The sequence below is a fragment of the Burkholderia sp. Bp8998 genome, from assembly GCF_003854235.1.
Taxonomy (GTDB): domain Bacteria; phylum Pseudomonadota; class Gammaproteobacteria; order Burkholderiales; family Burkholderiaceae; genus Burkholderia.
In genome coordinates this window covers 286,430-401,772 of the sequence record NZ_QTQF01000002.1, presented here as the reverse complement: position 1 = coordinate 401,772, position 115,343 = coordinate 286,430, and the positions used below count along the sequence as shown (strand labels likewise).

The window sequence follows — 115,343 nt, the reverse complement described above, 5'->3', positions numbered from 1 at the left end:
CGCGCCGATCGACTATTTCGCGAACCTGTTCGAGGATCACAAGGCGACGCAACTGATGGTCGGCCGCAGCGAGAAGCTCGGCGGCGACAGCCTGACCGCGCTGTCGACGTACTTCGGGCCGGCCGTGCACATCACGCAGATGACGGGGCAGAGCGGCGGGCAGCCGATCCATTCGGTGCTGCTGAACTGCCACGTGCCGATCGACATGGACAGCTTCGAGCTGCGCTACGGCGTGATCGTGAAGAAGGTGGCCGGCCTGAGCGACGCGCAGAACCTGGAGATCGCGAACGCGTACGTGAAGGAAGCGCAGCGCGCGTTCTACGAGGACGTCGACATCTGGCACAGCAAGACGCGCATCGACAACCCGCTGCTGTGCGAAGGCGACGGGCCGCTGTACCAGATGCGCGACTGGTATGCGCAGTTCTACCTGGACGCGGCCGACGTGCGGCCGTCGAGCGTCGCGCGCAAGACGTTCGAGATGAAGATCCGCGACGGCGACGCGCCGCCGCCGCTGCATCACGTGTTCGAACCGCGGTAACCCGCGGCGCGCGCGGCGAAAAAGGGGGGCGTATCGTTTCGCGTCCCGATCGCCGCCCACGCCCGCCAGGCAAGGCGCGCGCACTGCCGCGCGCCTGCGTCGCACCGAAAGAGCTTGACGGATTGGCCTGCACCGCGTAGTGTCCGAGACCGAAGTCTTCAAGAAGTTCGATTGCTCATCATTGGCCGCACACAGTGCGGCAGTCGTTGGTCTCTCCCTCTTTTGATTCTTTCTGTGCCCGTCAGGGGCGCATGTTCATTCATTCGTATTAAGGAAGTATTTGTGGATACCGGTACCGTCAAGTGGTTCAACGAAACCAAGGGCTTTGGTTTCATCTCCCCGGACAACGGCGGCGACGATCTGTTCGCCCATTTCTCTGAAATCCGTGGCACGGGTTTCAAGACCCTGGCCGAAGGCCAGAAGGTCAGCTACGAAGTGAAGCGTGGCCCGAAGGGCCTGCAAGCGTCGAACATCACGCCGGTGTAAGCCGCGTCGGTAGCGGCCGCCCGTGCGCGGCCGCTACCGGACGGATCTCGCGCGGATGCCGGCCCGAGCCGGCATCCGCGCGTTCCGACGCGCACGACCGATGCATCGCGGTCATCACGATGCATCGGTCGTGCGCTTCCCTCATCCATCGCAGGTCCGTACGACGTGCGATCCAACGCCCTCGCGACGCGCTCGCCGTGTCGCCAGCGGCCCATGCTGCAACCCGAGTAGACCGTCGCCGTGTCGCACGCGGCGCGGTCCCGACTTTGCGCGGTGCTGATCGCACCGCCGCCACCGACCGCCCGACCGCCGCAATGCGCCGGGCTCCGATTGCAAGGCGGGCCCGTCGCCCGTCTGAACGAGTTTATCCCCGGCATCCTGCCGGCCGCCGTCCCGTTGCGGGTACGGCGCCGGTGAGCTCGCCGCGGCCGCGGTCATTCACCTTGTCTGGAGGAATTGGTTTGGCAAAAGAAGAACTGCTGGAACTGGACGGAATCGTCGACGAAGTGCTGCCGGACAGCAAATACCGTGTCACGCTGGAAAACGGCGTCGTGGTCGGCGCGTACGCGTCGGGCCGCATGCGCAAGAACCACATCCGCATTCTCGCGGGTGACCGTGTGACGCTGGAACTGTCCGTGTACGACCTGACGAAGGGTCGCATCAACTTCCGCCACAAGGACGCGAATTCGCCGCGTCCGCCGCGCACCGGGCAACCGCGTCGCTAAGCAGTAGCGATCGGGCAGCACAACGCCGCACCGATCGAAACCCGCCCGGCCCTGTCATGCGGCCGGGCACACCGGATGGACGGCGCGGGTCGCGCCGTTCGTCGGTCGCTGGCGGCGGGGCAGTGCCGCGGCGGCCAAGGTCATCTTCTCCGGTCGCGGCGCATGCCACGCTCAAGCGGCCGCGTCTCGCAGGAAATCCTCGACGATCGTCGCGAAATACGGCGGACATTCCTGCATCGGGTACGTGCACGTGCCGCTCAGGTGGCGGGAGGCGCCGTAACAGCGCAGGTCGGCGAACCCGTACGTGAAGTCATCATGCATCGAGCGTCGGCGTTGACCGCGCTGCCCCCACTGCGTGTCCCCCACGGCTTTACGCGCAAGCCGGCGTAGCCGTACACTCGTCGGCAATTCGCGGCGCGCGCATGCGGGAGTGCCTTTCCTTTCAGTGGCTTTCAGTGCCGCCGCCACCGTGCCAGCCGGACAATCGTCGCGCGACGCCAGGAGGCGCCATGAGTGCAGACGCAGCCCCCGCATCTTCTTCCGTTCCCGCAGCGCCGTCGGTTCAGGATCGCATCAAGCACGTGTTCGTGCTGATGCTCGAGAACCGTTCGTTCGACCATCTGTTCGCGCTGTCGGGCATCGCCAATATCACGGCGGCATCGCCGGGCGACAGCAACGCATACGGCGGCACCGTCTATCCGTTCGGCGGCGGCGCACCCGACCGGATGCCGACCGATCCGTGCCACGAATTCACCGACGTGCTCGAACAGCTCTGCGGCGCCGGCGTGCCGTTCGTGAAAGGGCGGCCCTATCCGAGCGTCGACAACTCGGGATTCGTGTCGAACTACGCGACGTCGCATTCCGAAGGCGCGCCACCGCAACCGGGCAACGTGGGCGCGATCATGCAGGGCGCCGATATCCGCACGCACGCGCCGTCGCTGTACGCGCTCGCGAACGCGTTCGTGCTGTGCGACCGCTGGCATGCGTCGATGCCGGGGCCAACCTGGCCGAACCGCTTCTTCCTGCACGGCGCGTCATCGGCCGGCCTCGACCATTCGCCGACCAAGGAGGAAATGGCCGGGTGGGATACGCTCGATGGCTTCCACTATCCGAACGGCTCGATCTTCGCCGCGCTCGGCGACGACAACTGGCGCATCTACCAGGACCAGTCGGGCGATCCGCTCGGCCACGTGCCGCAGGTCGCGTCGCTGAAGGGCGTGAGCTTCTTCGACGTCGACGATCTGGCGCACTTCGAAGCCGATCTCGCGGCCGGCTATACGGCACGCTACACGTTCATCGAGCCCGGCTACGGCGACATCGTGCACGGTACCTACCAGAACGGCAGCTCGCATCATCCGATGGACGGCCTCGCCGGCGGCGACCAGCTCGCCGCGCGCGTGTACGACGCGATCCGCAATTCGCCGGTGTGGGACAGCAGCCTGCTCGTGATCGTCTACGACGAGCACGGCGGCTTCTACGATTCGGTGAGGCCGGGCGCGGCGCCGCCGCCGAACGACGGCGCGGCCGCGACGCTGAACGCGAGCGGCTTCGGGTTCGACGTGTACGGCGTGCGCGTGCCGGCGATCGTCGTTTCGCCATGGGTCGCGGCCGGGCAGGTCGATCACACGCCGTACGATCACAGCTCGGTGGTCGCGACGCTCGGGCGGCTGTTCGGCCTCGCGCCGCTGACCGACCGCGATCGTGCCGCGAACGACCTGCTGTCGCTCGTGACCACCACCTGCCGTAACGACTGCCCGGAGAGGATCGGATCATGAGCGCGACCCCGGCGACGGACCCGCGCGATGCGTTGCCAGTGCGGGACGGCACGAGCCTGATCGCGTATCTGCACATCCTGAAGAAGGCGCATGCCGCGCTCGTCGGCCACGACAACGCGCATCGGCGGTTCAGCGAGATCGTCACGCGCGGACAGGCGCGGCAGTACATCGAGGAACTGATGCCGACGCTGCTGCAGGCGCGCGCGGCGCATCGACGGCGCAGGCATGGCGGGAAGCATCGTTGATGTGGCGGGTGGCCGATCGCTGGCGTCTGACGGTCAGAGGCCAGGGGCCGGAAGCTGGAGGCGAACGGCCGGCCTCCCACGCCATGCGCGCCGACATGATTCGGAAACCGAAGGAATTGCGAGCAGCATTGCCGCGATGCTCAGCGGCACGACCACGAAGAAGATGCTGCGCCAGCCGAAGTGCCGGATCAGCACGCCGCCGAGGGTTGGCCCGATCGCCATCGCGACGCCGTTGCACGCGGCCCAGATGCCGAACGCCCGGCCGCGCTCGACCGGATCGCGCCACACGACGCGGCTGGCGAGTGCGGTGAGTGCTCCGGTATGGGCCATGGGCGGCATTCCGCGACGGGTGAGCCTGCGAGCTTGAGCGCCGCCTGCTGCCAGCGTGGTGTCAGCAGGCGAGGGCAGCAGGCGCGCAAGCGGCGTGCCCGTGCTTGTCCCGATCCGGTGCGCCGGCAAGAAAAAACGGGGCTTGCGCCCCGTTCCCTGCAGCTTCCCGATCAAGACCGATTGCGTTCGATCAGGCCGCCACGGCCAGTGCGCGTGCCCGCGCCATCGTCAGCGCCGCATCCTCGATCATGTCCTCCTGCCCGCCGACGAGCCGCTGCCGGCCGAGTTCGACGAGGATGTCGCGCGCCGGAATCCCGTACTTCGCTTCCGCCCGCTTCGCGAACAGCAGGAACGACGAGTAGACGCCCGCGTAGCCGAGCGTCAGCGCATCGCGGTCGAGGCGGATTGGCGCGTCCATGATCGGCACGACGAGATCCTCGGCCACGTCGGAAATCGCGAACACGTCGACGCCGGTCTCGATCCCCATCCGGTCGCACACCGCGACGAACACTTCCATCGGCGTATTGCCCGCGCCCGCACCAAGGCCGGCCGCGGCCGCGTCGATCCGGTTCGCGCCGGCGGCGACCGCCGCGACCGAGTTCGCGACGCCCATCGCGAGGTTGTGGTGGCCGTGGAAGCCGAGTTCCGTTTCCGGCTTCAGCGCGGCGCGCACCTGGCCGATCCGCGCGGTCACGTCGTCGGGCAGCATGTGGCCGGCCGAATCGGTGATGTAGATGCAGTTCGCGCCGTACGACTCCATCAGCTTCGCCTGCACGACGAGCTGCTCTGGCGACGACATGTGCGCCATCATCAGGAATCCGACCGTATCGAGCCCGAGCGTGCGCGCGAGGCCGATATGCTGTTCCGACACGTCCGCCTCGGTGCAGTGCGTCGCGACGCGGATCGTGCCGACGCCGAGCGCGTGCGCCATGCGCAGGTGCTCGACGGTGCCGATGCCGGGCAGCAGCAGCGCCGACACCTTGGCCTGCTTCAGTTCCGGAATCACGGCGCTCAGGTACGCGTCGTCGGTGTGCGCGGGGAAACCGTAGTTGACGGACGCGCCGCCGAGCCCGTCGCCATGCGTGACCTCGATCAGCGGCACGCCGGCCGCATCGAGCCCGCGCGCGATGTTGCGCATCTGGTCGAGCGTGATCTGGTGACGTTTCGGGTGCATCCCGTCGCGCAGCGACATGTCGTGGACGGTGATCTTCTTGCCTGCAAGTGACATCGTGTGACTCCTCTGCTCAAGCGGTGGCGGCCGTCGCGGCCAGCATCTGTTCGGCGAAACGCTCGGCCGTGGCGGCCGCGGCGGCGGTCATGATGTCGAGATTGCCCGCGTACTTCGGCAGGTAGTCGCCGAGCCCCTCGACTTCCATGAACACCGACACGCGGTTGCCGTCGAACACCGGGCCGTTCTTCAGCGTGTAGCCGGGCACGTAGCGCTGCACCTCCTTGACCATCGCATGCACCGACGCGGTGATCGCGTCGACGTCGGGCGGACCGTCGGTCAGGCAGTGGATCGTGTCGCGCATGATCAGCGGCGGCTCGGCCGGGTTGATCACGATGATCGCCTTGCCCTTGCGCGCGCCGCCGACCTGCTCGATCGCGCCGGACGTCGTGCGCGTGAATTCGTCGATGTTCTTGCGCGTGCCCGGGCCGACCGAGCGCGACGATACCGTTGCGACGATCTCGCCGTACGCGACCGGCTGCACGCGCGACACCGCGTACACCATCGGGATCGTCGCCTGGCCGCCGCAGGTCACCATGTTTACGTTCATTTGCGCGCTGTCGAGGTGCGCGTCGAGGTTCACCGGCGGCACGCAGTACGGCCCGATCGCGGCGGGCGTCAGGTCGATCATCTTCACGCCGAGCGCGGTGAGCTTGTCGGAGTTGTCGCGGTGCACGTAGGCGGAGGTCGCGTCGAATGCGATTCGGATATCGTCGGCGGCGACGTGCGGCAGCAGTCCGTCGACGCCCTGGTCGGTGGTCTTCAGGCCGAATTCGCGGGCCCGCGCGAGGCCGTCGGACGCCGGGTCGACGCCGACCATCCACACGGGTTCGAGCACCGTCGAGCGGCGCAGCTTGTACAGCAGGTCGGTGCCGATGTTGCCGGGCCCGATCAGTGCGCATTTGATTTTCTTCATCAGGATTCCTTTTCGTCAGATAAATCGAACGTCGCATCCGCCGATGCCGGAGATGCGCATCGACAGCGCGTCGCCGGCCGTGACCGGAATCAGTTTCGCGAGCGAGCCGGACAGCACGATCTCGCCGGCAAGCAGCGGCACGTCGTATGCGGCGAGGGTGTTCGCGAGCCACGCGACCGCGTCGGCGGGATGGCCGAGCGCCGCATCGCCGCGGCCTTGCGCGACGGTCTCGCCGTTCTTCTCGATCGTCATCTCGCACGCGGCGAGATCGAGCGTGCGCGGATCGACACGTGCATCGCCGAGCACGTATACGCCGCACGACGCGTTGTCGGCGACGGTGTCCTCGATGCGGATCGCCCAGTCGCGGATGCGCGAGTCGACGATCTCGAAGCAGGGGGCGACCGCGGCCGTCGCGGCGATCACGTCGGTGCGGTCGATGCCGGGGCCGCGCAGGTCGCGCGCCAGGATGAACGCGATCTCGCCTTCGGCACGCGGCGCGATCAGCGACGCGGCGGCGATCGCGTCGCCGGCCGCGTAGTGCATGCCGGACAGCAGGATGCCGAAATCGGGCTGGCGCACGTTCAGCATGTCCTGCACGGCCTGGCTCGTCACGCCGATCTTCTTGCCGACCACCGATTCGCCGCGTTCCACGCGGCGTTCGATGAAGCGTTGCTGGATCCGGTACGCATCGTCGAGGGACAGCCGGCGCGGCCGCCCCGACAGCGGCGCGACCGGCGCGCGGGAGTGCCACGCGGCATACAGCTCGTCGCCGAGCGTCGCATGCAAGCGGTTGGACATGGTAGGGCCCTCGAATGGAAAAGGCCGCCGTCTCGGGCGGCGTCGTGCGCCGAGGGGCGGCCCCCGGCGCTGGTTCGGAGACGGTACGCGTCAGTTGCCCGAGCTGCGGATTCCGTCCGGCGAGAAGTACGCCTCGGTGAACTGCGGGCTGTTATCGAGCTTCGGCATCGGACCTTCGTTGGTCAGGCGGTCGGCCATGTACGCGCCGGAGACGAGGTCGTGATAGAACACGACGCCCGGATAGAACGTCTTCGCATCGAACGCGTAGAGCGTCGTGGCGACGTTGGTGCGCCAGAGCTGGCCGCGCGCGTCATAGTTGTCCGCGAGCAGCGTGATCCACGAATCCTCGTCGAGGTACAGCACGCGCTTCGCGTACTGGTGGCGATAGCCGTTCTTCAGCGTTGCCTGGAGCACCCACACGCGGTGCAGCTCGTAACGGATGAAGGACGGGTTCTCGTGGCCCTTGCCCAGCAGTTCGCCGTACTTGACCGCGGTGTCCATCGCCTTGTAGTTGTCGTACGGCACGTAGATCTCGCGCTTGCCGAGGATCTTCCACTCGTAGCGATCGCCCGAGCCGTTGAAGAGACGGTCGTCGTCGACGGTGCGGAAGCCGCCCGGACCCATCGGCTGGTCGTAGCCGTACTCGGGCGCCTGCCGCACGCGCCGCGTGCCGGGGTTGTACATCCACGTGCGCGACGCGTTGTCCGCGCCGGCCTTGTCCCAGTTCGTGAACGACAGGATCAGCGAGCCGCGGTCCGACAGCGGCAGGTCGGTGGCGACGCGCGCGTAGGTGCGGTTGTTCAGGTCGCTCTTCACGTCGTACTTGCCGACGTTGCGCGGCGAGTAGATGTCATAGCGCACCTTGCCCCATGCGATGTTGCCGTCGGAATAGACGACCGCCTGGTCGTAGGTCGCCTGTTCGGTGCCGATCGCCGACGACATGCGCTGGTTCCACAGCAGCTCGGCCGCGCTCTTCGGAATCGGGTACGGCACCTGCGGCGGCGCGTTGGTGAGCCCGTTCGCGTCGGACGTCATCGTCGAATCGGGCGCATACGTGCGGATGTCCTTGTAGACGGCATCCGTATAGCGGAAGTCGCGATGGCTCGGGTAGACGTTGATCTTGAACGTGGCCGGGTAGCGCTTGAACATCGCCTTCTGGCCGTCCGTCAGGTGCTCTGCGTACTGCGCCATGTTCTCGGCGGTGATCGTCGCGACCGGCTTCTCGCTCGCGAACGGATCGGGGTAGCGGCCGCCACGCTTGTACTGAACGTCCGGCGGCGTGCCGAGCCACTTGCCCGACCACTCGGGCACGCCGCTGTCCTTGCTCGCGGCGCGCACCGCGCCCATCGGCGTGAGCGTGCCGTCGAGCGCCTTCAGGTCGTCCGGCGTGACCTTCGGGAACGACGTCGTCGCGACGAGCGCGCACGTGGCCATCACCGACGCACGCAGGAGGGGGAGACGAGTTCGTTTCATGACAAATCCTCTTCTTGCTGGGTGACGAGCGGCCGGGCCGCTCAGAAGTGGTAGGTCGCCGTGGCGAGCACGTAGTCGCGATCCGACAGCGGACGCGTGACCGCGTTGGGCGAACCGAGGAACCTGGCGTAGACGAGCGACAGCTGCAGGTTGCTCAGGCGCGTGAACGTCACGCCGGCCGTCACGCGGTGATCGCCCTGGCCCGTGAGCGAGCCGAGCGCGCCGGCGAGCGGCGACGTGCCGGTCAGGTCGTGCGTGTAGGTCAGCGGCACGTCGAGGTCCCAGCCGTTGAACACGTTCTTGTAGCTGAGCGTCCACGCGATCTCCATCGCGAGCGCATTGCGCGAGTTGGTGAGCGTCGTCGAGCCGTCGAGCGCGGAGATGCTGCCCGCATGCACGTACGTCAGTTCGCCGACCAGCGACTGCGAGCTCGCGAGGAAACTCGGCCCGATCGAGTAGATGCCCGACAGGTTGGTCTGCAGCACGTTGGCGCGCGTCGACTGCGGGCCGGTCGGCGTGTTGACGAGCACGGCCGCGCCCTGGCGGTACGACACTTCACCCGCGACGTTCACCGGGCCGACCTGCGTCGAGAAGCTCGCGCCGGTCAGCTTGATGTTGCTGAAATACTTCTGCTGGTACTGGAGCGTCGGGAAGAACGTCGTGACGACGCTCGGGTTCATGTCGTTGTAGTGCAGGTGGTACAGGCCGAGCTCGGTGTCGCCGAGTACGCGAAAGCGCGCGCCGATACCCCACTGGTTACGCGCGCTCGGCTTGTCGTCGGGGCCGCGCGGAATGATCATCCCGCCCGGGCCGATGATGAATTGCGCACCCGGGCCCGTCACGTCGGAATAGCTCCAGTACGTGCCGGGCGCGGTCAGCCGGTTCTGCTGGTACGAGAACTGGTAGTAGCCGAGCAGGCTGAAGTTCGGCGTGATCTGCCATTGTGTCGAGATCTGCGGCACCGGCAGCAGGATGTCCTTCACCTCGGCGCCGGCCATGTACGACTTGGTCGCATCGGCAGGCCCCTGGGCGCCCGCGATGTTCGGGAAGAACAGGCTTTCGCCCCACGCGACCACCTGGTCGCCGACCTTCACGTTCAGGCTCGTCGAGCCGAGATGGAACGTGTTGTACGCATACGCGGCGAGCAGCGTCGTATGTCCGCCGGACCAGTAGCGCGCGTCGCTCGTGAAGTTGTTGTACTGGCCGGACTGGTTCACGGTGCCCGGCGCGTCGTTGTAGTTCGGGCGATGATAGGCCTGGTCGTAGAACGTGTTCGCGCGGACGAACACGCCCCAGTCGTCGTGCTTCAGGTTCACTTCGCCGAGCAGGCTGACCTGGTTCTCGATCAGCTTGTTCTTCGCGAAGTTGCGGTCGCCGTCGTCGCCGTTGATGTTCGCGGGCGTCAGCAGATTGCCGCTCGGCGCGCGCGTGCGCATGCCGAGGCCGTAACTCAGCGTGAACGTGTAGTCCAGCGTCGTGTCGGCGCCAAGGTCGATCGTGCTGCCGGCGTGCGCGTTGGGAACGGCGCACGTCAGCAGCGCGGCGGCCAGCGTCGACAGCGTGGCGGTGGCCCGCTTGTCGGTACGGCGCGAAATCCGTTGATGCATGGTGTCTCCTCTGGGGGTATCGACGACGGTCGACTGTGGTTGTCGTGAGAGGCAGAGTAGGGAGATCGCGGTAGCAGGGAATCGTCAAAATGAACTAGATGACTTCCCTAGGACTGGAAACGATCGGGCGACGCCGCTTGCGCGTTGTGGGTTATCGCGTGTCCGCCTGTGCCGCCGACAGGAACGCGGGCCGTTCGCCGCCGCCGTCGAGCCGCAGGTTCGCGCCCGACGTGTACGACGCGTCCGGCGACGCGAGGAACAGGCATGCCGACGCGACGTCGTCGGGCGTCGCGAGCCGTCCGGCGGGAATCGTCGCGCGGATCGCGTCGAGCGCGTCGTCGTCGCCGTAGTGGCCTTCGGTCGCCGATTCCGTCTGCACGAGGCTCGGGCTGATCGCGCACACGCGCACGCGCGGCGCCCACTCGACGGCAAGCGACGTGACCGCGTTGACGAGACCCGCCTTCGCGGCGCCGTAGGTCGCGGTGCCGGGCGACGGCCGCGACGCGCTGACGCTCGCGATGAACAGCATCACGCCGCCGTGCGGCTGCGGCTGCATGATCGCGTTCACGCGCTGCGCGAGCTGCAGCGGCGCGATCAGGTTCAGCCGCACGATCGATTCGGTGAAGCGCGGCGATGCGTCGGCCGCGAGCGCGAACGGCGAGCCGCCCGCGTTGTTGACGAGCACGTCGAGGCCGCCGGCCGCATCGCGGATCGTCGCGAGCATCGCGTCGACCTGCTCGATGTCGCGCAGGTCGGCCGCGATGAAGCCGGCGAGGCGGCCGCCGGCCGAAGGCGGCGTGTCGGGCGCGCTGCGTCCGCATACGAACACGCGCGCACCCGCCGCGAGAAACCGCTCGGCGATGCGCCGCCCGATGCCCTTGGTGCCGCCCGTCACAAGCACCGTCTTGCCGCTGTAGTCGAATCCGTTCATCGTCAGCCTCCGTTTCGGTGGCCCGATGATAGGAACAAGCGCGCGCGGCTTCGTAGTCTGAAAGGATGATGCCGGCCGGCGCCGGCGGCGCAATCATCGTGGCAAGCAGCCATCGACCGACGAAGGAGACAACCCGCGATGACGACCCCCACGACGCCGCCGGCCGGCATCTTCACCGACGTAGCGGGCGGCCTGCGCCTGCATCATTTCGAGGCGGGCGCAGGCCGGCCGGTGGTGTTCATCCACGGCAGCGGCCCGGGCGCGAGCGGTTTCAGCAACTTCAAGCACAACTACCCCGCATTCGCGGCCGCCGGCCATCGCGCGATCGTCGTCGACCTGCCGGGCTACGGGCAGTCGTCGAAGCCGTCCGACGTCGCCTACACGCTCGATTTCTTCGTCGGCGCGCTGCACGCGCAGCTGTCCGCGCTCGGCATCGGGCCGGCGGTGCTGCTCGGCAACTCGCTCGGCGGCGCGATCGCGCTGAAATACGCACTCGATTACCCCGACGCGGTCGATGGCCTGATCATGATGGCGCCGGGCGGCGTCGAGGATCGCGACACCTATTTCCGGATGGAAGGGATCCAGCGGATGGTGAAGCTGTTCACCAATCGCCAGATGAATGACGACACCATGCGCGAGCTGCTGACGCTGCTGGTGCACGACCCGGCGATCGTCACCGACGCGCTCGTCGCCGAGCGGATGAAGGTGTGCGTCGAGCAGCCGACCGAAGTGCTTTCGACGATGAGCGTGCCGAACCTGACGGGCGCGCTCGGTGATCTGCGCTGCCCGGTGCTCGGTTTCTGGGGCACGGACGACCGCTTCAATCCGGTCGGCGGCGCGCTGACGTTCCTCGAACGCTGCCGCGACGCGCGCTTCGTGTTGATGAACCGGTGCGGCCACTGGGTGATGGTGGAGCACGCGGCGTATTTCAATCGGGAATGCCTCGATTTCCTGGCTCCGTCGAATACGCGATAACGCCGGATGCCGATGAAGACCGGCCCGTTCGAGGCCGGTCCGCCTGATTAAACGGAGAATTGAAATGAACGCGTCCCACCCGTGAACGTGAGAGCAGAAGCAGGAGGTGGATCCTCGCGGGCCAACGGCATCGAAGTGCCCAGGTGGAAAATGCACGCATTTCCCGGCAACCGGAGGATCCACGATGAACAGTATCGCAGTGGGCGTCGACATCGCCAAGCAGGTTTTCGAGGTTCATTACGTTGACCGGGAAACCGGAGAGATCGTGAACAAGCCGATCAAGCGGGCGAAGTTTCTCGAGCACTTCGCGAACCGTGCACGGTGCCTGATCGGAATGGAAGCATGCGGCGGTGCGCACCACTGGGCGCGAGAACTGACGCGGATGGGTCACGAGGTCAGGCTGATGCCGGCGGAGTTCGTGAAGGCGTTCAACATCCGCAACAAGAACGACGCGGCAGACGCGCGGGCGATCTGGCTGGCGGTGCAGCAGCCGGGCAAGCCGGTGGCGGTGAAGACCGAGATGCAGCAGGCGATGTTGGCGCTGCACCGGATGCGCGAGCAGTTGGTGAAGTTTCGGACGATGCAGAGCAACGGGCTGCGCGGGTTACTGACGGAATACGGCGAGGTGATGAGCAAGGGACGGGCGAAGCTGGACAAGGAAATACCCGCCGTACTTGGCCGCATCGCCGAGCGCCTGCCGGCGGCGCTGATCGATACGTTGCGCGAGCAGTGGAACGGGTTGGCAAAGCTGGACGAGCAGATAACCGAGATCGAGCGCCGGATGCGCGAATGGAAGAAGGAAGACCGGGCCGTGAAGATGATCAGCGAGATTCCCGGTGTGGGGTTGCTGACGGCAACTGCCGCGGTGGCGATGATGGGTGACCCGAAGGCATTCCGGTCGGGACGTGAATTTGCCGCGTGGGCGGGCCTGGTGCCAAAGCAGACCGGCTCAGGCGGCAAGGTGAACCTGCACGGGATCAGAGAGGCGACATGTATCTGCGCGCGCTGCTGATTCACGGTGCGCGTGCGGTATTGACGCATGCGAAGGAACCCGGTCCGTGGGTCGAGCAGATGAAGAAGCGGCGACCAACGAATGTCGTGATCGTCGCGCTGGCCAACAAGATGGCGCGGACGATCTGGGCGGTGCTCGCGCATGATCGGCCGTACCGGAAGGACTACGTGAGCATGAAACCGGCCTGAACGGTTTACGCACGGTAGAAGATCAACGTTTAACACAGGGTGAACGTCGAAAGGTTGCGCAGCAATCGAGTGTGATGACAAGCCAGGTAGGACCGGGACTCACTAAACCTGAATTGCGTAACGAGCTTCGAGCTCGTTAGGAGAATGAGGTGTGAGTCAGCGGATTTCATAGGGGCCCGCAGCGGCAGGACCGGCTGCAATCAGGCCGGATATAGAGACGCAGCCCATCCTGTCTGTCAGAAACGCAAGAAAGCTGTTGCAAACGGGACGCGTTCATATAGACGCAATGAAACTCATCGAAGACCTGTTCGACCTGCGCGGCAAGGTGGCCGCGATCACCGGCGGCGCGCGCGGCATCGGCGCGGAAACCGCGCGCACGCTGGCCGCGGCCGGCGCGAGCGTCGCGATCCTCGACGTGCTGTCGCAGCCGGCGGAGGCGCTCGTCGAAGCGATCCGCGCGCAGGGCGGCCAGGCCGCGTTCTGGTCGCTCGACGTGACGCACGAGGCCGACGTGGCGCGCGTGTTCGGCGAGATCGTCACGCGCTTCGGGCGCCTCGACGTGCTCGTGAACAACGCGGGCATCGAAGGGCATAACGTGCCGACGCACGAACTCACGCTCGCGCAATGGCAGCGCGTGCAGGACGTGAACGTCAATGGCGTGTTCCTGTGCACGCGCGCCGCGATTCCGCACCTCGAAGCGGCCGGCGGCGGCTCGATCGTGAACCTGTCGTCGATGTACGGGATCGTCGGCGGCCCCGACGTGCCCGCGTATCACGCGTCGAAGGCCGCGGTGCGGATGATGGCGAAGGTCGACGCGATGCTGTACGCGGCGAAGAACATTCGCGCGAACTCGGTGCATCCGGGCTACATCCGCACGCCGATGCTCGAGGACGCGTTCCGCCAGATGGGCCAGGATCCGGACCGCGCGTTCGAATACATGCAGACGCACGTGCCGATGGCGAAGATCGGCAGCCCGCGCGACATCGCGGCCGGCATCCTGTATCTCGTGTCGCCGGCCGGGCGCTACGTGACGGGTGCGGAGCTGGTGATCGACGGCGGATACACCGCGCGCTGACGCGCCGCGGCAGTCGAAACGAAACAGGAGACAGACAGTTGAAAGCGCTCGTGGCAGTGAAGCGCGTGGTCGACGCGAACGTGAAGGTCGGCGTGAAGTCCGACCGTACCGGCGTCGACATCGCGAACGTGAAGATGTCGATGAACCCGTTCGACGAAATCGCGATGGAAGAGGCCGTGCGGCTCAGGGAGGCCGGCGTCGTGACGGAGGTGGTGGCCGTGTCGGTCGGTGTCGCGCAGGCGCAGGAAACGCTGCGCACGGCGCTGGCGATCGGCGCGGATCGCGCGATCCTCGTCGAGTCGAACGACAGCGTCGAGCCGCTGGCCGTCGCGAAGATCCTGAAGGCGCTGGTCGACAAGGAACAGCCGCAACTGGTGATCCTCGGCAAGCAGGCGATCGACGACGATTCGAACCAGACGGGCCAGATGCTGGCCGCGCTGGCCAACCTGCCGCAAGCGACGTTCGCGTCGAAGGTTACGATTGCCGATGGCAAGGCAACCGTCGCGCGTGAAGTCGACGGCGGCGCGGAAACGCTGTCGCTTCGACTGCCCGCGGTCGTTACCACCGATCTGCGTCTGAACGAGCCGCGTTACGTGACGCTGCCGAACATCATGAAAGCGAAGAAGAAGCCGCTGGAAACCGTCAAGCCCGGCGATCTCGGCGTGGACGTGACGCCGCGCCTGAAGGTGCTCAAGGTGAACGAGCCGCCGGAGCGCGCGGCCGGCGTGCAGGTGCCGGACGTGAAGACGCTGGTCGAGAAGCTGAAGATCGAAGCCAAGGTGCTGTAAGAGGGAGCGCAAAGAAATGACGATTCTGGTAATTGCCGAGCATGACGGCGCGTCGGCCGGCGGCGCTTCCACGATCAAGGCCGCGACGCTGAACACGGTGGCGGCGGCTGCCGAAGTTGGCAAATTCGTCGGCGGTGACATTCACGTACTGGTGGCAGGCCACAACGCACAAGCAGCAGCCGATGCGGCAGCGAAGATCGCAGGCGTGTCGAAGGTGCTGCTGGCCGACGCGCCGCAGCTCGCGGACGGTCTCGCCGAGAACGTCGAAGCGACGGTGCTGACCATCGCGTCGAACTACTCGCACATCCTCGCGCCAGCGACCGCCTACGGCAAGAACATCGCACCGCGGATCGCCGCGAAGCTGGACGTCGCGCAGATCTCGGAGATCACGGCGGTCGTTTCAGCCGATACATTCGAACGCCCGATCTACGCAGGCAACGCGATCGCGACGGTGCAGTCGAGCGATCCGGTCAAGGTCATCACGGTGCGGACAACAGGCTTTGATCCGGTTGCGGCGGAAGGCGGCAGCGCGGCGGTCGACAAGATCGAAGCGGCGGTGGACGCAGGGATATCGCAGTTCATCAGCCGTGAAGTGACGAAACTCGATCGGCCGGAACTCACCAGCGCGAACATCATCGTGTCGGGCGGCCGCGGTCTGGGCAGCGGCGAAAACTTCGCGTTGGTGCTGGAGCCTCTCGCGGACAAGCTTCAAGCAGCACTCGGCGCGTCACGTGCGGCCGTCGACGCCGGCTACGTGCCGAACGACTACCAGGTCGGCCAGACCGGCAAGATCGTCGCACCGCAGCTGTACATCGCGGTCGGCATCTCGGGTGCAATCCAGCATCTGGCCGGCATGAAGGACTCGAAGGTGATCGTCGCGATCAACAAGGATCCGGACGCGCCGATCTTCAGCGTGGCCGATTACGGCGTCGTCGGCGACCTGTTCACGCTCGTGCCCGAAGCGGCCGCGGTGCTCTGAGCGATGCCGCTGTTCGAATTCAACGGCATGCGCCCGTGCGTCGATCCGTCCGCGTACGTTCATCCGAGCGCGGTCGTGATCGGCGACGTGCGGATCGGCGCGGGTTGCTACATCGGCCCGCATGCGAGCCTGCGTGGCGACTTCGGCGCGATCGTCGTCGGCGACGGCAGCAACGTGCAGGACGGCTGCGTGCTGCACGTCGGCATCCGCGAGACGTGCCGGCTCGGCGTGAACAGCCACATCGGCCATGGCGCGATCGTGCACGGCGCGACGCTCGAGCCGGACACGATGATCGGGATGAACGCGGTCGTGATGGACGGCGCGACGATCGGCGCGACCACGATCGTCGCCGCCTGCGCGTTCGTGAAGGCCGGCTACGACGTGCCGCGTGGCGTGCTGCTCGCGGGTGTGCCGGGACGCGTGGTGCGGCGGCTGAGCGACGCGGAGATCGACGCGAAGGCGAACGGCACGCGGGTCTATCGGCAACTCGCGGTGGATTGCCTGAAGACGCTCCGGCAGATCGACGGCGCGTAAGCGCCGCGCCGAAGCGCGATGCCACGGGTTTTCTCGGGGTTTGTGCGGATGGCGATTCGCCGTCGCGCATGCCGGTCGCGACGTTCGCACGGGATCGATTGCCTGATGCGGCGTCGTTGTCTTAAGATCGGCGTCAGACCATCCCACCGCCTCCGGCGCCGAATGAAAACGACCCTACGCCTGCGCGTCGCCATCATCGCTTCGGCTTTCGCCGTCTATCACGTATTCATGCACACGCAGTGGGTCGCCAGCGGTTGTATCGAATTTCTCGGCAACCGGCATTGCAGCTTCGAGAACAGTGCGAATTTCGAAGGGATGATGGACTTCGACCTGCTGCTGACCTGCGCGTGGGTCGCGGGCGCGGTGATGGCGTGGTTCGCCGTCGCACGCGCGCCGAAGAAGCCCGGTTAGCCGCGCCCGCGTCGCGCGGCCGGCTATTGCGTGCGCACCGGCGCCGGCCGGTCGTGCAGGAACGCGAGCGACAGCGCCGCGAGACCGCAACTCGCGATCAGCATCAGCAACGCGCCCTTGCCGGCGTGCACCATCACCCAGCCGCCAACCGACGGAAAGCCGAACGTGCCGATGAAATACGACGCGACGAACCACGTCAGCACGCCGTGCCGTTGCGTATCCGCGCAATCGTTGAGCGCCTGCGCCTGGATGACCGGATACATCAGGCCGTAGCCGGCGCCGAGCAGCACGGCCGCGACCGACTGGAGCGATGCATGTTCGGCTGCGCCGAACATCGCGAGTGCGCCGAGCAGCATCATCACGAGCAGCCCCTTGGTTGCCGTTTCGGGGCGCGCTGTCCTCACCCATCGTCCGAGCAGCCAGCGCGCGGTGATCACCGTCATCGTGTAAAGACTGAAGAATGTGCCGGGACGCGCTTGCGTGCCTTGCATGAACGACATCTGGAACGTCATCAGGCCGGAGAACACGCAGGTGCCGAGCGCGATCATCACGATCGGCACGGCCGCGCGCGTGCGCGAGATGGCGGGCAGGTCGCGCACCCAGCGGCCGCCGGCCGCGGCGGCGGCCGGGCACGGACACCGGCGGCCGAAGGCTTCCAGCATCAGCGACGCGAGCACGCACAGGGCGCCGACCGCATAAAGCGTGTCGTCGATCGACCAGTGGAGCAGGCGCATCGCATACGCGGCGAACGCGGGGGACGCGCCGATCCCCGTCATCTGGAAGGTTGCCGACCGGAAGAACCACACGTTTCGGGCGGCGCCGCTGGTGCGCTCGGCGAGCGACATCGGCGCGGCCAGATGAAACGCGCCCCAGCCGAAGCCGACCAGGAAGCCGGACGGCAAGTCGGCGGACGGTGCGCGCCCGACGAGGGCTAAGCCGACGATGCCTGCGCCGATGCACAGCGACGACAGCGCGGCGATTCGCGCGGCGCCGATCTGCTGCGAGAACCAGCCGACCGCCGACAGGCCGGCGAAGGTGCCGACGGTCGCCGCGGCCAGTGCAACGCCGGTGTTGAGATCGCTGCCGCCGATCGAGCGAAAGCGCATCGACAGCAGGAAGGTTGCGCCGTAGCCGCCCGCGGTGAGCAGGGTGCCGACGAGAAAGAGCAACGCACTTTGAACGCGCATGACAGCCATCCGGGGCGGCGGCGACGATTGGGGGGAGCCGTCGATTGCGAGACAGTATGGACCCGGATCGATGCGGGATGCCCGCATTTGTGATGACGCGGTCGAGCCGTCGGCTTTTGTCGGACATGGTTCGACCACGCTCGATCGAGCGCGCCGTTTCGCGCCGAACAGGCCGCATCGGAGCGACTGCACGACGACGATGAATTCGTCGGATCAGCGGCGCTGCACGTCGCGCTGGCGGCGTTTTCCCGCGCGTTCGCGCGCCTCGTGCGCACTTTGCTTTCCCCTGTGGGGTGCACTAGATTTCGAAGCGTGACATGTGTTACCAAATGTGCGAGGTGAAGCCATGACGCCGTGGGAGATTCAGGGAACCGAGCTGATGAACTGCAATTGCTCATACGGTTGCCCCTGCCAGTTCAATTCGTTGCCGACGCACGGCAACTGCGAAGCGATGGGCGCGATTTCGATCGATAGCGGTCACTACGGCGACGTGGTGCTCGACGGTGTCCGGATCGCGGTCGTGTTCCAGTGGCCCGGGCCGATTCACGAAGGCCACGGCCGGTGCCAGCCGATCGTCGACGAGCGGGCCAGTCCCGCGCAGTGCGAGGCCGTGCTGAAGATCATGACCGGTCAGGATACCGATCCATTCGCGACCATGTTCGCGGTATTCGCGTCGACGCTCGAGCAGGCATACGAGCCGATCTTCGCGAAGATCGATTTCGACGTCGATGTCGATGCGCGGCGCGGCCGGATCAGCGTCGAGGGCGTGTTCGACGTCGTGGGCGAACCGATCCGCAATCAGGTGACGGGCGCGGAACATCGCGTGCGGATCGACCTGCCGCACGGCTTCGAATACGAGCTGGCCGAGATCGGTTCCGGTACCGGCCGGTCGCGCGGTCACATCGAGCTGGATCTCGAGCGGAGCTACGCGCAGTTCGCGCGGCTGCACATGAACAACCACGGGCTGATCCGGCATCGCGTCGCGGCATGATCCCCGTCGGCGATTTTCTCGGGCGCGAGCGCGTCGTCACGCTGCTCGGCATGGCCGCGCTCGTCTGCGCGTGCTGGGCCTACCTGTGGACCGGGGCCGGCACCGGCATGTCGGCGCTGGACATGACGGCGGTCGCGCTGTTCCCGCATCGGCTGGCCGGTGGCATGGGCGTCATGGATCCGTCGCTGGCGACCGTGATCCTGATGTGGTGGGTGATGATGATCGCGATGATGACGCCCGGCGCGGCGCCGCTCGTGCTGCTGTACCGGAGCGTGCTGCGGCATCGCGAACAGGACGGTGCCGGGTCGGCATTCACGTCGACTTGCCTGCTGGCCGGTTATCTGGCCGTATGGTTCGTGTTCTCGGTCGGCGCGGCCGTGCTGCAGAGGCTGCTGCAGCCTGCCGGCCTGATCTCCGGGATGATGCTGTGGTCGAAGAGCGCGGTGCTGTCCGCGATCGTCCTCGCGCTGGCAGGCGTCTATCAGTTCTCGCCGCTGAAACAGGCGTGCCTGCGGCAATGCCGGTCGCCGGTCCGGTTTCTCGCGACGTACTGGCGCCCGGGAATCACGGGCAGCTTCATGCTCGGCGTGCGCCACGGCGCGTATTGCGTGGGCTGTTGCTGGCTGCTGATGGCGCTGCTGTTCGTCGGCGGCGTGATGAACGTCGTGTGGATCGCCGCATTGTCGCTGTTCGTGCTGGTCGAAAAGGTGCTGCCGGGCGGCGAGTACGTCGGCCGCGTGCTGGGTGCGGTGCTGATCGCGTGGGCGGTCGCGACGTTGCTGGTGTAGCGAGGTGCATTGGTCATCCGCTGCGCCCGGGAGATGCTCGATGAGGATCCGTTGCATCGCCATCGCCGTCCTTGGTGCGATGGCCGTCGTTGCGACGCCGGTGCGTGCGGCCGGCGGCATGTCCGACATGAACATGGGTGACATGAAGACGGCGGCGCCGGATTCGGTGCTGACCGATGCCGAAGTGAAACGAATCGATGCCGCGCACGGGATGGTGACGCTGAAGCACGGCGCGCTCGAGAACGTCGGGATGGCGCCGATGACGATGGCGTTCAAGGCCGGCGACCCGGCGATGATCGCGTCGCTGCACGTGGGCGACAGGGTCAAGGTCCGGATCGAACGCGTGAACGGCACGCTGACGATCGTGAAGCTCGTGCAACGGTAGTAACGGTCGCGCAAGCGACCGCGGACCGGCAGCGGCGGCACCCCGCGACCGTATGCGCCGGTGCCGGCCACGCCTTCCCTCTAGGCGACTGTTCCGAGGGGCGGCGTTCCTGTCCGCTCAGGACCACGACACGGTGGTTGAGCGGCTGACCAACGTGCAGCCGCATGTCGCATGATGTCCATGCAACGCAACCGGAGCGCCATCGATCATACCGTTCGCGTCGCCCTCAGCGATCGTCTGCGTTCCGTGCTCCTGGCATTCGACCGTATCGCCTTTGCGGGCAATCGGCTTGCCGTCTACCACATCGGCATTCGAACCTGTCGTGACGGTGCCGCCGTGCGGCGCGAGCGTATCACCCACCACAATGACCTGACGAACCAATTGTATTTTCCTCGTGTGTGCGACAGCGTGGCGACCCCGTGTGTTTACATACCAATTGCATAGATGCCGGGCATGCCGGTTTCGGCATTCGGACTGCCGAGGTACGTCCATTGCACATCCGTCATGGCGACATCGATGAAACTTTCTCCGTCATGCGGAAATGCCTGGCCTTTCTCGACGAACGCTTGACGATCCCACCGGTTATAAAGCGTTGCCAGCGGGTGCTCTGCTGCCACGCGACTTTCCCATATTCCCGTTAGCGGGCAACGCTGCTGACCGTTGCACCGGACTGGCGACTCGGGCTCGGGGACTTCGCGCAGCAGCCCGGTTTCAATCATATGCTTCAGAAAATCGTACCTCTGCGGGGGCAGGGCATGAGCTTCGCTTTGCAGCGTCACACTCTTCTGCGGTTTGGGGGGCGGAGTCACGGCTTTTGCGCCGTCGATCAATGTCTGCACTTTGCCGTCCCATTTCGGTAACGATGCGGGGGGCAATGGAAGCACCTTGTCGAGATTCGGCAATTTCAGGCGACCCTGATAGAACTCGAGCGCATCCCCCAGTTTGCTGTAACGATCAGCACGTGCCTTGTCGATATGGCCGACCAGGTTGGTGCCGTCGGTAAGATCCATACCATCGAATTCGGTAAACAGCTTATTGGCACATTCAGCAGAACCTAGCTTGACACCTTGATGAAGAACACGAAGCGCGCGCAGTTTCGCTTCAGTAGTTTGTGGTCTCGCATAGACATGTCCTAACTCTTTCGCAGCATTTCCATATCCTTGAGCGAAAGCACATTCCAGCATTTGTGTCGCGATAGGCAAATTACCCCAGAATTCGCCACCCGGATCATCATATGCGGCATCCGTCTTTGTCCCGATGAAAGTTTGTGCGGATGGACTGCCCATATCGGCAGCGCGCTGGAAGAAGGCATAGGCGCTGGTGGCATCGCCACCTTTCACCAGGCCATTCTGATGGTAGATTCCCATCATGTCGTAGGCGTCAGGCACGCCTAGTTTCATCGCCTTTTCAACCCAGCGGATAGCGGTTTCTGGATCATGGGTTGGCACCCCCTGACGATCGCTCAATATCAGCGAGGCGATATTGAGCATGGCTTTCCAGTGGTTGCGCTCGGCGGCCTGCGTGTAGAGCTGGTAAATCTTCGCGTAATCTCGTTTTTCGTAGTCAATGTTCGGGTTATCAAGCGCCAGTGCCTGTTGGAACCACAGTTCTGCCTGAGGATCGACAGGCGGTAGGTGCTGATCCTGATACACGCACGTGAAGGTCTTGCGATGCGGGCTGAACAACGGCAGTTTTTCGTAACGTGGCAGGTCGGACATGGATGCACTCAGCTTGCTGGTCTGGGCTGTAAGAGGGCTGGCCTGCGAATCAGCTGCCAGCACGCAGAGGCTGGCGCATAGAAGTCGCAGAACGAGGCCGATGCGTTTCGCGTTGGATCGATTCATCTCAGGTAAGGGCCGATGTGTCTGACGTCGTCGGAATGGTCGTAGAGGCGTGCATCGTGCCAGTAGCGCGATGATCTTCGAAAGGCAGTAGAAAACCTTTGAGAGCCGATCTTCCTGCTTTCCAGACGTCGCGGTTGTTGTCCATACGTGCAACCCATCGCTTGAACATTGAAGGAATTTCTTTAAAGTCCCCGCTACCCGTGATGTCGCCGCCCGAGTGCAGCTTGAATATTCTTTCCCGCAATGGGGCGGCATAATCCAATCCGGTCGCGCCAATGTTGATCTCGCTATCCGCCGTCATGCTGCGCTGGTTCATGTTCGCGCTTCCGACCGTAATAAATACATCGTCGATGATCATCAGCTTCGAGTGAATGTAGATTTCACGGTAGGCCATATCATGACCGGGGATCGGTCCGCTTGCACGCAGTCGGGCAATACTGACCTTGATTCCGTATGTAGACGCCAATTCCTGCACGCTGGGGTGATCGAGAACCTTGATCTCCGAAGAGACTGGGCCCACCCCCGTGTCGCGTTTGTACGAAACAGTCTTCGCATCGGGATAGTCTTGAGGCCGACGGTTTTCCTTGTCGTAGTTTCGCTGATTCGACATTGCCGGATTATTCGTGGTCGGATCGCTCGCGCCGAACTCGGTCAGCATGTCGTACGTGCGGGGAATCATTCCATCGTCCTCCGGATGCGGGATGACGATGAACATATACAAGATTCCCATCTCGCTGCTTGGCCGTCCGGACTTTTCAGCCCAGGCCTTCCAGTGATCTTCTCGTATCGCTTTCAGTTTTTGAGCGAAGGTCGGATAGAAGAAATACTGATTCTCCATATAGATATAGTTGCGTGCCCAGGAACTCGCGTGAATGTAAAGTTCCTTGATTGTCTTATCCTTATCCCGAGGATGGGTACGAACGATCTGCACTGCATGGTTGGCGTTTCCAGGTGCCTTCTGAATATTGCTCGGTATCGCCGTAAGCTCCGGCATCCGGTGCGTGTCAGGGGCGTAGTGATTCCAGTCCAGTGCAAAGTTGTCGTACACGCGCTTCAACGCCGGGCCGAACAGGCGGCACGCATAGTCCTGATAGGGGCGGACATGTTTGTAGCCCTTTGTCGGTGGCTGCTCCAGCGTTGCCTCCTCGTGAGCCTGTTCCGCCTCCAGTGTTTTGCCCGCCAGGCGTTCCCGGAGAGGGTCGTCGATGGCATGCGTCGTCGTGTCCCAGTAGTCGGTCACGGAGTTGAGACCCATCACATAGCCGACCGCTTTGTAGCCGTTGTTGTAGTCGTAGTCGATCACGATCGGCTTCTGATGATGGGTGGGATAGTCCGTCATGAGAGGACGTTCATTGGTCGGCAAAATGCCGTCTTGCGGTTTGAACTCCTCGTCGGACAGCGCGTGAGCGGCGTCCGCTGAATCGACGGAGCGGAATGTCACCTGCAAGTTTTTATTCTTTCCGCTGCAATTCCCCTTGGGACGATGCGTCTTCCACCAGTCGATGCAGTATTTCTGGCGATCCTTGCTGTCGTAAGGGGATTTGGATGTGCCGACGACAAAGGCGGCCGGATTGGTAAACGGGTTGTGCCCTGTGTCGGAGTAGCCCGGAACGTTGTTCTGCTTGGCCGACGCAGTTTCTTGGTACCAGACCATTAATCGCACAGTGACGCCCTTGTTTGCGACCTCTTCAAGCAGTTGGCCATATGTCTGTCCGCGCGGCCATGTGGCTTTGCCTTTGTCACGGATGAGCTCCATGCCCGGGTCGAAACCCCAACAGCAGAGGTTGACGGAACCCTTCGCCAGCTTCAGGTCGTTCGCAATGTTTGCGAACCCCTCTTCGCCACAGACGAGGAATTCGAGGTGGTTTTCATAGGTAATGGGCGCAATATCCCTGCGCGTTTCCAGCAACCATTGTGCCGATGACTTTGCTGCTCGCGACTGCTCGTCAATCGCGACGGATGCTGGATTTTGGGATTTCAAGATAGAGTCGGCCACGTGCGCGTCCTGATTATCAGTGGGCAGGATATCGTTATCCGTCCAGCCGTTCGCCACGGTTGGTACGCTGGTCGGTGTGATCGGGATCGCCCTGAAGAACATCCTTGACCTTCAGGTCAAACTGTCCCCCGTTGGCAAGTTTGACCTGATAGGCCGGCGTGCCGGGCTCATGGTCTTTCACCACGACACGTCCGAATTCGTCTGTCACCCCTTGGCCGATTTTTGCACCACCCTTGTACAGATCGTATGGTTCGCTTACGTACTGATGTGCCTCTCCAGGCAACGCACCCAATGCGAAGTGCAGTTGCTCCTTTTCGGGGGGTAACGCGGGAATATCCGGTGTGCTAACGCTGTCCGGTCCGGTAAGCGTTCGTGTGGCCGAGTGCACCTCGAAACCGCCTGACGTGCCGCTCTTGATTTGCCCAGCTGTCCAGCGCGTGTAGCTGCCGCCGCCGTTGATTTCTACTTCCTGCTGGGCGCTGATGGTGATTTTGTTCGCTGTCACGGTCACGTTCAATTTCGCTAGCAGGTTGATGCTGTCCTTCAGCGCCTTCACATCGATATCGCCTGCCGCGGCAACGAGCCGCATGCCTGCTTCGGCGACAAAGAGGCGCAACGCTCGGCGCGCGCTCGCGAAGAAACCCCCGCCCGTGCTCACCGAGAAATGCTCACCGGTTGTGATGGACGTGCTTTTGCCACTGCTCAGGTGAATTTGCTCAGGCGTACTGCTGGCGATACCAGCGGGACTCGCCAGTACCAGATGCGGCTGATCGAACTGCTTCAGCGTACCACCACCCTGAATGCCTTTCGCTTGCGCTTTCAGTGTGCCGGCAACAGCTTTCTGCTCGCCGTCCTGAGCCCCCGCCGATTGGGCGGACTGCGCGAGGCTCGCGGCAGTGTCTTGAGCGTTTGCCAACTGAAGATTGACTTCATCGACGCTGAACGCATCGCCGGTCGCGCCCGGGCGAGGATGGGTCGTCAGTAGCAGCCCGCGTGCACCGCGCACGGCCGCATTCCCGTCGGTGCGCAACTCGACCCCTTCGCCGCGCTTCTCGCCGCGACCGGCTGGTTCGCTCACGCGCGTGATATAGCCTGCGTGGAGGCCTGACTCGAGGTGGTCGCTGCGTATCTGCGTCTGCACCTGTCCTTGCGTGTCGTCCTTCAGCCAGACGTTGTTTTGCACACCGCCGATTTCCTTACTGACGAAGCCCGATAGGGGATGCTGGTCAGGCAGGTTCCACTGCGGTCGATTTGTGCCGTTCCCGACGCGGGCCGTGATAATCGGCCTGTCCGGATCACCGTCAAGGAACGACACGACCGCTTCGTCGCCGATTCTGGGCAATTGAATGCCGCCGAAGCCGCCACTCGCCCATGGCTGTGCTACGCGCACCCAGCATGAACTGCGCTCGTTACGTTGGCCAATCCGATCCCAATGAAACTGGACCTTCACCCGGCCCAACTCGTCGGTGTAGATTTCCTGACCCTGCGGCCCCACGACGGTTGCCGTCTGCATTTGCATAACGGGCTTATGATGTTCGAACGGACTGCGGAACGGAACCGACTTGCGTTGCGTTTCGATTTCGATGAAGTAAAAACCCGCGGAGCCGTCTGGATGAGCGACGCGGGCCGCCCCGGTTTCTTCGCGACTGGCCGCTGCATCGGCCAGTCTACTTTGCAGGCTACCGGGTAAATTCGCGTGGTGGCTTGACCCTGGAAGATTGTTTTCGATCAACCAGGACGTTTCGAGAACAACGAACTGGCGTCTGGCAGCAGAATCCTGATCATGCTCCGGATGGCCGGTCAATTCGAACCACCGTCCGGCATCCACTCCGCGAAGGCTGCCCGTGCCATAGAACCGTTTTGCACGCGACTCCCATTCCTCCATACGGATTCTGGTCAGATGTTCGCCGCGATCGTCCTTCAGGTACGTGTAGGGACCTGTGTATTCGTAGACTTCCAATTCCTCCGGCAATTCGTGTGACAGCGTTGGCACATGGGTGCCTTTCGGATTGGCGAGTGACGACGGGCTCTTGTAGTCGAACGTACGCGTCGCGAGTGCCGCACTATGCAGGCTTCGCATACCCGACCAGTGCAGCAACGCGTCGACCTCGCTGTTCATGCCGTCGCGCGAGAACGTTACCACCTGTGGCGCGAGCGGTTCACACACGTCCAGCCGGTCGGTGATCGTCAGCGTGTGTGACTTGCCGTCCTCGGCTTGTTTCCAGATACCGAAAAGACCTTCAACTTCCATCAGCCGATGAACAAAGGTCCAGTCGTCTTCGTATTGCGTGCAGTACGAACGTGGTTCGAGTGGCCTCGAAATCGCGAAATCGAACTGACCTTTGGCTTGGGAATGCGCGTTGAAAACGTCGGTCAGGATTTGATCGATTGTTTTGTCCTGCCAGATGTGCTGGTCGCGGCGGAATTTAAGGAAATTCATCCACGACGCAAAGCGAATCTGATAACTGGTCAATCCGCCTTCCGAACCTAGCCGCCTGACCGAATAAACATAACCGTGGCGGGGAAGGTAGGACCGATTGGTCTGCTGAAGCCAGAGGGTGACGGGCTGACCAATCAGTTGCTTCAACTTGATATTGCTGTCAGTCGACTGAACATCGAGCGTGAACTCAAAATGTCGGCCAATCCGCGACCATCCCGCAACACGTTGCGGCAACAATACATCCGGGCCAAGCGGTGTGTCGAGCTTGACCAGTCTCTCATTCTGGATCAGGCCGCCCCGAATTGCCCTCACAATATCCTGCGCACTCATGTTCCGTCCCTTTATTATATTTGCCCCACTTATTGTCATTGGTTTGACATACCGGACCGGTCGATTCTACAGCTTATTGGCCTGATGATTGCCAGAAATCGGAAGATGCAGAGTATCGAATCTCAACTTTTATGCAGTCGTAGCTGTCGAAGTCGAGTGCCAGTCGCTCAAGTTGTCGCCAGATCTTGGCGTATTGGGGGGAGCATCGCGGATGCTCGCTGGGACGGATGCCTTTGGGGGGGACGACGTTTCCGCCGTGCGGCGCACTGAAGCCGCGTGTCTGACAACGCGCAGGAAAACCGCGGCGTCGACTGACGTGCTGCGCGCTACACCGATTCGCCGGCAGTTCACGCAACCATCGCGCAACGCGAGGCATCCTGTCACCCCCGCATGCCTTTGTTCGGCGCAACCGGACGCGCGAGCCCGCGCGCCGGCAGCGGCGTCGACATCACGATCGACGTGCGCGTTTCGCCATACAGGTTGATGCGCTCGATCAGTTGCTCGAGGTGCGCCATGCTGACCGCGACGAACCGCATCACGTAGGAATCCGCGCCGGTCACGTGATGGCATTCGACCACCTCGGGAATCGTCTCCAGCAGCTTCAGGAATTTCGCCTTCGCCGGCTGCGGCACCGTGATGCCGATCAGCGCGCTCACCGGGTAGCCGGCCGCGGCCGGATTGACCCGCGCCGTGTAGCCGTCGATCACGCCGGCCGATTCGAGGCGCTTCACGCGTTCCGTCACCGCCGGCACCGACAGGTGAACCTGGCGCGCCAGCTCCGTGTAGCTGATGCGGCCGTTGGCCTGCAGCAGCGCGAGTACCTTCCAGTCGAGTTCGTCCATCGCGGCGGAGTTTTTAAGGTGAAGCGGCCATTTTTCCTTAAAAACCGCCTTCAGCGGCGACCGGATTTTCCCTACGATGCCATTTGATGTCATCGGATGTCGCAAGGAGCCGGCCATGCTGTTCATCAAGTCCGTCGTGATGGGGTTGTCGATCGCGGTGCCGGTCGGCCCGATCGGCATGCTGTGCATCCAGCGCAGCCTGAGCCGCGGCTTTCCTGCGGGGTTCGCGACGGGCATCGGCGCCGCGTGCGCCGATGCGCTCTACGGGCTGCTCGGCGCGCTGGGCGTCGCCGGCATCGTCACCGCGTTCCCGATGCTGACCGTCGCGCTGAAAATCGGCGGCGGCGCGTTCCTCGTGTGGCTGGCCTGGACCATCGCGCGGCAGGCGCCGGCCGCGCCGGCGGCACGGCGCGATTTACCGCGCACGACCGTGCTGCGCGATTTCCTGACGACCTTCGGCCTCACGCTGTCGAACCCGATGACGATCCTGTCGTTCGTCGGGATCTTCGCGGCGCTCGGGCCGCTGGGACGCACGCATGAAGGCGCGATGGGGCCGACTGTGGCGCTGATGGTCGCCGGCGTGTTCCTGGGTTCCGCGACGTGGTGGCTGTGCCTGAGCAGCGCGACGGCCGCATTGCGCACGAAGATGTCGCTGACGTTCATGCACGGGCTGTCGCGCGTGTCCGCCGTCGTGATCGCGGTGTTCGGCGCGATCCAGTTGATGGCGGGCGTGCGCGGCGTCGTGGGGGCGTGACGCGAAACGTGGTGCGACCGAACGCGCTCGCTCGCGGACGGCGGCATTCGCCACGCGGATACCCGTTCGCATCGACGCCCGCGACCGCAGGCGCCGATGCACCGACCACCCCGATCAGAACGTATAGCTGACCTTGCCGAACGCGGTACGGCCGAGCGTGTTGTAGCCGTACGCGGTCATGTACTGACGGTCGAACAGGTTCGACAGCGTCGCCGACACCGTCAGGTGCGCATTGATCTTGTACGACGCGCGCAGGTTCACGGTCAGGTAGGACGGCAGATACGTGGCGTTGGCCGGATCGTCGAACGTCGTGCCGCCGTAGCTCAGCGTCGCCCCCGTGCTCAGCGCGTGCAGGTGCAGCTCGTCCCACGTGTGGTCGACGTTCACGCTGACGGTCTGGCGCGGCCGGCGGTTGAGCCAGCTGTCGTTGGTCTCGTCCTGCGGATTCAGGATCCCGATCGCGACGCTGACCGGCGTCGAGCGGCCGATCGTGCCCTTGTACGACAGGTCGATGCCGCGGATATGCGCGCGGCCGATGTTCATCGGCGAGAACGTCGCGGGGTTGTACGCGATCAGGTTGTTGACGCGCGTGTCGTAGAGCGCGGCGCTGAACGTGCCGTACGCGGTGTTCGCGTCGAGCGCGGCCTCGACCGAATCGCTGCGTTCCGGATTCAGATTCGGGTTGCCGTAACCGGGGTAGTACAGGTCGTTGAACGACGGCAGGCGGAACGCATTGCCGTACGACACGCGCGCCGTATAGACCGGCGTAATGGCCCACGACAGCGCGGCGTTGCCGGTGTTCACGGCCTTCCCGGCGATGATCTCGTGGCGGCCGGCGACGAACATCGTCACGCTTCCGAGCGTGGCCGACTGATGCAGCGAGAACGCGGAATCGTTGCGCGTCGGCACGCCGTCCGGCACGTCGACCGGCAGGAACGCCTGTTCGCGCGTGAAGTCGTACGCGATCTTCGTCTCGCCCGACAGCGGCAGGCCGAACAGATGGAAGCCGTGCGCCTGATGGGTCAGCGACGTCGACGAACTGATGCGCTGCGAGTTGATCTGGTCGGTCGGGAGGGTCGGGTCGCTCGCATACAGGAACTGGCGGTCGTTCGCATAACCGAACGACTGGTCGAATTGCGTGTCGGGCGAGATGTCGAGATGGAACGCGATGCCGGTCGTCAGCTGATGATCGAGCTCGCGGTTCGCAAAGCCGGCGTTGTCGAAGGACAGGTCGGAGCGGTGGTACAGCGCGAACGTCGAGATCGACCAGTTGTCGCGCGCATAGCCGAGGCGCGCATCGAGATCCTGCGCGTGATACGGATTGCGGCCGTCCTCGTGGTACGGCAACACGGGCCGCGTCGCGTCGATGCCGGCCGTGTTGTAGTCGTGCAGGCCGAGCGTGTAGGTGAGGCCGCCGAGCGTGGCCAGCGGCCCCGTCGACGGCACGGTGCCCGACGTGCGCAACTGCGTGTCGAAGGTCTTGTTCGAGCCGCCACCGAATGACACGGTGGTCTGGTTCGGCTGGCCCGCGGCGCGGCGCGTGAACAGTTGCACGACGCCGCCCATCGCGTTCGCGCCGAACGACGCGGCGGCCGGCCCCGAGATCACCTCGACGCGCTCGAACGCTTCGGTCGGCAGGTCGGCCCACGGCGCGATGCCGGTGGTCGGCGAGCCGATCCGGACGCCGTCGATGAACACCGCGACCTGGCTGGCCGACGAGCCGCGGATGCTGACGGACGCGGACGAGCCTGGGCCGCCGTTCTGCGAGACGGTCACGCCCGGCAGCGTCGCGAGCGCCTGCGTGATGCTCGGGTCGCTCGGCGACAGCCGGTCGAGGTCGGCGCGCGTGAGCACCTGCGTCGTCGCATAACGCTGGTCGAACGACTCGGGCAGGTGCCGCGTGTCGGTCACGCTGATCGTCGGCAGGTCGGCGCCTTCGGCGGGTTGGGGCGGCTGCGCGAGCGCCGTGTCGCCGGCGGCGTGGGCGATCGGGGAGAGCAGCGCGGTGGCGGCGGACGTGGCGAGAAGATGGCGAAGATTCATGAGGCGGCGAGCGTGATCGTGTTGCGGGTACGGCGAGCGTAAGCCGGTGGCGGTGCATACCGCCGGGTTATTGGTGGTCTATCGCGAGACCGGACAGCGTGGGCGGTGGTCGCGCGTGTCGTCATCGCATGTGCCAGACGACAGGGCGCGGCACACGTGTACGGACACGCCGCGCGGACGGGCGGCGCAACGGCGCGACACTTCCGGCGTGGAAGCGGAGGCGGAAAGACGGGACATCTGAAGGGTCCTGAGGTCGGGTCGTCCATGCAACGGGGCGACCGCCAAAGGCGGTGCTGGCGCATCGGGACACCCCGCCCGGTGCGGCTGCCTGGACCTCGGGTCGATGGCAGGTCTCCTGGCTTGCGGGTCGCTATTCGCACCGGCCTTCCCGGTTTCCCAGTGGCGTGGGGTGGTGCGAATTCGCCGCTCACAGTTGCGGGGGCAGCCGCAGATTCGAGGCACTGCCTCTCCTGCGTTCCCTTTTGATCCCGTCTCCGGGAACCATCAGCGCGCAAGCGTAATGGCGAGCGCTCCGGCGCGTCAATTATCGAGGTGTGCAGGGATGCGAAAAAACGTCAGTGTTCGCCGAATGCTTTCCAAAACCTTTCTTCCGAGGCAGTCGAACCGCTTTACGTCTGATGAAACGGGGCATTGGCAGCACTGCACTCGCGCCGGAACCGGCTCGGCGCGATACCCGTCCATCGCACGAACGCCCGCCGAAACGCTTCCTCGCCGCCGAACCCGAGATGCGTGGCGATCCGCGCGACCGGCCAGTCCGACTCGCGCAGGCAGCGCCGCGCGGCGTCGGCCAGGCACTGTTCGCGCAACGCGTGATAGCCGCTGCCTTCGGCGGCCAGCCGCCGCCGCAACGTCGCCTCGCTGACGCCGAGCCACGCCGCCAGCTCCGCGAGCGCGGGCAGCGCCTGCTCGCGCGCGAGTGCCGCGTCGAGAAAGCCGCGCACCTGCTGCGTCCATGACATGACGGCCGGCGCGGCATCGATCAGACGAAACGGGAAATCCACGAGGAACGCGGCGAGTTCGCCCGGCTGCCGGATCACGCGGGCATCGAGCCGCGCCGCGTCGAACGCGAAGCCGTAGGTCTTGCGGCCGACGTCGACCGGCGCGTTGAACAGCCCGAGCAGCGGCATCGCGTCGTCGCGACGCGGATGGCCGAGCCAGACTGCGTCCGGCCGCAGCGGTTGCCCGATCAGCCAGCCGAACAGCTGCAGATAGCAGAACAGCCCCGTCAGGTCGACAAGGCATGCGGCCGGGCTGCGCGTGCGGCGCAGCGAATCCATCCGGAACGTCGCACGGCCGTCGCGCACCGCGAGCGACAGCACGCCGGCGCGCGGCGTGAGCATCTCGCAGAACTCGGCGGCGCAGCGGATCGCGTCGGCGAGCGTCGCGCAACTGAGCAGGCAGCGGCACATCAGGTCGACTTCCTGCTTGCGCATCGGCGGATGGCCGTCGCCGCGCGCGACCTGCGCTTCGAGCCGCTCGATCGCGTCGCGGTACAGCGCGACGAAGCCGCCGGGTGTCGTCGGCGGGGCAGCAGCAACGGCAGGCGTCGCAGGCCGTTGCGCCGGCGGCGCGCCGCTGCGTGCCAGCTCGTCGAGCAGGCGGGCGCCGAGGCCCGGCAGCACGCGGCCGCGTGCCGGCAATACGCGCTGTTTCATACGTTTCCCGATCTGAGCGTTGCGACAGGGGTTGGTGAGCGGCCCGGTAGGGGTTGGCCGACCGCCGCCACGCAAGAATGCTATCCACGCCGGCCGCTTCCGGCCTCGCCGGAACGGCGTAGGCGGCCGGTACCGCATTCCGCCACGAACCATCCGGGACGACCCGCGAATGATCCAGATCGTAGACGAAATCACCCTCGCGCCCGAGCGCATTCCCGACGTGCTGGCACTGCTGCGCGACCGCTATTTGCCGGGCCACGCGGCGCGCGGACTGACGGCGGCCGGCCGCTGGGTGTCGCCGCCCGTCGCGGTGCCGGGGCAGCCGAGCACGCTGTGGCTGACGTGGCAGGTCGCCGATGCGCCGTCGTACTACCGGATGCGCGCGCTGACCGATGGCGACGTGGTCGCATTCTGGATGGCCGTCGACGTGCTGTGCGACGCGCGCCGCCGCCATGTGATGACCGACGCCGACGCATCGCTGCCCGCACTGACGGAGGTCGACCATGCGGCATGACACGGCGCAGGTATTCGTTTCGGCGACCGACGATGCCGGTGCGATCGAGCGCGCATTGCGCGACGCCGCGCAGGCGCTGCCCGGCGCGACCCGCGTGGTGCTCGCGCGCAATCTCGACGGCTGCTGGGGCGCGGGCGATTACACGCTCGACGTGCTGCGCGACGAGCGGGTGACCGATCGAGCGCTGGACGTCACCGCGCTGGCCCCGGTGCCGGGCGTCGTGCGGATCGACGGCGCCGCCTGCCGCGCGATCGGCGGCGGCCTGCGCGAACCGGCGCTGCGCGACGGCGTATGGCGCACGCTGATGCTGCGTATGCGGCCGGAGGCCGATGAAGCACAGGTGCTCGATCTCGAGCGCGAACTGCTGCGCATGCCCGCGTTCATGCCCGGCATTCGCAACTGGCGGCTGAGCCGGATCGTCACGCCGGGCGCGTGGACTCACGTGTGGCAGCAGGAATTCGCGCACGTCGGCGATCTGCTCGGCGAATACCTGCTGCATCCGTATCACTGGGGCTGGGTCGACCGCCGCTTCGACGCCGAAAGCCCCGACTGGACGGTCGATGCGATCTCGCACGCGTTCTGTCCGCTCGCGTCGAGCCTGCTGGCCGACACGGCGGCGTGACGCGCGGCGCGCACGCGACCCACCGCAATGCAAACGACAACACTGGAGACACCACCATGCGAGCCTTGCTGATCGACCGCGTCGGCCATTCCGACGCGCTGCGACTGGCCGACGTTCCCGCACCGACGCCCGGCCCCGGCGACGTGCTGATCCGCGTCGCCTGCGCGGGCGTCAATCCCGCCGACTGGAAATGCCGCGAGGGCTATCTCGGCGCGTTCATGCAGATGACGTTTCCGTTCGTGATCGGGTTCGATGCGGCCGGTGTGGTGGAGGCGGTCGGCGACGGCGTCGAGGGTTTCGCGCCGGGGATGCGCGTGTTCGCACAGACCGACGTCGGCGCGGGGCGCTGGGGCGCGTATGCCGAATACGTCGCGGTGCGGCACGACTCGGTCGTGCGCCTGCCCGACGCGGTCAGCTTCGCGGAAGCGGCGGCCACGCCGACGCCCGCGCTGGCCGCGTGGGCCGGCCTGTTCGACGACGGCGGGTTGCGTGCGGGGCAAACGGTGCTCGTGCACGGCGGCGCGGGCGCGGTCGGCACGTTCGCGATCCAGCTTGCCGTGCAGGCGGGCGCACGGGTCGCCGCGACGTGCTCGGCGCGCAACCGCGCGAGCGTCGAATCGCTCGGCGCGGCGGCGAGCATCGACTATCGCGCACCGGACATCGCGGCGGCCGTGCGGGCGTGGGCGCCCGGCGGCGTCGATCTCGTGCTCGATGCGGTCGGCGGCGACACGCTGCCCGCCGCACTCGACCTGCTGGCACCGGGCGGCACGCTCGTGAACATCATGACGCTCGCGGCCGGCGATGCGCAGCGGCTGGCCGCGACGAGCACCGAAGCCGCGCGGCGCGGCCTGCGCACCGCGATGACGTACAGCCGGATGCCGAGCGGCGCCAAGCTCGCGTCGATCGCGGAACGGCTCGGCCGGCGCGCGCTGCGCGTGCCGCGCTTCGACAGTTTCCCGCTCGAACAGGCGGCGCGCGCGCTCGACCTCGTTCAAACGGGCGACGCGAAAACCAAGTTCGTGCTGCATGTTGCGAATATCGCGGCGTGACGCCGAGCGGTCCGCACGCAACATCACCTTCACCGGAGACATCATGACCGACACCCGTACCGCGACGCTCGCGGGCAAATGCGCGCTCGTGACCGGCGCGAGCCGCGGCATCGGCCGCGCGATCGCGCAGCGCCTCGCGTCCGAATGCGCGACCGTCGTCGTGACGGCGCGCAGCCTCGCGCACTCGGCAACGACGGCCGGCACGCTCGCCGAAACGGTCGCGCTGATCGAACAGGCGGGCGGCCGCGCGATCGCGCTCGCGGCCGACCTGTCGAACCCGGTCGAGCGCGACGCGCTCGTCGCGCGAGCGGCGCAGGCGGCCGGCGGCCTCGACATCCTCGTGAACAATGCGGGCGTGGCCGACTACGCGTGCGTCGACGCGATGCCGATGGCGATGTTCGACACGACGATCGAGCATTATCTGCGCATCCCGTTCACGCTGAGCCAGGCTGCGATTCCGCTGATGCGCGCGCGCGGCGCCGGCTGGATCGTGAACGTCGGCTCGGTTACCGCGCTCGCGCCGCTGCGGCCGTTCGACGATTTCTCGCGCGCGGGCGGCGCGACCGTCTATGCGGCGGTCAAGGCCGCGTTGTCGCGCTTCACGCAAGGGCTCGCGGCCGAACTCGAAGCCGACGGCATCGCGGTGAACCTGGTCGCGCCGAGCACCGCGATCCGCACGCCGGGCGCGGCCCGCTACATCCCCGCAGGCTATCCGACCGAAGACGTCGCGTATCTCGCGGAAACCGCGCTCGCGCTGTGCAGCCTGCCGGCGCGCGAGCGCACGGGCCTCGTCACGCACAGCCTGCATTTCCCGCTGTCGCAGGGGCTCGCGGTGCGCTCGCTCGACGGCCGCACGCCGTTGCCGCCGCCCGTGATTCCCGCCTATGCGCATCCCCACATCGACCCGGCAGGACACTGACATGACGAATTCGATTCGCTTCGACGGCGGCACCGCCGTGATCACCGGCGCGGCCAGCGGCATCGGCAGCGGGCTCGCGCGCCAAGCCGCGGCGCTCGGCATGCGCGTGGTGCTGGCCGACCTCGACCCGGCGGCGCTCGACGCGTTCGCCGCGACGCTCGACACCGACGTGCTGTGCGTGCCGACCGACGTCAGCCGTGCGGAAGCCGTCGACGCGCTGGCCGACGCCGCATGGCGGCGCTTCGGCGGCGTCGACCTGCTGTTCAACAACGCGGGCGTGATGGCGACCGGCTTCAGCTGGGAAATCACGCCGGAACGGTTCGAGCGCAGTTTCGCGATCAACGTGCACGGCGTGATGAACGGGATCCGCAGTTTCCTGCCGCGGATGCTCGAACGCAACCTGCCGGCGCGCATCGTCAATACCGCGTCGGTCGGCGGGTTCCTGCCGAGCCCGTTGATGTCGCCTTACTCGGCGACGAAATTCGCGGTGGTCGCGCTGACCGAATCGCTGTACTGCGAGCTGAAGATGCTCGGCGCGCCGGTCGGCGTATCGCTGCTCGCGCCCGGCCCGGTGCGGACGGGCATCTTCAGCGACCCGTTCGGCGCCGCGCACGACCGGCCCGAGGTGCAGGGCTTCGTCGACACGATGCGCGCGATGCTGAACGCGCACGGGCTTACGCCCGACGCATTCGCCGCGCGGGTGTTCGACGGCATTCGCGACGGACGCTACTGGCTGATTCCGCAGCCGGAGACGATCGACGGCGCGCTGCAGCGGCGCACCGCCGACATCCTGGCCGCGCGCGATCCGTCGCTGCCGTCGTTGTGAGGTCGCGATGCGGGCCGGCCGACCGACGCGGCCGGCTCACGCGGCGTTACATATGCGTGCCGCGGTGTGTGCGGCCGCTCGGGTCGCCGCCACGATCGGGCGGCGTATTGTTCTGATCGATCTTCGCGAGCACGAAGCCGGCATGCGGCAGCGCGGCGGGCGAACGGTGGGCGGCCTGCGCGACCGGGTCGTGCGGCGACGTGGCGGGAAAACCGGATGACGTCGCGCCCGGTTGAGCGAACGCCGAGAGGGAGGCTGCCGCGAGGGCGGCGGCGACGATCGCGTGCGTGTTCATGGTGACTCCTTCTTCACGACTGACTGCGGGACAACGTAATCAGTCTAGGGCGCGAAACTTAACGCGCCGTGAAGGAGCGACGGCGCGCGGATGACAGGATGTTCATGTCGGTCATCCGCGCGTCGCGACGGTCATGCGGATGCGGATACCAGCGCGCAGAAAGTCTCGAGATCGACGTTGCCGCCGCTGATCACGATGCCGACGCGCTTGCCTTTCAGCTCGTCCTTCATCCGGCGCGCGGCCGCGAACGACAGGCAGCCGGTCGGCTCGACGACAATCTTCATACGGGTCGCGAAGAAGCGCATGCAGTCGACCAGCTCGGCGTCGGTCGCGGTCAGGATGTCGTCGACGTCGCGCCGCAGGATCGGGAACGTCAGGTTGCCGAGGTGCTGCGTCTGCGCGCCGTCGGCGATCGTGCGCGGCGTGTCGATATGCACGATCGACCCCGACCGGAACGATTGCTGGCCGTCGTTGCCGGCTTCCGGCTCGACGCCGTACAGCTTCGCTTGCGGCGACAGCGCGCGCGTCGCGAGCGCCGTGCCCGACAGCAGGCCGCCGCCGCCGAGCGGCGTGAACACCGCGTCGAGCGGCCCGACTTCGTCGAACAGCTCCTTCGCCGCCGTGCCCTGGCCCGCGATCACGTCCGCGTGATCATACGGCGGAACCAGCGTGAGCCCGTGCTGTTCCGCGAGCGCGCGGCCAATCTGCTCGCGGTCCTCGGTATAGCGGTCGTAGGTCACGACGTTGCCGCCGTAGCCGCGCGTCGCGGCCAGCTTCGCGGCCGGCGCGTCCTGCGGCATCACGATCGTGGCCGGGATGCCGAGGATGCGCGCCGACAGCGCGATCGCCTGCGCATGGTTGCCGGACGAGAACGCGACGACGCCGTGGCGGCGCTGCGTCGCGTCGAAGCGCGACAGCGCGTTGAACGCGCCGCGGAACTTGAATGCGCCCATGCGCTGCAGGTTCTCGCACTTGAAGAACACCTGCGCGCCGAGCGCTTCGTCGATCGTCCGCGACGTCATCACGGGCGTGCGGTGCGCGTGGCCGTCGAGCCGTGCCGCGGCGGCCGCGACGTCGTCATAGGTGGGGAGGGTCGGGGTGGTCATGAGTCGCTCGTCGGAAGAGTCAGTCAACAGGTCGGCGGGGCGCGCCAGCGGCGCGCGTCCGCCTCACGCATCATTTCGCATCGTTGTATACCGTGGCGCGCGATACGCCGAGGTGCTGCGACACGATTTCCATCGCGCGGCGCACCTCGAGGAAGCCGTCCGCCTTCAGCATCTGCATCAGTTCGCGGCGCTGGTCGGTCTTCAACTCGCGCGGCGTGGTCGCGAGGCGCGTCGCGAATGCGTCGATGCGCTGCCGGATCGCGTCCGCGCCGGCCGGGTCGAGCGTTTCGGCGACCGGCGCGCCTTCGGTGCTGCAGAACTGGTTCAGCATCCCCTGGAAGCCGCGGAACAGCGTGACGTCCGCGTTCAGGCACAGCGCGGCCACATAGCGGCCGCTCGAATCCTTGATGCCGATCGACGTGCTTTTCGCGGTGCGGCCGTCGGCGAAGCGGTTCGCGTAGTTCGCGAGCACCTGCGGGAAGTCGGCGTCGTCGATGCGGGCGAGCCCGAGTTCGGTCGCCGGATCGCCGATCGCGCGGCCCGACAGGTTGTTGTGGATCGCGAGGATCGCGTGCTCCGGCGTGCGCAGGTCGTGCACGACGACCTCGGTGAACGGCGCGAACATCGCGCCGAGTCCTTCGGCGATGCGCAGCACCTGCTCGATCAGCGACGCCTGTTCCGGCTGCGGCTTGGGGCGGGGCGTGGTCATGCGCTGGCCTGGAGCGTGGGCGCATCGGTCGTTGCCGGCCGCGTGATGTCGGCCAGCAGCGGGCGGGCGATCCGCACGTAGTCGGATGCGTCGAGCACGACCGAGCGGTCGAGGCGGCCCGCGTTGAACGCGATTTCGTCGTTGAGTTCGATCAGCGCGGGATCGACCACGAGCGTCACGTTCGCGTCGAACACGAACGGCGGCACGGCGCCCATCACGCAGCGCGTGATCGTGGCGGCGAGTTCGGGCGGCGCGAGCGTCGCCTTGCGGCGGCCAACGGCGTCGGCAACCTTGCGGAAATCGATCTTCAGGTGACCGGGGATCACCGCGAGCGCGGTGGCGTCGCCGCCGTCCTTGAACGTGCAGAGCATCGCCTTCGCGCCCTGTTCCGGACGCGTGCCGCGAATCGCGGCGATCACGTCGGATTTGCCTTCGGCCGGGTGATCCAGCACGCGGAACCGCGCGCCGGAAGTATTCAGCAGCGCGCACAGCGCGTCGAAAACGGGGTAGTCGCTCATGTCGATCCGGGCGGGAGAGGGCGCATCGCGGTACGCGGGGACGGCGCCTGTCGGTTCGCCGTCGATGGATTGTCCAAGTATAGACGTTTTGTCATGCGCGTGGCAAAAGCCCGAAGCATGGATCGCCGTGCCTGTCCTCCCACCAACTGCCGAAAGGGCTTTTCATATCGCGGAATGCGCGGAGAATTCCCGCCGCGTCGCCTTCCCGCCGCTTGAAAACCTGTTTTGCATCGCAAAACGGGCTGCTTATCTCATTGAAAAACAAGAGAAATTTATATCTTATGTCTTATATAAGAGTTATTCGGCAGTGCATTGCGCGGCGTTACTATTGAGTCCATGCAGTTCGCTTCGTCACACGGAGCGGGCACGCTGAACCCTTTACTCAAATGCGCTTCGTTCCCAGGAGATTGACATGTCCCAATATCAAGACGACATCAAGGCAGTGGCTGGCTTGAAGGAAAACCACGGCAGCGCGTGGAACGCCATCAGCCCCGAGTATGCCGCTCGCATGCGTGCCCAGAACAAGTTCAAGACGGGCCTGGATATCGCGAAGTACACCGCGAAGATCATGCGCGCCGACATGGCCGCGTACGATGCCGACCCGGCCAAGTACACGCAGTCGCTGGGTTGCTGGCACGGCTTCATCGGCCAGCAGAAGATGATCTCCATCAAGAAGCACTTCAACAGTACCGAACGCCGCTACCTGTACCTGTCGGGCTGGATGGTCGCCGCACTGCGCTCGGAGTTCGGCCCGCTGCCGGACCAGTCGATGCACGAAAAGACCTCGGTCAGCGCGCTGATCCGCGAGCTGTACACGTTCCTGCGCCAGGCCGACGCCCGTGAACTCGGCGGCCTGTTCCGGGAGCTGGACGCCGCCAAGGACGCCGCTGCCAAGGCCGCGATCCAGCAGAAGATCGACAACCACGTGACGCACGTCGTGCCGATCATCGCCGACATCGACGCCGGCTTCGGCAACGCGGAAGCGACCTACCTGCTGGCCAAGCAGTTCATCGAAGCGGGTGCATGCTGCATCCAGATCGAGAACCAGGTGTCCGACGAGAAGCAGTGCGGCCACCAGGACGGCAAGGTCACCGTGCCGCACGAGGACTTCCTCGCGAAGATCCGCGCGATCCGCTACGCGTTCCTGGAACTGGGCGTGGACGACGGCATCATCGTCGCCCGTACCGACTCGCTCGGCGCCGGCCTGACCAAGCAGATCGCCGTGACGAACGCGCCGGGCGACCTGGGCGACCAGTACAACGCGTTCCTCGACTGCGAGGAACTGTCGGCCGACCAGCTGGGCAACGGTGACGTCATCATCAAGCGCGACGGCAAGCTGCTGCGTCCGAAGCGCCTGCCGAGCAACCTGTTCCAGTTCCGCGCCGGCACGGGCGAAGCTCGTTGCGTGCTCGATTGCATCACGTCGCTGCAGAACGGCGCCGACCTGCTGTGGATCGAAACCGAAAAGCCGCACATCGCGCAGATCGGCGGCATGGTCAGCGAAATCCGCAAGGTCATCCCGAACGCGAAGCTGGTGTACAACAACAGCCCGTCGTTCAACTGGACGCTGAACTTCCGTCAGCAGGCATATGACGCGATGAAGGCAGCGGGCAAGGACGTGTCGGCATACGACCGGGCGCAGCTGATGAGCGTCGAGTACGACGAGACCGAACTGGCCAAGCTCGCCGACGAGAAGATCCGTACGTTCCAGGCCGATGCGTCGCGTGAAGCAGGCATCTTCCACCACCTGATCACGCTGCCGACGTACCACACGGCCGCGCTGTCGACCGACAACCTCGCGAAGGAATACTTCGGCGACCAGGGCATGCTCGGTTACGTGGCCGGCGTGCAGCGCAAGGAAATCCGTCAGGGCATCGCGTGCGTCAAGCACCAGAACATGTCCGGCTCGGATATCGGCGACGACCACAAGGAATACTTCAGCGGCGACGCAGCGCTGAAGGCGGCGGGCAAGGACAACACGATGAACCAGTTCTGAGCGCCGTCGCAATCGATGCAAAACGCCAACCCGTTGCGGGTTGGCGTTTTTTTATCCGCGCGATCGCCGCGCGTTATCCACGCACCGCCTTCACGACGTACTGGCTCGTCGGCACCACGTCGATCTTGTCGAAATCGATGAAGCGTCCGCAGCTGTCCATCATCTCCGCGACGTTGCGCTGAAACTTCTCCTCGTCGCCGACCGCATCGAAGAACGCGTACGGATCGGTCATCGCCGCGGCCGGGAAGCATTCCTCGACGATCGCGTCGTAGCCCGGCGCCGTATGCGTGAGCGCGCGCACGACCACGTTCTGCACGTACAGGAAGTTGTCCTGCGTATCGATCGCGACGCGCGTGTGATGGCCGTGCCACACGTCGAGCCACGCTTCGTGCGTGAGACGCGGCGGGCGCTTCAGGAGCGCGAGCTGCGAGAAGCCGCGCGTGCGCTCGCCGGGCCGCGCCGGAAAGCGCGTGTTCGGAATCGGCTGCGACTCGGTGACGAGATACGCGGCCATGTGCGGGACGACCGCGCGCACCGCGTCGTCGAACGGCTGGCGGAACATCGGGTTCGCGCTGTCGACCCACACCGCGACGATCCCGTCGATGCCCGGGTGCGTGTTGGTCTGCTTCAGGCCGGCGGCTGGCGCGACATCGGCGTCGGCAACGTTCACCTGAACGCCGTGCGCGCCGAGCGACAGCAGCCTGTCGGCGAGCTGCGCACGCACGTTGCGGCTCCACGGCTCGGGCGCGACCTGCGCATCGCGCCACAACACGTAAATGACTTTCTCCATTGCTTGGGCTCCAGGGGGAATGACGGGATCGGCGGCGCTGCCGCCGGGTTTCAGGAAGCGCTGACGGTCGAGTCGGTCGAGTCGGTGGCATGGGCGGCGTCGTGCGCGCCCGGTGCGAAGCGGTTCGCGGTCAGCGTGAACGACGGTGGAATCGGCGACGTGACGGTTTCGAACAACCGCTCGTGGCGCGTCGCGTGAATGCGCCACATGCCGTCGCGCTTCACGTACTGGTCGTCGTAGAACGCGGTGCCGTGCACCAGGTAGTCGTCCTCGAGATTGATCGCGTGATCCTCGAGAAACCACACGCCGCATGCGTGATCGGCGGACACCAGCGTGAGCTCGGGGTGATGGCCGTGATGCATCGTCAGGAAGGTCGGCTTGCCGATCAGCGCGCGCAGGCTCGACACGAACGCGTCGCGGTCGTCGTACGCATGCCGGCCCCCTTGCAGCCGCACTTCGCAGTCCTCGGTCAGGCATTGTTCGAGCAGTGACCAGTCGTGCGTGTCGATCGCGCGGAAATACCGGTACTTCAGCTGGCGGATCTGCTCGTACTCGTAGAGCGTGCGGGTCGTCTCGTCCATCGCCGTATCTCGTGGTGGTGTCGTTCGATGGTAGGAACGAAGCCGCCTGCGTCACATCGTCTGTTCGGACGAACGCCGCGACGGCCGCGTTCACCTCCGCCGATACCGACCGTCGGGTTCATCCAAACAGGTGATGGCCGGCATCTCGTGCGCCTGTAACGTGGCGTCGACGCGGCTTCGATCCGCGTACACGAGATCAAGGAGACGGCATGACCCCGATCGAACGAATGGAAGCGCGCGTGCGCAGGCTCGAGGACGCCGACGCGATCCGCCGCCTGAAAGCCCGCTACTTCACGTGCTGCGACCGGAAGGATCCGCAAGGCATGCGCGACTGCTTCGCGCCCGGCACCGTGCCCATCGACTACGGCCGGATCGGCGCGTTCGACCATCGCGACGCGCTCGTCGACGTGTTCGAGCGGCTCGGCTGCCACCCGCACGTCGTCGAGATGCACCACGGCGTGAATCCCGACATCACCGTGCTCGACGACACGCATGCGCGCGGCACGTGGGGCCTGCATTACCAGATGCTCGACACCAATGCGCGCACGCTCACGCAGCTCGGCGCGACCTACGACGACGAATACCGGAAGGTCGACGGCGAATGGAAGATCGCGGCCACGCGCTGCGTCGTCACGTCGACGCTGTCCGCGCGCTACGACGGCGATGCGCCGGGCGTGCTGTTCGCCGGCGCGCAGCCGCCCGCCGCGTGACGACGCGCATGACCCACGCCGGTTGAGATCATTCCCCAGGAGACATCGAACATGACACAGAACCACGAGGCGCCGGTCGCCGTCGTGACGGGCGCGTCGCGCGGCGCGGGCAAGGGCATCGCGCGCGCGCTCGGCGCGGCCGGCATGACCGTCTACGTGACGGGCCGCTCGCAGAATGAAGGCGACGCGCCGCTGCCCGGCACGATCCACGAGACCGCGCGCGAGATCGACGCGCTCGGCGGCCGCGGCATCGCCGTTGCATGCGACCACGCGGACGACACGCAGGTGAAGGCGCTGTTCGAGCGCGTCGAGCGTGAATGCGGGCGGCTCGACATCCTCGTCAACAACGCGACCTACCTGCACGAGCAGTTGATCCTGCCGGGCCCGTTCTGGGAGAAGTCGCTCGACCTCGTGAACATCCTCGACGTCGGGCTGCGCTCGGCCTACGTCGCGAGCTGGCATGCCGCGCCGCTGATGGCGAAGCGCCGCAGCGGGCTGATCGCGTTCACGTCGTCGTTCGGCGCGAGCTGCTACATGCACGGCGCCGCGTATGGCGCGCAGAAGTCCGGCGTCGACAAGTTCGCGAAGGACATGGCCGTCGACCTGAAACCGTTCGACGTCGCGGCCGTATCGATCTGGATGGGCCCGCTGCGCACCGAGCGCACGACGCGCGTGTGGGACGAGCATCCGGATCTCTACAAGGAATTCTCGCTCGTCGCCGAAAGCCCGGATTTCACCGGCCGCGTGATTCATGCGATCCACGCCGATCCGCAGCGCATGACGTTGTCGGGCCAGGTGCTGGTCGGCGCGGAAGCCGCGCTGCAGTATGGCATCGCGGATCTCGACGGCAAGCAGCCGCCGTCGTATCGCGCGTTGCTCGGCGGGCCCGTGCAGGCTCATCCGGCGATCGTTGCCTGAGGAGCGAGCATGGGCATCCTCGAAGGCAAGGTCGCGCTCGTGACGGGCGCGGGGCAGGGCGTCGGGCAAGGCGTTGCGCACGCGCTCGCGGCCGAAGGCGCGCAGGTGGCCGTGGTCGGCCGCACGCGCGACAAGCTGATCGCGACCTGCGACGCGATCCGCGCACGCGGCGGCGTGGCGGAGCCGTTCGTGTGCGACGTGATGGACGCCGCGCAGATCGCGCGATGCGTCGATGCGGTCGTCGAGCGCTTTCGCGGCGTGCAGATCGTGATCAACAACGCGCAGGTCGTGCCGCTCGGCCGCCTGCTCGACGTGACCGACGCGGATTTCCTCGCGGGCCTCGAGTCGGGGCCGATCGCGACGCTGCGGATGATGCGCGCGTGCCATCCGCACCTGAAGGGCGACGGCGTGATCGTCAATTTCGCGTCGTCGGCCGCGGTGCGCTGGGACACGTCGGGCTATGGCGCGTATGCGGCGACCAAGGAAGCGATTCGCGCGCTCACGCGTGCGGCGGCATGCGAATGGGGCGCCGACGGCATCCGCGTGAATGCGGTCGCGCCGCATGCGCTGTCGCCGGGGCTGAAGGGCTGGGTCGACGCGAACCCGGACGAAGCCGCCGCGTTCTTCCGCACGATCCCCCTCGGCCGCGTCGGCGACTGCGAGCAGGACATCGGGCGCGCGATCGTGTTTCTCGCGAGCCGCGATGCCGCCTACCTGACGGGCGCGACGCTGCCGCTCGACGGCGGGCAGGCGTACTGGGGCTGACGGTGAACGCGGCACCAATCAAGGGTCGGCACGAACGCGCGGGTCAGTGCGTCGCGGCCGGCGAACCGGAATCGGAACGCATCGAAGAGAGAACGACATGGGTCGACTGGAAGGGAAGGTAGCGATCGTCACGGGCGGCGCGCGCGGGATGGGCGCGGCGACATGCCGGCTGTTCGTCGAGGAGGGCGCGCGCGTCGTGATCGGCGACGTGCTCGATGCTGAAGGCGAGGCGCTCGCGCGCGAGCTCGGCGACGCGGCACGCTTCATGCGGCTCGACGTGGCCGACGAAGCGAACTGGGCGCGCGTTGCGGACGCGACCGTCGAGCAGTTCGGGCGCATCGACGTGCTCGTGAACAACGCGGCCGTGCTGATGTTCGGTGCGATCACCGCGTTGTCGAAACGCGATTTCGAGCGTGCGGTGTCGATCAATCTGGTCGGCACGTTCGTCGGCATCCACACGATCGCGCCGCGCATGATCGCGCAAAGGAGCGGGTCGATCGTCAACATTTCGTCGGTGGACGGGCTGCGCGGCGTGAACGCGCTGGCCGCCTACGTATCGAGCAAATGGGGCGTGCGCGGGCTGACCAAGGTGGCGGCGCTCGAACTCGGCCACCAGGGCGTGCGCGTGAATTCGGTCCATCCGGGCGGCGTGAACACGGCGATGTCGAACCCGACCGGCGCGCCGCTCGAGGAGGTCAACAAGCACTACACGCACGTGCCGCTGCAGCGTGTCGGCTTGCCTGACGAAATCGCGCGCGCGACGCTGTTTCTCGCGAGCGACGACGCGTCGTACTGCAACGGCGCCGAACTGTCCGTCGACGGCGGGATGGCGGCCGGCGCGTATTACCCCGGATTGCCTGGCGCGCCGTTTTGAGCGGTAGCGCACACAACGCGTGCGCGACGGATGTTTGTGTACGCAACCTGATTCAGGGTTTGCCTGAGTAGCGAAAACACGGATTCGGGCCGCGACCGTTCGGATGCATCGCATGCGAACGTGTCGCGCCGATTTTTCCGTTTTCGCGAAACCCTTGCCGGACGGCCGTTCCAGACGTTTCGTCCCCCAAGCGCACGCGTCGGCGCTGTAAAAAAGGACACGCCGGCAAGCGGCATGCCGGCACGTCGTCACAGTTGTTTCTTGTTGCAACGCAACGCCCGCCCAATAACGGCGATGGTATGCTGGCCGGCATGGAGTTGTACGGCAGGTTGCTTGCATGGCGAAACTCGCGTTCGCACGCTCATACGAGACACATCACATTCTCTCGCCCGCATCGCGGCATCGACACGCGCTCCGCTCGCGCGTCCCGCCTTGCGCGTTGCCCCCTGCGCTCCGACCGCATTCCCCATCTCGCGGGCTCGTCCCGCATCCCCCATCCCCGCCCAATAGTCTGGAGACATTCCCATGTCGCAACACAATCTGGCCGAAGCGACGCACGGCGCGCTGATCGCTCCCCCGGCCTTCGTCAAGCATCGCAAACTGATCGACTGGGTGTCGCGCATCGCGGCGCTCGCCGAACCCGACCGCGTCGTCTGGTGCGACGGCTCGCAGGAAGAGAACGACGCGCTGTGCCAGGCGATGGTCGACCAGGGCACGCTCACGCGCCTGAACCCGGCGAAGCGCCCGAACTCGTATCTCGCGCAGTCAGATCCGTCCGACGTCGCGCGCGTCGAGGACCGCACCTTCATCTGCACCGAATCGCCCGACGACGTCGGCCCGACCAACAACTGGATCGCGCCGGTAGAAATGCGCGAGACGCTGAACGGCCTGTTCCGCGGCGCGATGCGCGGCCGCACGCTGTACGTCGTGCCGTTCTCGATGGGCCCGCTCGGCTCGCCGATCGCGCACGTCGGCGTCGAGCTGTCCGACAGCCCGTACGTGGCCGTGAACATGCGGATCATGACCCGCATGGGGCGCGACGTATATGACGTGCTGGGCGAGGACGGCGAATTCGTGCCGTGCGTGCACAGCGTCGGCCACCCGCTCGAAGCCGGCCAGAAGGACGTGCCGTGGCCGTGCAACCCGGTCAAGTACATCGTGCATTTCCCCGACACGCGCGAGATCTGGAGCTTCGGCTCGGGTTACGGCGGCAATGCGCTGCTCGGCAAGAAGTGCTTTGCGCTGCGCATCGCGTCGACGATGGGCCGCGACCAGGGCTGGCTCGCCGAACACATGCTGATCCTCGGCGTGACGTCGCCGGCCGGCAAGAAGTATCACGTCGCGGCGGCGTTCCCGTCCGCGTGCGGCAAGACCAACTTCGCGATGCTGATCCCGCCGCAGGGCTTCGATGGCTGGCAGGTCACGACGATCGGCGACGACATCGCATGGCTGAAGCCGGGCCGCGACGGGCGCCTGTACGCGATCAATCCGGAAGCCGGCTTCTTCGGCGTTGCACCGGGCACCGGCGTGAAGACCAATCCGAACGCGATCTCGACGCTGAAGGAGAACGTGATCTTCACGAACGTCGCGCTGACGGAAGACGGCGACGTGTGGTGGGAAGGCCTGACCGATACACCGCCCGCGAAGCTGACCGACTGGCAGGGCAACCCGTGGACGCCTGAAATCGGCAAGGAAACCGGCCGCAAGGCCGCGCATCCGAACTCGCGCTTCACGGCGCCGGCGTCGCAATGCCCGTCGATCGACGCGGACTGGGAAAACCCGGCCGGCGTGCCGATCGACGCGTTCATCTTCGGCGGCCGCCGCTCGACGACCGTGCCGCTCGTGACCGAGGCGCGCGACTGGGTCGAAGGCGTGTACATGGCCGCGACGATGGGTTCGGAGACGACCGCCGCGGCGGCCGGCCAGCAGGGTGTCGTGCGCCGCGACCCGTTCGCGATGCTGCCGTTCTGCGGCTACAACATGAGCGATTATTTCGCGCACTGGCTGAAGCTCGGCAAGCAGCTCGAAGGCGCGGGTGCGACGCTGCCGAAGATCTACTGCGTGAACTGGTTCCGCAAGGACGCGAACGGCAAGTTCGTGTGGCCGGGCTTCGGCGAGAACATGCGGGTGCTGAAGTGGATGCTCGATCGTCTCGAGGGTAACGGCGGCGGCGGCGAGCACGCGTTCGGCGTGTCGCCTGCGTACGACGACCTGCTGTGGGACGGGCTCGACTTCACGCGTGCGCAGTTCGACGCGGTGACGTCGATGGACGCGGGCGAATGGCGCGAAGAGCTGAAGCTGCATGCGGCGCTGTTCGACACGTTGAAGCTGCGCCTGCCGGCCGAGTTGACCGACACGATGAAGAAGATCGAACAGCGCGTCGGCGGCTGACGCTCCGAATCGACGTCATGAAGTAACGAAGTAGTGGCATCGACGTCCCGCCGCCGGCACGCATCGCCGGCGGCGGGACGTTGTCGTTTCAGCGTCGTTTCAGCGCTGCGCGTGCGCGCCCCGGTCCTACGCGCCGCACTGCGCGACCACTTCGTCGACCGCGCGCTGCACGTCGCCGCGCCGATAGCGCAGCAGCGCGATATCGGCCGGATCGGGCTCATACGACACGACGTTGCCGCGCCCCGTATAGATCGCGATGTCCGGCAGCAGCGGATGCTCCTGGTCGAGCGACGGCACCGGCTGCGGGTTGCCGGCCGCGCGGAAGAAGGCCGCGAAGTAATCGGCGAAGCTGAGGTTCTCGTCGCCGACGAGATAGGCCTTGCCGGATTCGCCGCGCTGCAGCGCGCCCCAGATCGCCTCCGACAGCGATTGCGTCGAGATGAAGTTGCTGCCGCCGGCCGGTCCGTACACCGGCAGCCCGGCGAGCTTGCCCTGCGCGTAGCCCGTGTACGCGGCGAACATCTCGTTGCGCAGCCCCGGCACCGACCCGACGACGAACGGCGCATTGATGCTGCACACGGCGAACGACGGCGACGCGAGCGCGCGCACGCGTTCGTCGGCGAGATGGCGCGAGCGCACGTACGGCACGGTGTCGACGAGCGCCGGCGCGACCTGCGGATAGAAGCTGCCGACCAGCACCGCGCGCTTCACGCCCGCGTCGCGCGCGAGCGCGAAGAAGCGCGGCACCGCGTCGACGTTCGCGCGTTCCCAGTGCGCGGCTTCGTCCGTGCCGGGCGGCAGGTGGCGAATGTCGTTGCCGGCCGCGAACACGACCGCGTCGAACGGCGCGAGATCGTCGCGCGTGAAGCTGCCGGCCACGTAGTCGCGCAGCAGCACGTCGAACCGCGCGAGCGCGCTGCCCGGCGCGGGCGGCTTGCGCGCGGCGAGCGTCACGTCGTTGCCTTGCGCGTGCAGATGCAGCGCGGCGTGGCCGCCGATGAGGCCGGTACCGCCGATGATCAGGATTTTCATGGTGTCTCCGGTGGCGGCGCAGGCGCGCCGCTTGAATTGAACCGATGATTGAACGGATGAAGCCGCGCGGCCGGGCGGCCGCTGTTCGATACGCGGCTCAGAAGTTGAAGCCGTTGCCGGTGACGACCGGCATGTTGGTCCAGAAGCCGTTCGGGTCGCGATACCAGCCGGCCGCCGCGAGTGCGCCGCCGTCCACGTGCAGCGTCGTGCCGGTGACCCACGCGGCGAGCGGGCTCGCGAGGAACAACGCGGCGCCCGCGATGTCGCCGGCCGCACCGAAGCGCCCGAGCGGAATCCAGCGCGGGATATGGTCGCGATGCTCGGCCGCGACCATCGCGCCGACCGGCACCTGCGGCGTCTCGGTGGTTTCCGGCGCGATCTGGTTCACGCGGATGCCGGCCGGCCCGAGTTCGAGCGCGAGGCTTTTCGTGAAGCCGGTCAGCGCCGCCTTGAACGACGCATAGACGGTGCAGTTCGGAATCGCGCGGAACCCCTCGATCGACGACACGCCGACGATGCTGCTGCCCGCGCCGCGCTTGCGCAGCAACGGCAGCATCGCGCGCGTGACGACGAACACCTGGCGCAGGTTCACGTCGAACAGCCGAGCGATGTCATCGTCGGTATAGGCGTCGAACGGCTTCGCGAGCTGCAGGAAATCGCCGACGTTGTTGACGAGCACGTCGAGGCCGCCGAAGCGTGCGTCGATCGTCCGCGCGAATGCGTCGACCTCGTCGCGGCGCGTGACGTCCACGGTGCCGACCAGCGCGTCGACGCCCGCGGCCTCGAGCGCCTGGCGCACGTCCTGCGCGCGAGCGGGGTCGATCTCGGCCACCGCGACGCGCGCACCCGCCGCGCCGAACGCTACGGCGCATGCACGGCCGATGCCCGCGCCGCCGCCGGTGACCAGCACGGTCCTGCCGGTGTATGAAATCATCAGAAAACTCCTTTGAACGGAAGAGCCGCAAGCGGCGTCACAGCGACGAAACGAGTTGCGCGTTGTCGATGCGCAGCTCCGCGCCGTTCACGAAGCGCGATTCGTCGGATGCAAGGAACAGCACGAGATTCGCGACGTCCCGCGGATCGCACATGCGCGCCATCGGATCGTTGCCGATGCCGAGTTCGGCCGGATCGAGGCCGGGCATCAGCGCCTGCGTCATCGGCGTCCAGATGCCGTCCGGATGGATCGAGTTGCAGCGGATCCGGTAGCCGCTGCGCTTGCAGTGCACGGCGACGCTGCGCGCGAGCGCCGTCACCGCGCCTTTCGAGGCGGTGTACGCGCACATCATCGGCAGGCCGCCGAGCGCGGCGACCGACGACATCATCACGATCGAGCCCGGCGTGTCGTTGCCCTTCATCGCGCCGATCGCGTACTTGCAGCCGAGGAAGTAGCCGTCCGCGTTGACGCGCAGCACGCGCCGCCAGGTGTCGAGGCTCGTGTCCTCGATCGAGCCGACCGGGCAGATCGCCGCGTTGTTGACCAGCACGTCGAGGCGGCCGAAGCGGTCGAGCGTCGACGCGATCGCGTGCCGCCAGCCGTCTTCGTCGGCGATGTCCTGGCGCACGAACAGCGCCGCGTCGCCGATCTCGCTTGCGAGCGCACGGCCGGCGTCCTCGTCGATGTCGGTCAGCACGACGCGCGCGCCCTCGGCGGCCAGCAGCAATGCATCCGCGCGGCCGACGCCGCTCGCCGCGCCGGTGATCAGCGCGACCTTGTTTGCGACTCGATTCATGTTGGGTCGTGTTCCGTTGGGGTTGAAGGAAGGCGCTTGCTCATGCGGCACCGGGCGCGCACCAGCGCTTCGAGCGCGGTGCGGCCGGCGAGGGGAAGGGGCGCGCGCATCGCTCAGCCCTCCAGCGGCAGGTCTTGCGACCAGTCGACGTGCAGCGTGCGCGCGGCGAAGCGCCACGTGTCGCCGTCGAACACGCAGCGGTCGCGATAGCGCAGCCCCCAGTCGAGCTTGCGCTTCACGCCGTCGCGCACATAGACGTGACACGCGACGCCGTAGGTCTCGACCTCGGCCTCGCCGCCGTCGAGCGTGACGAGCTGGTTGTGCACGTGATGCTGGGTCGTCTCGTAGCGCTCGATCACGCTCATCCCGGCGACGATGGCGTCGCGGTCGTCGAAGCGGAAACCGGGGCCGTCGAGCTGCGCGTCGGCGGTGAAGAGGGTGGCGAGGCGCGGCCAGTCGCGCCGGTCGACGGCTTGCGCGTAACGGCACGCAAGCTCGTACAGCGCGTGGCGGGGATTCGAATCGGTCATGCGTACTCCCGTGAATGAACGGAAAGGCTCGGCCGCGCCGCGAGTGCGGACGCGGCGGCATTGCGACGTCGACGCGCAGGTTCGCATCGGACCGATCGATCCTCATCATCCATACGGAGCAGGGTCAGGATCGGGGAAAACACCGGGACCGCCGCGGCGCAGCGTCCGATGCTGCGATGCGGTGGCGGGTGCGTCGCATGGGTCCGACGATGGTGCGGCCGTCGCAGCAGGCCGAGACAGGCGATGCACTGATTCATCCGACGACTCGGTTGCACGACGATGTTGCGGCGCGGCATGCCCCGCGCAGCCCGCTTCGCGTTTGCCCCTAGTCGAAATGGACGATGGCCGGCGGGCCGGCACTGGCTACCGTGCAGTCATCCGGTGCCGTTGCCTGTTTGTCTGCGGCCAGTCGCCGGACACGAACCGCGATAGCGGCCAACCGGAGGGGACGACGATCATGAGACTGACGATTCGCAAGCTGTGCGCATTGGCGATGGGCACGTTCGCGGCCATGGCATTGGCGCGATATGGTGCCGAGCAGGTCCCGTCGCCGCCGTATGCGGCCGGTATCCTGCAATGCCGCTCCGTCGACCCGAACGGCCTGCCGACCGGTTGCGTGCCGATCGATCCTTCGCACTTCGGTTTCGCCGCGTTGCGCGGCATGTGACACCGGCGCGGCCGTGCGCCGCGTCAGCTCGACGCCGTCCCGAAACCGTCGCGAAACCGTCGCGATGCGGCGGCGTCTCCCTTCACGCCTCTCCAATCCCCCATGTCATCCGATTATTCCCTGACCCGCCCCCTGAACGTCCGCGACGTGCATCGCTGGGACGCCGAACACGACGTCGTGATCGTCGGCTTCGGCGCGGCCGGCGCGTGTGCGGCGATCGAAGCCGCGAGCGCCGGCGCCGACACGCTGATCGTCGAGCGCGCATCGAGCCATGGCGGCACGAGCGCGCTGTCCGGCGGCGAGATCTACCTCGGCGGCAGCGGCGGCACGCCCGCGCAGCGGCAGGCCGGCTTCACGGACGACACCGAGGACCTGTACCGCTACCTGATGCTCGCGGGCGGCCGCGACGCGGACGAAGCGAAGGTGCGTCTCTACGCGAACGAGAGCCTTGCGCATCACGACTGGCTCGTCGCGCAGGGCCTCACGTACAAGAACACGTTCATCGCCGAGCGGATCGTCGAACCGGAAACCGACGACTGTCTGATCTGGTCGGGCAGCGAGGAGGCCTGGCCGTTCAGCGAGGCCGCGAAGCCGTGCCCGCGCGGCCACACGCCGCAATGGCCGGGCTGGGGCGCCGGGCAGATGCTGATGCGCGTGCTGGCCGAGCGCGTGCAGGCGCTCGGCGTGTCGACGCGCTACGACACGCGCGCACTGGCGCTGATCGTCGACGATGCCGGCGCGGTGCGCGGCGTCGTGCTGCGTGCGTACGGCGAGACGGCATGCGTGCGGGCACGCCGCGCGGTGATCCTGTGCGCGGGCGGCTTCGCGATGAACCGCGACATGGTGCGCCAGCACGCACCGCAGTTCCTGCGCTCGGACGAACCGATCGGCAGCCCCGGCGACGACGGCTCGGGCATCCTGCTCGGCCAGAGTGCGGGCGGTGCGGCGATCCACATGGACCAGGGCTTCGTCAGCCTGCCGTTCTACGCGCCCGAATCGCTGATCCACGGGATCTTCGTGAACGCGCGCGGCCAGCGCTTCATCAACGAGGACGGCTATCACGGCCGCACCGGCCATCACGCGTTCCACCAGGCCGACGACCGGATCTACCTGCTGGTCGACCATGCGACCTACCAGGAGCCGCCCGCGATTGCGCGGATCGGCATCGCGGCGGCGGGCGAGACGTGGGAGGAGGTCGAACGCGACCTGCAGATGCCGGCCGGCACGCTGACGGCGACCGTCAAAGTCTACAACCGCCACGCGGCCGAAGGCGCCGATCCGCTGTTCCACAAGGCGAAGAAGTGGCTGAAGCCGCTGATCGAGCCGCCGTTCGTCGCGCTCGATTGCCGGATCGACTACGCGTTCTACCCGCATTTCACGCTGGGCGGGCTCGATACGCAGCCGACCGGGCAGGTGCTCGACGCGGCGCGCGTGCCGGTGGCGGGCCTCTATGCGGCCGGCCGCACGACCTGCGGGCTGCCGCGCTGGGGCGCCGGGTACAGCTCGGGGCTGTCGCTGGCCGACGCGACCTTCTTCGGCCGGCAGGCCGGACGCCACGCCGCGCGTTCGGCGAGCGAGGCATTGCGCAGCGCCGCGTAGCCGCGCCTGAACGGAAAGGAACGACGCCCCGGGCAACCGCGTTGCACCGGGGCGTCGTCGTTTCAGGCGGACGTCGGTGGATCGTCGATCGGCCTTCAGCCGAGATCGAGCGCGTTCGTCAGGTCGCCCGGCGGCGTTGCGCCGCGCGACGCGAACGCCTGGTCGCGCGCGGCGACGCCGTCGAGCGGCGCGAGCCCGTGCACGCGGCTGATGAAGCGCAGGATCGAGTTCGTGTCGTACATCGTGTGGTCGACGTAACCTTTCTTCGCGAGCGGCGAGATCACGAGCGCCGGAATCCGCGAGCCGGGGCCCCAGCGATCGCCGACCGGCGGCGCGACGTGATCCCACCAGCCGCCGTTCTCGTCGTGCGTCATCACGATCACGGTGTTCGCCCACTGCGGGCCGCGTCGGATCCGCTCGATCACGTTCGCGATGTGACGATCGCCGGATTCGACGTCCGCATAGCCCGCGTGCATGTTCAGGTTGCCCTGCGGCTTGTAGAACGCGACGGCCGGCAGGCGGCCCGCATCGACGTCGGCGATGAAGTGATTCGTGGACGGCTCGTCGCCGAGGCCCGCGTCGCGCAAGTGCTTGCGGCGCGCGTCGGTGCCCGGCGCGTAGTTCGCGAAGTAGTTGAACGGCTGGTGGTGGTACTGGAAATCGGGAACCATGCCCGTGTCGCGGTGCTCGAGCGCGTACTGCCACGCGCCGCTGTACCACGCCCAGTCGACGTTCTTCTCCGACAGGCGGTCGCCGATCGTCGCATGGCCTTGCGGCGGGATCACGCGATGGTCGGCCGGATCCGCATACGCGGCGTTGCCCGGATCGGGCGGCGGCACGTAGCTCGGCTGGTAAGGCGGCGCCATCGTGTTGACGCCGTAGCCGTCGGGCGTCAGCGGGCCGTCGACCGCGAACTTCGGCGGACCCTCGAGCGCGGACGCCGGCGAATCGGCGGCGAGCGTCAACCGCGTGCCGGCCGGATCGTCACCGTCGACCTTCGACAGCAGCTTCGCCGCGTGCGGATGCTTGTGTGCATCCGGATACATCGGCGGCTGCGCGGAAATCAGGAACATGTGGTTCAGCCACGAACCGCCGAAGGCCGCCATGAAGAAGTTGTCGCACAACGTGTATTGCCGCGCGAGATTCCACAGCCGCAGTGTGTCGGCGGAATTGCGGTAATGGCCCATCACCAGGCCGCCCGAATCGGCCCACGCGGCGAACTGGTTGTTGCGGCCCGCGGCGATCTGCATCTGGTTCTGGTAGAAGCGATGCCACAGGTCGCGCGTGATCACGCCGTTCGGCAGCGGCTTGCCGTGCGCGTCGGCGATCCGGAACGGCGCGTTCGCCAGCTTGTCGATGTCGCGCTCGGCGATCGCGTAGCGCTTGCCGTCGACGACCTGCGCCTGCGGCACGAGCCCGCCCCAGATCTTCGGCAGTACCGGCAGCGGCGTCTTGCCGTCGCGATCGAGCTGCCGCGCGTGCTCGGGCTTCACCTCGGCGAGCGGATATTGCACGCCCGGGAAATCGCCGTACAGGTTCGTGAAGCTGCGGTTCTCCGCGTAGATCACGACGATGTGACGCACCTGCCGGCGCAGCGCGTCGTCGAGCCGCAGGTCGGCGGCGGTGCGCGGCGTGCCGCCCGGCGTGGCCTCGCAGCCAGCGAGCGCGACGCCCGCGCCGAGCGCGGCGAGGCCGCCGAGCATGCGGCGGCGGTCGGGATCAACGGGAAGGTCGTCGGGGCGATCGGGGGTGTCGTTCACGTCGTGTGCTCCTCGGATGAGCGGTTGTCGTTCGATGCGCGGCAGCGTCGCACGGCCTGCCGCGACGCGGGACGGGACGCAACAGCCGGCGTCGCGCCCGGGCGGGGCAATGCAGGGTGTCACAAAAATGTCATGAGCGCGACTATAACGCGGCCGGCGGCGTCGATGAAAGGTGTCTGTCGGACAATGCGCGACGTCCATGTGCGAGCTAGACTTGAATCACGGGCGGTGCGTTGCGGCGCACTGTCCGTGCGAAGGCCGCCCGGCGGCGCCTTCGCGGTGTCATTCATGCGACGAAACGAGGCGACGATGGCGCGGATGCATTGCGTGTGTGCGTGGCTGCCGATGCCGCGCGCCGGCCGGGCGCGCGGGCACGCATCAGCGCGTCGCGCGGTGCGACCGGCCGGCCCGATGCCATGGACAGGAAATTCGACTTCGCAGGACTGCTGATCGCGGCGGGCTTCTTCGTGCTGTTCGCCGCGCAGTTGCTGATGCTGCGTCCGGCATCGACGATGATCGCGTACAGCGATTTCCACCGGCTCGTCGCCGCGCGGCTCGTCGACGATCTCGAGATCGGACCGGCGACGATCACGGGCACGCTGACGATGCCGCAGGCCGGCGCGCTGCTGCCGGCGTCCGAAGTCGCGGCGGTGAAATCGGACGGCACACCGCCGCACTTCAGCACCAACCGCGTGACCGACCCGCAACTGATCGACACGCTGACTGCCGGTGGCATCCGGTTTCACGGCGCGTCCGACACCGGCTGGATCGCGTCGCTCGCGTCGTGGCTGGTGCCGCTCGTTGCGTTCGTGTTCATCTGGAACCTGATGCTGCGCAAGCGTGGCGGGCTGCAGGATTTCACCGGGATGGGCAAGAGCCGCGCACGCGTGTACGTGCAGCAGGAAACCGGCATCACGTTCGACGACATCGCGGGCATCGACGAAGCGAAGGCCGAACTGCAGCAGCTCGTCGCGTTCCTGCGCAACCCCGATCGCTACCAGCGGCTCGGCGGCAAGATCCCGAAGGGCGTGCTCGTCGTCGGCGCGCCCGGCACCGGCAAGACGCTGCTCGCGCGCGCGGTGGCCGGCGAGGCGGCCGTGCCGTTCTTCTCGATCAGCGGCTCGGCGTTCGTCGAGATGTTCGTCGGCGTCGGCGCGGCGCGCGTGCGCGACCTGTTCGAGCAGGCGCAGCAGAAGGCGCCGTGCATCGTGTTCGTCGACGAGCTCGACGCGCTCGGCAAGGTGCGCGGCGTCGGCCCGATGTCGGGCAACGACGAGCGCGAGCAGACGCTCAACCAACTGCTCGTCGAGATGGACGGCTTCCAGGCCGGCTCCGGCGTGATCATCATGGCCGCGACCAACCGGCCGGAGATTCTCGATCCGGCGCTGCTGCGCCCGGGCCGCTTCGACCGTCACATCGCGATCGACCGGCCCGACGTGAACGGCCGCCGCCAGATCCTCGGCGTGCACGTGAAACACGTGAAGCTCGCGGCCGACGTCGACCTTGGCGAACTCGCGTCGCGCACGCCGGGCTTCGTCGGTGCCGATCTCGCGAACGTCGTCAACGAGGCCGCGCTGCATGCGGCGGAATTCGGCAAGCCGGCGATCGGGATGGACGACTTCGACGAGGCGATCGACCGCGCGCTGACGGGCCTCGAGCGCAAGAGCCGCGTGATGAACGCGCAGGAGAAGCTGACCATCGCCTATCACGAGGCCGGCCACGCGCTCGTCGCGGAAAGCCGCGCACATTGCGATCCGGTGAAGAAGGTGTCGATCATTCCGCGTGGCGTGGCCGCGCTCGGCTACACGCAGCAGGTGCCGACCGAGGATCGCTACGTCCTGCGCCGCAGCGAGCTGCTCGATCGGATCGATGCGCTGCTCGGCGGGCGCGTCGCGGAGGAACTCGTGTTTGGCGACGTGTCGACCGGCGCGCAGAACGATCTCGAACGCGCGACTGCGATGGCGCGCCACATGGTCATGCAGTACGGGATGAGCGAGAAGATCGGGCTCGTGAGCTTCGACGACGGCGAGGCGCGCAGCGGCATCCCGGGCGCATGGCATGCGGGCGAGGGCCGCTGCAGCGAGCACACAGCACGGATGATCGATGACGAGGTGCATACGCTGCTGACCGATGCGCATGCGCGCGTCGCGGCGACGCTCGGCGAACGTCGCGAGGCGCTCGAGCGGATCGCGCGACGGCTGCTCGCGTGCGAGGTGCTCGAACGCGATGCGCTGCAGGCGCTGATCGACGGGCGCGAGGAGCCGGCCACCGGGCCATCGACGACCGATCGCGGGGCTGGCGCGGACGCGAATGCGCCGGAGCAGGCATCGGCGATCGAGCGCGATTTCGTCGCGTACGGGCCGCCGCGCGAACCCGAGCGCTGAAGCCCGAATCTCGCGCGCGGCCGGCGGGCGGCCATGATCGCGCCGCACCGTCGCCGCGACCCAGACTTGCCGGCGCGGCGTTGCGCCGGCGTTCCTCTTCCTCTTTCCAGTCACGGAGTCGCCATGAGCGAGGCGCACGTATCGGTCGATGTCGCGCAGCATGCGCGTTTCAGTTTCGAAGTCACGTTTGCGGGCACCGAACTTTCGCCGGTGCTCACCGACGAACCGCCGCCGCTCGGCGCCGGCCGCGGCCCGAACCCCGTCCGGCTGCTGGCCGCGGCGGTCGCGAGCTGCCTCGCGGCGAGCCTGTTGTTCGCGCTCGAGAAACAGCGCGTCGATCCGCAGCCGGTCACCGCGCATATCGACGTCGACATGGTGCAGAACGACGCAGGCAGGGTGCGGGTGGGCGCGATGGCCGTGACGCTGTCGGTCGGCAAGGCGTGGGCCGATCTCGCGGCGGCGACGCGCATGCTCGACCGGTTCGATGCGTACTGCGTGGTGACCGAGAGCATGCGCGAAGGCATTCCGATCGCGGTGGCGGTGCAGGACGTGAACGGTGCGGTGCTCGACCGCGAGACGACCGGCGTGTGAGCGTGCGTCAGGACCCGGTACGTCAGGACTCGGTCGCGGCGGCGACTTCCGCCGCTTCGGCGAGCGCGTCGAGAAAGCGCGTGCGCCACCAGTGCACGTCGGTCTTGCGCACGATCGCCATCAGCGCGTCGTGACGCTGGCGGCGCTCCTCGAGCGGCATCGTGAGCGCGCGCTGGATCGCCTGCGCGGTGCCCTGCGTGTCGTACGGATTGACGAGCAGCGCGGGCTTCAGCTGCTCGGCCGCGCCCGCGAAACGCGACAGCACGAGCACGCCCGGGTCGGCCTCGTCCTGCGCGGCGAGAAACTCCTTCGCGACCAGGTTCATCCCGTCGCGCAGCGGCGTGACGAGCGCGACGCGGCTCGCGCGGTAGAGGCCCGGCAAGCGCTTGCGCGCGACCGTGCGATGGATGTAGCGCATCGGCATCCACTCGAGTTCACCGTAGTCGCCGTTGATCGCGCCGCACAGGCTGTCCATCTCGCGCCGCAGGTCGTCGTACGCGCCGAGATCCTCGCGGCTCGGCGCGGCGATCTGGATCAGCGTCGCGCGGTCGCGGTTCTCCGGATACTGTTCGAGCAACTGACGAAATGCGTGCACGCGCTGCGGCAGCCCCTTCGTGTAGTCGAGCCGGTCGACGCCGACCAGCAGCTGGCGGCGCGAATACTCGTCGCGCATCCGCTCGAACATGTCGATGCCGTCGCGATTCTCCGCGAGCGCCGCGAATTCGTCGACGTTGATGCCGATCGGGAACGCACCGGCCGACAGCGTGCGGCCGAACGCGCGCAGGCGGCCGTCCGGCAGCCGCGCGGCGCCGGCTTCCGCCTCGACGTAATGCTCGAAGTGAAGCAGGTCCGATTCGGTCTGGAAGCCGACGAGGTCGTAGGCGAACAGCGAGCGCATCAGCCACTCGTGCTCCGGGATCGCGGCCATGATCGGCGGCGGCGGCATCGGAATGTGCAGGAAGAAGCCGATCGGATTCGTGCAGCCCATCGCACGCAGTTCGGCGGCGAGCGGAATCAGCTGGTAGTCGTGGACCCAGACGGTATCGTCGGGGCGCAGCAGCGTGCTCAGCTTGCGCGCGAACAACTGGTTCACGCGCCGGTAGCCGTCGGCGAAGCGGCGGTCGAACTGCGCGAGATCGAGGCGGTAGTGGAACACCGGCCACAGCACGTTGTTCGAGTAGCCGAGGTAGTACGCGTCGTAATCCTGCGGATCGAGATCGATGGTCGCGAGCTGGATGCCGCCGACGTTCTGGATCTGCACGTCGTCGCCATGCGCGGGATGGTCGCCGTCGCCGCGCAGCCTGCCGCTCCACCCGAACCAGACACCGCCCGATTCCTGCAGGCTGTCTTTCACGGCCACGGCAAGCCCGCCTGCCGCGGCTTTACGGGGATCTGCAATGCGATTGGATACGACGACGAGTCGGCTCACCAGCTCTCCTGCGAATGGTTGGGGAAGGTTCGTGCGGCCAGGGCGCGAGGCGGACGCCGCCATCGACGCAATGCGCGATGGGGCCGCGATACGAGCGGACGGGAATCAGGGCACGCGATTCGCCGTTCGAACGTGGAGTGCTTTTTTAAGCATACTCGTCATTCGGCTGATTTAAAAGTGCATGACCGGGACCAACGAACCTGCATATCGGTGCGATGCGCGTGGTGCGGTGCATTTGACCGGAAGGACCGGAAATTGCGGGGCACTGCAGCGGCCATGTGCGCGATGACCGCCGCGCGCAGCGCGACGCGACCGCGCGGGCCGTCCGGCGATCAGAACGTCGTGCGCAGGCCGGCCATCACGCTGCGGCCGCCTTCCGGCGCGAAGCCGCGCACGACCGAGGTCGCGTAGCGGATCTCCTGGTTCGTCAGATTGTCGCCGCGCAGGTACGCAAGCCAGTGGGTCGCGCCGACGCGGAACTTGTAGCTCAGCATCACGCCGAGCGTCGTATAGCCGTCCGTCGAGAAGTCGTTGTCGGGCACGCGGTGCTGCGACCACGCGTGCGTGACCTGCGCGCGCGCACCGAACGGGCCGTAGCCATAGTCGGCCGCGAGCGTCGCGCGCAGCGGTGCGATGCGCGGCAGCGGCTGGCCGGTGTCGACGTTGCGGGCATGCGTGTAGTCGGTGGTCAGTTCCAGGTCGACCGTATGGCCGCGCCGCGCGAACGCGCGCCACTTGCCGTCGAGTTCGACGCCGTAGAACTCGGCGCGCACGCCGCGGTAGATCGCTTCGTTGAGCGTATCGTCGGCGCCGGGCGCGACCGGTTCGCCGTCGGCGTTCACGACGCGGCCCGTGTTGTACTCGGTCAGGTAGTTCGAGAAGCGGTTGTAGAACACGCCGACGCTGCCGCGGTTCGGGCCGCTCGCATAGCGCAGCGACAGGTCGGTCGACACGGCCTTTTCCTTCGACGCGTTCGGGTTGCCGATCAGGAACTGGCCGGTCGCGTCGTGCGGGCCGTTCGAGTACAGCTCGTAGAAGGTCGGTGCGCGCTCCGTGTAGGCGACGTTCGCCGCGACCGACCACACCGGCGTCAGCGAGAACAGCGCGCCGGCCGATACGCTGCCGGCGTTGAAGTCGCGCGGCCGCGCGCCCGCGAATTTCTCGATGCCGGCCGGATCGGGATCGACCTTCACGTGCTCGAAGCGCCCGCCGACGCTCAGCTTCAGCGCCGGGACGACCTGCCATTCCTCGAGACCGAACAGCGCGACGCTGTTCGTGCGCGTGGACGGCACGAGCAGTTCGTCACCGAGCGCCGAGAACGTGTTCTGGCCGAACTGCACGCCGATCGCGCCTTCGAGCGGGCCGAGCCTGCGATGCCGCGCCTCGATGCGCGCCTCGTAGCCGCGGTTGCGGAAGGTGGTCGCCGTCTCGCCGTTGTCGACTTCCTTGTGACGATAGTCGGTGTACGCGAAGTCGAACTTCAGCTTCGTGAACGGGCCGCTCAGGTTGCGTATCTCGGACGCGAGCGCGAGGCGTTCCTGGCGCATCCGCAGGCGCACGTCGTCCTCGGCGACGGAGCCGTAGTTCGATTCGTAGCCGCTGTACGACAGGCCCGCGAAACCGTCGGCCCACGTGTACGACGCGCCGAGCGCGCCGCCGTGCACGCGGCCGTCGCTGTTCGGTACGTTGCCGACCGGTTGTGGCGTGTCGGGGCCGTCGATCGCACGTTGCGCGCTGCTGCGCGCATAGCCGGGAATCCGCAGCTTGCTGGCCTCGCGGTCGGACGCGTCGACATGGAACGCGAAGCGGCCGTTGCCGCCTTCGACCTGTGCCGCGCCCGCGCGCACCGCGTTCGCGCCGCCGTAGCGCGCGTCGAGCGCGCCCGTCACGCCTTCGATCGCTTCGCGCGGAATCCGGTTGTCGATGGTGTTGACGACGCCGCCGACCGCGTTGCCGCCGTACAGCAGCGCGGCCGGCCCGCGCACGATCTCGACGCGTTCGATCGACAGCGGATCCTGCGGCACCGCGTGGTCGTATGACAGCGATGACGCGTCGTAGGCGGCGACGCCGTTCTGCAGCAGACGGATCCGGTCGCCGTCCATCCCGCGGATGATCGGGCGGCCGACCATCGGCCCGTAGGTGGTGGTCGACACGCCGGGCAGGCCGTTGAGCGTCTCGCCGAGCGAATCGGCCTGGCGGCGCGTCAGCGCGTCGCCCGACAGTTGCGCGGTCGGCGCGATCGGATCGGTGTCGCCGAGCGGGTTCGCGGTCACGAAGATCGGCGCGAGCGACGTGGTTTGCGCCGGCGTCGACGAGGCGGCCGGATCGGCGGCCTGCGCTTGTACGACGGCGGCGAACAGCATCAGCGAAACGGGCGAGAGCGGGCGAAGCGGTAGACGAGGGAGGTCGCGCATGGTCGGTGAATCGGTTGGAATCGGATCGGAAAGCGAGCCACGCGGGTCAAGGCTGGATACGATATATTGTTGCATCTGCGGCACGCAGTGACCCGTTTGGATAAGACTCGGCGTAGCCCGGCCATCTGGACGGAATGGTTTCGGATGACTGGGGCCGTGAAATGATATGTTATATCATTTCAAATTCCAAGCAAAACGGCGGCGTGCCGCAGGGTTTCCGACAAACGGCCGAAATGGCCACGAAAGCGGAAGCGGGCAGTCAAACCCTGTGCCGGGACTGGCCGCCCGTGCTGCATGTCTCGCGACGCATCCGCCACCAACACGCGTGTTTCCCGCCCCGTTGATGCGTATCAAGGCGCTCCGGTTTCGAGTCCGGATACTGGCCGGATCATCGACCAGACAGGAGCGACTTGTGACCCAAACCATGAAAGCGGCCGTGGTACACGCGTTCGGCGAACCGCTGCGCATCGAGGAAGTGCCGATTCCGACGCCGGGCGCGGGCCAGATTCTCGTCAACATCAAGGCGTCGGGCGTCTGCCATACCGACCTGCATGCCGCCGACGGCGACTGGCCCGTGAAGCCGACGCTGCCGTTCATTCCCGGGCACGAAGGCGTCGGCGTCGTCGCGGCGGTCGGGGCGGGCGTCACGCACGTGCGCGAGGGCGACCGCGTCGGCGTGCCCTGGCTCTACACGGCATGCGGTCACTGCGAGTACTGCCACACCGGCTGGGAAACCCTGTGCCACGGGCAGCAGAACACCGGCTATTCGGTCAACGGCAGCTATGCCGAATACGTGCTGGCCGATCCCGACTACGTCGGGCATCTGCCGGCGCAGGTTGCGTTCGACGAGATCGCGCCGATCCTGTGCGCGGGCGTGACGGTCTACAAGGGCATTCGCGTCACCGACACGCGCCCGGGCCAGTGGCTCGCGATTTCGGGCATCGGCGGGCTCGGCCACGTGGCCGTGCAATACGCGCGTGCGATGGGCCTGCACGTCGCCGCGATCGACGTGTCCCCCGAAAAGCTCGCACTCGCGCGCCAGCTGGGCGCGCAGCTGACGATCGATGCGTCGGTCGACGATCCAGCGAAGGTCATCCAGAAGGAGATCGGCGGTGCGCACGGCGTGCTGGTCACGGCCGTGTCGCGCAGCGCGTTCGCGCAGGCGCTCGGAATGGTGCGGCGCGGCGGCACGGTGGCGCTCAACGGCTTGCCGCCCGGCGATTTCCCGTTGCCGATCTTCTCGACCGTGCTGAACGGCATCACGGTGCGCGGCTCGATCGTCGGCACACGGCGCGACCTGCAGGAATCGCTCGATTTCGCGGCGGATGGCCTGGTGCGCGCGCATATCCATCGCGACCGGCTCGGCAACATCAACGACATATTCGCGCGGCTGCGCGAAGGCAGGATCGACGGTCGCGTCGTGCTGACCGACATGCATTGACGCGCACTCGCCCACGCTGCCGCGACACGGGGACGTCGCGGCAGCGCTGCGCTCACGCGCGCATCACGGCGCGAAGAACACGTCCGTGCGGTTCGTCAGGTTGCCTGCGCTGGTCTGGACGAAGAACGGATGGAACGACGACGAGGGCCCCACGTCGAGCCCCTGGTAATCGCCGATGAAGAAGCCCTCCGCATTGGGCGCGATCCTCATGTCGAACGGGCCGCCGACGCGCCGTTCGTCGGCGAACGTGGCGCCGGCGTCCTGCGAGATCTTGCGCCAGAACCCCGTCGGCAGCGTCGTCGTGTTGCCGGCCTGCAGATCGCGGAAGTCGTAGTAGGTGACCATCACCGAGCCAGCGTTGTTGACGCGCACCGACGGATTGAACGCCGGGCGCCCGGTCGGCGTGTTCACCTGCAGCGGCGCGCTCCAGCTCGCGCCGCCATCCTTCGACGTCGACAGCGCGATCTCGTCGTAGTTGCCGCCGTTGAAGCGGCTGTCCTGCCATGCGACGTAGAGCTGCCCCGACGCGGGATCGATCGCGGGTTCCGGAATGATGTCGCCGGTGCGTACCGGTTCGCCGGTGTTCGGATCGGTCACGCCGACCGTCTGCAGCCCGGCGATCACCTGCGGCTGCGTCCACGTCGCGCCGTCGTCGGTCGACTTGATGAAGGCGACCTTGCCGGCCGCCTTGCTGAACGGCGGCTGGATCAGGTCGAAGAAGTCGTAGAGCGTGCCCGTCTTCGGATCGACGACGATCTGGTTGCCGATCGTCTGCTGGCGGGACGGCACGTGGACGACGACCCTCGCGCGGCTCCAGGTCTTGCCGCCGTCAACTGTCTTCGAGAACAACGTCGGCCCGCGGTATGCGGCCGTGTGCAGGTTCGCGTACGGGTTGCCGTTCGGCAGTTCGAGACGGTCCCACACCGCGTAGGCCGTGCCGGCCTTCACCGGATTCGCCGTCACCGATTCCTTGTCGTTGAAGAACTGCGTCGTCGGTTCGTCGTTCGCGATCAGCACGGCCGGGCTGCTCCACGTCTGTCCGCCGTCGGTCGACACCGACGCCGCGACCGCGTTGCTGTTGTTCGACTGGTTGAACGAGATCGATACCGAATACGCGGTGCCGTCCGGCCCGAACGACACCCACGGATCGGACGCGCGCTCGTACTTGAGCCCACCCGGCGCGCAGGCGCTGAACGGTTGCGGCGTGCGCGCCCAGGTCGCGCCGCCGTCGAACGTGTAGCCCGCGACGAGCCCGTGGGCGCCGCCGTTCGACCAGCGGTCCTGCTGCCACACGCCGATCATGTTCGTCGGGTTCGCCGGGTTGACCGACAGCCACGGTTCGACCTCGGCATTCACGTAGTTCGTGCCGGGGCCGCCGATGGTGCAGGCGGCGAACGGGCTCGGGCCGGACACGACCACGGGTTCGGCATGGGCGACTGCTGCTGTGGCGGTGGCCATCGCCATTGCGGCGGACAGGCGGGTGAGGCGGGTGACAAGCGAGTGGGACACGATCGTGCGTCGCATGGACTGCTCCTCGTTGACGTGCGGCGGCGCTGGCACGGCACGGCGGCGCGCCGCGCACCGGTACGCGGCGGCATGAATGCCGTGCACGCATCGGAGCGGGTCGTTCGGGGGGCCGTTACGGTCATCGCAATCCGCGTGTGCTGGATGCCGCCAGCACGTCGGTCAAGACTCCTCTTCGTTTTCATCGCTTGTCGGGTGGGTCAGGCGATGCGGACCCGACGGGAAGGCCGGTCGATGCATACGACGAATGCGTCGAGGTGGATTGCAATGTAGGCGACCCGATGTGGCGCGGGAGGCAATTTTTTGTAACAGAGCGTAGCCGGAAAGCGTTGCCGACAAACGGTGCGCGCGGAACGCAAAATTTGCCGCAGCACGTGCGCGCGAAACGAATCGAAAACGCGAATCACAATCGCTTTCGATCGAGGCGATCGTGTCGCACCGTGTCGCACCGTGTCGATACGGGGCGCTGCCTGTTGCGATCGATGCGCCGCGCCGCCGGCGCGGTTCAGCGCTCGGCCGGAAAGCGGTCCTGCAATGCGTGCAGCCAGCGCGCGACGACGTCGAGTTCGTCGTCGGAAAACCCGTCGCACAGCTTGCCGTTCAGTTCGCGCAGCACCACGCGCGCCCGCTTGAGCGCCGCGTGACCTTCGTCGGTCAGGAACAGGCGCGTTGCGCGCCCGTCGTCCGAATCGGCGTGGCGCACGAGCAGGCCGGCCTTCGCCATCCTGTCGGCGAGCCCGGTCATCGCGGACGGCGCCAGTTGCAGCGCCGCGCCGACTTCGCCGATCAGCGCGCCGTCCTGCCTCGCGAGGCAGAACAGCACGCCGGCCTGCGCGGCGCTGGCGCGCGCATCGTTATCGGCCTGGCGGTCGACCCAGCGCTGCACGCGCCGCTGGCCGATGTTCAACAGGAAAAACAGTCGTCGGTCTTCGCTCAAGCTTGGTTTCCAGCAGCAATGGAAAGGGACGGGCGAGCCGCGGCGCGCGGCGCGTCGAGCGCCTGCGCGAGCCAGTCGGCGACCGCGGGCCACAGCACGGTGCCGGGCCGGCTGCGGAAGAAGCCCATGTGCCCGACCGGCCCGCTGCCCGCGGCGCGCGGATCGATCTGGCGGCGTTCGACGGCCGCCCGGGTCAGGTAGCTTACCAGCAGGTCGATCGCGGGCGGGTTCGCCCACGGATCGTCGTCGAAGCCGAGCGCGAGAATCGGCAACCGCTGCTTCGAGAAGCGCTCGGCCGCGCCGAGCGTCGGATCGTCGAAGAAGTAGCGCGGCAGCGTGGTCCAGCGGCTCCATTCGCGGAACACGCCGGCGGGGAGATCCTCGCCGAGCCCGAGCCGCTTGCCGGGCACGTAGCCGAGCAGCGCGGACGCAAGCGGGCCGAGCACACGCAGGATCAGCCGCACCCTCAGCCGCTCCGCCGCGCGGGAAATCAGCCGAGTGCTGCCCGCGTGCGCGGCGACGAGCACGGCCGCGCGCAGGTAAGCGGTACCGGCCGACAGCCCGATCGCGTGGCCGCCGACGCTATGCCCGACCGCCAGCAGCGGCAGCCCGTCGTGCGTTTCGCGCGCCCACGCGATCGCGGCGCCGACGTCGAGTTCGACCCAGTCGCGCATGCGGGCCTGCAGCGCGCTCAGCCGCGCGGGCCGCGACGCACCGATGCCGCGATAGTTGTAGGTCAGCACCGCGAAGCCGCGTTCGGTCAGGAAGCGTGCGAAGCCGGCGTACAGCCGCTCGGGCACCGCGGTTGCCGGATGGATCAACACCAGCGCGCGCGGCGGCGCGTGCGGCGACCACAGCGTGCCGCGCAGCGTATAGCCGTCGGCAGCGGAAAACGCGATGGGTTCTGACGTCATGGCCGTCCTCGCTCCGGGTAGTTATTTCGTATGCGAAATATAGTTCGCGATGTATTTCGCGTGCGAAATATCTGTCGAGGAATCCTTCGAACGGCTTCCCGTGAAGGTGGACGGGGGCGCCTCGTGACGGTCTTTCCATAAGATATTTGCATCTTTGCATAGCAGAATATTGCGTTTGTCTCATGAAGCGGATCGCCGTATCTTCCCCGGTTCCATCCCGTCCGTCGGCCGTCGCGCCAGTCGGACCCGAGGGCGACGCCGTCGCGCGGCCGCCCGCCAACCTCCGGGGAGATCATGTTGTTGAGCCGAATCGTCACGGCGCTGCTGCTCGCGCTCGCCGCGCAGCCGGGCATCGCGAAAGACACCGTCACGCTGCGCGTCGGTGAACAGAATTACTTCAACATCCAGGCGTCGATGGAGGCGTCCGGCGTGTTGAAGGACCTGCCTTACACGATCGAGTGGAAGCACTTCCAGGCCGCCGCGCCCGTTGCCGAGAGCCTGAACGGCAACGCGATCGACGTCGGCTTCCTCGGCGATTCCGCGCTGCTCACGCTGGCCGCGCGCGGCGCGCCGGTGAAGGTGGTCGCGGTGTCGCGGCAGAGCCTCGACGGCGTCGCGATCCTCGTGCCGAAAAACTCGCCGGTGCGCAGCGTCGCCGACCTGCAGGGCAAGACCATTGCCGTCTGGCGCGGCGCGTGGAGCCAGCAGCTCGTGCTGCGCGCGCTCGAACATGCCGGCCTTCGCGCGGATTCCGTCAAGTATGCGTACCTGATGCCGATCGATGCGACCAACGCGCTCGCGAACGGCTCGGTCGACGCCGTGTCGTTGTGGGAGCCGTTCGTCAGCACGCTCGCGCTGCGGCAGGGCGCGCGGCCCGTGACGACCGCGCAGGGCCTGATGCCCGCGCTCAGCTTCGTCGCCGCGAACGAGCAGGCGGCCACGGCCAGGCGCGCGGAGATCACCGATTTCCTGAAGCGTGTGGTGGCTGCGCGCCAGTGGGTCGACAGCCATCCGCGCGAGTACGCGGAGCTGTGGGCGCAGCGCGCGAAACTGGAGCCGGACGTCGCGTACCGCTGGCTGAACAACGCGCACCAGCGCGTGGGCCCGGTCGACGACACGGCCGCGAAGGATGCGCAGAACACCGCCGATTTCCTGCACAGGGCCGGTGTGATTCCGACCGCGTACGACACGGCGAAGCTGCTGGACCGCTCGTATGCGGGCGCGTTCGCCGTGCCCGCGCAAAAGACGGCCGCCGCGCAGTGAGGGTGCCGCGGCGCGCGGCCATTTCCGATCGACAACTGGAAGGACCATCGACATGCCTGTCGACATCATCGGCATGATCACCGCGACGCCTGGCGCGGAGGTCGACGTGCCGGGCGGCGCCGCCGTCCAGCCCGACTATGTGCGGCGCTTCGCGCAGGCACACGAAGCCGCCGGCTTCGACCAGATCCTGGTCGGCCACTTCAGCAACGCGGCGGACGGTTTCATCGTCGCGTCGTTCGCGGCCGCCGCGACCGAACGCATCCGCATCCTGCTTGCGCACCGGCCGGGCGTGATCGTGCCGTCGGCCGCCGCGCGGCAGATCGCGACGCTCGACGTGTTCAGCGGCGGCAGGCTCGCGCTGAACGTCGTATCGGGCGGCGACGATGCCGACCTGCGCCGCGACGGCGATTTCGTGCCGCACGACGCGCGCTACCACCGCACCGGCGAATATCTCGACGTGCTGAAACGCATCTGGCTAGCCGACGCGCCGGTCGATCACGACGGCGAGTTCTACCGGCTGCACGGTGCGTCGCCGGTCGTGAAAGGCGCGCAGCGGCCGCACGTGCCGATCTACTTCGGCGGCTCGTCGCCGGCCGCGCTGGCGGTGGCCGGTCGGCACGCGGACGTCTACATGACGTGGGGCGAGCCGCTCGCCGCGGTGCGCGAGCAGATCGCGCGCGTGCGGGCCGCCGCCGCGCCGTTCGGACGCGCGCCGCGCATCAGCGTGTCGTTCCGCCCGATCGTCGCGGATACCGAAGCCGCCGCGTGGGAGAAGGCCGAGGCGATCCGCGAACGCGTGCGCGCGGCGCGGCGCGCGAACGGCCAGCCGATCGACGGCCACGCGCCGCAGAACGCGGGCTCGCAACGGCTGATGGCCGCGGCCGCGCAGGGCGACGTGCTCGACGAGCGGCTGTGGATGGGCGTCGCGAACCTGACCGGTGCGCGCTGGAATTCGACCGCGCTCGTCGGCACGCCGGAACAGGTCGCGCGCGCGCTCGGTGCGTATTACCGGCTCGGCGTATCGACCTTCCTGATCCGCGGTTTCGATCCGCTCGACGATGCGCTGGCCTACGGGCGCGACCTGATTCCGGCGATTCACGCGCATGTCGCGGAACTCGACCGGCAGGATGCGGCTGCGACGACATAGGCGACGACGGTGGATCCTTCAGATCGCCCCGGTATTTCGATCACGAAATGCCGGGGCGATTTGCTTTCGTGCATCGACGCATCGACGCATCGACACATCGGTTCGTCCAGTCAGAACGACGGCAACCCGGGCGGATTCGTCTCCGCGCGCGCGACCGCCTCGCTCTGCAACCCCCAGCGCGCCAGCGCCTGCCCGTAGCGGCCGTTGCCTATCAGCGCGTTGGTCGCGAGCGTCAGCGCGGGCGCGAGCCCGCTGCCGCGACGCGTCGCGATCGCGACATCCGCATTCGCCGGCCAGCCCGCGTTGACGACGCCGACCCGCCTGATCCTGCCGTCGCGCGCGGCCTCGTACGCGAGCGACGCGTTCGGATTCAATTCGGCATCGGCGCGGCCCGACAACAACGCGACACGTGCCGCCGCATCGTCGTCGAAGTAGAGCAGTTCGGTCGCCTTCAGCCCTTGCGCGACGTTGCGCCGGCTCCATTCGAGCAGGATGCGCTCCTGGCTCGTCCCCGCGCCCGTGATGATGCGCAGGCCCGCGACGTCCTTCGGTTCGGCGATCGTCGCGATCGGGCTCGCGGTGCGCACGTAGAAGCCGTGCAGCCCGAGCCGGTAGGTCGTGAAGTCGTATTTCTCCTTGCGCTTCTCGGTCACGCCGACGTTCGAGATCACTGCATCGTACTTGCCCGATGTGAGCCCGAGCGGCCAGTCGGCCCACGCGATCGGCACCAGCACCAGCGTGCGGCCGAGCGCGTCGGCGACGAGCTGCGCATAGTCGGGGTCGGCGCCGACCACGGTGCGTGCGTCGGTCGCGTAGGTCGACACCGGTGGCGCGTGCGGCGAGATCGCGACCGTGAAGGCGCCGTCGCGCACCCAGCGGTAGGTGCTTGCCGCGCGAATCGCCGCATCGTCGCGCGACGCGCGGATCCGGCCGACCTGGCGCGGATCGAGGTCGGCCGTCGCGGCGGCGGCCTCGGCCGCGTGCCACCGCAGGCCGGCCGCGGCCGCGAGTGCGGCGGTGATGAACTGGCGTCGGTCGATCATCGTCGGTTGCCTTGCAGTTGGAGGGCGCCGCGCATCACAGCACCCGCGACAGGAATGCGCGCGTGCGCGGATGGGCCGGCGCGTCGAGCACGACGGCGGGCGGGCCCGACTCGACGATGCGGCCGCGCTCCATGAACAGCACGTTGTCCGCGACTTCGCGCGCGAAGCCGATCTCGTGCGTGACGATCACGAGCGTGGTGCCCGAGCGCGCGAGCTCCTTGATCACGTCGAGCACTTCGTTGACCAGTTCGGGATCGAGCGCCGACGTCGGCTCGTCGAACAGCAGCACCTTCGGGCGCAACGCGAGCGCCCGCGCGATCGCGACGCGCTGCTGCTGGCCGCCGGACAGCTGGCGCGGATACGCATCGGCCTTGTCGGCGAGGCCGACGCGCGCGAGCAGCGTGCGCGCGGTGCGCTCGGCGGCCTCGCGCGTGACGCCGCCGACGGCGACCGGCGCCTCGATCAGGTTCTCGAGCACCGTCAGGTGCGGAAACAGATTGAAGTTCTGGAACACCATCCCGACCGCCGTGCGCCGCTTCAGCACGTCGCGCTCCTTCAATTCGTGCAGCACGTCGCCGTCGCGCCGATAGCCGATCAGCTCGCCGTCGATGTCGATGAAGCCGTCGTCGACGCGTTCGAGATGGTTGATCGTGCGCAGCAGCGTCGACTTGCCCGAACCGGACGGCCCGACGATCGCCGTCACGCTGCCGCGCGGCGCGACGAACGACACGTTGTCGAGCACGCGCTGCATGCCGAACTGCTTCGATACGTTGTGCACGGCGACTTCGCCGCCGGTGCGCGGCGTCTGCGCGGCCGCGGCTTCGTCGTGCGCCGTTGCGGCGGCGGCCGTTGCGTTGCGGGCCGCCGCGCGCCGCCACAGCGCGCCCACGCGCGCCAGCACGAAGGTCAGCGCCGACGGCGGCGGGTTGCGCAGCGCACCGCGCGCATAGTGGCGCTCGACCTGCACCTGGATCGCGGACAGCACGGTCAGGATGATCAGGTACCAGACGGTCGCGACCATCAGCAGCGGAATCACTTCGAGATTGCGGCGATAGATCACCTGCACCGTATAGAACAGCTCGGGCATCGCGAGCACGTAGACCATCGACGTGCCTTTCGCGAGCGAGATCAGGTCGTTGAACGCGGTCGGCAGGATCGCGCGCATCGCCTGCGGCAACACGATCCGCGTGGTCTGGCGGCCGCGCGGCAGGCCGAGCGCGGCGGCCGCCTCGAGCTGCCCCTGGTCGACGGCGAGAATGCCGCCGCGAATCACCTCGGCGGAAAACGCCGCATGGTTCAGCGAGAGGCCGAGCACGGCCGCGAGGAACGGGCTGATCAGGTCCGTGGTCGGCGTGTCGAACCACACGATGTCGGTAAACGGCACGCCGAGCCGTACGTGTTCGTACAGGTAGCCGAGGTTGTTGAGGATCAGCAGCAGCACGATCAGCGGAATCGACCGGAACAGCCACACGAAGGTCCACGCGCTCGCGGCGAGCAGGCGCGAGCGCGACAGCCGGGCCAGCGCGACGAACGCGCCGAGCGCGAAGCCGAACACCGCGCCGAGCAGCGTCAGCACCAGCGTGCGCGCGAGCCCGGACAGCACCGGTGGCGACAGGAACCATTCGGCGAACACGGGCCAGCCCCATTGCGGGTTGCCGAGGATCGAATACAGCGTGATCGCGATCAGCGCGAGCGCGAGCACGGTGCCGACGGTGCGCGAACGGTGCCGGGCCGGCACGATCCGCAGGTGCGTGCCGGCGTCGCGGCCGCGGGACGAAGAAAGCGGCGGCAGCGCGCCGCCGAGATGGGTCGTGTCGCTCATGTCGTTGAGGGTCCTCGATCGGGTCGGTCGGACGCGCCGCGCGTGGCGGCGCGGCATCGTCACGCGTGCGCTTCGGCCGCGTCGTCCTGTTTCTGCGTCGCGCCGGGCGCCGCATGGCGGCTCGCCTTGCGCGGCAGGCCGAGGTGGTCGCGCAGCGTGCTGCCCGGCAGGTCGCGGCTGTAGCGGCCGCGCGCCTCGAGTACCGGAATCACGAGGTCGACGAAGTCGTCGACGCCCTGCGCCTGCACCGGGAAGCCGAGGATGAAGCCGTCGCCGGCCCCGGCGTCGTGCCAGCGGATCAACTCGTCCGCGACGTGTTCGGCGGTGCCGATGAAGTTCGGGCGCGGCGTCGCGACGGCGAGCGCCGTCTCGCGCAGCGTGAGGTTCTTGCGTTTCGCGTCGGCCTTGATCCGGTCGGTGGTCGAGCGGAAGCTGTTGCGGCCGATGTCGCCGAGTTCGGGGAACGGCGCGTCGAGCGCGTACTGCGTGAAATCGTGATGATCGAAATAGCGGCCGAGATACGCGAGCGCCTCGTCGATCGTGAGCAGGTCTCGGATCGCCTGGTATTTGTGTTCCGCTTCGGCAGCCGTGCGGCCGACGATCGGCCCGACCCCGGGAAAGATCTTCACGTCGCCGGGCTGCCGTCCGTGTTCGACCGCGCTTTGCTTCACGCGCCGCGTGAACGCGGCCGTTTCGTCGAGGGACGGCGAATGCGTGAATACCGCGTCCGCATACTTGCCCGCGAGCCCGATGCCGGTGTCCGACGAGCCGGCCTGGAAGATCACCGGCTGCCCCTGCGGCGAGCGCTGGATGTTCAGCGGGCCGGCCACGTTGAAGAAGCGGCCGTGATGGTCGAGCGTATGAAGCTTGTCGCGGTCGAAGAAGCGGCCGGTCGCGCGATCGCGCACGAACGCGTCGTCGTCCCAGCTGTCCCACAGCCCTTGCACGACCTCGAGGTATTCGTCGGCGATCTCGTAGCGCAATTCGTGATCGGGATGCGTCTTGCCGAAATTCTTCGCGGTGCCCTCGAGCGGCGTCGTCACGACGTTCCAGCCCGCGCGCCCGCCGCTGATCGTGTCGAGCGACGCGAGCTGGCGCGCGACCGTGAACGGCTCGCTGTACGACGTCGAGATCGTGCCCGCGAGGCCGATCTTCTTCGTCGCGACCGCGAGCGCCGACAGCACGGTGAGCGGCTCGAAGCGGTTCAGGAAATGCGGGATCGACTTCTCGTTGATGTAGAGGCCGTCCGCGACGAACGCGAACGCGATGCCGGCGGCTTCCGCCTTGCGCGCGATGCCGATCGCGAAGTCGAGGTTGATGCTTGCGTCCGGCGGGTTGCTCGGGTGCCGCCATGCGTTCATGTGGCTGCCTGCGCCTTGCAGCATCAGGCCGAAGGGAATCGATTGTCGGGTGGTCATGGGCGCGTCACGTGTTCTGGTCGGGGGAAAGGGAATGGTCCGAATGGTCGGCCGCGAGGGCCGCCTGCAGCGGCGTGATCGACTGCGCGCCGCCGAGCCATTCGGCCGACGCGAGCCGCGCCGCATAATCGGTCACCGGCGAGTCGATCACGAACGCGTCGATGTCGAGCCGCCGGCTCAGCGCGTCGAGCGCACGGTGCACGCGCTCGGGCGTGTCGGCCAGCACGGTCGGGCGCAACTCGTCGATCCGGTAGTCGGATGCGCCGCTTTGCCGCGCGAATTCGGCGGCGGCCTGCGCGCTCGCCAGGTTGAAGCTCGGGCCGCCGGCGAATTGCAGCTTGAAGATCTTCAGCGGCCCGATCAGTTGCTCGGCCTCGTCGCGGGTCGGTGCGGCGACGGCGTACAGCGCAACGAGCGGGCGCGTGCCGCCTGCGTCGCGGTAGGCGGCCAGCGAGCGTTCGAGATTCGCATCGTCGCCGTTGAAGTGCCCCGCGTAGCAGAAGCGCCAGCCGTTGCGGGCGGCGAGCGCGCCGCTATCGGGCGAGCCGCCGAGCAGGATGCGGTCGGGCGCGTGCGGCGGCACCGGCATCGCGACCGCGCCGGCGAGCGGGTGATCTTCGGCGACGCCCCAGCCGAGGAACGCTTCGAGTTCGGCGAGCTGGCCAGCGAAGTCGGGTTTCCTCGCCTTGTCGTGAAACCACTGCAGCGCGCGCGTGGTCAGCGGCAGCCCGCCGGGCGCCTTGCCGATGCCGAGATCGACGCGGCCCGGCGCGAGCGCGGCGAGCAGCTTGAACGTCTCGGCGACCTTGAACGGGCTGTAGTGCTGCAGCATCACGCCGCCCGAGCCGACGCGAATGCGCGACGTATGCGCGAGCAGGTGCGCGACGACGACCTCCGGCGCGGAGCTCGCGAAGCCCGGCGCGCCGTGATGCTCGGCGACCCAGAAGCGCGCGTAGCCGAGCTGTTCGGCGCGCTGCGCGAGGGTCGTCGTGAAGCGCAGCGCGTCGGCGGCGGTCGCGCCGTCGGCGATCGGACTCTTGTCCAGCAATGAAAGCGAATAAGACATGATGTTCGGCGTTCCTGCGCAAGACGTGGAGGGGTGGCGCTCAGATCTTCGGCAAGCCCGGCGGATTCGTGCGCGACTGGTCGATCGCTTCGGACGCGAGGTTCCAGCGGTCGAGGATCTGCTGATAGCGGCCGCTCTTGATCAGCCCGTTCAGCGCGACGGTCAGCGGCTCGGCGAGCCCGCTGCCGCGTCGCGTCGCGATCGCGATGTCGGCCGTGCGCGGCCAGCCGCCGCTGATCGCGCCGACGAGCCGCGTCTTGCCTTGCTGCGCGCTCTGGTAGGCGAGCACCGAGTTCACGCTGAACACGGCATCCGCGCGGCCCGACTGCACGGCGACGATCCGCATCGCCTGGTCGTCGTAGTACTGGACCTGCACGGGCTTCAGGCCGTGCGCGACGTTCTCGCGGTCCCACGCGAGCAGGATCTTTTCCTGGTTGGTGCCGGCATCGGTCACGATGCGCAGCCCCGCGACGTCCTTCGGTTCGCGGATCGACTGGATCTTGCTGTCGTTGCGCACGTAGAAGCCGACCTGGTCCTTGCGATAGGTCGAGAAATCGAATTTCTGCTTGCGCTCCTCGGTGACGGTGACGTTCGAGATCACCGCGTCGACCTTCCCGGATTCGAGCGCGAGCGGCCAGTCGGCCCACGCGAGCGGGACGATCTTCAGCTTGCGGCCGAGGCTGTCGGACACGAGCTGGCCGACGTCCGCGTCGAAGCCGATCACCGTGCGCGCGTCGGTCGCATACGAGCTGATCGGCGGCAGGCTCGGCGCGACGCCGATCGTCAGCGTGCCGGCTTCGGCGAACCTGAACGACGCGGGCACCGCGCGCTCGACGGCCGCATCGGCCGTGCCGCGCGGACGGCCGCGCTGCTCGGGGCTCAGGTCGAAGGTCGCGGCGGCCGCGGCGATCGCGGTCACGCCGATCAGCGCGGCGGCCAGCGTGCGGAGCGCGCGCGGCGTGAAGGGTACGGCTCGTGGCATGGATGCGTCCTGTGGTTGTGTTGTCGCAGAAAGCGACGGAGCGGAATCGGATGGCGCGAGGCGTTCAGCGTGGCAGCGCCGCTTCGGGCAGCGGTGCCCACAGGTCGGCGAGCGTCGACGTGCGCGACGGATCGGCGAGATCCTTGCCGAAGCGCAGGTGGAAATACGCTTCGGGGTCGATCGACGAATCGAACAGCCGTGTATAGCCGGTGCGGTCGTACAGCGCCCATGCTTCGGGCTGGCGAAAGCCGGTGGTCAGGTACACGCGTCGATAGCCCTGCTGCGCGGCGCGCAGTTCGAGCGCGTCGACGATCAGGCGCGCGAGCCCTTGGCGGCGCAGGTCCGCGCGGGTCCAGATGCGCTTGAGTTCGGCGGTCTGCGTGTCGTAACGCTTGAATGCGCCGCCGCCGATCGTCTCGCCGTCGCGCAGCAGCAGCACGAACGCGCCGTCGGGCGGCGCGAACAGCTCGGCCGGGTAGCGCGCGAGCTCGTCGCGGGCGGACGCGCGGCTGTCGGGGCGATACGCGTCGTAGCGCGTCGCGTATTCGTCGATCAGCGCGTCGATCAGCGGCTGGGCGCGGGCGTCGAGCGGCGTCGTGTCGAGGATGCGGTCGTTCGTGGCCATGGGCATCGCGAAGGGCGCGCGATGCGGACGTTCCTGGCGGGGGCGGGGCACACGGCCCGTCCGGTCCGTTCCGTTATCGCGACGCGGTTGTCGTGATGGTGGCGGCCGCTGTGCTTGCTGCGCTGCATCCGGCGTGCCGCCGCCGTTTCGAACACGTTAGCGGCGCGGCCGGCAAAGACGAACGAAGCAATTTCGATAAGGATTTCGCGGGGGGCGTCAGAAGGGTCGCAGGGGGGCGGGGCGGCGACGGTCGTCGTCGAATTGTCGCGTCAGCGCAAAGCTCCGCCGTCGCCGGGCGATGATCGACGACGACGGAGTTCAGGCTGCTGCCTGATGAATCGAGCCGTGCTGTTCGCCACCCAGGATATCGACAAGCTGGGTCAGCATCCGGCTCAATTCCCCCGTCATCAACGTGACATCCGAATCGAAGCGTTCATCGTCATTTTGCGCGGTGGGATCCGCCGCTTCCTTGATCACGTCGAGCGGCGTGACACGCTTGATCGTGAGCGACGGTGTCAGCACGAACGAGATTCGGTCATCCCAGGTCATCGCGAGGCGCATGCATTGTTTGCCGGCTTCGATGTGCCGGCGCATGTCGCTCGCTTCCAGCGCGTGGCCGACATATCGCACCGTGGCACCGCCTTCGCCGCTGGAGCGCAACTCGGCGTCCTGGTCCACGGTGAAACCGCCAGGCGCCTCGCCGGACAGCAGCCAGTCCGTCATCGCGGCCACCGGCGAACGGGCCACATGAAGGCCGGCGAGCGGCAACGAGTCGATCGATTTGACGAGGAGGCTGCGAACGTCGTCGGCAAGCGCCTGTGCCGCCGCATCGATGACGAGCCAGCCGTTCGCCGTATCGATCCACACGCGGGTATCGCGGCGAATGCTGAACGCGCGCGGCAGCAGTTCGTCGGTAACCTGCTCCTTGAGTTCGCGCAGTTGCTTTCGGCCGACCTTGAAACCCTGCTGCTCTTCGACTTCGAGCGCACGCGCTTTGGTTACCTGATTGACGACCGACGCCGGCAGCAGCTTCTTTTCGGCACGAAACAGCAGCAGCATCTGCCGGTTGATCGAATACACAAGCGCGCCGTCGTCACGCGGCGACGCCCATCCGGCGCGCTGCATTTCGACGCTGCTGCCCGGCTGGAACGCATAAGGCGCCAGCCATTTTTCCATCTGGTCAGGCGTGACGGCCCAAGGTGCCGGAAGACGATGAAGCTGAAGATTCTTGAACCACATGGGAGTAAGGGCAAAGCGCATCATTCTATATGACGGCGACGATTCCACGTTCTGCGTACATTGCAGCGGTGGGAAAAGCGCTGGCGCCAATCCGGCAATGCGTGCGACTGCTCACCACGATGCCGGGCGTGAGTGACGTCACCGCCCAAGTGATCCTGGCTGAGGTTGGCGCGGACATGACACGATTTCCAGATGCCGCTCACCTGATTTCGTGGGCCGGACTGTGCCCGCGTAACGACGAGAGTGCCGGAAAGCGTCGCAGTACCCGTGTGCGAAAAGGCAGTCCATGGCTGAAGACCACGCTGGTCAGTGCCGCATGGTCTGCCGTGCGTGTCAAAAGCAGCTACCTGTACGCGCAGTTCCTGCGCATCAAGGCGAGGCGGGGTCCCAAGAAAGCCATCCTTGCGGTCGCCGCCTCCATGCTCACCGCTGCTTACCACATGCTGCGTGAAGGGGTTGACTTGATAGACTTGGGCTGCGACTACTTCGCTCGCCATGACACTGCCAAGACCGTTCAACGCCTGCTCAAGCGCCTCAGCGACCTTGGCTGCCAGCTTCGTGCCATTCCTGCGCCATAAGCGCTTCCCATCAGTGTTTCTTACCAGTCCTGTTCGGCGTGCGGGTCGAAAGACAGCACGACGCGGCCGAAAGGTATCGCGGGACTGCGAGTAAGAGAGTGGGTTTGCAGTGAATATGGTGTCGAGCATGATCGTGATACCAACACCGCTATGAACATTCTCCGATGCGGACGTGCATCGCCAGTAGTGGGAATCCCCTGCCTTTAGGCATTGGGGGGACGTCAATTTCGTGATGTCCTGAATGAATCCGTCGGGTGCATCATTCGATGACGCTCGCCGGCGTCGACGCCTCCGCCAGCTGAAACAGGCAATCGCCGCGCCGCACCTGCGCGGGCACGCGCTTGCACACCACTTCGCCGTCGCCCTTGAAGCGGTGCAGCACCGGCTCGCGCAGCGGCGTATCAGGGAAGTGCACCCACGCGGCCGGCTGACCGGCCTTCACCTGGTCGCCGAGTTCGACGAGCGGTTCATACAGCCCGCGTTCGTACGCATAGACGAAGTGACGATCGCCGTCGACGCGCAGGAAGCGCGTGACGGTCGGCGGCGCATCGGGCACGAGCGCGCCGTGCAGCAGGCCGATATGGCCGAGGTAGTGCAGCAGCCCATGGCGGCCGAGCCGGATCAGCGACGGATCGGCCATCCCCGCGCCGCCGAGTTCGGTCACGATCGAGATCGCGCCTTGCCGGCGCGCGGCCGATGCCGAATGCACCGGGTTCGGCGCGTGCAGCAGCGCGTTGGGCAACCCGAACGCGACGAGCAGCCCGTTGAGCTTCGCGGCTTCGTCGGCGTCGAGCGGGTCGATCGCGAGCATGTTGCCGCCTTGGTACAGCAGCGAGCTGCCGCCCGAATGCAGGTCGACCAGATACTGTGCGCGCGACAGCAGCGCATGCTCGATGTAGTGGGCGATCATCTGCGTCGGCGTGCCGGTCGGGTCGCCGGGGAAGCTGCGGTTCAGGTTGCCTTCGTCGAGCGGCGACACGCGCAGGCCCGCGTCGGCCGCGGGGAAATTCGCCATCGGCAGCAGGATCAGCTGCCCGCTGACCATCTCCGGATCGATCTCGCGCATCAGCTGCGACACGATGATCTGGCCTTCGTATTCGTCGCCGTGGTTGCCGGCCATCACGAGCGCGACCGGGCCGTCGCCGTTGCGGATCGATGCGATCGGGATCGGCAGCCAGCCGTATGCGGAGCGATGCACGGAATGCGGCAGGCGCAGGTAGCCCGCATGCTTGCCTTGCGCATCGAGATCGATTTCGCAGTGGATGGGATTTCGGTGTGAGGAGGAGGCGGTCATGGCGACATCGTTCGGAGAACGGGAATCCGCCATCTTATCGGGAAACGAACGCCGCGCGGCGCGCGCGGTGCGGCCGATGCCGAAGGCGGTCAACCGACCCGCGCGCGAACGCGCGATACGCGCAACCGGAGCAGCCGTGCGCGATGTTGCAGCGCCGAAACGCGTGCAGGCATGCGGGCACGCGGCCCGCGCACGCCGTGTCGCGCGTCAGCCCCTTGCCGAGCAGGGCCGGCGCGCGCGATCGCGTCAGCGACCCGATGTTTCAGCTTCGATACGGCCTTCTTCCCACAGTGCCCAGAAACGGCTGCCCGCGCGATACGGATTCGCACGTCGCGTCGTGTGATCGGTGATGCCCTGACGAAACGCGCCGTACAGCGTCAACGGCGGATTGTCGACGCACGCGGCTTCACGGGCGGCGGGCATGCGGCGCTCGGACACGAGCCGCCGGATCAGCGAGGCACCGTCGATCACGTCCACTTGATCGACCGTTTCCGCGCGGCTGAGAACTTCGACGGTATTCATGTGTGGTCTCCCTGACATCCTGTTTCACAGTCAAGGAGCAATAAGAGTGCCAGCCATCAAAACCCGCGCGCCGCTGCGATCGTGCGGGCTTCTGCGGCGAACGCGACACGCGGAACCGGCCGATGTTACGGAACACGTCACGTGACACGGGCGGGCGCGGCGGAACACGTGCGCGTCGAACGGACATGCAGGGAAGCGTGGCGGCGAGCGCCGCGCCGTTGCTCAGTTCGCGGTCGCGGGCGTCACGCGGCTGCTTCCGGCCGAGTAGAAGCGGTAGATTCCCTTGCCGGCCGACTTCGCGTCGTACAGCGCGCTGTCGGCCTGCCGGATCAGTTCGTCGGGGGAGCCTTGCCCGTCGTCGAGCGCGATGCCGATGCTGATCCCGAAGCTGACGGTCTCGCCGATCGACAGCGTGTACGGCGCCGAGATCTGCCGGATGATCCGCGCGGCGAGGACCGAGCAGGCCTGCACCGTGGTGGCGTCGAGCGCGACGACGAACTCGTCGCCGCCGATCCGCGCCGCGAGCTCGCCGGGCGGCAGCGTCTTGCCGAGCCGCTCGGCGACCTGCGTGAGCACTTCGTCGCCGGCCTGGTGGCCGAAGCGGTCGTTGATCGCCTTGAAGCCGTCAAGATCGAGATACATGACGGCGAGCGTGGGGCTCGGCAACGGCGGCCGGTGCGCGAGCATCCGTTTGAGTTGCGCGTGCAGCTCGTGGCGGTTCGGCAATCCCGTCAGCGCGTCGTGCCGCGCGAGGTGCCGGATATGCTGCTCTGTCCGGCGGCGCGCGGTGACGTCCTCGACGATGATCACCGCGTTGCCGTCCGGCACGCGGTGGCGCGTGAGTTCGAGCTGGCGCCCGTCGGCGAGCGCGATGTCGAGTGGCTCCGGTTCGTCATGGTTCAGCCAGACGTCGCATTGCACGGCGAGGTCCGCACCGTCGGGGTCGGTGACCGCGTTCGCGCCGAGCGCCGCGATGACGTCGGGCAGCGGCGTGTCCAGCATGATCTCGCGCGGCGAGCCGAACAGTTGCGCGGTGCGACGGTTCGCGACGATCACGCGGCTCTCGCCGTCGATCATGCACAGGCCGTGCGGCATGTAAGTGAGGGCGGCGTCGAAGCGTGCGACGAGCTCGGCGTTGCGCTGGCGTGCGGCGATCAGCGCGACCAGTACGCGGTAATGACGCTGGACGACCGTGCGCATGGCGGCAAGATAGATCGCAAGCGGCGGCAGCAGCAGCCATGCGCCCGGCCTGTTGGCCAGTATCGCCCCGAGGCCGATCGGCACGACGCCGAGCGTGACCTGCGTCATCGCGAGCCTGGGCAGCGCCGAGTTGCGCGACGCGATTCCGCCGAACACGCCGCCGGCGACCATCACCGCCAACGTGCCGAGCTCGGGGTCGGCCGACTCCACGCAACCCATGACGCCGAGACCGAGCACGTAGCATGCGAGGAGCGACACGGGGGCATAACGCAGCGCCCAGTACTCGGCCCGATCGTCGCCGGCGTCGCGGCGCACCGCATATGCGCGTGCGATCGCGAGCCGTGCGGCCAGCAGGCCGACGTCGACGACGAGCCACACGTAACACCAGAGTTGTTGCAGGCGGATCAGCGCGATCGCCGCGACGAACGCGCTGGCGAGGCCGGACAGCGCCATCGGGCGCACGTCCTCGAACAGCGTGACGAGCATCGACGGGCGCAGCGCCGCCGTCACGCGGTGATTGCCGCAGGGGGGCGTGGCGAGAACGGCGTTCAGGAGGCGTGCCTTGACTGCCATGGCTATTTTGACCTCGACACGATGCGACGCATCGCCGGCAGCCCCGCACGGCACGCAGCGGGCTGGCCGGCGAACCGGATGCGCACGACATTACCATGAAACATCGGCCGCGCGTGCCATGCGGGGCGTCGGTGCGACACCGCGCGGTCGCGCACGTGTGCCGCCCGCCTGAATCCCTTTATAAGAAATTCAATAAGTATTTGATGCGAGAAATACTATAGGCGCTATATCCAAACAATGCCAGAATGCGCGCCGCTCCGAACGCCGCGACACCCGATCGCCGTCCGAGCCGCATCAGGAGGTTCCCCCCAATGAAGAACCACGGCCTGTCACGGCGGGGTTTTCTGAAAGCCAGCGTGCTGGCGGGCGTCGCGGTCTACGTCGCGCCCATCGGCAGCCGCGCGTTCGCGGCGCTCTTCGAAGAAAGACTCCTCACCCCCGTCAAATGGGATAGCGTCACCGGCATCCCCCCATTCCGCGTCGACGGCATCGCGAAGGTCACGGGCTCGAAAGTGTTCGCCCGTGACGTGCGCGCCGCCGACATGCCGCACTGGCCGCAGCAGCAGTCGCACGCGCTGATCCTGCGCGTCACGCAGGCCGACCGCACCTACGAAGGCTTCGACCTGTCGCTGCTCGGCGACGCGCTGAAGCCGGACCGTGTGGTCACGGCCGACGATCTCGCGCGCGACGGCGTCGCGTTCCCGGCGTTCTACGGCGACGACATGCTGTTGCCCGCCGGCAAGACGCCCGCGTATCTCGGCCATGCGGTCGCGATCCTCATCTATCACGATTTCGCGCGCTTCCGCTTCGCGAAGAACGCGCTCAAGTTCCGCGACGACGTGATCCGCTATGGCGCGGTCACGGCCCGCTGGAGCGCGATCCGTGGGGCACGTTCCGCTACGTGAGGGTGGGCGGCAAGACGGCCTACGACGACGATGTCTATTCGAGCCTGAAGGACGCGCCGATCTTCCCGAGCATGATGCGCAAGCACCTGCCGGTCTGGCCGGACGGCAACGCGCATGGCAGGCTCGACGAGCAGGGAATGTTCCTGGCCGGCCAGATCGCCGCCGAACTCGATCGTCCGTCGGCCGACTGGCTCGTGTTCGACCGCGAGTACAACACGCAGTCGGTCGATACCGCCGCGCTCGAGCCCGACAACGCGAACTGCTGGTACGACGCCGCGACGCAGTCGCTGCACCTCGTCGTGCCGACCCAGTCGCCGCTCGAAGTGGCGGAGAACGCGGCCGCGATGGTCGCGAAATGCCGCTTCCCGGTGAAGAAGCTGTTCGTGCATCCGTGCTACACGGTCGGCTACGGCTCGAAGGATCACTGCAACGTGCCGTTCTACGGACTCGTCTGCGCGCTGTACGCGGACGGCCGTCCGGTGCGATTCGCGAACGACCGCTACGAGCAGTTCCAGACGTCGCTGAAGCGTCACGCGTTCAGGATGCGTTACCGGATCGCGGTCGATCGCAACACGGGCCTCCTGCAATCGTTCAAGGGCGACTTCGAGGCGAACGGCGGCGGGCGCTCGAACTTCTCGCCGTCGGTGGCGATGGTCGGCGCGACGGCCGCGCAGTCGATCTACTACTTCCCGAAGAGCGACCTCGCGGCGGTCGCGATCGCGTCGCGCGCGATCGACGCCGGCTCGGCCCGCGGCTACGGCACGCTGCAGAGCATGGCCGCGACCGAGATGGCGGTGGACGAGATCGCCGCGCAACTGAACCTCGACCCGATCGAATTCCGCCTGCGCAACGCGCTGCGATCGGGGATGAAGAACACGCAGGGCGCGATTCCGGCCGGCGCGCTGCGCGTCGACGAAGTGCTGGAACGCGCGAGGCAGCATCCGCTGTGGACGCGGCGTGCGGCGCGCAAGGCCGAATTCGAGGCCGCGCATCCGGGCAAGCGCTATGGCGTCGGCTTCGCGTGCGTGCAGATGGACTTCGGCACGGGTGCCGAGGCATCGTTCGCGAAGGTCGAATTCGACGAGAACGGCAAGGTGTCGCTGCAACACACGGCTGCCGAGATCGGCACCGGGATGTCGACGTCGCAGGCCGTCGCGGTCGCGAAGTGGCTCGGCCGCCCGGCGACCGAGGTGCGCGTCGCGCTGACCGAATGGCCCGATCTGCCGGTCGAGACGAGTGGCGATCCGTACCTGATGTCACAGGCCGAGCAGGACCGGCTGAGCGCGAACCCGCGCTGGTCGCCGGGCTATGCGTCGCCGTCGAGCGCGACGAACTCCGCGTACTACTTCACGCACAGCACGCGCGAAGCCGCGCGCGCGGTGTTCCGCTACGGGCTGTGGCCGGCCGCGATGTCGATCTGGACGCGCGGTCTCGGCGGCGGCCAGGCCGCGCCGTACACGATCCGCATCGAGGATGCGCGCTGGGTCGACGGCAAGCTGACCGCCGACGGTCTCGAGCCGCTGACGTTCGAGCAGCTCGCGAAGCAGGCGCATGCGCTCGGCCTGCCGACCGGCGCCGTCGTGCACGTGTTCAACCGCTGGCAATGGACCGACGCCGAGTTTGACGTCGGCGGTGCAGTTGAACGTCTGCCGATCGACGGGCTGTCGCTGCGCGTCGGCGCGCCGAAGACGGGCGACGATGGCCCGATTCCCGGCACCGCCGCGCCGGCGGGTGCGACCGCGATGCACGGCACGCTGGCGCCGACCGCGAACGGCTATCGCGTGCTGGACCGCAAGCGTGTGTTCATCCCGCCGACGAGCCGCAACAACGCGGCCGTCACGTACTACACGGCGGTCGGCACGCTGGTCGAGCTGGCCGTGCACGAAGCGACCGGCAAGGTCGAGCTGCTCACGCATCACTCGATCATGGAGTGCGGCAACCAGATCTCGCCGCAGCTCGTGTCGGGCCAGCTGCAGGGCGGCCTCGCGATGGGCATCGGCCATGCGTTGCACGAGTACCTGCCGCTCTACGAGGACGGCCCCGGCAACGGCACGTGGAACTTCAACCGCTACCAGCTGCCGCGCGCGACCGACGTCGCCGTGTGGTCGCAGACGGGCGACATCCTGCCGCCGCTGTCCGAGACCGATCCGCCGAAGGGCGTCGCCGAGGTGGTGATGATTCCCGTCGTCGGCGCGATCGTGAACGGCATCGCGCACGCGATCGGCCATCGTTTCACCGATTTGCCGGTGACCCCGCAAAAGATTCAGGAGGTGCTCGCATGACGACCGCCCAAACCGCCGCGTCGGCCGCCCCGGCATCCGCACCCGCAGCATCTGCGGCGCCTGCTGCATCGGCTGCATCCTCGGCCGCCGTCGAGCGGCCGCTCGTCCGGTTCCAGCAGAAACCGCTGTCGGTGAATATCAACGGCAAGTCCGTCGGACCGATGCAGGTGCCCGAGGGGCTGATGATGATCGAGTTCCTGCACGAGTACGCGGGCCTCAGCGGTTCGCGGCTCGGCTGCGGGCAGGGCATCTGCCACGCGTGCGTCGTGATCGTCGACAAGCCGGACGGCACGAGCGAGGAAATGCGCACCTGCATCACCGGCGCGCACTTCTTCCACGGCCGTTCGATCCGCACGATCGAGGGCCACGCGAAGCGCGACGAAGCGGGCGAGGTGGTCGAGCTGTCGCCGATCCAGCAGAAGTTCCTCGAGCACTTCAGCTTTCAGTGCGGCTACTGCACGCCGGGTTTCGTCAACGCGGCGACGGTGCTGATCGAGCGGCTGAAGCGCGAGCCGGTCGCGAAGGCCGACGTCGAGCGCACGATCACCGACGCGCTGAACGCGCACATCTGCCGCTGCACGGGTTACGTCCGCTACTACGAAGCCGTGAAGGACGTGATTCTGACGACGCCGGGACTCGTGAAGGACGCCGCATGAAACGCACATTCGCCCAGCGTGCGGCGCGGGCCGCGGGCCTGCCCGCACTCGCGGCCGCCTGCGCGCTGCTGCTCGCCGCCTGCGGCGGTCACGACGCGCCGGCTTCCAGCGCGGCTTCCGGCGCGCCCGGTGCAGACCCGGTCGCGCGCGGCCGCTATCTCGTCAAGGCCGCGGACTGCGCGGCGTGCCACACCGCGAAGGACGGCGCGCCGTTCGCCGGCGGTGCGCCGCTCGAATCGCCGTTCGGCACGTTCTACGGTTCGAACATCACGCCCGACAAGGATCACGGGATCGGCAACTGGAGCGCGGACGACTTCTACGCCGCGCTGCACGACGGCAAGGCGCCGGGCAAGCGGCTGTATCCGTCGATGCCGTACACGTCGTACCGGCAGCTCACGCGCGCCGATACCGATGCGATGTATGCGTACCTGAAGACCGTGAAGCCGGTCGCGCAGGAAAACCGCGCGCACGAACTCAAGTTCCCGTACAACCTGCGCTTCGGCATGGTGTTCTGGGACATGGTGTTCCTGAAGGACAGCCTGCCCGACGCGTCGAGCGGCCAGTCCGCCGACTGGCTGCGCGGCCGCTATCTGGCGGGCGCGCTCGGGCACTGCGCGGAATGCCACACGCCGCGCGCGTTCACGGGCCGGCTCGACGGCGCGAAGCCGTTCGCGGGCGCGGCGCTCGGCCGCGTGGCCGCGCCGGACATCACGCCGGCCGGACTCGCCGCGCGCGGCTGGACGGGCACCGACCTGCAGACGCTCTTCGGCGTCGGCATCGCGCCGCAAGGCTCGGCGTTCGGCGAAATGTATCCGGTCGTGCACCTGAGCACGCAGGTCATGACGAAGGACGACCTGCGCGCGCTGTCCGTGTACCTGCTTGGCGATACGCCGCCGGCACCGCGGCCGGTGAAGCCGGTGCCGGCCGACGCCGCGCAGCTCGCGGCCGGCCGCTCGGTGTATCTCGCGGTGTGCGCGGGCTGTCACGGTTTCAACGGCGAAGGCAAGCCGCACGTGGCGGTGCCGATGAACGGCAATTCGACGCTGCGTCAGGGCGACGCGCGCAACCTGCTGGTCGCGATGCTCGACGGCACCGACGAGCAGAAGTTTGCCGGCTTCGAGAACCTGCAGCCGATGCCGGGTTTCGCGCGCACGCTGAGCGACGACGAACTCGCGCAGCTCGCGAACTACCTGCGCGCGACGTGGGGCGGCCAGCCCGCGAGCGTCACGCCCGCTGACGTGAAGGCCATGCGTCAATAAGCGGCAGGGCGGGGCGTCGCGCGCGGTGCAGCCGGTTTCCGGTTGCGTTCGCGCGCGACGCCTCGCCCGATCCCGAGAAGCGGCGCTTCAGTAGCCGCCGCCGCCACCCCCTCCGCCGCCACCACTACCCCCTCCGCTGCCGCCTGCGCCGCCGTAGCGGCTCATGCCGGACCCGTGCGACATACCGCCGTCCGACGACGTACATCCCGCCGATAGCACCAGCATCAGCGCCGCGACCAGCGCCGCGGCCAATCTTGCCGATCTCATTTCACTCTCCTTGGGCCGCGCAGGCCGCGCGGCAGGGCGGTTCGCGTGAACCGCCGACCGCGCGATGACGAAACGTTTCCGGCAGGCGGTTTATTCCATGCCTTTTGCGAATCGGCGCATGGCGACACGAATCGGCGCGCGTCGCCCTCGGGGGCCGGATCGGTTGCCTGGTGCGGCGGCGTTCGATCAACGATAGACGAGATCGGCGCGGCGGTTCTGCGCCCATGAATCCTCGTCGTGGCCGAGCGCGACCGGCTTTTCCTTGCCGAGGCTGACCGCTTCGAGTTGCGTGGCCTGCACGCCCAGCGTTTCGAGCGCGCTCATCACGGCTTGCGACCGGCGTTGGCCGAGCGCGAGGTTGTATTCGGACGTTCCACGTTCGTCGGTGTTGCCCTGGATCAGCACGCGGCGCGACGGATGGTTGCGCAGGTAGTCGGCGTGCGCCTGCAGCAGCGTCTGGTATTCCGGCTTCACGGAGTACTGGTCGAAATCGAAGTAGACGCTGCGCTTCGCGAGCGGGCTGTTCGGATTGTCGAGATCGTCGGCCGCCACCGTCGCGACCGCCTCGCTCGACGGCGCCGGCGCCATCCCGGCATTCTCGGGCGTTTTCGCCGCGTGGTGGCAACCCGCCAGCAACGCGAAGGCTGCGATGACCGCCAATCGGTTCGTTTTGCTCATCGTGCGTCTCCTGCGGTTGACTGCATGGAAAGCGTGGTGCGCGCGATCTGCCGCGTCACGCATGCGGCGAGACGGCACGAACGTGCCGGCTTCCGTGCGCGATGCGCTTTCGTAAGCCGGCGATGTGCCATATGAAAGATTGTCCTGGCCGCAACGCCGACACGCGGCGCCGCAGCAACCAGATTAGGAAAAATGTCACAGCGTGACCAGTTTCTCCGTCTTTTTTGCGTGGAAACGACGCACGGCGCATTGTTGCTTGCGCGAACGCCACGGCATGTGCCGCGCATGCATGATGCGCCATGCCGGCGCGGGCGCGTCGTCAGAACTTGTGCCGCAACCCGAGCGCGACCACCACCTGGTTGCTGTTGGCCGAAGGCGTCATCGTCCAGACGGTCGCGTTGAACGCGGGATTGCCGTTGCCGCCGCTCACGCTTTGATAGACGGCTTCGAGATACGCGTCCGTGCGTTTCGAGAACGCGTAGTCGGCCTGCGTGACCACGTGGTTCCATTTCGGGCGCGTCTGGCCCGTGCGCGTGTCGAAACGACCCATCGTGTACGTATACGCGGCGGCCAGGCTGAACGCCGGCGTGACGAAGTAGCGGCCGTCGACCGTGAAGTTGTCGAAGACGAGCGATTCTCCTTTCAGCGGCGTGATGCCGCTGCCCTGGAGCACGCCGCTCACGCCGTCGGTGGCCGAGTGCGACCACGCGGCGCCGACGGAATGCGGGCCGAACGCATAGCGGCCGGCCAAGGCCCAGATCTGCTGGTTGCCGCCCGTGATCGTCGCCGAGCCGTCGACGGTGCTCAGCGCGCCGTCCGGGTTCGGCGCGTTGCGGTCGCGGCTGATCTTCAGGTAACCGGCGCCGAGCTTCAGCGGTCCGTTCGCGTACCCGAGCCCCGCGCTCCACACGGCGTTGTTCGAGAACGCGCCGGCCGTGTTCGAGAATCCGTACAGCGCGCCGAACGTCAGTCCGCGATAGGTCGGGCTCGTGTACTTCGCCGCGTGGTTGATGCGCAGGTTGCGGTTCGAATCGTCGTTGTCATACGGATGCACCGCGAGGTTGCCGCCCCAGCCGGGGCCCGACGCGCCGAGCGGCGTCACGAAATCGAGGATCAGGTCGTACTGGCGACCGAACGTGAGCGTGCCGGCCGTCCGCGAGCTCACGCCGATCCACGCCTGGCGGCCGAACATGTCGACGCCTTTCTGCGACAGCTTGCCGGTCGTGCCCGAGAAGCCGTTCTCGAGCGTGAAGACCGCCGCCATCCCGCCGCCGAGATCCTCGCGGCCGCGCAGCCCCCAGCGCGATGCGTTCAACGCGCCGCTCGTCAGCGCGACGCCGCCGCTGCCCGGCGAACCGGCGCCTTGCGTACGCTGGTTGGTCGAGTAGGTGATCGATGTGTCGATCAGGCCGTACAGCGTCACGCTGCTCTGCGCTCGCGCGACGCACGGAATCAGGAAGCCGGCCACGCAGGCGGCAATCACGGGCCCCGGGAGCGCGCCGCTACGACGGTCGCGGCGGACGGCACGCGGCGCGGCAACGCGCGCGCCGGCGGGTCGGCTGTTTTTGCAGGAATACATAGGATTTCTTATCGTTGGTCTCCGGCCCGATCGCCGGGGGGCGCGTCGGCGCGCCGGCCGACGGATCGAGCCGCCATTATTGGAGATCGTTCGACCGTCGATTAAGGCGCTGCACAGGAAAGGTGCTCTGCGAAATCGCGTGGAATCGCGTCATCGCGCCGCGGCCGGGTTGCGGCGCATGCACGGGACCAATGCACAGTCGCGGGTGCGCGCTAGCGGCGGGCAAGCGGCAGGGCTGCGTCGGCTCCGCCGCGCCGATGCAAGGTCGCATGTCGCCGGGTGGCGGCAGCAGGTATTTATGACCCGGCGCGCGATCACCAGCAAAATTTGCCGGCGGAAGCGGCAAGGGCCGAATCGTCGCGTCGGGGGCATTGCGTTCGTAGCGTGCGTCTTCCCGCGCCGCCGCAACCGGGGCTGCGACTACGTAATACGCGACTTTTTCACGCGCGCCCGTTCGGCACAATGGACCATTGCGCGTGGCCCGCCTGCCGCTCCGCTGTGCCGGCACGTCACGCATGCCGCAGGAGAACGGACATGGTGTTGATGGCTGTGGGCGGGGGCGGACCGGTGAACGTGCCGCAGCCGCAGGATGACAACGATCCGGCACCGAAGAACGGGGCAGGCAGCACCCCGCCGGCGCAGACGCCGGAACAGCAGGCGCTCGCGGCTGCGCAGGCCGAGACGCAGCGCCTGCTGCAGCTCGCGCAGGCCGAGATGGCGACGCTCAAGCGCCTGCACGACCAGGGCGCGTCGCAGGCCGATCTCGACAACCAGGTGAAGAAGGCCGAAGCGGCATGGGGTTCGGTGCAGGCGGCCGTCGAGAACCAGATGCGCGTCGCGGCCGACGGCGGCGGCGATACGAACAAGGCGATCGCGGGCGTGGCCTCGGATCTGCGCAATGCATCGCCGAACGATCCGGTGCTCGGCTCGGTGCTCGACGATGCGCAAAAGGCGGTGTCGGCCGAGTCGGCGCCCGAGCGGGCGACCAGCGTGAAGGCGTTCCAGTTCGCGATGGCGATGCAGAAGGACCAGGCCGCGAACGCCGACGTGCAGCAGTACAACGCGTTGCCGGGCGGCGTCCGGCGTGCCGATCCCGAGGTCGGCGCGCAACTGCGCGACGCGGCCAGCACGGCGGACACGAATGCCAACAACGCGTACACGGCGCTCACCACCGCGTTGCGCCACGAATACAGCACGTCGGCCGCGACGCTGCGCCTGAACGACGCGAAGGCCGACTACGCGGCGTGGCAGAAGGAGCCGGGCGGCCTGCGCCGCGCCGACGAGGCCGACATCACGCAGGAACTTTCGCAGGCGCAGAGCCAGTACGACAAGGTCGTGACGGGCGGCGACGACACCGCGCTGACCTACGTGACGGCTGACGAGCAGAAGCAGGTCGTCGCGTCGGTGAAGCAGAATCACGACGGCATGTGGTACACCGGCCTCGTCGACGCGCTGGGCGAGGAAAGCCAGCTCAAGCGCACGATCGCGACGATCAACCCCGACGATCCGTCGCTGTCGCCGCAGATGAAGCAGCTCGCGCAGTCCGACCCGGTCACGTTCGCGCTGCTGCAGGACACCGGCGTGACCGTCGATCCGAACGATCCGAACCTGTCGTCGCAGGAGAAGGCGCTCGCGCAGCAGAATCCGCTCGCGGAAGCGTTCGTCAAGATGACGGGCATCCCGGTGAGCACGAACGGCCTGAGCGACACGGACGCGAAGGCGCTGAACGCGCAGATCGACCAGGCCGGCGGCGTGTTCGCGTATGCGATGGCGAAGGCACAGGCGGACAAGAACAATCCCGGTTATCAGAAGATCCAGACGCTGCTCGCGGCGGCGCCCGACGTGCGGCTGCAGTACACGAAGCAACAGGTCGCGCAGCTGATGCAGGACCCGGGCAGCAATCCGGGCGCGGCGCTGCAGGTACTGAAGACCAACATGAACGCGTCGTTCTCGCTGGACGAGCGCCAGGCGCTGTGGACGCAGGCCGGCCAGCCGCATTTCGACGCGAAGTTCATCCATTCGCAGATCGATCCGCTGATGCAGAAGCCCGATTCGCAGGCGACGGATCAGGCCAGCATGCAGGCGCGTTCCGATGGCCGGATGAATGCCGACAAGGCCGGCAAGTGGATGCAGGAGATTCTCGCGAATGCCCCGCCCGAGTTCGCGGGCGTCGTGCTCGATACCGTCGAGAAGGATTTCGGCAACAAGTGGACGCAGTCGAACACGGGCACACCGCAGCCCTATGGCGACGGCATCGAGTTCTACAAGGGCCTCAGCACGGCGGTCGGCCTTGCCGACCAGCAGCCGACCGCGAGCGGCGTGCCCGTGCAGCGCGAGGACGACGTCGCGAACTGGCTGCTCGACGACAAGGGCAATGCGAAGACGCTCATCTACACGCTGCGCGGCAGCGACGCCGGCTACGGGTTCGACAGCGTGCGCCAGGCGCTGTCGTCGGGCGTCGATCCGGCGTTGTCGAAGGCGCTGCTGTCGAAGATGCAGAACGACGACCGGTTCCGCGCGGGCTTCGCGAACGACTTCCAGCTGCGTTACGACCAGGGCACGCAGAGTGCGCGGAACAAGCAGAACAAGGACGCCGCCAGCACCAGCTACAAGGCGTTCCAGGCCGATCCGGACAAGCAGCTGAAGGCGTATTTCGACGACTTCCAGAAGAACTTCGACGACAAGTCCTATACGTTCACCACCGGCTCCGATCAGATGACGAACTTCGTCGGCGCGGGGCTCGGGATCCAGCCGGACGACCCGGGCGCGATCCCGACCGACCGGAACGACGTGCCGTCGATGGCGATGCTCGAGCAGTTGATCGTCAGCAACGGGCAGTTGCAGGGGGGTACCGCGGTAGGCACGGCGGTCAACAGCCAGTCGCTGTACGCGAAGAATTCTGCCGCGACGCAGATGATCCAGGCCGTCGTCGACCAGATCCGCAAGGTCGGCGGCGACCACGCGGTCGTGTCGCTGGTGCCGATCTACTACGTGTCGAAGGGGACCGGTACCGCGCCGAGCGTGCTGTTCAAGGTGCAGGTCGCGAACCATCCGGACCAGTACAAGCTGATCGACGACCGCGGCTGGAAGTACGACACGGTCGACGACTACCAGCACAACAATGCGCTGTCCGACGACGGCCAGCTGTACGTGCCGAAGAGCCTGACGAACGGTTCCGCGACCGGCGGTTTCTCGCAGTACGAATCGATCGACGCACACAAGACGGAGTGGTACCAGCACGCCGAACACTACCTCGAGATCGGCACGGGGATTCTCGCCGCGGCCGGCGGTGTCGTGCTGGTCGCGAGCGGGATCGGCGCGCCGGTCGGCGGCCTGATGCTCGGTGCTGCGTGGACCGCCGTCGGCGCCGGGATGGCGGTCGGCGTGCCGGCCGCCATCGGCGACCTGAACAATCTGAGCGATCACGGGCAGTCGATCGGCTTCGGCAATGCGCAGGCGCGCGGCGACTGGATCAGCCTGATCGGCAGCGGCGCGGGCATCGCGGGCGGCGGGCTGGGCGTCGCGGCGAAGTCGCTCGCGGAGGCTTCGTCGCTGCTGCGCACGACGGGGCAGGTCTCGGACATGATTACGCTGGCATCGCGCGGCGAGGGTGTGACGGCCGACGTCGCCGGGCTGGGCCGTTTCGCGCAGGAAGCCGACGCGTTCCAGTCGGTCGCGCAGACGACTGGCCGCGCGGCCGGCGTGTTCAATGTCTCGGGCGGCCTGATCGGCGGCTACCAGATGGTCGACCAGGGCGCGTCGCTCGTGAAGAACTGGGACGCGATGTCCGATTCCGATCGCGCGCAGCAGCTGCTGAACCTCGGGATCGGCGTCGCGCAGATGGGCCTCGGTTCCCACACGCTGATGGAACGGCCGATCCGCGCGATCACGAAGACGCCCGCGCCGCCGTCGATGCCGAGGCCGATCACGATCGACGTGGCGAACACGCTGCTCGGCAACGGGCTGGCGAACCAGCGTCTCGCGGTCGGCGAGATCGGCAATCCCTGGCAGCATGCCGAGGAACAGGCGGCCAGTTTCGGCGAACCCGCCGACGGCGGCGCGCCGGTGTCGCCGGCGGAAGGCGGGCTGCGGGCGCGATTCACCGCGTGGCTGCGGGCACGCCGCACGCAGGGCACGCCGGACGACGCGATCCTGCTGCGGCTCGCGCCCGACGCCGAAGGGATCGACGGCGAAGTGACGCCGGCGATTGCCGATGCGTTGGCGGGCGAACACGCGACACCGGCCAAGGCCGGCACGCCGGCAACGTCGGGACGCCCCGCGTCGTGGAGCATTCCCGCGCATGTCGCGGCCGACCCGGACATCCTGGGCGGCGTGGTCGGATCGATTCTCGAGAGCGGCAACCGCCTCGAGGACGTCGAATACTACGTGTACTCGCTCGAGGACGGCGAAGGGAACGTGCGCAATCCCGACGAGGACGGACTGCCCTCGACCGAACGCGGCAACCTGCCGGACGACATCCGGGCGGCGAACGCGGATGCGCGGCGCGCGGCTGCCGGGGGCGATCCGGCGAAGCTGGCGGCCGCCGCGTCCGACGAGGACGGCACGATCGGCGTCACGCGTTACGCGTCGTACCACGACGCGATGATGGTCGCCCGCGGCGGCGTGGCGGCGGGCCGCTACCAGGTCGCGCTGGTCGACCATGGCGCGATCGCCGCGGACGGCACGGTGCCGCCCGAAGCGGTGGTCGCTCGCGTCGGGCTCAGCGACGCCCGCGACGCGCTGACGCTGTCGATCAACGATACCTACGATCGCACGCTGCGCGTGCTGTACCCGCGCGGGTTCGATCCCGCGAAACCGCTGATCCGCGCCGAGAATGGCCGGCGTGTCGACGTGATCAACGCGCCGCTCGGCATGAGCGAAACGCAATGGGGCGCGTATCCGCGCCGCGAAGCCGACCTCGCGATCTATTCGAACCATCCGGACCAGCCCGAAAACCGGCTGCCGGCGGGCGAGCGGCCGCTGATGCCGGTGCCGCCCGGCTACTTCGCCGTGTACGCGCATGCGTGGTCCGACGCGTTCGCGAGCGCGACCGGCAAGCCGATGAGCGCCGAGGACCTGGCCGAGATGGTGCGCCAGAGCGGCTGGGACGGCCAATCGCCGGTCATCCTCTATGCGTGCGGCGCGGGCACGCGGGTGAGTCCGCTCGCGCAACTGCTCGCGAACGTGCTCGGCGTGGACGTGTACGGCGCAAGCGGCTTCGTCGCGTGGCGTTCGCCGCGCTATCGCAGCGACGGCAGCCCGGACTCCGGCTATACGACCGGCATCGTGGTGGAGCCGGGCGCCCCGAGTCTCGCCGGGAAGCCGGACCATTCGGTGCAGCATGCGCCGCGCACCTATCGTTTCTCGCCGGCGCTGGCGGTCATCGACCAGGGCGCGCACGCGGTCGACTGGAGCACGGTGGCGCCGCGTCCGGTGTCGAATCGCTGGGGCGGCCGCGGTTCGTCGCCGGACGTGCGCGTGCCGCTCGGTGTCTACGTGTGGCGCGTGCTGACGAATCGCGGCGGCGCGGTCATCAATCCGCGCAGCGGCCGCTCGGCGAGCGCGCTCGAGATGACGCACGCGCTGGAGGAACTGGCGTGGAAAGGCTATACGCCGGGTACGCCGATCGCGCTGGAGGGGCCGCGCAGCGGCGCCGATCCCGAGTTGCTGCAGGAGTTCGCGGACCTGATCCAGGCGCCGGTATTCGGCCGGCTGGGCGACGACGACGCGGCCGGATGGCAGCGTGCGATCCCCAATCCGAACCGCCGGCTCGCGCGTTTCGAGATCGAACCGGACGTGAACGGCAAGTTTTCGCCGGGCGGCGCGCAGCCGGTTCGCATCAATCCGCTGGAATTGCGGCCGATGCCGGGCTCGAACGTCGTGAACCTGCTGGGCCATGCGACCGCGCGGCAGTTCCTGAAGGTGTCCGGCTTCGACATCGCCGAATCGCACGGCACGAAGCCGCGCGACGTGAGCCTGGATAGCGCGGCCGCGGTCACCGAAGGCGGCACGATTTCGCCGCGGCAATTCGCGCGCAAGCTGCTCGACGATCGGGCCTATACGGAAGGCAACGGCGTGCTGCTGACCGGATGCTATCTCGGCGCGGGCGGCTATTCGTTCGCCCAGGAGCTTGCGTACGAACTGCAGGTGCCCGTGATCGCGTCGATCACGTCCAACTCGGTGCGCGGCACGGGTGCGCTGGAACTGTATCCGATCGACGACGACATCGTCGTGCCGGCGCACGATCCCGACGTCGCGACGCGGCTCTATCTGCACCTGCCCGAGGCGCCCGATGCCAGCGACCCGCCGATGGTGTTCGCGCAGCGGGGCGAGCCCGTGGCGCACACGCGCTCGCCTGGCGATGCGCCGGTCGAACCGGTGCACCCGATCGAAGCGCGGATCGATCCGGACGCGGATAGCGGCCGGCGCGGCGCGGACCCCGCGCAGCCCCGGCCGCAGCCGCATCCGCGCCTCGCGGCCGAGCCGGACGCGGGCGAGCCGCCCGTCTACGTGCCGGTTCCGGTCGTCGACGTCGAGCCGGGGCGGATCTTCACGGCGGACGAGTGGGCCGCGCGCACCGAGCAGGCTGCCGAGGCCGAAGCCGACGACGGCCTGTCGGGAATTCCGCAGAAGACGTACCGGAAGAACAGTCGCGTCTATACGGACCGCACGATCGCCAACGACGGCGTGATGACGACGACGATCCACGGCGACTCGGTGCTGCAACAGGGTTTCGACGACGTGACGGGTGTCGACGCAACGCAGCATCCCGAATTCCTGCGTCCGGCCGACACGCTGCTGATGCCGGCCGGCGATCCGCTGCATCCGATCGGCGCGCGCGGGCTGATGTCGCCGCCGGGCCATCACGTCGTGTTCGGACACGGCATGTCGGCCGATGCGATGCTCGGCCCGGAAGGCCGGCCGGTGACGCCGAACGAGGTGGCCGAGCGTGTCGCGCCGCACCTCGAACCGGGGCAGGACGTGACGCTGTATTCCTGTTTCAGCGGGTCGGACAAGCACGACCCGTTGCGCGTCGCGCCGGGCCAGGTGCGGGCCGCGAGCGGGACGTTCGCGGCGGCGCTCGCGCAGCGCCTGTCCGAGCTCACCGGGCGGCCGACGTCGGTCTGGGCGCCGCAGGACATCCTGCTCGTCAAGCCGGACGGCTCGGCCACCGTGCGCGGGACGCGCCGGACCGGCGAGGTCGAGACCGATCGCCTGCCGATGCAGCGCTTCGTTGGCGATCCCGCGCGTGCGGGCCGTCCGGCACTGCCCGCCGGGCCGCATGCGGAACCTGCGCCGACCGCCGCGCGCACGGCGGCGCGGCCGCCGGCCGATCGGCCGGCGCGTCCGACGGTGCCGCGCGTACCCGATCCGACGTTCGCCGATCCCGGCTACGACTTCACGCCGATTCCGGACGACACGTTCGAATCGGTCACGCTCGACCATCCGTTCCGCACCGCGCTGGCCGACCGGCCGGGCGTGATCGGCGATGCCGCGCGCGTGACGCAGGCAGGTGGCACCGTGAGCCTGCACTGGCCGAGCGAGTTGCTCGACCGGCCCGCGCCGACCGGCGTGATCGACGCTGTGATGCAGGCGTTCGATACGGCCGGCCTGACGAACCTGCGCGTCGAATTCGTGATGCAGGACGGCAGCATCGTGCTCGGCAGCGGCACCGATCTGGGCGCGCTGGATCCCGAGGCGGGCTGGTTCCGGTTCAGCGGCACGGTGCCGGACGCCGCGGCATCGGCAGCGCACGCGACGGCCCGCACGGCCGCCGAAGCGCCGCTCGCGTTGCCGCCAGGCGTGCGGACGATCGCGCACGACGATCTCGGGCAGGCGCTCGATGCGGCGCATGCCGGGCCGCGCAATCATGCGTACGTGCCGGCTGATGCGTTGCCCGACGACGCCGCGTTCGCGCACGGCGACCTGACGCCGGCGGAACGCGTCGCGGCCAGCGCCACCGCGAACCAGGCCGCGGTCGAGGCCGCCGCACCGGCCGACGTCGTGCTGCTGTCGGCGCTCGGCCACGATCCGGCGCGCGCGCTGCGCATCACCACGCCCGACGGCGGCACGCTGTTCAAGCCGGCCGGCGTCGACATGTACGTCGTGCGCACCCGCGACGCCGCGACCGGCGACGTGTCGTACCGGCTCGTCGGCATCGATCGCTCCGGCTTGCCGGAAGGCTATGCGGCCGTGCATGCCGGCGGCGCGCGCGCGCTCGGCGCGGTCGACGGCAGCCCGACCTGGCCGATGCTCGGCCACGCGGGGCCGGCCGGCCGTCTGGCGAGCACGGCCGGCGACCCGGCAGGCAACCCGTCCGGCGCGGCAACGCCGGCTACCGTTTCCGGTCACGCAGCGGCGCCTGCCGCGCCCCAGGGTGCCGCGGCGGTCGAGACCGAAAATCAGGCGCGCGCCGCGGCCTGGCTCGACACGCTCGGCCGACGCACGCTCACGCGTGTCGACGGCCGGCATGCGCCCACGCTGGACGGGCTGGCCCGGCAGCTGGGCCCCAACGCGCACGTGCTGATCACCGCGCATCACGAGCCGCCTGGCGCCGCCGCGACCTACACACCGCCGCCCTTCGTCGCGGTTCTGGAAACCGATGCGAACGGCGCGCTCGGCCCGGTGCGGATGCTGAACGGCGCGCGTGTGCCGCATGCGCTGACCAAGGCGCTGGAGAACGCCAACAGCGGCGGCCGACGCGCACGCGGCAAGTTCGATTTCCATGTGTCGCCGGTCGCGCACGACGAGCTGGTGGCGTTCGGCGGCCCGTCGAAGATCGAGACGCCGGACGGCAAGACGTCGTGGGACGTGACGACGTCGGGCCAGGCGATCGAGACGACGCTCGCCGGCGACGTGTCGAAGCTGCAGGACGCGCCGGTCTTCAAGCGGCCGCGCCAGGCCGTGCGCGCGGTCTCCGGCGAGCAGCGCTGGATTCACGTGGTCGACGACGAGACGGGCAAGGTGCTCGGCTACGCGCAACGCAACACGAACCACGAATGGAAATACGTCGAGAAGGCGTCGCTCGGCGATACGGAAATTCCCGAGCAGGATCTGCGCACGGTATTCCGGCGGCGCCGCCGCGGCGGCATTCCGGTCGGGCGGTCGCCGCGCCGCGGGATTCGCTTCGTCGTCAGCGACGTGACGCCCGCCACCGTCGAGCGCATCGGCGGGTTCCGGCCGGCGAAGGCGGCCCCGGCCGTCGAGAAGAAACCGGTCCGCTCCGCCGGCGACCTGTTCCAGTCGATCGTGCCGGTGCGCCGTCCGCTGACGCGCGCGGAGCAGGGCGATGACGCGAACGCCGCGCCGCTGGCGCCGGTCGATCCGCATCTGTTGCCGTCGGACAAGTCCGCGCTCAACGCGGTCGACTTCAGCGGCAACAGCGTGTCGCACCTGCTGACCGCGATCCGCAACGGCGCGCTGGACGGCGGCCGCCATGTGATCTACGTGTTCAGGACCGACGGCGCGATCGCCGAGGCGGTTGGCGATCCCGTCGGCCTGATCGCCGAGCGCGACGGCGAGATGCGCTGGTTCGACAAGATCCCGCAGGCCAACGACAAGAACCACCCGGGCGTGCCGCTCGACGCCATGCCGATCGGCAACGACCGCTTCGGCACCGACGTGCATTTCCTGCTCACGCAACTGTCGCCGCGCGATTTCCTGAACAGCGCGCGGCCGACGCGCGTCGCCGCGCTCCAGGCGCGTGCGAAGGCGCTGCACGATCAATGGAAGGATGCGGAAGCGCGCGGCCTGCACTCGGCGCCGTTCCGCGCGCTCGCGGCCCGGACGCGGCACGGCTACAACGAGGTGCTCGCGGACTTGCGGCGCCTGGGGACCAAGGGTACCGCGCCCGAGCCGCTGTCGATCGAACCGTACCAGCCGGGGCTGTCGTCGGCGACCTCCGTCGAGTTCAGCCTGCGCAACGGCGCGGCGAAACCCGAGCAGTATTTCGCGACGCACCAGCAGATCGAGGCGTACAACAAGCAGGCGCAACGGCCGGGCGACGTGAACCTCGTGCTGAAGGGCGAGCCGCAGGCCGTGATGGTCGACGTGGGCATGTGGCGCACGCTGCTCAACAAGCTGTACGTCGCGCGCGACGTGTCCACCTCGGCGTCGCGGTTCCTGCCGGTGCCGGGCAAGCTGCGGGCGCGCACGCGCAACCTGGGCGCGGCGACCGTCGCCGACAAGCGGATCCGGCAGATCTTCACGCGCTCGAGCGACGCGTTGCAGGATCGCATGGTGCCGATGGCGCGTTCGTTCTCGCTGAGCGACGATCCCGCGTTGATGGGCGCGCTCGTCGAGCGGTACGGCGGCGTGATGCCGGTCGTCACGCTCGTGATCGATCCGCATTCGCTCGCGGCGGTGCTCGGCAAGGCGCACGATCCGGATTTCCTGCGCGCGGTGCGGGCGCTCGGCGACCAGAAGCACGCCGTGTTCGACGGCGAGAACGGGATGATCCATCCGGCGCCGGACTCCGACGGCACGGCGCTCGCGCTCGACGATCTCGCGCATCTGCATCGGTGGCTCGACGAGGCCGCGCGCACGGGCTTCGCGATCCGGCTCGAGACCGCACCGTCGCGCGCGCTCGTGTCCGGTACCGACTACCGGTTCCAGTCGGGCACCAACGACACGTATCACGACTACGTGCGTGTGATGACCGCGCTCGAACGCTGGTCGAACGCGCATCCCGGCACGAAGGCGCCGAACGTGATGGTCACGTTCCACGGCTGGGATGCGGTGCCGGAATCGGTGCCGGGCGGCGGGCACGAGAAGCTGCTGCGCGCCGTGCTCGAGCGCAAGGGGCTCGAATGGGTGCACATGGGGCTGTCGTACGGCACGCACGGCGCGGACTTCATCGGCAACCAGGATCTCACCGGCGCGCTCGCGAAGCTGATCGTCGAGAACCGCAACCGGCCCGAGATCATCAACCGCCTGCACGGCGCCGATGCGTTGACGCGCGTGTTCGAGCGCGTCGACCGGCAGACGCTGGCGAACCAGCATCAGCTGCTGTTCGCGGAAGTCGAGCGGCTGGGTGCCGCCGACGGGATGACGCCCGCCGACATCGCCGCGCTGCGCCAGAAGATCTACGAAGGCAACACGACCGTCTGGCTGAACCAGGCGCGCAAGGCGACGATCGAGCATGCGACGCCGCTGTGGGACGCCGACGGCAACCCGCCGCGCACCGGGACGGACGAGGGCGCGCGCACGTTCGGCGGACGCTGGCTGGCCGATTACGGTAGCAGCGTGCCCGACCGGGTGACCACCGGCCAGCGGCCGGCCGCCGCCGACCCGCTCGACCACTGGCGCGCGGTCGTGCACGATCCGGCGCTGCTGAACGACGGCACCAAGCCGATCGGCGCGAGCCGCCGGGAAGCCGCCCAGCTCGCGCAGGTCGACATTCCCGATGCGAAGCGCGCGCAGGCGGAACTGCATGCGCTGCGGGTGCACGACGAGCCGATCGGCGAGAACACGCCACCGCCGTCGCCCAGGCGGATCGCCGGCGACATCGCGGCGGCCACCGTGACCGGCGGCGCCGGCGCGGGCGTGCTCGTCGCGGTTGGCCGGGAGTCGGTGCGCACCGCGACGAACTCGCTGTACGCGGGCCTGCGGGTCGGGCGCGTGTTCCAGGCGCTGCATCACGGCGCGGTCGCGAGCCTGAAGAACGGCGATCCGCGCGTGTTCGACCGCGTCGTCGACCGGCTCGTGCGCGGGCTGCAGGCACAGCTCAAGGCGAACGGTTTCGACGTGACCGCACGCGGCACGCAGCTCGAGCAGATCGCGCACGAAGGCAAGGCGATGGCTGCACAGCTGCGCGCGCTGAACGACGGCGGGATGCTGTCGTTCGACGATACCGTCGCGCATACGAAGGCGATCGCCGCCGACATGCTCGCGCAGATGCAGGGCGTGGTCGGCGGGACGTCGCTGAAGCTGCTGCACCACGGCAGCCCGCGCCATTCGGTCGGCCGCGTCGGCCGCGTGCTGGCGCTGGGCGGCTACGGCGGCTCGATCACGATGAATGCGTTCCGGGCGATCACGCACGGCGACTGGCTGGCCGGCGGACAGGCGATCGGCGGCGCGTTCAGCGCGGTGTACACCGGCATCGTCTACAAGGGCAGCCTGCGCGGCGTCAACGCCGAGAACCGCAGTCAACTCGCCCGGATCGCGAGCGCGACCGGCGACTACCTGACCTCGGCGGTCGGCATCGCAACCGGCGTCCATACCGCGCTGACGGTGGATCCGGTGACGGGCACGCTGACCGCGATGTCCGGCGCGCTGCTCGGCGCCGGTCGCCTGCATTCGCATTTCCCGAACGCGACGCCGTGGATGGAGCGCTTGCCGACCGGCATCGCGCTGGCGCCGGTGGCGATCTTCGGGATCATGCAGGGGATCAGCCTGTACACGTCGGCGACCGCGTCGGACGATCAGCACAAGCCGCCGGGGTCGTCGCCGAAACCGTCGGGTTCGAATGCCGGCACGCCGGCGCCCGGCGCATCGTTCGCGCCGTCGCCCGGCGCGACGACGACGCTGGCCCAACCGAATGCGTCTGCAACGCCGTCGCCGTCCGCATCCGCGCCGGCGAGCACGCAGCCGTCCGGTACGCCATCGCAACCGGCGCAGCCTTCGACAGGCTCGCCGAGCCCCACGCCTACGCCCACGCCCACGCCCACGCCGCTCACGGTGACCGTGGCGGCCGGCGATTCGTTGTGGACGATCGCGCAAAGTCACGAAGGATCGTTGCTTGCCGCCGCGCACGTGCCGGCCGACGAACAGCAGCGGATGCCGGACGGTCAGCGGATCAACGTCGCGCTCAACGAGATCCTGCAGCTCAACCGGAACCTCGCGAGCCATCCGGGCGAGATCGATCCGGGGCAGCAGGTCGTCGTCGGGTGAATTCCGTGCGGCGAAGGCTGACCCGCGGCGGCGGCGGTCAGCCTTCGCGCTTGCGCTGCGGGAGCACCCAGAGCATGCGTCCGACCGCCTCGGCCTGATTGCGCGAATGGGTTTTCTCGTAGATCGCGCGCAACTGGGTGCGAATGGTCGCGAGCGACACGCCGGCACTCGCCGCGCATTCGTCCGGCGTCTTGCCGCTGAGCAGCGCTTCCGCAACCGCGGCTTCGGCACTCGACAAGCCGAACGCCTGTCGCAGCTGTTGCGCGACGACGAGCGGCGCTGCGTTGCGTCGCCTGACCGTGATCAGCATCGTCGCGTCACCGACGGTCGCGTGGAGCGCCTGACCGGACAGCGCCGCGATGCCGAGAAAGATTTCGTGCGCGTCGCTCAGGGTGCCGGAAAGCGCCAGGCTCTCGCTCTTGCGGGTCTTCGCGACGCGGGCCAGCGCCGCCTTGAGCGCTTCGTTCTGCGGCGCGCCCGCGGCGCTCAGGTGCCCGTGTTCGATCTTGAGGCAGGTGGTCGCGCGCAGCATCGATTCGGCTGCACGGTTGACGAATACGACGCGCGCATGCCGGTCCAGCGCGAACACGGACAAGCCAAGTTCCTCCATCAGTTCGGCACCGAGCATCGCGTCTCGATGCAGAATGCGCGCGTCCTGCCACAGGTTGATCGAGCGTTGCAGATGCACCGCCATGCCCGACAGCGTCGCGCGTTCGTCTGACGAATAGGGCGGTCGCCCGTGGGCCCTCAGCAATCCGAGCAGAATGTCGTCGCTGCCCGGGCGCGCGAGGCGCACCCCCATCAGATAGCGAATGCCCGATGGAATCTGGTAGTCCTGGAAGAACTCGCTGCGCGCGACATCGCGTTCGGTCAGGTGATCCTGGCAGCACACGAATTCGCCGAGCGGCGCATGTTCGACGAAGCCGCGGCGCGGATCGAGCGCGCCGTAGTACTGATCGTAGAGCGCGACGACCGCGTCCAGCTCCGCGCGCGGCGAGTAGATCGAGAATTTCGGTGCATTGCGCGCGGTGTCCCAGCTGAACATGTGAAAGACGTTTGCGCCAAGCGATTCGGATACCTGATGGAATATCTCGAGAAAACCGTCCGGATGCAGCGCGGCCTCATAGAGATCCCCGATGAGCTGGTCTCGTTGCATGCATGCCCCCCGCCGACTCGTAATCGTTGTATATGATGTTTTTGTATGACGATATTTATTCGAATACCGAATTTGTTTCAGGCTAACACAGGTTAATTGCATTCAAGGTCGCATTGTTTCGCGACTTTCATTCACCTGGATGATGATGGCGCAAATCGCCTTTGCGAGAATCCCCGTCACTCAGCGTGCGTGCGCGGTGCGCAGCGCACCTGACAATCACAAGACTCTCGGGGAACAACAATGAAACTCAAACCTGTCGTGTCCGGTATTGCCGCGCTCGTGCTGTCTGCTTGCGGAGGCGGCGGCAGTTCGTCTTCGTCCCCTCCGGAGCCTGCCGCGCAGACGGTCAGCGGTGTCGCGGCGGCCGGCGCGGCGATGCAGGGCGCGACCGTGACGCTGGTCGATGCGACCGGCAAATCGGTCGGCTGTCCGGCCGACGCCGCGACCGGCGCGTTTCATTGCACCGTGACCGGCCTGACCGCGCCTTTCGCGTTGTCCGCCTATGGCAACGTCGCCGATTCGCAAGCCACGCTGATCGCGCTCAGCGCCACCGGCGGCACGCAGACGATCAACATCACGCCGATCACGAACGCGATCGCCGCGACGATCGTCGGCGACAACCCGACGAAGCTGCTGGGCGACACGGGGTTGCTGCAGAGCAAGGTCACCGCGCAGGCCGTCGCCGGCACGGTGCAGGCGTATTCCGCCGTGCTGGCCGACCTGCTGGCCGCGACCGGCAATACGGGCGTCGACCTGATTTCCGGTCCGCTGACCGCGGGTGCACCAGGGCTCGACCGGCTGCTCGACCAGGTGAAGATCAACGTGTTGCCGAATGGCGGCGTCCAGATCAGCTCGGTGGCAGGGGCGTCCAGCGATACGCCCGCGCAACTCGAGCTCGCGCCGGGCGTCGCGCCGCAGGCCAGCGACAAGGCCAGCCTGCCGGCCGCCGCGACCATCAACGGCGTCGCGGTGTCGAACCTGCCGAGCGCCAGCGATCTGGCCGGATTGCAGAGCGCGCTCAACCAGTGCTTCGCCGGTTCGACCGGCGCTTCGCGCACCGGCGGCAAGGTGCCGGCATGCGGGCAGATTTTCGTCGATGACGTCGCGTCCGGTGCGTTGAACCCCGGCGTACCGGCCGCCTATCTCAACAACGGCATGTCGGTCGATCAGGAGTTCGGCGCGCCAGCCGGCGGCGGCGCGCCGGGCATCGTCGCCGACGATGCGATGAACAATGCCGGCTTCAGCCTGCCGGAGGTGATCCGCGTCGTCGCCGGCGATACGATGTGGGTGAAGCTGGCGTGGACGCGCGCCGACGGCATTCGCGACGGCATGCAGCAGCATGTGCAGCTCGCCGTCCGGGCGAGCAGCCTCGCGAGCGGCGATACCGGCTGGCGCGTGGTCGGCAATCAACGCGCGGTGCTGAGCAAGGTGAACGCGAACGCGCAGAAGTGGGACTGGCTGAACCCGGCCAATCCGTCGACGGGCACCAACGCGTTCGTCGATTCGCTCAACTTGCAGGTCGGCACCGTCGATGCGGCGGGCACCGCGGTGGACTTCGCGATCGTCAACGGCCCGGGATTGCGCAATGGCGTGTTCCTGCAGCCGTCGAGCGGCACCTGCGACACGCTCAACATCCGCGCGCAGATCGCGAGCGGGCAGACGCCGGCCCAGCTTGCCGCGCTGGCGAAGAATCCGCAGTGCCGCAACAATTTCCGCCTGGCGGGGGTCGCGCAGGATCCGGCGAACCAGGGCCTGTTTTCGTGGCCGGGCGATGCGCCGCGCAACAACACCGCGTGGGCGAAGCCGCAATTGAGCGCCGCGGAGCTCGCCGATATCAAGCCGTTCAGCGCCTACACGATCGACGTGTACCAGAACGGCAATACGGCGGCGCCGGCCCGGCACTATACGGTCCGGTTGCGCACGCCGTCGCCGTTGCCCGATGCGTTGCGTCAGTACACGTGGCACGACGTGGCGCAGTCGACACGCGACAGGCTGACGCCGGGGTCCGCCAGCACGTTTGCGGGTGGCGCGACGTTCCCGTTGAGCTGGACGTCGAAAGCGGGGCTGCCGTTCGTCAAGCGCGGCAACGTGCAGATTCGCGCCACCGCGGCAGGGCAGACGTCGCCGACGTTCGTCAACGGTTCCGCACGGGCGTTGCCGGCCCAGCCGGGCACCGCGATGACGCTCGACGTGCCGGGCGATCAGGGTGTGGCGTTTCCGTCGGTGGCCGGCTGGACGGGGAGCACCGACTTCTCGTTCGTGAACCTGAGCTGGTCGGATACGGTCGACACGCTGTTCACGGAGGCGCTCGAATACGACCGGTGACGGGCGGCTGGCCGGCTGCGGCCGGCGCGTCATGTCCGGCGGAGCGGTTCGCCGTTCCGCCGGCCCGTTGTTGTCACGGCGCGGGCGAGAGCGCGCGAATCACGCCGCTGTCCGCGCCGGCATCGTCGGACAGCGGCAGCACGGTCAGGCCATCGCGCAGCGCATACGCGATCACTTCGGCGACGTTGTGCAACGACAGTTTCGACATCAGGTTCTGTCGATGCTTGCGTACCGTCAGCACGCTGAGATCGAGCTTGATCGCGATTTCCTTGCTCGAGTATCCGTTGGCGATCAGCACCAGGATTTCCTTTTCTCGCGCCGTCACCGGTGGTGCGGCGTCGGCGCCGGTGTGCTCGAGGACATGGGCGAGCGAGTCGCTGAAATAACGGATACCCGACAGCACCAGCGACACGGCACGCAGCAGCTCGTCGCCATCTTCGTGTTTCAGCATGTAGCCGTCGACGCCGATCGCCACGGCCGCCCGGACCGTCGCCGGGTTCTGATTGCCCGTGACCACCAGGATCCGGGTCTGCGGCGATTGCGCCTTGATTCGCTTCGCGAGGTCGATACCGGGGAAGCCGGGCAGGTCGAGATCGAGCAGCAGCAAATCGGCCTGCGTATCGCACACCAGCTGACCGACCATCCGGCCGTCGCCGGTGTCCCCCACGACGGTCCAGTTCGCTCGCGTCTTCAGCAGCAGCTTCAGCCCGTCGCGAATAATGGCGTGGTCTTCGGCAAGCACGATTTTTTTCATTTTTCTTTCGCCTTCTCCCGGGGCACCCGGAAGCTCATTCCTTTGCGACAATACGATGCAACCCCGTTGCGACGTGTCACGCGGCGGGCGAGATCGACGCCCGACCAGTCCAACGCCGGATCCGCCACGCGATTTTGAAATGGCAACAAGAATAGCGCAAGAAGATCGTGCCCACGTGCAGCTGGAGCTGGTCAATACGCTGTACCGACAGTCTCCGCCGATCCTGTTCGGCAACATCGCCGTGGTCAGCCTGACCACCTTTCTGTTGTGGAACGAAGTGTCGCGGCACGCGCTGCTCGCGTGGGCCGCGGCGATCTGCGTGCTGACCGCCATCCGCACGGTCATGGTCTGGCGGGATCGCCGCGCAGGCGAGCATCCTGCCGCGACGGCCAGGCGCCGCGCCCGGAAATACATGCTGTTCGCGGGCGCGTCCGGCTGCCTGTGGGGCGCCATGGGGGTGCTGTTCTTTTCGCCGGACAACACGATCGTGACGGCGCTCATCTGCATCGTGCTGGCCGGCATGACCGGCGGCTCGGTGGCGTCGCTCTCGTCGTGGTGGCCGACCTACGTGGCTTACGCGCTGCCGACGGTGCTGCCGTTCGCGATCCGGTCGTTCGCGTATGGCAGCGCGCTGTTTTCGGTGCTGGGTTTCCTGTCGCTCTTCCTGCTCGCGGTCAATCTCGCCTTCAGCCGGACGCTGCAGCGTACCGTGCGCGATGCCGTGTCGCTGCGCTTCGAGAACGTCGACCTGATCCGGCAACTGACGCAGGAGAAGGAGCGCGCCGAACTCGCCAATCGCAGCAAATCGCAATTCCTGGCCGCCGCCAGCCACGACCTGCGTCAGCCGACGCATGCGCTCGGCCTCTACATCGCGACGCTGCGCGCGATGGCACGCGCACCGAGTGTCGACGGACGCGCACTCGACGACATCGCCGAGCGGCTCCGGACCGCGCTGAAAGGCATGTCGCAATTGCTGAACGTGCTGCTGGACATTTCCCGGCTCGACGCGGGCGTGATCGCTGTCGAGCCGCGCCGCTTTCCGCTGCAGCAGGAACTCGATGCGCTGGACAACCAGTTTCGTCAGGCCGCGCAGGCCAAGGGATTGACGCTCCGGATCCGGCCGACCGCGATCTGGCTGGAAACCGATGCGGTGCTGCTGCACACGATCCTGTCGAACGTGTTGTCGAATGCCGTGCGCTATACCCGGGGCGGCGGCATCCTGCTGGGCTGCCGGCGGCGCGGCACGAACGTCGAGATCCAGGTCTTCGATACCGGTATCGGCATCGAGGCCGACCAACTGCGGAACATCTTTCGGGAGTTTTACCAGATCGGCAACGCGGCGCGGGACCGGGAGCAGGGGCTGGGCCTCGGGCTGGCCATCGTGCAGCGCACGGCGGCGCTGATCAAGGCGAGCGTCCAGGTGCGTTCGACAGCGGGCCGCGGCTCGCTGTTCTCGGTGCGGCTGGCCATGGCCGAACCGGTGCGCTCGCGCGACGCCGGTGCGAATCGGCCGGGCAAGGGCGCGGACATCGGGCGTGGGCGGACGCGCAGAACCATCCTGGTCGTCGACGACGATCGCGACGTGCTGGCCGGCATGCAGACGCTGCTTCAGACCTGGGGGCATGCCGTCATCGCCGCGCCATCGCTCGAGCGCGCGATCGAGCTTGCCGCCTCCCGTCGCACGGAACTGGACATGATCGTGACGGATTTCAGGCTGGCGGGGCACGTGACCGGCGCCGATGTCGTCCACCGTGTGTTTCGTGTCATCGAACGCGAGATACCGGCCATCATCATTACCGGCGATACGTCGCCGGAGGGCATCCATGCCGCGTCGTCGAGCGGCTTCAGCGTGATGCACAAGCCGCTCGACCCGCAGGAAATGCAGACCTTGATCGACGCGTCAGCGTGATCGCGTGATGGTGATGATGGCATCGTGCCCGCTTGCGCCGACACGCGAATGCGACGCGTTCGCGGCGGCAGCCGGTGCGGCGACGGCTGCACTACTGCATATGCGGTATTTCCCAAACGAAACGGGTGCAGTACCTTCGCACCTGCTGGCAATCGTAAAAGAACAGTCGTAAAAGAACAGTCGCGCGGGGTATCGAAGAAAGCCTGGACAGCCGGGGAGACCAACCCACGGTTCGGCCGCACGTCCGATCGAATCGGCACGGCGCCGGCACGGCCTGACATCGCGGAAAAACCGATCGGTCGCAATGCGGCCGATCCTTTTCCGGGAGTCGTCCTTTCTGAAAGCATCGCGACAGGGTGCCGTGCCTGCACCCTGAATCGCGTTCACCTTGCGCATGAGCCGACCGGCTGCTCGCGGTCGAATTCCTGAACGGCCATGGCGCGGCCTCGTCGCCCGCCCGCCTGGAGCGCAACGGTTATGCAAAATCTGCCCAATATCATGGTGGCCGCGTTCCCGGCCTTCGCGGTGCTGATCGCCGTGGAAATCGGTCTCGCGGCGGTGCTCGGCCGGTCGCTGTACCGGACCCGCGACACGCTGGCGAACCTCGCGCTCGCGGTCGGTGCGTTCGTCGCCAGCGTGCTGACCGGCGGACTCGTGCTGGCGGTGCTGAGCGGGGTGTATGCGCACCGGATCTTCACGATCCCGACGAACGTCTGGTGGGCGTGGGTGCTGTGCTTCTTCGCGGACGATTTCAGCTACTACTGGTTCCACCGCCTGAGTCACGAGGTGCGCTGGTTCTGGGCATCGCATTCGGTCCACCATTCGTCGGAGCGGTACAACCTGTCGGTATCGTTGCGCCAGACGTGGACGGGCACGATCACAGGATCGTTCCTGTTCTGGGCGTGGATGCCTTGGGTCGGGTTTCATCCGAAGATGATCCTGTTCATGCAGTCGGTGAGCCTGATCTACCAGTTCTGGATCCACACCGAAGCGATCGGCAAGATGCCGCGCTGGTTCGAGGCGCTGCTGAACACGCCGTCGCAGCATCGTGTCCATCACGGGAGCGATTTCGACTATCTGGATACCAACTACGCCGGCACCACGATGATCTGGGACCGGCTGTTCCGGTCGTACACGCCCGAGCGATTCACGCCGCACTACGGGCTGACGTCGAGCATCGGCACCGACAATCCGTTCAGGATCGCGTTCTACGAGTGGCGCAACATCGCGCGCGATCTCGCGAAGGCGGACAGCGTGCACACCGCGATCCAGTACCTGATCCGGCCGCCGGGCTGGAGTCCCGACGGCAGTTCCCTGACGACGCGCGATGCGCGGCGTGCCGCACAGCAGGTTTCCTGAGAAGGCGATATGGCTCATACACGCGATCCACACGACCGGCGCCATGACGCGGCGCCTTCCAGCGCCGGCCGCCGGCAATTCCTCGAATACGCGGGCGCGGGATTGTTGTCCGCGATGCTGCCCGGTTGCGGCGGCGCGGATACGATTCAGCAGTCGACCTATGGCGCCACCATCGCGGCGGGGCGGCAAGCGATCCAGGCCGCGCTCGATGCCCGTCCGCAAAGCCTCGCCGGCATTTCGGTTGCGTTGCTCAAGGGCAATCAGGTCGTGTGGGCGCAGGCGTTCGGGAATGCGTCGGTCAGCCCGGCGGTCGCCGCCACGCCGACGACGCGCTACAACATTGGTTCGGTGACCAAGGTGATCGCGGCGCTGGCCGGCGTGATCCTGCAGGATCGCGGATTGATCGATCTCGACGCACCGATTGTCCGGTACGTGCCGTCGTTCACCATGCTGTCGCCGCAGTACGCGCAGATCACGTCGCGTCATCTGCTGTCGCATTCGTCCGGGCTGCCCGGCCAGAACGTCGACAACATGTTCTCGTATGCGCCGATTCCGGGCTATGCGGCGGTCGCGCAGCAGGCGCTCGCCAACGAACACCTGAATCATCCGCCGGGCCAGTTCGCGGTGTACTGCAACGACGGCTTCACGATCTTCGAGCTGGTGGTGGCGGCCGCCACGGGCCTGAGCTTCACCGATTTCGTTCAGCGCAACATCCTTGCGCCGCTGAACATGACGAGCTCCGGCTTCCTGACCAGCGTGCCGACGCGCGGCCAGTTCGCGCTGGCGTACGCGAACGGCACCCAGTACGGACAGGAATTCGCGAATCCGTACGCGACCGGCGGCCTGTCGACGACGCCGCTCGACATGATGAACCTCGCGCAACTGTTCATCGGCAACGGCGTGTTCCAGGGGCAGCGCATCGCGTCGGCGGCGGGAATCGCCGACATGCTGACGGATCAGACCGACCGGTGGCAGATCAAGTCGACCCGGCTCGGTTACTCGTACGCATATGGTCTCGGCTGGGACGACGTCGACGATCCGGTCCTGCGTGCCGCCGGCGCCTCGGGTGCGTACAAGAGCGGCGGCACGCAGTTCTTTTCCAGCCATTTCTACGTGCTGCCCGCCGCGCAAATGGCGCTGATGATCACCGGCAGCACGGGTTACGACGCGAGCAGCATCGCGCCCGGGATCCTGCTGCAGGCGTTGCAGGAAGACGGCAGCATCGCCGGTGCCCCCGCGAAGGTGAATGTCGCCGTACCGCCGGCGGCTGCGTCGCCGGATGTGTCCGCGGTCGGCGGCGTCTACGGCAATGAATCGGTGCCGATGAAAGTTGCCGTGAACGCGGACGGCAGCCTCGCGTTGACGGCATGGGACGGATCGACCTGGACGGACGTTGCGCCAAGTGCCGCGCCATACGTGTACCGCAGCGACGGCTGGTGGTGGAGCGACGGCGATGCCGTGTCGTACCGGTTCGATATCCTGCCCGGCACGGACGACGCCGGCAACGCGGTGAGCAACCGGTATCTGACCAAGCGTGTCGTCGACGGCTCGGGCTATGTGTTCCGCGTCGCGCCGTACGCGCAGCAACTGCAGGCGCTGCCGGCGCTCGATGGCGCCTGGCAGGCGCGCGTGAACACGTCGTGGAACGTGATCAACGAATCGGCGCTGTCGGTGTTCTCCGGCGGCAAGCTGCGCGTCTCGCTCGGCAGCCTCGACGCGTTGCCGGGCCATGTCGTGTTCGCCTACAGCACCGACGGCGGCACCCATACCAACTACCAGCTGTTGAAGCCGCTGGGCGACGACCGCTGCGGGATGACCGTCAGGATTCCGGTGATGCCCGGCCGCGATCTGTTCGAAATCAGCATGACGAACGTGAACAATGTCGAGACGATGGCGGCTTCCGGATGGTTGTGCCAGCGCGCGTGAGGGCCGGGGGGAGGGGCGCGACGATTACCCGGCGCCAGTCGACGTTCGATGGCCGGCATCCCGACACCGAAGCGGCGCGCCGTTTCGACGCGCACGCGCAGGACGCGACGCCAGCTCATCTGAGAGGTACGCAGGGCGCCGAAGCTGAATGGCTGCCGCGCGTGAAGGCGAGGCAAGCGCTGCCGGAAAACCAGCTCATGGCCAGCACGGCAAGGTTGGCGAGGAACAATCCCGCGGGCACGCCGAACTGCGGCCACGACGCGACGAAACCGCGATGCGTATTGGTGCGCGCCCATTCCATCGACATTGCTTACGGACCCCGCAGACGCAATAAGGCGTGACGGTCGAGGACGACCTGATTGGTCCTATGGGCGGTATGGCGGCGCTTGTCGAATTCCGGGGCGCAGTTGCGCCTGCATCCTTGCATGCCCGCGTTCGAGCAGCGACGTATCGGGCGTTTCGATCGGCGGCAATACCGCTTCGACCAGCTTCTCCGCCTCAAGACGCCCGACGCCCAGTGCGCGCAGAATTGCTGCGACCACAGGCTCCGGAACGACGTTTTGCGGGCCTTCGTTGGTGATTCTGAGGATCGTCGCGAGCGTGGTGCCGGCGATCACGTCGAGCGCGGTGCCGACGCCGACATCGGTGAAACGCCCCAGTGCCAGACCCTGCTCGATGTGCGGCGGCAGGAACACGTAGATCAGACTGCTCGGCCCCGCGGAATTTAGGCCGGCCGCGCAAATGAAGCGCGCCAGCAGCGGATACGCGCGCGCGGCGTGCAGGAACATGCGCACACCACACGCGATGCGGAGCGACGGATCCTCATAGCCGTGGACTTCCGCTTCGATCAAACGCAGCAACTCGTCGTTCAGTTCCTGCGTCACCGCCGCGAGCAGATCCTCGTTGGTGCGGAAGTACTTGTAGAACGTGCCCTGCGACACGTCTGCGGCAGCAATGACGTCCTGGATGACGCTTGCGCCGACTCCCTTTTCTGCGAACACCAGCATCGCGCTTTCGATCAGCCGGGCGCGCATGCGTTCGCGTCGCTCTGCCGCGACGCGGGTCCGATGGTCAACGGTCGTTTCACTCATGGCGGGAATTATACGGCGACGCAACAGACGCTCCGGCGAGCTAGGTAAAAACGAGTATTTTGTCATGATGACAAATATCTCATTATGATCGCCAGTCAGTTCGATCAACCATCTGGAGCGACCACGCCGTGAATGCCCCGTCCATGACTCACGCGATGACCCAACGGACCGTTCGGGTCGGTCGGCGAACCATTTCCTTTACCGAAGCGGGCGAGGGCCCGGTAGTGCTCATGCTCCACGGTGGCGGCCCCGGCGCTTCCGGCATGTCCAATTACGCGCGCAATGTCGGCGCGCTCGCGTGCGTCCACCGCGTCGTCGTGCCGGACATGCCCGGCTACGGTAAATCGACGAAGGGGCTGGATCGCGGCGATCCGTTCGGAGATCTGGCCGCGAGCATGCTCGGGATGCTCGATGCGTTGCGCATCGAGCGCGCGCACATCCTCGGCAACTCGCTGGGTGGCGCCTGCGCGTTGCGCATGGCGATCGAGCGGCCGGCAGCGGTCGGCCGTCTCGTGCTGATGGGGCCCGGCGGCGTCGACACGACGCGTGCGTTGCCGACACCCGGCCTCAAGCGTCTGCTGAATTACTACAAGGGCGAAGGTCCGACATTGCAAAAGCTCGCGACGTTCATCCGGGGCGACCTCGTCTACGACGGCAGCCTGGTATCCGATGCGACGCTCCAGGAGCGCTTTCAGTCCAGTATCGATCCGGAGGTCGTCGCCAGCCCGCCGTTGCTCGGCCCCAAAGGCATTCCGCAATTCAGGAAACTCGATTTCACGCGCGATCCGCGTCTCGCTGGCGTGCAAAACCCGACGCTCGTGTTGTGGGGAACGGAGGACAAGGTCAATCGACCGAGCGGTGCACGCTCGCTGCAGCGGCGCATGCCTAACTGCGACGTGCACCTGTTCAGCAAGACCGGCCACTGGGTGCAGTGGGAGCGTGCCGACGAATTCAACGCGATGGTGTTGGCGTTTCTGGCCGAAGAGAGCGCCGATGCGCGCGTCTTCCGCCGTGTTTGAGCCGGAGCGCGCCACCATGCCTACCATTGCCAGTTCGTCGGCCTCGCCCGACACCTTGTTCGGTCGCGTGCGTCTCGGCTATTTGCTGATCGAATCCGTCCGCCTTGACGCTTGGCGCAAGTTCGTCACAGAAGGGCTCGGGCTGCATGCGGATCGTCCGCAGCCCACGGTGCTCGCTTGTCGGATCGATGCGCATCAGCGTCGCTTGATCGTTCATGAAGGACAAGCGGAAGACGTCACCGCGATCGGCTGGCAAGTGGCCGACGACGCGGCGTTGAAGCTTGCATTCGAGCGGCTGTCCGCGTTCGGCATCGAGGTGCGGCAGGGCAGTGCGGACGAAGCCGCGTTGCGAGGCGTGACGCGATTCTGGTACTTCACCGGACCGAAGCGGCTGCGCACCGAGCTGTTCACCGACGCGGTGCTGACCGATTCGCCGTTGCAGATGAAGGCAAGCGGATTCGTGACAGGCGCGTCGGGCCTCGGGCACGTCGCGATCACGACGCGTCGGCCGGAAGCGATGCAGGCATTCTGGAAAGCGGTATTCGACGCGCGCCTGTCCGACGAAATCGAGGACAAGATCGATGGCCTGAATCTCGATTTCGCATTTCTGCGGCTGAACGAGCGCCACCATTCGCTCGCGACCGCGGCGACGCGAGGTATTCGCCTGAATCCGATACGCACGCAGATTCATCACTTGAATCTCCAGTGCGCGTCGCTGGACGACGTGACGCAGGCCTATTTGCGATGCAGGTCAAAGGGATACCCGATCGCCAATGCGATCGGCCAGCATCCGAACGACCGCGAGCTTTCGTTCTATGTACGGACGCCGTCCGGTTTCGAGATGGAACTAGGCTGGAACCCGATCGTCGTGGACGAGCGCGCGTGGAGCACGACGACCTACCGCGGGATCAGCTTGTGGGGTCATCGCCCGGAGAACCTGACCTTGCGCGCCCGGCTGGGCCGCGCACGTCGCGCGTTCGCGTCGTTGTTGCATCCGGAGTTCATCATCCAGGGAGACCAGACATGAGCGTAGTGCATCAGGACGATGCGTGCGACGTTGCGATCGTGGGACTCGGGCCGACCGGCCTCGTGCTCGCGCACTTGCTCGGCCAGGCCGGCCATCGCGTCGTCGTACTCGAGCGCGAGCCGGTCTTTTACGGCAATGCCCGTGCTGTTTATACCGACGACGAATGCATGCGGATCTTCCAGCATCTGGCGGTGGCCGACGAACTGCAGGCTCGAATGATGATGGAAACGCCGGTGCAGCTCGTGCGCCCCGACGGCACGCCGATCACGCAGTACATGCCGCGCAGGCGACCGCTCGGCTGGCCGATCATCAATTTCTTCTATCAGCCGTATCTCGAAACGACGTTGTCCGACACGCTATCGCGCTATCCGAACGTCACGATCCGGCGCGGGCGCGAAGTCGTCGATTTCTCGCAGGACGTCGACGGTGTCGCCATCGTGCACCAGGCCACGCGCGAAGCGCGCTTCAGCGAAGCCACGGATGCGCGTACGAGCTTGAATGCCGACCCCGACATGCAATCGCTGCGGGCGCGGTACTTGGTCGGGGCGGACGGCGGGCGCAGCATCGTGCGCACGCGGCTCGGCATCGACATGGCCGGCAAGAGCTTTCCCGAACCGTGGCTCGTCGTGGATATCGAGCGCAAGTCGGGTACAGACGCGCTGC

The 115,343-nt window shown here is 67.4% G+C and carries 90 protein-coding genes, 6 pseudogenes and 1 riboswitch (2 of these 97 running past the window's edge); of the genes and pseudogenes, 47 read left to right on the top strand and 49 right to left on the bottom strand.

Annotated features, from left to right (window positions below; genetic code table 11):
• From DIE06_RS04645 to infA, 3 genes are all read left to right on the top strand, one after another.
• Positions 1–538 carry the end of a Rieske 2Fe-2S domain-containing protein gene (locus DIE06_RS04645; protein WP_124660338.1) on the top strand. The gene continues 542 nt to the left of window position 1, outside the view, so 538 of the gene's 1,080 nt are visible here — the last part of the coding sequence; its start codon lies beyond the left edge, outside the window; the stop codon is at positions 536–538.
• Between the two features lie 282 nt (positions 539–820).
• On the top strand, positions 821–1,024 hold the full coding sequence (locus DIE06_RS04640; RefSeq protein WP_124660337.1) for a cold-shock protein: 204 nt from the start codon (positions 821–823) through the stop codon (positions 1,022–1,024).
• A 461-nt stretch (positions 1,025–1,485) separates the two neighbouring features.
• On the top strand, positions 1,486–1,749 hold the full coding sequence (gene infA / locus DIE06_RS04635) for a translation initiation factor IF-1 (RefSeq protein ID WP_011355053.1): 264 nt from the start codon (positions 1,486–1,488) through the stop codon (positions 1,747–1,749).
• A gap of 171 nt (positions 1,750–1,920) precedes the next feature.
• Here the strand turns inward: infA and DIE06_RS38155 are convergent, their stop codons facing one another.
• On the bottom strand, positions 1,921–2,070 hold the full coding sequence (locus tag DIE06_RS38155) for a hypothetical protein (protein ID WP_185733341.1): 150 nt from the start codon (positions 2,068–2,070) through the stop codon (positions 1,921–1,923).
• Between the two features lie 188 nt (positions 2,071–2,258).
• Here DIE06_RS38155 and DIE06_RS04630 point away from each other — a divergent pair, with 188 nt between their 5' ends.
• Together DIE06_RS04630 and DIE06_RS04625 are read left to right on the top strand one after the other, a co-directional pair.
• Positions 2,259–3,524 carry an alkaline phosphatase family protein gene (locus DIE06_RS04630; RefSeq protein WP_124660336.1) on the top strand — a complete coding sequence of 422 codons (1,266 nt, stop codon included), beginning with the start codon at positions 2,259–2,261 and terminating at the stop codon, positions 3,522–3,524.
• Positions 3,521–3,769, top strand: coding sequence for a hypothetical protein (locus DIE06_RS04625; RefSeq protein ID WP_124660335.1), 249 nt, complete (start codon positions 3,521–3,523; stop codon positions 3,767–3,769). The genes DIE06_RS04630 and DIE06_RS04625 overlap by 4 nt, the downstream gene beginning before the upstream one ends.
• A gap of 96 nt (positions 3,770–3,865) precedes the next feature.
• Here DIE06_RS04625 and DIE06_RS04620 read toward each other — a convergent pair.
• From DIE06_RS04620 to DIE06_RS04590, 7 genes and pseudogenes are all read right to left on the bottom strand, one after another.
• Positions 3,866–4,063 (bottom strand): annotated as a pseudogene (locus tag DIE06_RS04620) (MFS transporter); the annotation flags it as partial.
• Positions 4,064–4,289: 226 nt separating this feature from the next.
• On the bottom strand, positions 4,290–5,327 hold the full coding sequence (gene dmpG / locus DIE06_RS04615; protein ID WP_124660334.1) for a 4-hydroxy-2-oxovalerate aldolase: 1,038 nt from the start codon (positions 5,325–5,327) through the stop codon (positions 4,290–4,292).
• Between the two features lie 16 nt (positions 5,328–5,343).
• Positions 5,344–6,243, bottom strand: a complete 900-nt coding sequence (locus DIE06_RS04610) for an acetaldehyde dehydrogenase (acetylating) (protein ID WP_124613932.1) — start codon at positions 6,241–6,243, stop codon at positions 5,344–5,346.
• A 15-nt stretch (positions 6,244–6,258) separates the two neighbouring features.
• Entirely contained in the window at positions 6,259–7,041 is a 783-nt protein-coding gene (gene dmpE / locus DIE06_RS04605; RefSeq protein ID WP_124660333.1) for a 2-oxopent-4-enoate hydratase, read from the bottom strand.
• A 90-nt stretch (positions 7,042–7,131) separates the two neighbouring features.
• Positions 7,132–8,514: a DUF1329 domain-containing protein gene (locus DIE06_RS04600; protein ID WP_124660332.1), complete on the bottom strand. Its 1,383-nt coding sequence runs from the start codon at positions 8,512–8,514 to the stop codon at positions 7,132–7,134.
• A gap of 41 nt (positions 8,515–8,555) precedes the next feature.
• Positions 8,556–10,121, bottom strand: coding sequence for a DUF1302 domain-containing protein (locus DIE06_RS04595; protein ID WP_124660331.1), 1,566 nt, complete (start codon positions 10,119–10,121; stop codon positions 8,556–8,558).
• A gap of 151 nt (positions 10,122–10,272) precedes the next feature.
• The gene (locus DIE06_RS04590; protein ID WP_124660330.1) at positions 10,273–11,052 is read right to left on the bottom strand and encodes an SDR family oxidoreductase; all 780 of its coding nucleotides are present in this window, start codon (positions 11,050–11,052) and stop codon (positions 10,273–10,275) included.
• Between the two features lie 138 nt (positions 11,053–11,190).
• On the opposite strand from DIE06_RS04590, the gene DIE06_RS04585 reads away from it, so the two are divergent.
• The 7 genes and pseudogenes from DIE06_RS04585 to DIE06_RS04555 all read left to right on the top strand — a co-directional run bounded on the left by DIE06_RS04585 (position 11,191) and on the right by DIE06_RS04555 (position 17,014).
• Positions 11,191–12,027, top strand: a complete 837-nt coding sequence (locus tag DIE06_RS04585; protein ID WP_124660329.1) for an alpha/beta fold hydrolase — start codon at positions 11,191–11,193, stop codon at positions 12,025–12,027.
• A gap of 184 nt (positions 12,028–12,211) precedes the next feature.
• Positions 12,212–13,227 (top strand): annotated as a pseudogene (locus DIE06_RS04580) (IS110 family transposase).
• Between the two features lie 286 nt (positions 13,228–13,513).
• The gene (locus DIE06_RS04575) at positions 13,514–14,302 is read left to right on the top strand and encodes an SDR family NAD(P)-dependent oxidoreductase (protein WP_124660328.1); all 789 of its coding nucleotides are present in this window, start codon (positions 13,514–13,516) and stop codon (positions 14,300–14,302) included.
• A gap of 38 nt (positions 14,303–14,340) precedes the next feature.
• Positions 14,341–15,090, top strand: coding sequence for an electron transfer flavoprotein subunit beta/FixA family protein (locus DIE06_RS04570; protein ID WP_124660327.1), 750 nt, complete (start codon positions 14,341–14,343; stop codon positions 15,088–15,090).
• Positions 15,091–15,106: 16 nt separating this feature from the next.
• Complete coding sequence (locus DIE06_RS04565) at positions 15,107–16,069, top strand: electron transfer flavoprotein subunit alpha/FixB family protein (protein WP_124660326.1); 963 nt, start codon at positions 15,107–15,109, stop codon at positions 16,067–16,069.
• 3 nt (positions 16,070–16,072) lie between these two features.
• Positions 16,073–16,603, top strand: a complete 531-nt coding sequence (locus DIE06_RS04560) for a transferase hexapeptide repeat family protein (protein WP_124660325.1) — start codon at positions 16,073–16,075, stop codon at positions 16,601–16,603.
• Positions 16,604–16,765: 162 nt separating this feature from the next.
• Positions 16,766–17,014 carry a hypothetical protein gene (locus tag DIE06_RS04555; RefSeq protein WP_124660324.1) on the top strand — a complete coding sequence of 83 codons (249 nt, stop codon included), beginning with the start codon at positions 16,766–16,768 and terminating at the stop codon, positions 17,012–17,014.
• Positions 17,015–17,037: 23 nt separating this feature from the next.
• On the opposite strand, the gene DIE06_RS04550 is transcribed toward DIE06_RS04555, so the two are convergent.
• Complete coding sequence (locus tag DIE06_RS04550) at positions 17,038–18,201, bottom strand: MFS transporter (protein ID WP_124660323.1); 1,164 nt, start codon at positions 18,199–18,201, stop codon at positions 17,038–17,040.
• Between the two features lie 346 nt (positions 18,202–18,547).
• On the opposite strand from DIE06_RS04550, the gene DIE06_RS04545 reads away from it, so the two are divergent.
• From DIE06_RS04545 to DIE06_RS04535, 3 genes are read left to right on the top strand one after another with little or no spacing between them, the layout of a single operon-like run.
• Positions 18,548–19,192, top strand: coding sequence for a DUF1326 domain-containing protein (locus tag DIE06_RS04545; protein WP_124660322.1), 645 nt, complete (start codon positions 18,548–18,550; stop codon positions 19,190–19,192).
• The gene (locus tag DIE06_RS04540) at positions 19,189–19,980 is read left to right on the top strand and encodes a DUF2182 domain-containing protein (RefSeq protein ID WP_124660321.1); all 792 of its coding nucleotides are present in this window, start codon (positions 19,189–19,191) and stop codon (positions 19,978–19,980) included. The genes DIE06_RS04545 and DIE06_RS04540 overlap by 4 nt, the downstream gene beginning before the upstream one ends.
• Positions 19,981–20,020: 40 nt before the next feature.
• Positions 20,021–20,365, top strand: coding sequence for a copper-binding protein (locus DIE06_RS04535; protein ID WP_124660320.1), 345 nt, complete (start codon positions 20,021–20,023; stop codon positions 20,363–20,365).
• Between the two features lie 117 nt (positions 20,366–20,482).
• Here the strand turns inward: DIE06_RS04535 and DIE06_RS04530 are convergent, their stop codons facing one another.
• The 5 genes from DIE06_RS04530 to DIE06_RS04510 form a co-directional block, all read right to left on the bottom strand.
• Positions 20,483–20,746, bottom strand: a complete 264-nt coding sequence (locus DIE06_RS04530; RefSeq protein WP_124660319.1) for a PAAR domain-containing protein — start codon at positions 20,744–20,746, stop codon at positions 20,483–20,485.
• Positions 20,747–20,790: 44 nt separating this feature from the next.
• The gene (locus DIE06_RS04525; protein WP_124660419.1) at positions 20,791–22,083 is read right to left on the bottom strand and encodes a DUF6396 domain-containing protein; all 1,293 of its coding nucleotides are present in this window, start codon (positions 22,081–22,083) and stop codon (positions 20,791–20,793) included.
• A 127-nt stretch (positions 22,084–22,210) separates the two neighbouring features.
• Positions 22,211–24,307 carry a phospholipase D-like domain-containing protein gene (locus DIE06_RS04520; RefSeq protein WP_260433534.1) on the bottom strand — a complete coding sequence of 699 codons (2,097 nt, stop codon included), beginning with the start codon at positions 24,305–24,307 and terminating at the stop codon, positions 22,211–22,213.
• On the bottom strand, positions 24,240–26,975 hold the full coding sequence (locus DIE06_RS04515) for a type VI secretion system Vgr family protein (RefSeq protein WP_124660318.1): 2,736 nt from the start codon (positions 26,973–26,975) through the stop codon (positions 24,240–24,242). The genes DIE06_RS04520 and DIE06_RS04515 overlap by 68 nt, the downstream gene beginning before the upstream one ends.
• Before the next feature lie 380 nt (positions 26,976–27,355).
• Positions 27,356–27,817 (bottom strand): Lrp/AsnC family transcriptional regulator, encoded by a 462-nt coding sequence (locus tag DIE06_RS04510; protein ID WP_124660317.1) that lies wholly within the window; start codon positions 27,815–27,817, stop codon positions 27,356–27,358.
• Positions 27,818–27,932: 115 nt separating this feature from the next.
• On the opposite strand from DIE06_RS04510, the gene DIE06_RS04505 reads away from it, so the two are divergent.
• The gene (locus tag DIE06_RS04505) at positions 27,933–28,571 is read left to right on the top strand and encodes a LysE family translocator (protein WP_124660316.1); all 639 of its coding nucleotides are present in this window, start codon (positions 27,933–27,935) and stop codon (positions 28,569–28,571) included.
• Positions 28,572–28,685: 114 nt separating this feature from the next.
• On the opposite strand, the gene DIE06_RS04500 is transcribed toward DIE06_RS04505, so the two are convergent.
• Positions 28,686–30,614 carry a TonB-dependent receptor domain-containing protein gene (locus DIE06_RS04500; protein ID WP_124660315.1) on the bottom strand — a complete coding sequence of 643 codons (1,929 nt, stop codon included), beginning with the start codon at positions 30,612–30,614 and terminating at the stop codon, positions 28,686–28,688.
• A 327-nt stretch (positions 30,615–30,941) separates the two neighbouring features.
• A riboswitch (cobalamin riboswitch) is annotated at positions 30,942–31,135 on the bottom strand.
• 108 nt (positions 31,136–31,243) lie between these two features.
• Positions 31,244–32,290, bottom strand: a complete 1,047-nt coding sequence (locus DIE06_RS04495) for an AraC family transcriptional regulator (RefSeq protein WP_124660314.1) — start codon at positions 32,288–32,290, stop codon at positions 31,244–31,246.
• Between the two features lie 169 nt (positions 32,291–32,459).
• Between DIE06_RS04495 and DIE06_RS04490 the strand changes: the two genes are divergently transcribed.
• From DIE06_RS04490 to DIE06_RS04470, 5 genes are read left to right on the top strand one after another with little or no spacing between them, the layout of a single operon-like run.
• Positions 32,460–32,804 carry a hypothetical protein gene (locus tag DIE06_RS04490; RefSeq protein WP_124660313.1) on the top strand — a complete coding sequence of 115 codons (345 nt, stop codon included), beginning with the start codon at positions 32,460–32,462 and terminating at the stop codon, positions 32,802–32,804.
• Positions 32,794–33,426, top strand: a complete 633-nt coding sequence (locus DIE06_RS04485; RefSeq protein WP_124660312.1) for a Dabb family protein — start codon at positions 32,794–32,796, stop codon at positions 33,424–33,426. The genes DIE06_RS04490 and DIE06_RS04485 overlap by 11 nt, the downstream gene beginning before the upstream one ends.
• Positions 33,427–33,482: 56 nt before the next feature.
• A complete protein-coding gene (locus tag DIE06_RS04480; protein WP_124660311.1) occupies positions 33,483–34,475 on the top strand; it encodes an NADP-dependent oxidoreductase in 993 nt (330 codons plus the stop codon).
• Between the two features lie 43 nt (positions 34,476–34,518).
• Positions 34,519–35,394, top strand: a complete 876-nt coding sequence (locus DIE06_RS04475) for an SDR family NAD(P)-dependent oxidoreductase (protein WP_124660310.1) — start codon at positions 34,519–34,521, stop codon at positions 35,392–35,394.
• Between the two features lies 1 nt (position 35,395).
• The gene (locus DIE06_RS04470) at positions 35,396–36,220 is read left to right on the top strand and encodes an SDR family NAD(P)-dependent oxidoreductase (RefSeq protein WP_124660309.1); all 825 of its coding nucleotides are present in this window, start codon (positions 35,396–35,398) and stop codon (positions 36,218–36,220) included.
• A 46-nt stretch (positions 36,221–36,266) separates the two neighbouring features.
• On the opposite strand, the gene DIE06_RS04465 is transcribed toward DIE06_RS04470, so the two are convergent.
• The 4 genes from DIE06_RS04465 to DIE06_RS04450 form a co-directional block, all read right to left on the bottom strand.
• The gene (locus DIE06_RS04465; protein WP_124660308.1) at positions 36,267–36,515 is read right to left on the bottom strand and encodes a hypothetical protein; all 249 of its coding nucleotides are present in this window, start codon (positions 36,513–36,515) and stop codon (positions 36,267–36,269) included.
• 131 nt (positions 36,516–36,646) lie between these two features.
• The gene (locus tag DIE06_RS04460) at positions 36,647–37,621 is read right to left on the bottom strand and encodes a threo-3-hydroxy-L-aspartate ammonia-lyase (protein WP_124660307.1); all 975 of its coding nucleotides are present in this window, start codon (positions 37,619–37,621) and stop codon (positions 36,647–36,649) included.
• Between the two features lie 70 nt (positions 37,622–37,691).
• Positions 37,692–38,330: a transcriptional regulator gene (locus tag DIE06_RS04455; RefSeq protein WP_124660306.1), complete on the bottom strand. Its 639-nt coding sequence runs from the start codon at positions 38,328–38,330 to the stop codon at positions 37,692–37,694.
• Positions 38,327–38,848 carry a YbaK/prolyl-tRNA synthetase associated domain-containing protein gene (locus DIE06_RS04450; RefSeq protein WP_124660305.1) on the bottom strand — a complete coding sequence of 174 codons (522 nt, stop codon included), beginning with the start codon at positions 38,846–38,848 and terminating at the stop codon, positions 38,327–38,329. The genes DIE06_RS04455 and DIE06_RS04450 overlap by 4 nt, the downstream gene beginning before the upstream one ends.
• Before the next feature lie 412 nt (positions 38,849–39,260).
• On the opposite strand from DIE06_RS04450, the gene DIE06_RS04445 reads away from it, so the two are divergent.
• Positions 39,261–40,844 carry an isocitrate lyase gene (locus tag DIE06_RS04445; RefSeq protein WP_124660304.1) on the top strand — a complete coding sequence of 528 codons (1,584 nt, stop codon included), beginning with the start codon at positions 39,261–39,263 and terminating at the stop codon, positions 40,842–40,844.
• Between the two features lie 73 nt (positions 40,845–40,917).
• Here the strand turns inward: DIE06_RS04445 and DIE06_RS04440 are convergent, their stop codons facing one another.
• Both DIE06_RS04440 and DIE06_RS04435 read right to left on the bottom strand, forming a co-directional pair.
• Entirely contained in the window at positions 40,918–41,634 is a 717-nt protein-coding gene (locus tag DIE06_RS04440) for an EthD domain-containing protein (RefSeq protein WP_124660303.1), read from the bottom strand.
• A 50-nt stretch (positions 41,635–41,684) separates the two neighbouring features.
• On the bottom strand, positions 41,685–42,215 hold the full coding sequence (locus tag DIE06_RS04435) for a nuclear transport factor 2 family protein (RefSeq protein WP_124660302.1): 531 nt from the start codon (positions 42,213–42,215) through the stop codon (positions 41,685–41,687).
• 209 nt (positions 42,216–42,424) lie between these two features.
• Between DIE06_RS04435 and DIE06_RS04430 the strand changes: the two genes are divergently transcribed.
• The 5 genes from DIE06_RS04430 (at position 42,425) to DIE06_RS04400 (ending at position 47,873) form a co-directional block, all read left to right on the top strand.
• Positions 42,425–42,925 carry a nuclear transport factor 2 family protein gene (locus DIE06_RS04430; protein ID WP_124660301.1) on the top strand — a complete coding sequence of 167 codons (501 nt, stop codon included), beginning with the start codon at positions 42,425–42,427 and terminating at the stop codon, positions 42,923–42,925.
• A gap of 51 nt (positions 42,926–42,976) precedes the next feature.
• Positions 42,977–43,843, top strand: a complete 867-nt coding sequence (locus tag DIE06_RS04425) for an SDR family NAD(P)-dependent oxidoreductase (RefSeq protein ID WP_124660300.1) — start codon at positions 42,977–42,979, stop codon at positions 43,841–43,843.
• A 9-nt stretch (positions 43,844–43,852) separates the two neighbouring features.
• Entirely contained in the window at positions 43,853–44,608 is a 756-nt protein-coding gene (locus DIE06_RS04420) for an SDR family NAD(P)-dependent oxidoreductase (protein ID WP_124660299.1), read from the top strand.
• Between the two features lie 97 nt (positions 44,609–44,705).
• Positions 44,706–45,482 (top strand): glucose 1-dehydrogenase, encoded by a 777-nt coding sequence (locus DIE06_RS04415; RefSeq protein ID WP_124660298.1) that lies wholly within the window; start codon positions 44,706–44,708, stop codon positions 45,480–45,482.
• 525 nt (positions 45,483–46,007) lie between these two features.
• Positions 46,008–47,873 (top strand): phosphoenolpyruvate carboxykinase (GTP), encoded by a 1,866-nt coding sequence (locus DIE06_RS04400; protein ID WP_124660295.1) that lies wholly within the window; start codon positions 46,008–46,010, stop codon positions 47,871–47,873.
• Between the two features lie 126 nt (positions 47,874–47,999).
• Here the strand turns inward: DIE06_RS04400 and DIE06_RS04395 are convergent, their stop codons facing one another.
• The 4 genes from DIE06_RS04395 to DIE06_RS04380 all read right to left on the bottom strand — a co-directional run bounded on the left by DIE06_RS04395 (position 48,000) and on the right by DIE06_RS04380 (position 51,165).
• Positions 48,000–48,905, bottom strand: a complete 906-nt coding sequence (locus tag DIE06_RS04395) for an NAD(P)-dependent oxidoreductase (RefSeq protein WP_124660294.1) — start codon at positions 48,903–48,905, stop codon at positions 48,000–48,002.
• Positions 48,906–49,002: 97 nt separating this feature from the next.
• Positions 49,003–49,839: an SDR family NAD(P)-dependent oxidoreductase gene (locus DIE06_RS04390; RefSeq protein ID WP_124660293.1), complete on the bottom strand. Its 837-nt coding sequence runs from the start codon at positions 49,837–49,839 to the stop codon at positions 49,003–49,005.
• A 37-nt stretch (positions 49,840–49,876) separates the two neighbouring features.
• Positions 49,877–50,635, bottom strand: coding sequence for an SDR family oxidoreductase (locus DIE06_RS04385; RefSeq protein WP_124660292.1), 759 nt, complete (start codon positions 50,633–50,635; stop codon positions 49,877–49,879).
• A 113-nt stretch (positions 50,636–50,748) separates the two neighbouring features.
• On the bottom strand, positions 50,749–51,165 hold the full coding sequence (locus DIE06_RS04380) for a nuclear transport factor 2 family protein (RefSeq protein ID WP_124660291.1): 417 nt from the start codon (positions 51,163–51,165) through the stop codon (positions 50,749–50,751).
• Positions 51,166–51,622: 457 nt separating this feature from the next.
• Between DIE06_RS04380 and DIE06_RS04375 the strand changes: the two genes are divergently transcribed.
• Entirely contained in the window at positions 51,623–51,832 is a 210-nt protein-coding gene (locus tag DIE06_RS04375) for a hypothetical protein (RefSeq protein ID WP_124660290.1), read from the top strand.
• Between the two features lie 102 nt (positions 51,833–51,934).
• On the top strand, positions 51,935–53,431 hold the full coding sequence (locus DIE06_RS04370) for an FAD-dependent oxidoreductase (RefSeq protein WP_124660289.1): 1,497 nt from the start codon (positions 51,935–51,937) through the stop codon (positions 53,429–53,431).
• A gap of 95 nt (positions 53,432–53,526) precedes the next feature.
• Here the strand turns inward: DIE06_RS04370 and DIE06_RS04365 are convergent, their stop codons facing one another.
• On the bottom strand, positions 53,527–55,191 hold the full coding sequence (locus DIE06_RS04365) for an acid phosphatase (protein WP_124660288.1): 1,665 nt from the start codon (positions 55,189–55,191) through the stop codon (positions 53,527–53,529).
• Positions 55,192–55,607: 416 nt separating this feature from the next.
• On the opposite strand from DIE06_RS04365, the gene ftsH reads away from it, so the two are divergent.
• A complete protein-coding gene (gene ftsH, locus DIE06_RS04355) occupies positions 55,608–57,575 on the top strand; it encodes an ATP-dependent zinc metalloprotease FtsH (RefSeq protein WP_124660287.1) in 1,968 nt (655 codons plus the stop codon).
• A 123-nt stretch (positions 57,576–57,698) separates the two neighbouring features.
• Complete coding sequence (locus tag DIE06_RS04350) at positions 57,699–58,166, top strand: OsmC family protein (protein ID WP_044844593.1); 468 nt, start codon at positions 57,699–57,701, stop codon at positions 58,164–58,166.
• A gap of 22 nt (positions 58,167–58,188) precedes the next feature.
• Here the strand turns inward: DIE06_RS04350 and otsA are convergent, their stop codons facing one another.
• Together otsA and DIE06_RS04340 are read right to left on the bottom strand one after the other, a co-directional pair.
• Positions 58,189–59,595, bottom strand: coding sequence for an alpha,alpha-trehalose-phosphate synthase (UDP-forming) (otsA, locus tag DIE06_RS04345; RefSeq protein WP_124660286.1), 1,407 nt, complete (start codon positions 59,593–59,595; stop codon positions 58,189–58,191).
• Between the two features lie 332 nt (positions 59,596–59,927).
• On the bottom strand, positions 59,928–61,958 hold the full coding sequence (locus tag DIE06_RS04340; protein ID WP_124660285.1) for a TonB-dependent receptor: 2,031 nt from the start codon (positions 61,956–61,958) through the stop codon (positions 59,928–59,930).
• 463 nt (positions 61,959–62,421) lie between these two features.
• Between DIE06_RS04340 and adhP the strand changes: the two genes are divergently transcribed.
• Entirely contained in the window at positions 62,422–63,450 is a 1,029-nt protein-coding gene (adhP, locus tag DIE06_RS04335) for an alcohol dehydrogenase AdhP (protein ID WP_124660284.1), read from the top strand.
• A 63-nt stretch (positions 63,451–63,513) separates the two neighbouring features.
• Here adhP and DIE06_RS04330 read toward each other — a convergent pair whose 3' ends face one another.
• From DIE06_RS04330 to DIE06_RS04320, 3 genes are all read right to left on the bottom strand, one after another.
• Complete coding sequence (locus DIE06_RS04330; protein WP_124660283.1) at positions 63,514–64,974, bottom strand: sialidase family protein; 1,461 nt, start codon at positions 64,972–64,974, stop codon at positions 63,514–63,516.
• Between the two features lie 505 nt (positions 64,975–65,479).
• Positions 65,480–65,911, bottom strand: a complete 432-nt coding sequence (locus DIE06_RS04325) for a MarR family winged helix-turn-helix transcriptional regulator (RefSeq protein ID WP_124660282.1) — start codon at positions 65,909–65,911, stop codon at positions 65,480–65,482.
• Entirely contained in the window at positions 65,908–66,825 is a 918-nt protein-coding gene (locus DIE06_RS04320; protein WP_124660281.1) for an alpha/beta fold hydrolase, read from the bottom strand. Before DIE06_RS04320 ends, DIE06_RS04325 begins: the two co-directional genes overlap by 4 nt.
• 294 nt (positions 66,826–67,119) lie before the next feature.
• On the opposite strand from DIE06_RS04320, the gene DIE06_RS04315 reads away from it, so the two are divergent.
• Complete coding sequence (locus DIE06_RS04315; RefSeq protein WP_124660280.1) at positions 67,120–68,088, top strand: ABC transporter substrate-binding protein; 969 nt, start codon at positions 67,120–67,122, stop codon at positions 68,086–68,088.
• Between the two features lie 52 nt (positions 68,089–68,140).
• The gene (locus DIE06_RS04310) at positions 68,141–69,235 is read left to right on the top strand and encodes an LLM class flavin-dependent oxidoreductase (RefSeq protein ID WP_124660279.1); all 1,095 of its coding nucleotides are present in this window, start codon (positions 68,141–68,143) and stop codon (positions 69,233–69,235) included.
• Positions 69,236–69,345: 110 nt separating this feature from the next.
• Here DIE06_RS04310 and DIE06_RS04305 read toward each other — a convergent pair whose 3' ends face one another.
• The 7 genes from DIE06_RS04305 to DIE06_RS04275 all read right to left on the bottom strand — a co-directional run bounded on the left by DIE06_RS04305 (position 69,346) and on the right by DIE06_RS04275 (position 77,430).
• Positions 69,346–70,278, bottom strand: a complete 933-nt coding sequence (locus tag DIE06_RS04305; RefSeq protein ID WP_124660278.1) for an ABC transporter substrate-binding protein — start codon at positions 70,276–70,278, stop codon at positions 69,346–69,348.
• A 34-nt stretch (positions 70,279–70,312) separates the two neighbouring features.
• Positions 70,313–72,100, bottom strand: a complete 1,788-nt coding sequence (locus DIE06_RS39430; RefSeq protein ID WP_124660277.1) for an amino acid ABC transporter permease/ATP-binding protein — start codon at positions 72,098–72,100, stop codon at positions 70,313–70,315.
• Positions 72,101–72,159: 59 nt separating this feature from the next.
• Entirely contained in the window at positions 72,160–73,518 is a 1,359-nt protein-coding gene (locus DIE06_RS04295; protein ID WP_124660276.1) for an LLM class flavin-dependent oxidoreductase, read from the bottom strand.
• Positions 73,519–73,525: 7 nt separating this feature from the next.
• On the bottom strand, positions 73,526–74,584 hold the full coding sequence (locus DIE06_RS04290; RefSeq protein ID WP_124660275.1) for an LLM class flavin-dependent oxidoreductase: 1,059 nt from the start codon (positions 74,582–74,584) through the stop codon (positions 73,526–73,528).
• A 40-nt stretch (positions 74,585–74,624) separates the two neighbouring features.
• Positions 74,625–75,566 carry an ABC transporter substrate-binding protein gene (locus DIE06_RS04285; RefSeq protein ID WP_124660274.1) on the bottom strand — a complete coding sequence of 314 codons (942 nt, stop codon included), beginning with the start codon at positions 75,564–75,566 and terminating at the stop codon, positions 74,625–74,627.
• Positions 75,567–75,630: 64 nt separating this feature from the next.
• Positions 75,631–76,191, bottom strand: coding sequence for a GNAT family N-acetyltransferase (locus DIE06_RS04280; RefSeq protein ID WP_124660273.1), 561 nt, complete (start codon positions 76,189–76,191; stop codon positions 75,631–75,633).
• 318 nt (positions 76,192–76,509) lie between these two features.
• The gene (locus tag DIE06_RS04275; protein WP_124660417.1) at positions 76,510–77,430 is read right to left on the bottom strand and encodes a recombination-associated protein RdgC; all 921 of its coding nucleotides are present in this window, start codon (positions 77,428–77,430) and stop codon (positions 76,510–76,512) included.
• Between the two features lie 68 nt (positions 77,431–77,498).
• Here DIE06_RS04275 and DIE06_RS04270 point away from each other — a divergent pair.
• Both DIE06_RS04270 and DIE06_RS04265 read left to right on the top strand, forming a co-directional pair.
• Positions 77,499–78,008: pseudogene (locus DIE06_RS04270) on the top strand (transposase); the annotation flags it as partial.
• A 12-nt stretch (positions 78,009–78,020) separates the two neighbouring features.
• Positions 78,021–78,215 (top strand): annotated as a pseudogene (locus tag DIE06_RS04265) (zinc ribbon domain-containing protein); the annotation flags it as partial.
• A gap of 52 nt (positions 78,216–78,267) precedes the next feature.
• Here DIE06_RS04265 and DIE06_RS04260 read toward each other — a convergent pair.
• From DIE06_RS04260 to DIE06_RS04250, 3 genes are all read right to left on the bottom strand, one after another.
• Positions 78,268–79,302 (bottom strand): succinylglutamate desuccinylase/aspartoacylase family protein, encoded by a 1,035-nt coding sequence (locus tag DIE06_RS04260; RefSeq protein WP_124660272.1) that lies wholly within the window; start codon positions 79,300–79,302, stop codon positions 78,268–78,270.
• A 246-nt stretch (positions 79,303–79,548) separates the two neighbouring features.
• Entirely contained in the window at positions 79,549–79,824 is a 276-nt protein-coding gene (locus DIE06_RS04255; protein ID WP_124660271.1) for a hypothetical protein, read from the bottom strand.
• A 222-nt stretch (positions 79,825–80,046) separates the two neighbouring features.
• Positions 80,047–81,597, bottom strand: coding sequence for a sensor domain-containing diguanylate cyclase (locus tag DIE06_RS04250; protein WP_124660270.1), 1,551 nt, complete (start codon positions 81,595–81,597; stop codon positions 80,047–80,049).
• A 311-nt stretch (positions 81,598–81,908) separates the two neighbouring features.
• Between DIE06_RS04250 and DIE06_RS04245 the strand changes: the two are divergent.
• The 3 genes and pseudogenes from DIE06_RS04245 to DIE06_RS04235 all read left to right on the top strand — a co-directional run bounded on the left by DIE06_RS04245 (position 81,909) and on the right by DIE06_RS04235 (position 86,699).
• A pseudogene (locus DIE06_RS04245) lies at positions 81,909–84,784 on the top strand (xanthine dehydrogenase family protein molybdopterin-binding subunit).
• Positions 84,781–85,440, top strand: a complete 660-nt coding sequence (locus DIE06_RS04240) for a (2Fe-2S)-binding protein (RefSeq protein WP_124660269.1) — start codon at positions 84,781–84,783, stop codon at positions 85,438–85,440. Before DIE06_RS04245 ends, DIE06_RS04240 begins: the two are co-directional and overlap by 4 nt.
• Positions 85,437–86,699: a cytochrome c gene (locus DIE06_RS04235; RefSeq protein WP_124660268.1), complete on the top strand. Its 1,263-nt coding sequence runs from the start codon at positions 85,437–85,439 to the stop codon at positions 86,697–86,699. The genes DIE06_RS04240 and DIE06_RS04235 overlap by 4 nt, the downstream gene beginning before the upstream one ends.
• Before the next feature lie 87 nt (positions 86,700–86,786).
• Here DIE06_RS04235 and DIE06_RS04230 read toward each other — a convergent pair whose 3' ends face one another.
• The 3 genes from DIE06_RS04230 to DIE06_RS04220 all read right to left on the bottom strand — a co-directional run bounded on the left by DIE06_RS04230 (position 86,787) and on the right by DIE06_RS04220 (position 89,223).
• Positions 86,787–86,966, bottom strand: a complete 180-nt coding sequence (locus DIE06_RS04230; RefSeq protein ID WP_124660267.1) for a hypothetical protein — start codon at positions 86,964–86,966, stop codon at positions 86,787–86,789.
• 186 nt (positions 86,967–87,152) lie between these two features.
• Entirely contained in the window at positions 87,153–87,644 is a 492-nt protein-coding gene (gene pal, locus DIE06_RS04225) for a peptidoglycan-associated lipoprotein Pal (RefSeq protein WP_124660266.1), read from the bottom strand.
• A 319-nt stretch (positions 87,645–87,963) separates the two neighbouring features.
• Positions 87,964–89,223 (bottom strand): porin, encoded by a 1,260-nt coding sequence (locus DIE06_RS04220; protein WP_124660265.1) that lies wholly within the window; start codon positions 89,221–89,223, stop codon positions 87,964–87,966.
• A gap of 534 nt (positions 89,224–89,757) precedes the next feature.
• Here DIE06_RS04220 and DIE06_RS04215 point away from each other — a divergent pair.
• Positions 89,758–102,114 (top strand): LWXIA domain-containing protein, encoded by a 12,357-nt coding sequence (locus DIE06_RS04215; RefSeq protein ID WP_124660264.1) that lies wholly within the window; start codon positions 89,758–89,760, stop codon positions 102,112–102,114.
• Between the two features lie 37 nt (positions 102,115–102,151).
• Here the strand turns inward: DIE06_RS04215 and DIE06_RS04210 are convergent, their stop codons facing one another.
• Entirely contained in the window at positions 102,152–103,270 is a 1,119-nt protein-coding gene (locus DIE06_RS04210; protein ID WP_124660416.1) for a helix-turn-helix transcriptional regulator, read from the bottom strand.
• A gap of 240 nt (positions 103,271–103,510) precedes the next feature.
• On the opposite strand from DIE06_RS04210, the gene DIE06_RS04205 reads away from it, so the two are divergent.
• Entirely contained in the window at positions 103,511–105,595 is a 2,085-nt protein-coding gene (locus tag DIE06_RS04205) for a hypothetical protein (protein WP_124660263.1), read from the top strand.
• Between the two features lie 73 nt (positions 105,596–105,668).
• On the opposite strand, the gene DIE06_RS04200 is transcribed toward DIE06_RS04205, so the two are convergent.
• Positions 105,669–106,349, bottom strand: coding sequence for a response regulator transcription factor (locus tag DIE06_RS04200; protein WP_124660262.1), 681 nt, complete (start codon positions 106,347–106,349; stop codon positions 105,669–105,671).
• On the opposite strand from DIE06_RS04200, the gene DIE06_RS04195 reads away from it, so the two are divergent.
• The 3 genes from DIE06_RS04195 to DIE06_RS04185 all read left to right on the top strand — a co-directional run bounded on the left by DIE06_RS04195 (position 106,252) and on the right by DIE06_RS04185 (position 111,543).
• The gene (locus DIE06_RS04195) at positions 106,252–108,258 is read left to right on the top strand and encodes a hybrid sensor histidine kinase/response regulator (protein WP_260433533.1); all 2,007 of its coding nucleotides are present in this window, start codon (positions 106,252–106,254) and stop codon (positions 108,256–108,258) included. The genes DIE06_RS04200 and DIE06_RS04195 overlap by 98 nt on opposite strands.
• 477 nt (positions 108,259–108,735) lie before the next feature.
• On the top strand, positions 108,736–109,617 hold the full coding sequence (locus DIE06_RS04190; protein ID WP_124660261.1) for a sterol desaturase family protein: 882 nt from the start codon (positions 108,736–108,738) through the stop codon (positions 109,615–109,617).
• A 9-nt stretch (positions 109,618–109,626) separates the two neighbouring features.
• Positions 109,627–111,543, top strand: a complete 1,917-nt coding sequence (locus DIE06_RS04185; RefSeq protein ID WP_124660260.1) for a serine hydrolase — start codon at positions 109,627–109,629, stop codon at positions 111,541–111,543.
• Positions 111,544–111,706: 163 nt separating this feature from the next.
• Here DIE06_RS04185 and DIE06_RS04175 read toward each other — a convergent pair.
• Together DIE06_RS04175 and DIE06_RS04170 are read right to left on the bottom strand one after the other, a co-directional pair.
• Positions 111,707–111,850, bottom strand: a pseudogene (locus DIE06_RS04175) (MFS transporter); the annotation flags it as partial.
• A 58-nt stretch (positions 111,851–111,908) separates the two neighbouring features.
• Positions 111,909–112,742 carry a TetR/AcrR family transcriptional regulator gene (locus DIE06_RS04170; RefSeq protein WP_260433532.1) on the bottom strand — a complete coding sequence of 278 codons (834 nt, stop codon included), beginning with the start codon at positions 112,740–112,742 and terminating at the stop codon, positions 111,909–111,911.
• Positions 112,743–112,777: 35 nt separating this feature from the next.
• Here DIE06_RS04170 and DIE06_RS04165 point away from each other — a divergent pair, with 35 nt between their 5' ends.
• The 3 genes in view from DIE06_RS04165 to DIE06_RS04155 are tightly spaced (at most 16 nt apart) and all read left to right on the top strand, a layout consistent with a single transcriptional unit that may run on beyond the window.
• On the top strand, positions 112,778–113,653 hold the full coding sequence (locus DIE06_RS04165) for an alpha/beta fold hydrolase (protein WP_260433531.1): 876 nt from the start codon (positions 112,778–112,780) through the stop codon (positions 113,651–113,653).
• Positions 113,654–113,669: 16 nt separating this feature from the next.
• Entirely contained in the window at positions 113,670–114,680 is a 1,011-nt protein-coding gene (locus DIE06_RS04160; protein ID WP_124660258.1) for a VOC family protein, read from the top strand.
• Positions 114,677–115,343, top strand: the start of a protein-coding gene (locus DIE06_RS04155) for a bifunctional 3-(3-hydroxy-phenyl)propionate/3-hydroxycinnamic acid hydroxylase (protein ID WP_124660257.1). Its footprint extends 1,100 nt past the window's final position; the window shows 667 of its 1,767 coding nt (coding positions 1–667); its start codon is at positions 114,677–114,679; its stop codon lies beyond the right edge, outside the window. Before DIE06_RS04160 ends, DIE06_RS04155 begins: the two co-directional genes overlap by 4 nt.

What these genes read in the sequence shown, in the direction of transcription:
- DIE06_RS04210 (WP_124660416.1), bottom strand. Translation starts at nt 103,270, where the DNA reads ATGCAACGAGACCAGCTCATCGGGGATCTCTATGAGGCCGCGCTGCAT.
- DIE06_RS04240 (WP_124660269.1), top strand. Translation starts at nt 84,781, where the DNA reads ATGACGACCGCCCAAACCGCCGCGTCGGCCGCCCCGGCATCCGCACCC.
- DIE06_RS04485 (WP_124660312.1), top strand. Translation starts at nt 32,794, where the DNA reads ATGCGGCATGACACGGCGCAGGTATTCGTTTCGGCGACCGACGATGCC.
- DIE06_RS04495 (WP_124660314.1), bottom strand. Translation starts at nt 32,290, where the DNA reads ATGAAACAGCGCGTATTGCCGGCACGCGGCCGCGTGCTGCCGGGCCTC.
- DIE06_RS04510 (WP_124660317.1), bottom strand. Translation starts at nt 27,817, where the DNA reads ATGGACGAACTCGACTGGAAGGTACTCGCGCTGCTGCAGGCCAACGGC.
- DIE06_RS04280 (WP_124660273.1), bottom strand. Translation starts at nt 76,191, where the DNA reads ATGGCCACGAACGACCGCATCCTCGACACGACGCCGCTCGACGCCCGC.
- DIE06_RS04545 (WP_124660322.1), top strand. Translation starts at nt 18,548, where the DNA reads ATGACGCCGTGGGAGATTCAGGGAACCGAGCTGATGAACTGCAATTGC.
- DIE06_RS04385 (WP_124660292.1), bottom strand. Translation starts at nt 50,635, where the DNA reads ATGAATCGAGTCGCAAACAAGGTCGCGCTGATCACCGGCGCGGCGAGC.
- DIE06_RS04505 (WP_124660316.1), top strand. Translation starts at nt 27,933, where the DNA reads ATGCTGTTCATCAAGTCCGTCGTGATGGGGTTGTCGATCGCGGTGCCG.
- DIE06_RS04380 (WP_124660291.1), bottom strand. Translation starts at nt 51,165, where the DNA reads ATGACCGATTCGAATCCCCGCCACGCGCTGTACGAGCTTGCGTGCCGT.
- DIE06_RS04310 (WP_124660279.1), top strand. Translation starts at nt 68,141, where the DNA reads ATGCCTGTCGACATCATCGGCATGATCACCGCGACGCCTGGCGCGGAG.
- DIE06_RS04315 (WP_124660280.1), top strand. Translation starts at nt 67,120, where the DNA reads ATGTTGTTGAGCCGAATCGTCACGGCGCTGCTGCTCGCGCTCGCCGCG.
- DIE06_RS04340 (WP_124660285.1), bottom strand. Translation starts at nt 61,958, where the DNA reads ATGCTGTTCGCCGCCGTCGTACAAGCGCAGGCCGCCGATCCGGCCGCC.
- DIE06_RS04205 (WP_124660263.1), top strand. Translation starts at nt 103,511, where the DNA reads ATGAAACTCAAACCTGTCGTGTCCGGTATTGCCGCGCTCGTGCTGTCT.
- DIE06_RS04320 (WP_124660281.1), bottom strand. Translation starts at nt 66,825, where the DNA reads ATGACGTCAGAACCCATCGCGTTTTCCGCTGCCGACGGCTATACGCTG.
- DIE06_RS04525 (WP_124660419.1), bottom strand. Translation starts at nt 22,083, where the DNA reads ATGTCCGACCTGCCACGTTACGAAAAACTGCCGTTGTTCAGCCCGCAT.
- DIE06_RS04575 (WP_124660328.1), top strand. Translation starts at nt 13,514, where the DNA reads ATGAAACTCATCGAAGACCTGTTCGACCTGCGCGGCAAGGTGGCCGCG.
- DIE06_RS04520 (WP_260433534.1), bottom strand. Translation starts at nt 24,307, where the DNA reads ATGTTCTTCAGGGCGATCCCGATCACACCGACCAGCGTACCAACCGTG.
- DIE06_RS04500 (WP_124660315.1), bottom strand. Translation starts at nt 30,614, where the DNA reads ATGAATCTTCGCCATCTTCTCGCCACGTCCGCCGCCACCGCGCTGCTC.
- DIE06_RS04425 (WP_124660300.1), top strand. Translation starts at nt 42,977, where the DNA reads ATGACACAGAACCACGAGGCGCCGGTCGCCGTCGTGACGGGCGCGTCG.
- DIE06_RS04250 (WP_124660270.1), bottom strand. Translation starts at nt 81,597, where the DNA reads ATGGCAGTCAAGGCACGCCTCCTGAACGCCGTTCTCGCCACGCCCCCC.
- DIE06_RS04445 (WP_124660304.1), top strand. Translation starts at nt 39,261, where the DNA reads ATGTCCCAATATCAAGACGACATCAAGGCAGTGGCTGGCTTGAAGGAA.
- DIE06_RS04440 (WP_124660303.1), bottom strand. Translation starts at nt 41,634, where the DNA reads ATGGAGAAAGTCATTTACGTGTTGTGGCGCGATGCGCAGGTCGCGCCC.
- DIE06_RS04350 (WP_044844593.1), top strand. Translation starts at nt 57,699, where the DNA reads ATGAGCGAGGCGCACGTATCGGTCGATGTCGCGCAGCATGCGCGTTTC.
- DIE06_RS04455 (WP_124660306.1), bottom strand. Translation starts at nt 38,330, where the DNA reads ATGACCACGCCCCGCCCCAAGCCGCAGCCGGAACAGGCGTCGCTGATC.
- DIE06_RS04595 (WP_124660331.1), bottom strand. Translation starts at nt 10,121, where the DNA reads ATGCATCAACGGATTTCGCGCCGTACCGACAAGCGGGCCACCGCCACG.
- DIE06_RS39430 (WP_124660277.1), bottom strand. Translation starts at nt 72,100, where the DNA reads ATGAGCGACACGACCCATCTCGGCGGCGCGCTGCCGCCGCTTTCTTCG.
- DIE06_RS04470 (WP_124660309.1), top strand. Translation starts at nt 35,396, where the DNA reads ATGACGAATTCGATTCGCTTCGACGGCGGCACCGCCGTGATCACCGGC.
- DIE06_RS04555 (WP_124660324.1), top strand. Translation starts at nt 16,766, where the DNA reads ATGAAAACGACCCTACGCCTGCGCGTCGCCATCATCGCTTCGGCTTTC.
- DIE06_RS04435 (WP_124660302.1), bottom strand. Translation starts at nt 42,215, where the DNA reads ATGGACGAGACGACCCGCACGCTCTACGAGTACGAGCAGATCCGCCAG.
- DIE06_RS04290 (WP_124660275.1), bottom strand. Translation starts at nt 74,584, where the DNA reads ATGTCTTATTCGCTTTCATTGCTGGACAAGAGTCCGATCGCCGACGGC.
- DIE06_RS04185 (WP_124660260.1), top strand. Translation starts at nt 109,627, where the DNA reads ATGGCTCATACACGCGATCCACACGACCGGCGCCATGACGCGGCGCCT.
- DIE06_RS04550 (WP_124660323.1), bottom strand. Translation starts at nt 18,201, where the DNA reads ATGCGCGTTCAAAGTGCGTTGCTCTTTCTCGTCGGCACCCTGCTCACC.
- DIE06_RS04630 (WP_124660336.1), top strand. Translation starts at nt 2,259, where the DNA reads ATGAGTGCAGACGCAGCCCCCGCATCTTCTTCCGTTCCCGCAGCGCCG.
- DIE06_RS04375 (WP_124660290.1), top strand. Translation starts at nt 51,623, where the DNA reads ATGAGACTGACGATTCGCAAGCTGTGCGCATTGGCGATGGGCACGTTC.
- DIE06_RS04515 (WP_124660318.1), bottom strand. Translation starts at nt 26,975, where the DNA reads ATGAGTGCGCAGGATATTGTGAGGGCAATTCGGGGCGGCCTGATCCAG.
- DIE06_RS04295 (WP_124660276.1), bottom strand. Translation starts at nt 73,518, where the DNA reads ATGACCACCCGACAATCGATTCCCTTCGGCCTGATGCTGCAAGGCGCA.
- ftsH (WP_124660287.1), top strand. Translation starts at nt 55,608, where the DNA reads ATGGACAGGAAATTCGACTTCGCAGGACTGCTGATCGCGGCGGGCTTC.
- DIE06_RS04330 (WP_124660283.1), bottom strand. Translation starts at nt 64,974, where the DNA reads ATGCGACGCACGATCGTGTCCCACTCGCTTGTCACCCGCCTCACCCGC.
- DIE06_RS04565 (WP_124660326.1), top strand. Translation starts at nt 15,107, where the DNA reads ATGACGATTCTGGTAATTGCCGAGCATGACGGCGCGTCGGCCGGCGGC.
- DIE06_RS04220 (WP_124660265.1), bottom strand. Translation starts at nt 89,223, where the DNA reads ATGTATTCCTGCAAAAACAGCCGACCCGCCGGCGCGCGCGTTGCCGCG.
- DIE06_RS04235 (WP_124660268.1), top strand. Translation starts at nt 85,437, where the DNA reads ATGAAACGCACATTCGCCCAGCGTGCGGCGCGGGCCGCGGGCCTGCCC.
- DIE06_RS04415 (WP_124660298.1), top strand. Translation starts at nt 44,706, where the DNA reads ATGGGTCGACTGGAAGGGAAGGTAGCGATCGTCACGGGCGGCGCGCGC.
- DIE06_RS04160 (WP_124660258.1), top strand. Translation starts at nt 113,670, where the DNA reads ATGCCTACCATTGCCAGTTCGTCGGCCTCGCCCGACACCTTGTTCGGT.
- DIE06_RS04215 (WP_124660264.1), top strand. Translation starts at nt 89,758, where the DNA reads ATGGTGTTGATGGCTGTGGGCGGGGGCGGACCGGTGAACGTGCCGCAG.
- DIE06_RS04585 (WP_124660329.1), top strand. Translation starts at nt 11,191, where the DNA reads ATGACGACCCCCACGACGCCGCCGGCCGGCATCTTCACCGACGTAGCG.
- DIE06_RS04230 (WP_124660267.1), bottom strand. Translation starts at nt 86,966, where the DNA reads ATGAGATCGGCAAGATTGGCCGCGGCGCTGGTCGCGGCGCTGATGCTG.
- DIE06_RS04460 (WP_124660307.1), bottom strand. Translation starts at nt 37,621, where the DNA reads ATGACCACCCCGACCCTCCCCACCTATGACGACGTCGCGGCCGCCGCG.
- dmpE (WP_124660333.1), bottom strand. Translation starts at nt 7,041, where the DNA reads ATGTCCAACCGCTTGCATGCGACGCTCGGCGACGAGCTGTATGCCGCG.
- dmpG (WP_124660334.1), bottom strand. Translation starts at nt 5,327, where the DNA reads ATGTCACTTGCAGGCAAGAAGATCACCGTCCACGACATGTCGCTGCGC.
- DIE06_RS04190 (WP_124660261.1), top strand. Translation starts at nt 108,736, where the DNA reads ATGCAAAATCTGCCCAATATCATGGTGGCCGCGTTCCCGGCCTTCGCG.
- DIE06_RS04395 (WP_124660294.1), bottom strand. Translation starts at nt 48,905, where the DNA reads ATGAAAATCCTGATCATCGGCGGTACCGGCCTCATCGGCGGCCACGCC.
- DIE06_RS04400 (WP_124660295.1), top strand. Translation starts at nt 46,008, where the DNA reads ATGTCGCAACACAATCTGGCCGAAGCGACGCACGGCGCGCTGATCGCT.
- DIE06_RS04490 (WP_124660313.1), top strand. Translation starts at nt 32,460, where the DNA reads ATGATCCAGATCGTAGACGAAATCACCCTCGCGCCCGAGCGCATTCCC.
- DIE06_RS04535 (WP_124660320.1), top strand. Translation starts at nt 20,021, where the DNA reads ATGAGGATCCGTTGCATCGCCATCGCCGTCCTTGGTGCGATGGCCGTC.
- DIE06_RS04430 (WP_124660301.1), top strand. Translation starts at nt 42,425, where the DNA reads ATGACCCCGATCGAACGAATGGAAGCGCGCGTGCGCAGGCTCGAGGAC.
- DIE06_RS04625 (WP_124660335.1), top strand. Translation starts at nt 3,521, where the DNA reads ATGAGCGCGACCCCGGCGACGGACCCGCGCGATGCGTTGCCAGTGCGG.
- DIE06_RS04420 (WP_124660299.1), top strand. Translation starts at nt 43,853, where the DNA reads ATGGGCATCCTCGAAGGCAAGGTCGCGCTCGTGACGGGCGCGGGGCAG.
- DIE06_RS04590 (WP_124660330.1), bottom strand. Translation starts at nt 11,052, where the DNA reads ATGAACGGATTCGACTACAGCGGCAAGACGGTGCTTGTGACGGGCGGC.
- DIE06_RS04285 (WP_124660274.1), bottom strand. Translation starts at nt 75,566, where the DNA reads ATGCCACGAGCCGTACCCTTCACGCCGCGCGCGCTCCGCACGCTGGCC.
- DIE06_RS04540 (WP_124660321.1), top strand. Translation starts at nt 19,189, where the DNA reads ATGATCCCCGTCGGCGATTTTCTCGGGCGCGAGCGCGTCGTCACGCTG.
- DIE06_RS04450 (WP_124660305.1), bottom strand. Translation starts at nt 38,848, where the DNA reads ATGAGCGACTACCCCGTTTTCGACGCGCTGTGCGCGCTGCTGAATACT.
- DIE06_RS04255 (WP_124660271.1), bottom strand. Translation starts at nt 79,824, where the DNA reads ATGAATACCGTCGAAGTTCTCAGCCGCGCGGAAACGGTCGATCAAGTG.
- DIE06_RS38155 (WP_185733341.1), bottom strand. Translation starts at nt 2,070, where the DNA reads ATGCATGATGACTTCACGTACGGGTTCGCCGACCTGCGCTGTTACGGC.
- DIE06_RS04305 (WP_124660278.1), bottom strand. Translation starts at nt 70,278, where the DNA reads ATGATCGACCGACGCCAGTTCATCACCGCCGCACTCGCGGCCGCGGCC.
- DIE06_RS04610 (WP_124613932.1), bottom strand. Translation starts at nt 6,243, where the DNA reads ATGAAGAAAATCAAATGCGCACTGATCGGGCCCGGCAACATCGGCACC.
- DIE06_RS04600 (WP_124660332.1), bottom strand. Translation starts at nt 8,514, where the DNA reads ATGAAACGAACTCGTCTCCCCCTCCTGCGTGCGTCGGTGATGGCCACG.
- DIE06_RS04260 (WP_124660272.1), bottom strand. Translation starts at nt 79,302, where the DNA reads ATGACCGCCTCCTCCTCACACCGAAATCCCATCCACTGCGAAATCGAT.
- DIE06_RS04275 (WP_124660417.1), bottom strand. Translation starts at nt 77,430, where the DNA reads ATGTGGTTCAAGAATCTTCAGCTTCATCGTCTTCCGGCACCTTGGGCC.
- DIE06_RS04370 (WP_124660289.1), top strand. Translation starts at nt 51,935, where the DNA reads ATGTCATCCGATTATTCCCTGACCCGCCCCCTGAACGTCCGCGACGTG.
- DIE06_RS04480 (WP_124660311.1), top strand. Translation starts at nt 33,483, where the DNA reads ATGCGAGCCTTGCTGATCGACCGCGTCGGCCATTCCGACGCGCTGCGA.
- DIE06_RS04475 (WP_124660310.1), top strand. Translation starts at nt 34,519, where the DNA reads ATGACCGACACCCGTACCGCGACGCTCGCGGGCAAATGCGCGCTCGTG.
- DIE06_RS04465 (WP_124660308.1), bottom strand. Translation starts at nt 36,515, where the DNA reads ATGAACACGCACGCGATCGTCGCCGCCGCCCTCGCGGCAGCCTCCCTC.
- DIE06_RS04560 (WP_124660325.1), top strand. Translation starts at nt 16,073, where the DNA reads ATGCCGCTGTTCGAATTCAACGGCATGCGCCCGTGCGTCGATCCGTCC.
- pal (WP_124660266.1), bottom strand. Translation starts at nt 87,644, where the DNA reads ATGAGCAAAACGAACCGATTGGCGGTCATCGCAGCCTTCGCGTTGCTG.
- DIE06_RS04200 (WP_124660262.1), bottom strand. Translation starts at nt 106,349, where the DNA reads ATGAAAAAAATCGTGCTTGCCGAAGACCACGCCATTATTCGCGACGGG.
- DIE06_RS04390 (WP_124660293.1), bottom strand. Translation starts at nt 49,839, where the DNA reads ATGATTTCATACACCGGCAGGACCGTGCTGGTCACCGGCGGCGGCGCG.
- DIE06_RS04165 (WP_260433531.1), top strand. Translation starts at nt 112,778, where the DNA reads ATGACTCACGCGATGACCCAACGGACCGTTCGGGTCGGTCGGCGAACC.